Origin of the sequence: Oribacterium sp. HCP3S3_B9, assembly GCF_052064255.1 — a bacterium.
Classification (GTDB): domain Bacteria; phylum Bacillota; class Clostridia; order Lachnospirales; family Lachnospiraceae; genus Oribacterium.
The window spans coordinates 115,344-200,355 of the sequence record NZ_JBQHVY010000003.1; the positions used below are offsets into that span (position 1 = coordinate 115,344).

The window sequence follows — 85,012 nt, forward strand, 5'->3', positions numbered from 1 at the left end:
CATTCATGCGGTTCGTGCCGGCGCCGATCACGCCGCGGAGACCGCCCGTACCAAAGGCGAGGTCACGGTAGAACGCGTCCTGAATCTTCTCTTCCTCTCCACGGATCGCTGCGAGCTCCTGCTCGACATCGGCATCCAGTCCCTTCGCAAGCGCGCACCAGCGCGTATATTCCTTCCTGTAATCCATCGTTACTCCTTTTCTGCCGGCATATCGAACTTCGTCTTGTCGGCGACGGCGATGTCCTCGCCGAGCTGCATCTCCATGAGGGTCAGCGGGGTCTCCGGGTCTGCGCGCATCGTGTGCTTCGCGCCGCACGGAATCGAGATCACGTCGCCGGCGCATACGCTGCGGGCCTCGCCATCGACGATGGCGGTGCCACGGCCGTCCAGGACGGTCCAGATTTCGTTGCGGGCGTGATGTGCGTGATAGCTCATGTGGGCACCCGGGCGCATCTCGATTTTCACGGTCATCGAGCCCTGGGAGACGTCGAGGATGCGGAAGTCGCCCCAGGATTTGCGGGCGAACATGATCTGGTCCGGGAGCTGGTCCACGTATGGCTTGATGCGGGCGCTGGCTTCGAGGTTACTGACGAGGATGCCCTGCGGGCTTGCAGAGATCACCGCATGCTCGAGCCCCATCGCGAGGATCGGCACGCTCAGCTCGTTCACGATGTGGACGTCCTCGCAGTGCTCGCCGAGAATGCCGTGGCCGATGACCGGCTCGGACATCTCTTCGGTCAGGGTGTTCCAGGTGCCGAGGTCCTTCCACTCGCCGTGGAAGCACATCACCTGGATCTTCGCTTCATGCTCGACGACGGCATAGTCGAAGCTGATTTTGCGGAGCTCGGCATAGTGGTCGAAGAGGGTCTGATAGTCGCTTGTGTCGAGGAGGGTGCGGGCACGGTCCAGCACGTAGCCGAGCTTATAGGCGAAGACGCCGCCGTTCCAGAGGGCACCCTGCTTCAGGTACTCGCGGGCGGTCGCCTCATCTGGCTTCTCTTTGAAGGTGCAGACGGTCGACACCGGGGCCTTCGCCTCCGGGATGATATAGCCGTACTTCTCGGATGGATAGGTCGGCTCGATGCCCATCAGGACGAGATTCGCCTCGCCCTTATCCGCCTGCTCAGAGAGTGCCTTCAGCGCATGGAAATAGTCATCGTTCACATACGGGTCCACCGGGCAGACCACGACGGATTCGTCCTCCGGGACGTGACACTTTTCGTGCAGGTAGGCACTCGCGAGGGCGATCGCCGGGAAGGTGTCCCTTCTCGTCGGTTCGACGGAGATATTCACGTCGGTGCCGAGCAGGTTCAGAATGGAGGATACCTGGGTGCGGGAGGTCGCGATGGTGACACGGGCCTCCGGGTCCACGGTGCGGATCTGGCGGTAGACGCGCTCGATCATCGACTCATAGCTTCCGTCCGGGCGTTTGAAGAGCTTGATAAACTGCTTGGAGCGGATATCGTTGGAAAGTGGCCACAGGCGTTTGCCGGAGCCACCGGATAGTAAAATGATATTCATAGTACGGCCTTTCTTAAAAACACGACAGTATTCTAGCATACTCGCGGGGTTTCGACTAGATGGGGACAGCGTAGACCGGTCCTCCGGGGCATCCGTACAATATGCTGCAAAAAAACAGACGTTTTGTGAATATCATCCAGGCATTACGGAATTCTGTCTTTTCGTTCATTTCGGTTTCTCGATTTCGGGTTTCTGTCCTGTGCTTCACTTGCATTTTTCTAAGCTCCATGCGCGGAGCGTCTAGTCTGTTCTGGGACTATAGTCCACATGACGACTATAGGCGATTCGCGCTGTCTCCTCTATACTCGGGCTATACCAAACGCGGAGGCCACATGACAGTATCTCAGCTTATCCTCCTGCAGTGTCTGACCATCGCTGCGGGCTATGATCTACGAGAGCGGCGTATCCCTCATGCGCTGATCTACACCTATTTATATTCTGGTTATTTCCTTTCATACAGGGGCACCCTGACGCTGCCGGCGTGCTTCTTCTGCTCCAGCGGAAGGGGTGTCTCCTATCTTCTTCGCTACTTCCTCTCACTCGTCATGTTTCGTGCCCTGGCCTCACTGACCCATGCAGGTGGCGGAGACGCACGACTGATGGCACTGGTCATCGCGTGGTGCGGTGTCGATGCCGGATGTCAGCTTCTGCTGCCGGGGCTCGTGTTGGCACTGATGTATCTTCTATGGATCAGAACAGATTCCGGCAGGTGGAGGCTCCGGGAGCGGCACATGCTTCCGACACTTCCTCTGGCCCTGCCACTGCTTCTCGGTGCGATTCCGGGACTGATCTTCTCTCCCGCGTCGTACGGTTCATTTCCCTACCCCTGAACCGGCGAAGCGGGAGATACTCTCAGAACGTAAGCGTTCAGCGCTGGAGCCCCCGGAGGGCGGCAACGGAGGATCACACTCCGAGACCAGTGAAATCCATGCCGGGCTCTCTGCCTGAGCTGTACGCTCCGAAAAATGATTTATCTGTATGAAAAGAGGCTTCTATGAATCAGATTCTCGCACTGCTGGAACAGGATCCCAGCTACTGTGAACGTTTTTTAAAGTATGCATCTTCGCGGACGGAGTGTCCGTTTACCGTCTATACCTTTCAGACCGTGACGGAGCTGCAGCGTTTCGCACACCAGAACGACATCGACCTGCTGCTGAGTGATGCGGAGGCAGCCGAGGAAGAAGAGCTCGAGAAGCTCCCGGTGCATACCCGTGTCGAGCTTACGGAGGAGCCGCTGGGTGAGAAGCAGACACTCGCCGGTGCTCGTCCGGATGCACCACACAAAATCTATAAGTATCAGTCCGGGGAGAAGATTCTGCATGAGCTCGTTTCGAGCTATCAGCTCTCGAAGAAGGCGGAGCCGAAGAATCGGCAGGGGCTCGCCAGGCTGTACCTCGTATACAGTCCGATCGGGCGATCCGGGAAGACCTGCTTCGCCGAGAGTCTCACGAAAACGCTGCAGAAGGATATGCGGGCACTCTATGTCAGCCTCGAGGAGGTATCGGCACGAGCCGATGCATCGATGCAGAGCGGAGGCGGCTCCCTCAGTGATGCGCTCTACTTCTACAAGAAGGAGCGGCTGGATGCCGAGCGACTGCGCTCGATGATCACGCGTGTCGACGGCATGGACCTCATCCCGCCGGTCCGTTCACCGGAGGATATCGCGACGCTGCGGGACACGGAGCTTCCACAGTTTATCCAGACCCTGTGTGCATCGGTCGACTATGATGCCATCGTCCTCGACACCGACAGCATCCTGAGCCGCGTGGAGGGCATCCTCCCGCAGGCCGACTGGATCTTCATGCCGGTCACCGACCAGCCTGCGCACTACCGTAAGCTGTCCGCCCTGGAGCATTATCTCTCCGGCTCTCCGCATCGCGCCGCACTCGACCGGATCGTGAAGCTCATCGTACCTCTGGAGCATACAGGATACTCCGAAGCAGAGGCCTCGGAGCGGCTGTCCGAATTTACTGCGGCGGTCATACGAAACTACCTCTACGATGCGCAGCCGCAGCGTGCGGTGCGCTAGCAGACATGCGTATCGCAGTACCATACACGATACATGCAGATCGAAGCGCATGCACATCGCAGGTCATGTAGAAAAGGAAGTGGATCATGCGGCTCTCTCAGACAAAGGGAATATAGCATATGAATACAATCATGGATCAGACCGAATTAAAGAAGGAGCTGAAACAGCAGCTGCTCGCCGGACTCGAGGAGCAGCGAAGCTTCAGCGATGCGGAGCTGTATGACCGCATCGACGAGCTCCTCTTCGCACATCCGGAGCTCTGCCTCCGGGACAAGCTCTATCTGCGCGATGCTGTCTTCAACAGCTTCCGTCGTCTCGATGTGCTTTCCGAGGTACTCGATAATGCCGATGTCACGGAAATCATGATCAACTCCGAACAGGAGATCTTTATCGAGCGCAGCGGACACATGCAGCGCTGGGACCGGAGCTTCGAGTCCCGGGCACAGCTCGAGGAACTGATTCAGAGCATCGTAAGCCGCATCAACCGCGTGGTCAACACCAGTACGCCGATCGTCGATGCCCGTCTCGAGGATGGCTCGCGTGTTCATGTCGTCTTGCCGCCGATCGCACTGAAGGGGCCGACGGTCACCATCCGAAAGTTTCCGGAGCCGATCACCCTCGAAAAGCTGATCCTCTACGACTCCCTGACACAGGAAGCCGCCGACTTTCTGATTTCACTCGTAAGGGCACGGTACAACATCTTCATTTCCGGGGGTACCAACTCTGGAAAGACCACCTTTCTCAATGCGCTTAGTCAGTACATCCCGTCGGATGAACGGGTCATCACGATCGAGGACTCCGCCGAGCTCCAGATCCGAAACGTACCGAACCTCGTCTCCCTCGAAACGCGAAACGCAAACGCAGAGGGGGAAGGCGAGATCAGTATGCAGAACCTGATCAAGGCGTCCCTCCGTATGTCGCCGGACCGCATCATCGTCGGCGAGGTGCGCGGAAAGGAATCGCTCGACATGCTGAATGCTATGAATACAGGCCACGACGGCAGCCTGTCCACCGGCCATGCGAACTCCGCCCAGGATATGCTTCGCCGTCTGCAGACCATGGTGCTGCAGGGCGCGGAGCTTCCGTTGCCGGCGATCCGCAGCATGATCGAGTCGGCGCTCGACATCATCGTTCACTTAGGACGTACCCGTGACCACAAACGACGGGTACTGGAAATATCGGAGGTGATCGGCATTGAACATGACGAAATCAAACTTAAGCCACTGTATAAATTCGATGGTCAGAAGCTTGAAAAGCTTGCGGATCTCACGTCCCGACAGAAGCTCCTCGATCGATTATAACGAGTATATCCTGACGCCACTCGAGTATCTCCGCCTCTTCATCACGGCGCTGCTCGCGGATATGCTGGTCGCGTATACCTTTTACCAGAGCCGCCGTGTGCTGCTCGTCACGCTGCCGCTCTGCCTGCTGTACCCCTTCTCCTGTCGAAAGGCGCTCTGCGAGAAGCGGCGACAGCAGCTGCTGACGGAGTTCAAGGAATCCCTTGCGATCCTTTCCTCTTTCTTAAGTGCCGGCTACTCCACGGAAAATGCCTTCCGGGCCTCCATCGGTGAGCTCAAGCATCTCTTCTCCCCGGACGCGATGATCGTGCGGGAGTTCGAGCAGATCGTGCACGGTATGAGCCTGCATACACCGGTCGAGGAGCTGCTCGCGGACTTCGCCTACCGCTCTGGACTCGAGGATGTCGCGAATTTCGCCGAGGTCTTCACCGTCGCGAAGAAAAACGGCGGTCAGCTCGTGAAAATCATCGCGCACACGGCCTCCGTCATCCGTGACAAGGTGCAGATCTCCGAGGAAATCCTCACGATGAACGCCGCCAAGCGCTATGAGCAGCGGGTCATGAACCTCGTCCCGTTTCTCATCATCCTGTATATGAACTTCAGCTCGCCGGAGTTTTTCCGGACCCTGTACACGACGGTGCTCGGGCGCATCACCATGACGCTCTGTCTCCTGCTGTATGTCCTCTCCGTCTGGCTCGCCGGACGCATCATGGATATCGAGGTGTAGCTATGAGGACACGACATTCTCTGCGCCGCACGCTGGAGAAGACGCTGCGGCCGTATCTTCAGAAGCTTCGGCAGCAGGCACAGGCGACCCCCGCCGGGATTCGAAAACAGATGCTTCTCTGCATCAGTGCCTCTCTGCTCCTGACGATCCTGGTATTTTTTCTGAGACTTCAGGACGGCGTACTGAAGGAGGGCTTCCGCCTTCCACGAAGCGGCTACGGCGGGTCGAAGCAGTATATCACCCTGGAGGTCTCCGGACTCACGGAGGATACATCGGTTCCGCTCGATATCACGGTCAGTCCGAAGCGCTACACCGAGGAGGAGGCCAATGCTGTCTTCCGTGAGATTTATGACCAGCTCGAGGAGCTCGTGGTCGCGGAGGGTGAAAGCTTCGCAAATCTCCAGCACGATCTCCGCCTCATGACGAAGCTTCCGAAGTACGGCGTGCAGCTCTCCTGGGACTTCTACCCGGAGCTCGATCCGGCGCTCGCCGCCGGTTCCGTGCCGCCGGATGAGGCGCGGGCCTACTATCGGAAGTACCGTCACCTGATGGACAGCGACGGCACGCTGCATAACGAGACGCTGGCACCCGGCACCGTGGTGACCGGCTATCTGTCCCTCATCATGAGTACGGACATCGTGCCGACGGGTACCGACGGAGAGACGAAGTATCTGAAAACGCAGTATCACTCGGCACCGTACCGTATCTATGTCGGTATCGTCCCACGGGCGCTGTCCCGCTATGAGTCCCTGCTGCTTCAGCTGCAGCAGGCCATCACCACGGAGGACGAGGGCAGTCTCGGCGAGAATATGCTCTCCCTGCCGACGGAAATCGACGGACAGCGCATCTACTACAGTGAGCACGAGGACCGAAGCTATCTTCTGCTTCCGCTGCTCGGCGTCATCGCCGCCATGGCCATCTATATGCGCCAGGGGCAGGCACGCCGGACGGAAAAGAAGCAGCGAGAGGCGCTCCTGATGCTGGACTATTCCGAGCTGGTATCGAAGCTTATGGTCTACATCGGTGCCGGTCTCACCGTCCGCAATGCCCTGGAAACCATCTCACAGCACTTCGACGCGCTCATCGCACGCGGCATCAAGGAGGACCGACCACTCTATCAGGAGCTCCGCACGATGGTCATCCAGTTCCGGCGCAACATGCCGGAATCGGAAATCTATCTTTCATTCGGACGGCGGGTGAACCTGAAGCCGTATACGAAGCTCGTCAGTCTGATCGAGCAGAACCGGATGAACGGCGCACGGAATCTCCGCGCCATGCTGGAGCTCGAGATGGAGGACGCCTTCGAGCAGCGGAAAACGACCGCACGGCGCCTCGGCGAGGAGGCCGGCACGAAGCTGCTGCTCCCGCTGTTTATCATGCTCGGCATCGTGATGATCATCGTCATCGTACCGGCCATGAGTGCTCTCGGGTGAGGAACTGCCGCTAAACGCTTACATTTTATCACATGTACACTATGAATCTGCGTGGCATCCTGCCCCGGCATATGTCAGGAGGATACTACGCCCCACACGAGGCGAGGCCTCAGGAGGAAAAAAACATGACAACAAGCTTCACTATGTTCCCAACTGCTTCTGGTATACTGCCGCACACGATGCTGGATACCGTCTTCGGTGTACTGCACCGACTGTATGATCAGTTCCTGTTTGCATGGATGCTGTTCATCACGGCCTGCCGGAAACGCCTGCGCACACTGCTCCAGGATGATTCCGGCATCGGTACCATCGAGCTCGTACTGATCCTCGTCGTACTGATCGCGCTCGTCCTGATCTTTAAGGATCGTATCAAAGCGCTTCTCAATGACATTTTCGATCAGATCGAGAGCTCCGCGAGCAGCGTGTACTGATGAAGCGGCGCATGACACGAGGCCCTGCACACACAGACGCAGAACGTCGCCGCATAGCGACGGCAGCGCTCGCAGCTCAGCGCACGCAGGGCTCAGTCACCGTGTTTCTCGCACTTAGCTTCGCGATGATCGCTGCGCTGCTGCTCACCATCGTGGAGTCCTGCCGCACCGTCTCGGAGCGCCTGTTCTGGCAGACGGCGGTGGACAGCTCCATGGAGTCGCTCTTCTCACAGTTCCATCGCCCGCTCTGGGAAAACTACCGGATCTTCGGACTGCAGTACCGGACGGACGAGGATCTCTCGGAAGAGTTCTACGACTTCATGAAACCCTACCTCAGCGCCCGGGACCTCTTTCCGGGCAGCATCCGGGAGGACAGTGTCTCCTTCCTGGAGCATGTGCATGTCACCGAAGGAATCAGCTTCGAAGAGGAGGTGCTGGAGTATATGAAATATGGACTTCTGGATTCGCTGATCAGCTTCGCGGGCAGTGACTTTCAGGAGCAGGAGGTCGTGGAGGAGCTGGAAAAGGTGTTCCGCCGTGCAGATGAATCGAAGGAAATCCGGGAACTGCAGCGGAGCTATCAGCTCGACACGAAGGACCTGAAGGCCGTCGAGGATGCCATCGCTCAGGTGGATGCCGCCACGCGCAGTGCGGAAGCCGCCCACCAGGAGGCCTGGAACGCACTCCGGCGGGAGGACCCGTACGACTTCTACTCTGCGAAATACTCCTTCACTCGCGCACTCACTGAGCTTCAGCATGCAGTCAGTCGTTATACGAAGGCAGCCGACCAGCTCGCGGAAAAGGTCGCTGCACTTCGCACGGACTTTGACACCCGCTCGGCTTCCCTCTCCGAGGAGGGACGACAGGCGATCGAGGCGGAAATCTCCGAATATGAGAACTATGTTTCCAGAAGCGGCGACGTCCGTGCAGAGATCGAAGCGATGCCGGCGAAAGCCGCTGCCCTCATCGCCGAAGCCGATCGCGTCGAGCAGGACGTCGATGACTTCGAGGAGTGGCTGGCGGATGCCATCTCGGATGCGTGGGATGATGACGATGAGGACGAACCGGACTTTTCCTATGAGATACGGCGCTTCTACCGCACTGCCGCCGCAGACTGGCACAGCTTTTCACTGATTCACTATCGTGGCGAGCTGTCGAGGATCAATGCAAAAAACAAGGCCCTGCTCGATCAGATCAGTGATCTGCTGCAGGGAAATCTGCTCTCGCTGGTGCTGCCGGACGGTGCTGCTCTTCCGTCGAACACGGCCATTCATGACCGCTCACCGGCATTTCCGGCGGATTCCACGGCCCATCCGGTGGAGGTCGCCATCCTCGGAGAGTATGCACTGAAGTTCTTTCACTACTACCATCCGGGCGAAACGCCGAAGGAGCAGCTGCCACCGAGTGGTGCGCAGGCGCTCGAGCTCGAGTATCTGCTCGGTGGCGAAAGCAGCGACTACGAGAATCTCTCGGAATATGTCACGAAGCTCGTCGCACTCCGGGAAGGCATGAATCTGATCTATCTCTACTCGAGTCCGGAAAAGCGGAACGAAGCCCGACTCTTCGTCACGTCCTTTCTCGTCGCTACGGGAAACCCGGCGCTGATTTCCGTCTTCACCTTTTTCGTCCTCGGCATCTGGGCACTGGTTCAGGCGATTCAGGATGTAAAGACCCTGCTGTCTGCCGGACGTGTGCCACTCTTTCATGATAACAGCAGCTGGTCTGTCGATATCTCCGGACTTCTCCGTTTCGGTGAGCATCCTTCCGCAGGTGCCGATGTACGAAAAAACGGCCTCTCCTACCGGGATTACCTCCGGGCGTTTCTGCTCGGCGAGGGCCTTCTCCGGCAGGCAGAGATCAACCAGCGGATGCTGAGCCGAATCGAGAAAAACATACGGCAGATCGGAAAGGATCCGGAAACGGGCTTCGCCCTCGACGAGTGTCTCTATGCGCTCGAGGCCACCGTTCACCCGGACACGCGGCATGTCATGTACAGCACCGGTATCCTGCAGATGGTCGCCGATACGGTACCAGCCATCGACTACTCGATGGAAATCAGCAGCTACTACAAGTATCGGAATGATACGCAGTAAGCGGCCTGCTGCGACATCGTGCGGCTGAAAGCCTACGGTATGCGCCGTACACCTGCACCCGAAACATTGACCGCTGACAAACCTGCGGATGATTCCGCTGCACTGCAGCGAATCACATAAACTCATCTGAGGAAACGCATGAAACAGGAACGAAGTACCCTGCCCCGGCACAAGTCACACTCCAGGTACCATCACCGGGCATCGGAATACAAGAAAAAACTGAATACACTTCTTCTGACGCCATGCCGCTCCTCCCTCACTGTGGAGGCTGCGCTCGCCCTGACCCTCGTGATCCTCGCGAGCGTCGTCCTCATGGTGCCCATGCTGATCCTGAACCACCAGCGAAACGCCGCCCTCGAGATGCATGAGAATGCACGCCAGATGGCGAAGCAGAAATATGTCGAGTACTACCGTGCGAAGGACGGCAGTCTCACCCTCGATCAGGACCTCCTGAACAGTGGGGAGACGGTGCTCACTGCCCTCGGCCTCGGGCATCAGATCAGCCAGCCCGGTATGCAGAACATCGACCTTCTCTCCGATTCCGAAATCACGAAGGAAACGGTTCGTTATATCGCAAACTATGATGCGGTTCTGCCGTTTTCCGTGCTCGGACTCGACCATCTGTCGCAACAGGTCGTCGTCAGCCGCCGTGCATGGATCGGTGCAAAGGGCAATCGCTGGATGGAAAATAACGGTGGAGAGACGGAAGATGATCCCGTCGTCTATGTCAGTACCCGCGATACCGATGTCTACCATACCACACGCGCCTGCTCTTATCTCACCCATGACATCCTGGAAGCCCGCGGTGAAGACATGCGAACGCTTCGGAACAAATTCGGCGGAAAGTACAGTCCCTGTGCCACCTGCCGCCCGAACCTGTCCATGCCGACCGTCTACTATACGCTGGCGGCACGCAGCTACCATACGACACCGAGCTGTCGCACCATCTCCAGCAACGTGCAGGAGATGAAAAAATCCGAAGCCGAGTCCTATGGAAAGCACGGCTGTGTACGCTGCGGATGAGGAATCTGTGATGCATTATTTTATCTATCTCTTTTTCATATATGCACTGCTCTGCATCGCATACGATCTCCGGAGCCACAGCGTGCCTCTGATGGTGCACCTTCTGTTCGTACTCCCCGGACTGATCGTATTCGGAAATCAGCTCCACGGAGCGCTTCAGGCATGTGCGCTCACAGCGCAGCGGATGATCTCTGCTACTTCAGCGGATGCTTCATCCGCTGGTCTTCCAATCTGGCATCCGATCTGGGCCGCACTGCTTCCACTGCTACCGGGGCTTCTGGCCCTGCTGATCAGCAGGCTCTCACGGGAAGCCCTGGGCCTAGGTGACGGACTCTTTCTGCTGATCGCCGGCCTCTATCTCCAGATGCGCTCGATGCTTCTGCTGCTCCTGTCCGGTATTCTGGTCGGTTTTCTCGTGAGCGTGATCCTGCTCATCCATGGCCATATCCACGGCCGGAGCATGCGAAAAGTGTGCTTCCCGTGGATTCCCTGTACACTGCCGGCGCTCTGCGCGATCGCTTTCTCACAGTTCCCGCTGGTCTGATCCCGTTTCCCATGCAGCGCCTCTCGCTGCTTCCGACAGGAAACTTACTTCATCCATCCGATGACACATCGCATCCTGTCTATCCCTGGATGCCCTGCATCATCTACTGAACACATTTTTACATTCAGGAGTTCCCATGTATACCATAGAAGCCGCCTATATCTTTTCCATCATCCTGCTGGTCATCGGAAGTCTCGTCACCAGCGCCATCAAACTGCAGTCAAAAATCAATGGCTTCACACGTTCTGCGCTCGAAGCAGAGGTCAACAGCCATCTTCCGGATGGCGCGAAGGATTTCCAGCCGGAGGATTTCATCCGCATGGTCACCCTTTTTGAACAGGACATCGATCCAGCCGAAGGAGAACAACATGAATAAACCGATTCTGGAGCGTATGTCCTACGAGCATAATCTCCGTCACAGTTACATGCATATCAGCGCGCAGTCCGTAGACCCGCAGTCCTATGAGCTGAAGCTGCTCCGAGAAACGAGCGTCCCGGATACGCTGCCCCTCTCGATCCGCACGGATGCGGAGGATCCGGCTCAGGCGACCCTCGAATATGAGGTCTCCGGTCTGGAATCCATGGCAAGCTACTACGCGAGTCGAAAGCTCCGCTACCTGGCCCTCGCACAGCTCATGGAGAACATCCATGGCCTGCTCGGGCATCTCGAGGAGTATTTCCTCCCGGAGGATATGGTGCTCCTGGATCCATCCGCGATCTTCTACAATCCGGAAAAGGAAAACTGGATCTTCACCCTCGTGCCCGGCTACAGCAGTTCCTTTCATGAAGCATTGAAGGCACTCATCGCCTGGCTTCTGAAGCGGATCGACTACAACGAGGACCGCGTCGTCGTTCTGGCGTATACCCTCTATAACGAATCCCTCAAGGAATTTCTCGTGATGGAGAATCTTCTTCGCATCTGCCGGCAGAACATCGAGCGTGAACGCATGCTTCAGCTGGAACGAGGCGGTGGCCGTGCATCCGCGCCGGCTGCCTCATCTTTCGGAGTAGGTAGCCGGGCCTCTGTGCAGGCTTCTGCTTCCGGTTCGTTCAATGCAGACGACCGGCATACAGATGACTCCGCACCACGCCCACGCATGATTTCCACCGATGGCATCTTCCGTCCGATCGACGCCGGCCTTTCGGAGCCGGCAGAAGATGCTGAGCCACGGCCGGCGAGGCCCGCACAGTCATCTGCCGCAGCGCCTGACAACATCCGCTTCCCATCCGATTATGGTGAAGACGAGTACAGTAAGACGGTCAGAAAACTGCAGGAGCACACGCCAGGCGATGCCCAGGTGTACGAGCATGACGCATCTCTCTGCACAAATTATGCAGGCTTCGATGATCCTGCGCTCGACAGTGTCAGCGTATCCTCACTGGTTCCGACCCCGGAAGTAAAACGGAGTTTTCCACTTTTTCGTCGCCGGAAAGACGGGAAATCAGAGAAAACAGAACGACAAACGAAAAAAAGTGTGGAGAAATCCACACTGAAGGAAGCACTGTCCACCGAACAGAATCAGAGCGCCTTTAAGGCGAAGACCCTTCTCTCTGTCGCACTCATGATTCTCATCCCTTTCCTGATCTGGTTCCTGAAGGGCGGGGTCGTCCTCCGTCGCATGCTCCCACTGGTACTGGCCCTCGAAGCCGGCATCCTCGTCGTCATCGCCCTCGATTACCTGATGGCGAAGCTGCCGGATGACTAGCGAAAACACACTAAAACAGCCGTTGCCTGACTGGAGAACACCTTCGTCAGACAACGGCTGTTTACATCACTCTGCGATTCGCTTCGCAATCTCTACAAGGATCTCCGTGGTTTTCTCCAGCGATCCTACCGGGATGAACTCATACTTTCCGTGGTAGTTGTAGCCACCGGTGCAGAGGTTCGGGCACGGCAGGCCCATGTAGGAGAGACGTGCGCCATCGGTGCCGCCACGAATCGGAACCACAATCGGCTCAACGCCGCAGGCACGCATCGCTGCTTCCGCAGTGTCGATGAGGTACATGCACGGCTCGATTTTTTCCTTCATGTTATAGTAGCTGTCCCGAATCTCGCAGACCACGGTGCCCTCACCGTACTTCCGGTTCAGGAACGCTGCTGCATCTGCGAAGAAGCGCTTCTTCTCCTCGAATTTCGCTCGGTCATGGTCGCGGATGATATAATCCATCTGTGCTTCTTCCACACTGCCGTTCATCACATCGAGATGATAGAAGCCCTCATAACCTTCTGTGTACATCGGATTCTCGAACGTCGGAAGCAGGCTCTGGAATTCCATGCCGATGAGCAGTGCATTCTTCATCTTGAGCTTCGCGCTACCTGGGTGAATACTGACACCGTGAATCGTAACCTTCCCGGAAGCAGCATTGAAATTCTCATACTCGAGCTCACCGAGGGCTCCGCCGTCTACCGTATAGGCGATATCCGCGCCGAAATCCGCAACATCGAAACGGTCTGCACCCCGACCGATTTCCTCATCCGGTGTAAAGCCAATGCAGATTTCTCCATGCTTTATCTCCGGGTGCGTCAGAAGATGTTCCGCCATGGTCATAATCTCTGCGATGCCCGCCTTGTCGTCGGCGCCGAGCAGCGTCGTACCATCCGTTACGATCAGATCCTCTCCCTTAAGTCCCGGAAGAAATGAAAAATCCGCTACCTTCATCACGATCTGCTTCTCTTCGTTCAGGACGATATCTCCGCCGTCGTAATCCTGCACGATCCGCGGCTTTACATTCGCTCCGCTCAGCGCCGGCGAGGTATCCATATGCGCGATGAAACCAAGCACCGGCGTGCGCCCGCCATACTGCTGCCGGACAGAGCCTGCGGCCATCTGCGCCCCGTCGCCTGCATCAGCCAACGTTTCATCCATCGTCGACGGAATCCGCGCGAAGACATAGCCGAACTCGCTCACGCGCACATCGGCTGCACCCAGCTCGATGAGCTCCTGACGAAGCTGCTCCGCAAGTACCCGCTGCTTCGCTGTACTCGGGCAGCTCGCGCTCGCCTCATCAGACTCCGTGTCGTAACTTACGTACTTCAAAAATCGTTCGATTGCTGTTTTCATATACTAACCCTCGTTTTCTGCAATTTCTCTGCATAAGAGCATAGCACAGATTCCGCATTTCCGCTCCAGGATATGCCGTCACTGGTGTTTTCGTTTGAAGACGTCACCCGCGTCATGTTCACACGCGATGATCTGCCAGCGAATCTGTCGGAGGACCGAAAGCTAACTATGCCAGCTGGTTTTTCAACTGGTGCATATAACGTTCGAAGACCACGTACGTAATCACCGCCGTCAGAGGATTCGATACGGCTTCGGCTGCATAGATTCCCCATACACCGATAAAATGCGGGAGTACCAGGGCGAGTGGAACCAGGAACAGCAGCTTTCGCATGATCCCAAACAAAAAGGAATAGCGTGTATTTCCCATCGCCACGAAGGCATTCTGATTGATCATCTGCATCCCGATCACAAAAAAGGTCGAGAACATGATGCGCATGGAAAGCTTCGTCAGCACAGTCAGCTCCGGGTTTCGCGTAAACAGCATGCTTACCAGTTCCGGCCAGAACATAAGAATCGCCCATGTCAAGGTTGCACAGCTCATGCTCAGTATTCTGGCATAGCGGATGGTCTCCCGCAGCCGCGGATAGTTTTTCGCCCCCAGATTATAGCTCAGCAGCGGCTGTGCTCCGGTGACAATCCCGATGAGTGGCATGAACAGTACCTGACTGATACTGCTCAGAATCGCCATAGACGCGAGATGCAGATTTGCCTCCGCTCCGCCATAGATGATCAGGAGACGATTTAAAAGGATCACCACGACAGACTCATTCACCCGAAAGGTACATGGCGAAATGCCCAGTGCACAGGTCGTGCAGAGTATCTCTTTATCCGGTCGCATATCCTCTGCGCAGAGGCGGATGCTCGAGCGAGGCGATGACAGGAAATGGAGAATCCATACGCAGGACACAAACTGCGCCGTGACCGTCGCGATGGCCGCGCCCCGGACGCCCATGTGCAGTACATAAATCAGTATCGGGTCCAGCACGATATTGATGATCGCCCCGATCACCACCGACATCGTCCCGATAAAGGTATATCCCTGGGTATTAATAAAGGGATTTAAGCCGAGCGAGAGCTCAACAAATACAGTGCCCAGCAGATAGATGGTCAGATACTGCGATGCATAAGGCAGGGTGCTGTGATCTGCACCGAACAGAATCAGCAGAGGTTTTAAAAAGATGAGGCATCCTGCTGTCATGATCACTGAAATCGTAAGCAGCATCGTCAGTGCATTGCAGAGATACTTCTGCGCACGTCCGACCTCTCCCTTTCCCAGCGCGATGGACGCCAGCGGTGCACCACCCATACCCGGGAGGCAGCTTAACGCAGCAACCAGCATCGTGATGGGATAGGTCAGCCCGATGGCGCTTAACGCGAGCGTTCCATCGCCCGGCATATGTCCGATATACATTCGGTCCACGATGCTGTACAGCGCATTTACAAGCTGTGCAGCCGTGGCCGGAATCGTAAGCCTGATGAGGAGTGGCAGAATTTTCGCAGCTGCCAGTTCCTCATTCATCTGTTTCTTTTTTGCATTTATAAGGTCCACGGCTTAACCCAAGGAAGGTCTGAATCCTCCACACTGTCCTTTCCGCCATCAACATGGAATACGGTTCCGCTGACATAACTGAAGCGGTCACTGGCCATGCAGACGATCACATCGCCCACTTCCTCCGGTTTTCCTGCGCGTCGAAGCGGGATTCTGGACATCGTATACTCCGTCTGCTCGTAAATCGCCTTTGCCGAGAGTACGGTATCGATGATGCCCGGTGCCACCGCATTCACACGAATACCATATGGCGCAAGCTCAGAGGCCGCTCCGGTGGTCAGGACGTTCACTGCCGCCTTTACGGCACCATAGGTCACACGATAGTCTACCGGCACCTTCGAGGAAATCGACGAAATACTGATGATCACGCCGCTCTTCTGTGGAATCATATAGCGGGCAGCCGCTTTGATGCCAAAAAAGACAGAGCTCAGATTCAGATCCACGATATAGCGGAAGGTCTCCTCCGGTAGTGTCGCGAGCGGACCATGCTTGTTTCCACCTGCACAGTTAACCCAGATATCGATCCGTCCGAACTTCTTTACGGCACGCGCTGCAAAGGCATCCACTTCTTCTGCAACCATCGCATTTACCTGCTCACACAGGATATCTCTGTAGCCCGCCGTTTCCGCCTGCTGCCGGAACCCCTCTACCTTTTTCTCCGAGCTGCTGCAGATCGCCAGCTGACACCCCTCCTCCAGAAAACGCATCGCCGCAGCTGCTCCGATACCGGTGGTACCGCCGAAGATCACCGCTACTTTTCCTTTTAATCCGAGATCCATACGAACCTTCCTTTCCTTTTACAGTCAGCTTAAGAGTGTCCCGGACACACTGCCACTCTCGATTCGTCCATATACAGACGATCCAGCGCAGGTAACCCTTGAATATGGGCTCTCTGGTCTCGAGTCCATGGCGAGCTACTATGCGAGCCGTAAGCTTCACTACCTGGCCATCGCACGACTCATGGAAAACATCCATGCTCTGCTCGAGCATCTCGAGGCATATTTTCTCCCGGAGGATATAGTGCTTCTGGATCCGTTGGCGATCTTTTACAATCAGTAGCAGGAGCGCTGGATCTTTACCCTCGTACCCGGCTACAGCAGCGCCTTCCATGAAGCTCTAAAGGCGCTCATCGCCTGGCTTCTCAGGCGCATCGACTATAACGAGGACCGCGTCGTCGTCCTGGCCTATACGCTCTATAACGAGTTCCTCAAGGAATTTCTTGTGGTGGAGAATCTTCTCCGCATCTGCCGACAGAACATCGAGCGCGAACGCAGGCTTCAACTGGAACGAAGTGGCGGCCATGCATCCACTTCGGCTACATCGTCTTTCGACACGGACAGTCGTGCCTCTGTGCAGGCTTCTGCTTCTGTTTCATTCAATGCAGACGACCGGTACCCGGGTAGCTCTGCGCCACGCCCACGCATGATTTCCACCGATGGCATCTTCCGCCCGATCGACGCCGGCCTTTCGTAGACGAGTGAAGTCGCCAAACCGCAGCCGACGCTGCCCGCGTCACCATCTAAAGAAGCGCCGGACAGCATCGGCTTCCCCTCTGATTATGGTGAAGACGAGTACAGAAAAGCAGTAACAGCGCTGAAGGAAGGCAGCTCCGGCTATGCCGGCATCGGTAGCGCTGACAGTGTCCAGTGCACAAATTACACCGGCTTCGATGACGCTGCGCTCGATGGTGTCAGCGTCATCACTGGCCCCGGCCTCGAAGACCAAAAGAACTTTTCCACTTTTTCGTCGCAGGAAAGACGATGCATCCGAGAAAGCTGAGCGCCGGACGAAAAAAGGCGTAGAGAAATCCACACTGAAGGAAGCGCTGTCCACAGAACAGAATCCGAACTCCTTTAAGGCGAAGACCATCCTCTCTGTCACCCTCATGATCCTCATCCCTTTCCTGATCTGGTTCCTGAAGGGCGGGATCGTCCTCCGTCGCATGCTGCCGCTGGTACTGGCACTCGAAGCCGGCATCCTCGTCGTCATCGCACTCGATTATCTGATGGCGAAGCTGCCGGATGAGTAGCCGATGACGATGACATCTGTTTCTTGTTTGATTTTATCATGTCCATATCGGAACCTCTTTACGGCAGATAAACAAAAGTCGTCGCGCGGCCAGTCGGTGCTGCCAGTCGTGCGACGACTTTTGTTTTATTCTCTTTTCAGACTTCTCTTACAGGCAGGAATCGACGTCTGCCTTATCGATCATGACATTCAGAATTTCCTTATCAGTCGACTTCATACCGACTCTGCCGATGTAGCCCATATTCTTGATTGTTTCCTCTACATCATACTCCACGATACCCTCGCCAGGCTGGAACTGCTTATCGTTCATGCTCATGTAATGTGCAAGCAGCGCTGCATTTACCGATGCTGCAATCTTCGCTGCACAGCTCCGCTTCGCGCCATCACAGACGATACCGCCGACATTGGCCAGCGTACTGGTAATCGTCCGGCCGATATGCTGGTAGTCACCACCTGCCATATAGGTGATGGCCGCACCTGAACCGCAGGCCGCGCTGACCGCGCCACAGAAAGCGGAAAGAGCGCCGATATAATGCTTGATATAAATGGATACCAGGTTACTTACCAGCATCGCGCGATACATTTTCTCTTCCGAAATCTTCCACTCGCGGGCATAGACAAGTACCGGCATCGTGACGGTGATGCCCTGATTGCCGGAGCCGGAATTGATGACAACTGGAAGCGGACATCCGCTCATACGTGCATCCGAACCAGCCGCTGCCGCTGCACAGGCTTCAGTACGTACATCATGGCCAAAGCTGCCGAGGATGGTCTTTCCGACCTGCGCACCCCAGGCGTTATCGAGACCCTCCTGTGAAATTCTCGAATTCATCTCGATCTGACGTCCGATCACATCTCTGATTTCTGCGAGATCGACCGTGTCTGCATAGTCGATCAGTCCCTGGAGACTCATCTTACTGCGATCGGCACATACGATTCCCTGACTGGCCTCTTTCGCGATCTCATGCTCTTCATCACGAAGGACTTCATCATCTTTTTTCATGTAGACGATCTCGGTGTGATGATAAGCGATACGTACGCAGGCTGTATGCTCTTCGGATTCCATACTGATCTCGATATAGAGATTCGGAACGTTTTCTGCCAGATTTACATCACAGATCTTCGCCTCATTCAGTCTTCTGCACTCTTCACGATCCTCATCGGTCACACCGGCGATTACTTCCAGCTTCTTATCCGGATCACCACCGACCATACCGAGGATGGCTGCAACTTCGATCCCCTTCTGTCCACCGGAATTCGGTACCGTTACACCCTTCACGTTCTTGATCATGTTACCAGAGCAGTTCACCGTCATACGTGTCGGCATCTCTCCGAGAAGCTTCCGTGCCATGGATGCCGCATAGGCGATCGCGATCGGCTCCGTGCAGCCCATCGCCGGAATCAGCTCCTCATGTAAGATGGCTGTATAATTCTTATAATCCTGTTCACTCAGCTTCATAATCCTCTTCCTCCTTCGTCATGCGATTCACCTTCCAGAATCGTGCTCTGCTCCTGTGCACACATATTTTTTTATCTTCTGTATGTGCATTTTCACTGTTCGTGGTAATAACCGTAATAATAACCGTAGCAATAACCACATCATTAATATTATCAGCTTTGATAAATTCAATAATACCATATAGATTCGATTGTGCAATTCGTAAAAACCGATAAAAAGAGCGGTATGCATTTGTACTTTTTATACAAATACATACCGCATACAGCTGTTTACCATATTTTTCTTCCTGTAAAATCAGAAAAACAGCGGCCGCTATCTCGCCTGCCGGAAGAAATCTTCGAAGCCGCCGAAATTATGCAGATCCATACTGATAAAACGGATGGCTTCATCTGCATCCTTCTTGCGAAGACTCTCGATGATATCGGTATGATGTTCCGTATCACGAGACAGAAGAACATCCCGGTTGCTGTTCCAGTAGAACTGTGCATACGCACGTGTGAGACGGTGCATCGTAAGGCGCAGTTCCTGAAGGGCATAGTCGTTATGCCAGAAGCTCATCAGCTTTAAGTGAAAGTTCTCATTCGCAGCCCAGTGCTCAAACGGTGTTCTGTCATCATTCTGGCAGTCAACATTGAGCGTTTCCAGCTCATCGATCTGACGATCCGTTAAGGTTACGATGCGCTGCTTCAGAAAGCCACTCTCTAAAACGAGACGGAACTGCAGCATGGAGTAAACATCCTCTACCGAATAGGAGATCACTTCATATCCATAACGCGGGATGCTTTTCAGGATACCATCGGCACACATCGCGATCAGCGCATCGCGCACCGGTGACTTGCTTACGCCGTACTTTTCCACCAGATCCTTCTCATTGATGATATCTCCGGAATGCAGATTTCCGGCCAAGAGATCCGCCTCTATACTTTTATATACGAAATCCTTCAGATTTGATGGTGCTCTCATTTTCCCCCCATACGTATGCATCCGCTCTATCACGGATACAAAATACTGTTATCATCTTATCATGCTTTTTACGAATTGTATGTACAGCTTTCCATGCAAAATCTGTGAAAAATTCATGCATATTTAACGTAATGCGCTCTGCGCTTCCTTCGTGAGGTCCTTGATCACCTCTCCACCGATGATCAACCCGGCGACGGAAGGCACAAACGCGACGGAGCCCGGGGTCGAGCGGCGCCCGCTGATGTGCTCGACATCCGGTGATATTTCCCCGGCGGAGACAGGATCCTCCTCTTCCACGAGCGGGGTCAATGCTTCTTCTGTGGAGTATACGACCTTCAGATGCTTCACATTGCGCTTCTTCAGTTCTCTGCGCATGACGCGGGCGAGCGGGTCGATCGAGGTCTGATAGATGTCCGCGACCTGGAATTTCGTAGGATCAAGCTTATTACCGGCGCCCATGCTGCTGATGATCGGCGTACCGGCTGCCTGACAGGCCATGACGAGCTGGATCTTCGCCGTCACGGTATCGACCGCATCGATGACGTAATCATACTCCTCGAAATGGAATTCCGCACTGGTTTCCGGCAGGAAAAAGCACTCGTGTCGATGGACGACGCAATCCGGGTTGATGTCATGGATGCGTTCCGCCATCACCTCGGTTTTATAGCGCCCGACGGTCTGGTGGGTGGCGATGATCTGACGGTTGATATTCGTAAGACAGACGGTATCGTTATCCACGAGGTCGATCGTACCGACGCCGGCACGCGCGAGGGCCTCGGCTGCGAAACCACCGACGCCGCCGACACCGAAGACGATGACACGGGCGTGCTGTAAGACATCCACGGCCTTTGCGCCCAGCAGGAGACGGGTTCTCGAAAACTGATCTGGCATAAATTCTCCTCTTTCGTAAGAAAATCGTAAGGGGGTCTGACCCCATTAAAAAATTCTAAAATTCAAAAAAGCGCTGGCGTTTATCACGTCAGCGCTTCTTATCATATTCTGTTTTTCGGATGTCTGTCAATCAGAACTGCAGGTCTTCGGACCGTGCGCTTATGCTACCGGTGCCGAAGGCGGTGCGGATTACATCAGGTCGGCGACATTGAGCCAGCTCTCGAGGATCTCCTTCTCCTCCGGACGCTGCTTCGTAAGGTTCGCAGCGGCGACGATCGGAAGCCACTTGTGCACATAGCCCTTGTCGGTGTTGGTCTTCGCGCAGAAATCCTGATAGTACTGCTCTGCCGCATCCCGATCCTCGAGGTAGAGTGTCGTGTAGGTTCTCGCTACGTCGGCGCTTGCGTTACCCTGGGTGGCATGTACCCAGTCGATGAGGTACATCGTGCCATCCTCTGCGACGATGATGTTATCCGGGCGGAAATCACCGTGCAGGAGCTTGAAGTGCTTCGGCATGGACTCGAGACGGGTCAGGAGCTCATAACGCGTGCTTGCATCGATGGTGTTGAGGCCATTGATCTGGTAGGTCAGCTTATCGCGCAGCTTCTGAAGCAGCGGAGCCTTCTTCGTGAACATCAGCATCTGAAGATCGACCATCTGTGCGATGTACTCGTTCTTCTTCTCCGGATGCTCCTTCATGAGCTCCTCGAGTGTCTTACCGGCGATGTACTCACGCTCGATCACCCACTGGCCATCCTCCTCGTAGATTCCGAGAATCTTCGGTACATGGAGGCCTTCGATGGTCTCTACACGTGCATGGGCGAAGGCTTCATGAAAAACTTCTGACTTGTCAAACGACTTTTCAAAAATCTTCAGAATCTTATCACCATCGCGATAAACACTCTTGCCCGCTTTTTTCGATAATAATTCTCTAGCCATAGTTGTTCTCCTTTTTTAAGTATGAGTCTATTTTACTACACTTCATGATAAAAGGAATACAAATTTGTTAAATTAATAACAAATTTTCCCGTTATAACTTTTTATCTATACCGGCTCAATGATACTGGAAGCGGAAGACGGCACAGCCATACGCCGGGAGCGGGTACGCGACGTGGTATGGTCTTCCATCACACTCGCCCTTCTTCGCCTGGTAGGCATTCTTCCGTCCGTCCTTCGAGCTGACGGCGCCGTTTTCATCGAAAATCAGCGTATAACGGCCGCGCGTCGGAACACCGACCGCATAGTCCGGACGCTCCACCGGGGTCATGTTGACGACGAAGACAAGGCTGTTCTTTCCGGTATGATCCTTCCGGATGAAGCTGAAGATCGAGCGGTCGGCGTCGTCCGCATTGATCCACTCGAAGCCCTCCCAGCTGTCGTCCTGCTCCCACATCGCCGGGTACTTCCGGTACATATGGAGGAGATCACGCATGAAATTCTGCACGCCCCTGTGCTCCGGCTCCTCGGTGAGGTACCAGTCGAGGGCGACCTTCTCATCCCACTCGTGCAGCTGTGCGAAATCCTGTCCCATAAAGAGAAGCTTCTTGCCGGCGTGACCGAACATGAAGAGGTAGCCGCACTTTAAGTTTCGGAACTTATCCTCATAGAGACCCGGCATCTTGTTGATCATCGAACACTTGAGATGGACGACCTCGTCGTGGCTCAGCACCAGGATGAACTTCTCGGAGGAAGCATAGCTCATACCGAAGGTCATCTTGTTATGTGCCCCCTTACGGAAGTACGGATCCAGCTTCATATAGTCGAGGAAGTCATGCATCCAGCCCATGTTCCACTTGTAGGTGAAGCCGAGGCCGTCATACTCCGGCGCCGCCGTCACCTTCGGCCATGCCGTCGACTCCTCTGCGATGATGATGCTGCCGTCCTTCCGACCGAGGATGATGGAGTTCAGATGCTTGAAGAACTCGATGGCCTCGAGGTTTCCGTTTCCGCCGTACTTGTTCGGTACCCACTCGCCATCCTTGCGGCCATAGTCGAGGTAGAGCATGGACGCCACCGCATCGACACGGAGTCCGTCGATGTGATACTCGTCATACCAGTACAACGCGTTTCCGATGAGGAAGTTCTGTACCTCATTCTTACCGTAATCAAAGATCTTCGTGCCCCAGTCCGGATGCTCACCCTTCCGCGGGTCGGCATACTCATAGGTCGGGGTACCGTCGAAATCCGCCAGTCCCTGCGCATCCTTCGGGAAGTGTGCCGGTACCCAGTCGAGGATCACGCCGATGCCATGCTGGTGAAGATAATCCACCAGGTACATGAACTCCCTCGGAGAGCCATGACGGCTCGTCGGTGCGAAATAGCCGGTCACCTGATATCCCCAGCTGGCGTCAAGCGGATGCTCTGCGATTCCCATCAGCTCCACGTGGGTGTAGCCCATATCGTTACAGTACTCCGCGAGCTCATGTGCCGCCTCCGTATAGGTATAGAAGCCGTTTTTCTCCTCGCGGTTCTTCTTCCGCCAGGAGCCGAGATGACACTCATAAATCGCCATCGGCTGTGCGAAGGTCGGCGTCTTCGCGCGCGTACTCATCCAGCTCTGGTCTCCCCAGACATACCCCGAGAGATCTGCGGTCATCGATGCCGTACCCGGACGGAACTCTGCGGAAAATGCATACGGATCCGCCTTATACAGGATGTCGCCACGCTGTGTATGAATCGCAAACTTGTAAATCTCACCGAAGCCCATGCCCTCGATGAAGCCCTCGTAGATGCCGCTGGTCTCGAGCGGAAGCATGTAGTTCGCCTCCACATCCCACGCGTTCCGGTCACAGACGATGGAAACGGCCTTCGCATGTGGTGCCCAGACCGCAAAGTGCATGCCCTTCTTTCCGTGCAGCGTCGCCGGGTGCGCACCCATCTTCTCATAAATCTTATAATCACGGCCCTCGCCGAAGAGGTAGCGATCGAGCTCGGTGATGAAGACCGGGTCCAATGCTTCCGGCGAAGCGCTCGTCACGGGCCTCTGCTCCTCTTTCTTCGGTGCACTCTTGTGTGCCGCCGGCGCCGCTGGTTTCGCGGTCTTCGGCGCGGTTTTCTTTACCGTGGTTTTCTGTGTATCGCCTGTGGCCGGTTTTGTACTTCCGGCCGGTTTTGCTTTCCTGGATCTGGTGGCCATGATGTCCTCCGTTTATATTTTGTCGTGATCATATTATACAACAAAACGAGGGGATTTTCCCCTCATTTTGACATTTTTACCATATTGTGCAGAGCCGTTTATTATACGGCACATTCATGTTCTTTAGTTGTGTAGTTTGAGACGCCCGGAAGTCTGCCACCCGCAGCCCTTCGGTCGTCTCATCATACACAGTACTACTTCACCTTGATCATCCGGCCGGCATTCGCCTCGAGACGGATCATGATACGGTTATCCGGCTCGATCGGGATCGTCTCCTCGGTCTGCAGGTCGAAGGCAAGCTCCGCCTTCATCGGAAGGGTCACATAGAACACGGCCGGCTGCTCATCGTTGTTGAGCGCCGTCACAACCGCACTGTTATGGTCCACGCGGGCGTAGGCCCACTGACGGTTCTGGAGATACAGCTCCTTATACTGGCCCATGTGGAGCTCCGAGTTCTTGCCATGGATCTCCGCGAGCTTCGCAACATAGGAGGTGAAGTCGTTCGGCTTCATCTCATCGAGGTCGATGGAAGGACGCAGCGGTGAATCATCCGGTCCCTGCTTCACACCCTCGAGGCCGAACTCGCCACCATAGTAGATGGACGGCTTACCCGGCAGGGTAAACATCGCCATATAGCATGGGCGGAGATTGTTCTTATTTTCGAGCTTCGACGCGATACGATCCACATCATGGTTCTCGAGGAAGAGATACAGATCCCGTCCGATCGTAAGATTACGGTTCACATTATGCGCGATCTCAAAAAAGTTATGACTGTTGAAGCCACTGTAGATCGACTTATGCAGCTCGTAGTTCGTCACCGAGTGCAGGGTCTCCGGATTGACCCAGCGTGCATACTCACCGTGGATCACCTCGCCCATCAGCCAGAACTCCGGCTTCATCTGGTTCGTGAAGTAGCGAAGCGTATGCTGGAAGCCCATATCGAGCACGTCGGCACAGTCGAGACGGAGACCATCGATGTCGAAGGTATCGATCCAGTACTGCACGACATCAATCAGATATTTACGGACGCCCTCGCAGTTGAAGTTCAGCTCCGGGAGCTCCCAGGCACCGCGCCATGCACTGTAGTGGAAGCGGTCGCCCCATGGGGAACCGCCATCGAAACCAACGCCCTTGTACCAGTCCTTATACGCACTGTCCCAGCCCTTCTCCTGGATATCCTTAAACGCGAAGAAGCCACGACCGGTGTGGTTAAACACGGCATCGACGACGACACGGATGCCGTAATTATGCGCTGTATCCACGAAGTGGCGGAAGTCTGCATTGGTCCCCAATCGACGATCGACGGTTTTATAATCCGTGGTGTCGTAGCCATGACTGCCGGACTCGAAGAGCGGGCCGATGTAGATGGCATCGCAGCCGAGCACCTTCAGGTACGGGATGAAGGCGTCGAGCTCAGAAAAGCGTCGACGGATCTCTCCGCCATCGTTCTGCTTCTCGGCACCCACCATGCCGAGCGGATACATATGATAAAAAACAGCACTGTCATACCAGGCCATATTCACCTCCGAAAATTGCGCACGAAGGCTTCGATACGGTCGAGCGCCTTCTTCAGGTCATCGATGGAGTATGCGTAGGAGATACGCATGAAGCCCTCTCCACAGTCACCGAAGGCAGTACCTGGGACGATCGCGACCTTCTCCTCCTGAAGCAGGCGGTTCGCAAACTCCTCGGAGCTCATGCCAAAGCGCTTGATGGACGGGAAGACATAGAATGCGCCATACGGCTCGAAGCAGTCCATGCCCATGTCGCGAAGACGCGTCACAAGAAAACGACGGCGCTGGTCATAGGCTTCGCGCATGCGGGCGATATCTTCATCGCCGTTCTTCAGTGCCTCGACGGCAGCATACTGCGAGGTCGTCGGTGCGCACATGATGGCGAACTGGTGCAGCTTCAGAATCTGCCGGAGGATCGGCTTCGGTGCACAGCAGTAGCCGAGACGCCAGCCGGTCATCGCGTAGGCCTTCGAAAAGCCGTTGATGTATACGGTACGATCGCGCATACCCGGGAACTCGATGATACTGTGCATCTCGCCCTTGTAGGTAAGCTCTGCATAGATCTCATCGGAGAGGACATAGAGGTCATGCTCCTCGATGATCGGGACGAGCTTCTCGAGGTCCTCCTTCTCCATGATGGCACCGGTCGGGTTGTTCGGGAACGGCAGCACGAGGAGCTTCGTCTTCGGCGTGATCTTCTCGAGAAGCTTCTCCGGGGTCAGACGGAACTCGTCCTTCTCTTCGAGCTCGATCGGCACCGGCACACCACCCGCCATGATGGCACACGGGGTGTAGGAAACGTAGCTCGGCTGCGGGATGAGGACCTCATCACCCGGATTCAGCATGCAGCGCATCGCGAGGTCGATCGCCTCGGAGCCACCGACGGTGACCATGCACTCACTCAGCGGGTCATAGCTCACACCGAAGCGGCGGTTTACGTAGTTTGAAATCTCAACACGCAGTTCCTTTAAGCCAGCATTGGACGTATAGAAGGTACGGCCCATCTCGAGGGAGTGGATACCCTCTTCACGTACATGCCACGGGGTATCGAAATCCGGCTCGCCGACACCGAGGGAAATCGCATCCTCCATCTCCGACACGATGTCGAAGAACTTACGGATGCCGCTCGGCTGGATTTCTGTAATTCGATCATTTAATGGACTTCTCATAAGGACACCTTCATTCTCTCGTCAACACGCGGCTGCTCGATGACGGTGCCGTGATCCTTATACTTTCTCAGCACGAAATGCGTCGCGGTGGACAGGACGGAATCCATCGGAGACAGCTTCTCGGAAACGAACAGTGCCACCTCCTTCATGGTTCTGCCCTTGATCATCACGGTGAAATCGAAGGATCCGGACATGAGGTACACCGCATCCACCTCATCATACTGATAGATACGCTGGGCGATGGAGTCGAAGCCCTGTCCACGCTGCGGTGTCACCTTCACCTCGATCAGCGCATCGACACGCTCGTCGGCGGTCTTGTCCCAGTTGATGAGCGTATGATAGCCGCAGATGATGCCCTCCTGCTCCATACTCTCGATTTCTGCCTTCACTCTCTCCTCATTCTCACCGAGGATATCGGCGATGTCCTTTGTGGTCAGACGTGAATTTTTTTCGATAATTGCAAGAATCTTCTCTCTCATGGTTCTATACTCCTCTTTTTCAGATGTCGGCGCACAACATTTTTATTTTAAACATCCGACAGGCTGCAGACAACTTAATATTTACTTTCGCTTCGCGCCCTCCAGGTAACGTTCCAGCTCCTCGTAGTCCTCACGGGTGAGGTAGGCCGGCTCGACGCCATCCACGCGGAGGCGCTTCTTTCCCTTCGTGAAGCGTCCGAAGACAGCCGCCTGGATCGGCTCCTCTGTCCGGCGATGGGATGCGTCGAAGCCGGCGCGGTCTCCCTGCTCGAAAATCGCATCAGCACCGGCCTTTGCCAGGCCTGCCTGCGCCTTCAGGAAGTCCTCCACCAGCTGTGTGCCCCGATCGACGGCCAGCAGCCAGCAGTCTTCCGACCAGAGCCGGTACGGGAAGAGGTCGAACAGCTCGCAGACCTCCATCGTAAACTGACGGATCGGGATGCGATCATAGCGGAACTCGCAGCCCACACCATCGCCTCGCTTCTTCCCGGTCTCCGGGTCGATGCCCTCCGATGCGCAGAAGTCCCACAGTGCCTTCAGGGCACCGCCCTTCGCCACCGGCCAGCACTTCGTGACGCCATAGTTTTTCTGATAGCCCGGAAGCAGCTGCTCCAGCGGATCACACGAACCCGAAGGAGCGCCCTCCGGGCGGCAGGCTCGAGCATCCAGCCCCTCCACTTCCTCCGCGAGGTACGCCGTGCCGAATCGTTTTCTGATGTCTGTCATTCGCCGATCGAGAAGGACACGAAGCGCATACGTTCCGACCTCACCGATCATGACCAGATCCTGGCCAGGAGTGATATCATGTTTCATAAACGTCTCTCTACTTGTTTCTATAAATAAAGAGAGACAGCCCGCTGGGCTGTCTCTCCGTCATTCTGTGTCCATCAAAGAATATATGGAAGAACCATGGTCAGCACCATTGCGGCAACGAGGGCAATGACGATAACCGCGGATACGGTCTTTTTCTGCTTCGGACTCATCATATCGACTTATCTCCTTAAATCTCTATATCTTCGTTTTTCAAATGATGCCCTATATAATACACTCTTTCCGATGCGCTGACAAGTTTTTATTATAGGGCCACACACGCCAGAATGTCCAAAGTGCCCCTCCGGGCTTCCTGGGCTGTCTTCTTGACACCTCGACGCCCTGGATCAGTCGCCCTGGATGGCTTTGACGGCATCGATGACCGCACCTCGGAAGCCGTGCTCCTCGAGGGAAGCGATGCCGCAGATCGTTGCACCGCCCGGTGAGCAGACATCGTCCTTCATCGCAGCCGGATGCTTTCCGCTTGCAAGCTGCAGTGCTGCGGTGCCTTCGAGCATCTTTGATACGAGCGGATATGCCGTCGCACGCGGGATGCCGTACATGACGGCCGCGTCGGCCATCGCTTCCATGAAGACCTCCGCAAAGGCAGGTGCACAGCCGCCGATGATACCGCCGATGTTGAGCTGCGCGGTCTCGACCGGAATCACCATAGAAATCTTCTCAAGTAAGCTGTGAACCAGGGTTTCCTCCTCCGATGTAAGACTCGTCGCCTTCTCGGCGATGAAGATGCCTTTTCCGACCGAAACCGGGATATTCGGGATCGTGCAGAGAAGGTGCGCAGATGCCGGAAGGATTTCTTCTTTCTCATAACGTGCGAGGTCATAGCCCCACGCTACCGAAACGATCAGCTTGTCAGCGAAGTGCGCTGCGTATGGCTTGATGACCGTCGGAATCTTTACCGGCTTCACAGCGATAAAGATAAGGTCCGACGCATCGGCTACTTCTGCGACGTCATGGCAGGCATGCATACCGGCTGCGTGTTCACCGTCCGAAGGCGCAAGTGCAGAGATTTCAGCACAGCGTGCTGTGAGCTTCTCAAAGTGTCCGCCACAGGCATAAATATTACCCGCCGGGATGCCCGCACGGATGAAGCCCTCGGCCACTGCACCTCCCATATTTCCTAATCCGATAAATCCGATATGAAGTTCATTCAGTGATTTCATATTTAAATCCTTTCATAAAATACTCAGAGGTTTTATGATACCCATTTCACAGGCGTGTCCCACTCATTTCAGTGATGAGGCGTTATGATAGCACACCGCCCTACGCAATGGTTTTCCCTAGTGTAGGCCGAGGGCAACGCAGTGTCAAGATTTCACACTTCTGACGCAATAGCGTATTCCAGAAAAAGGCATTGCTGAAAACAGTAGCGGTCAGAACGCCCGGAGGGCTGTCCCCGGAAGCCATACGAAGAGGTCGTGAATAAATCCAAATCGGGCCCTTAGAACCAGTTGGAATAATTTTTCCTTAGCACCCTCTGCAATGCTGAGTTTTCATAAAGAAAACTCAGTGATTGCAGAGGGCCTACCGGTTCTAAGGGCCCGATTTGTGATTTTTCCGACCTCGAAGTACTGTGCTGCCGGGGACAGCCCTCCGGGCGTCCTAGTGTACATTCGATTTCAGCTGCAAGCGCGATCAGATGAAGTGCTGTTTATGTGACGAGAACTCCAGTCGCGACAGTGCACGGGCGAGGGATGACTGGGTCATCTTGAATTCGCCGACGGACTGCTTCTGGCGGAGCTGCTCGAGGGCACGCTCCTTCGCCTCCTCCGCACGACGCACATCGATCTCCTCTGCGGTTTCGCAGGTGTCGACGAGCACCGTGATTCGGTTATTCGCACAGTTCATGATACCGCTGCTGACGAGAACTTCGATGCGCTCTCCGTCCGGCTTCACGATTTCCATCGGTCCGGTCTCGACAGCCACAACACATGGTGCATGATGCGCCATCAGGCCACGGAAGCCATCTGAAGTATTGATTTTCAGATACTGTGCATGCTCATCATAAAAAACCTTATTCGATGCAATCACCTGTAAACTGAACAGTGCTGGTGTGTCTGCCATTTCAAAACCTCTTCACAATTCGATTTCTTCCGGCTGTAGCACAGCCGGAAGCCGGATACGTCGCCCGTGCTTCGTGTTCTGACCGCACGCTGCACAGGCCGTCTTGCCGGCATACTCTATATATATCCTGTTTTACGCCTTCTTCGCGTCTGCAGCCGCCATATCCTCGGCCTTCTTCTTCACATCCTCGATGGTACCGACGTTAAAGAACGCACTCTCCGGATACTCATCCATCTCACCATCGATGATCGCCTTGAAGCCCTTGATGGTATCAGCGAGCGGTACATATCTGCCCGGGATACCGGTGAACTGCTCACCGACGAAGAACGGCTGGCTCAGGAAGTTACGGATCTTACGTGCACGGTATACGGTCATCTTATCCTCCTCGGACAGCTCTTCCATACCGAGGATGGCGATGATATCCTGCAGCTCCTTGTACTTCTCGAGGATCTGCAGTACACGCTGTGCTGTATCATAGTGCTCCTTACCGACGATCTCCTCGGTCAGGATTCTGGAGGAGCTCTCCAACGGATCGACGGCCGGGTAGATGCCCTGCTCTACGATCTTACGGGACAGAACCGTCGTCGCATCGAGGTGCGCGAAGGTCGTCGCCGGTGCCGGGTCGGTCAGGTCGTCGGCCGGAACGTAGACGGCCTGTACGGAAGTAACCGAACCTTCCTTCGTCGACGCGATACGCTCCTGCAGCTGGCCCATCTCCGTCGCGAGGGTCGGCTGATAACCGACGGCTGACGGCATACGACCAAGCAGAGACGAAACCTCGGAGCCTGCCTGTACGAAACGGAAGATGTTATCGATGAAGAGCAGCACATCCTTATGCTGCACATCACGGAAGTACTCGGCCATCGTAAGACCGGTCTCCGCCACACGCATTCGGGCACCCGGTGCCTCATTCATCTGTCCGAAGACGAGCGCCGTGTTCTTGATGACACCACTCGCGGTCATCTCGCTGTAGAGATCATTACCCTCACGGGAACGCTCACCTACACCGGTGAAGATCGAGTATCCGCCATGCTCCGTCGCGATGTTCCGGATCAGCTCCTGAATCAGGACCGTCTTACCGACACCGGCACCACCGAACAGACCGATCTTACCACCCTTTGCGTACGGTGCCAGCAGATCGATGACCTTGATACCGGTCTCGAGAACCTCCTGTACCGGATTCTGGTCCTCGAACTTCGGCGGCTTCCGGTGGATCTCCCAGTGCTCCTCCGTCTCCGGTGCCGGCTGTCCATCGATCGCATCGCCCAGCACATTAAACAGTCTGCCGAGGGTCTTCTCACCCACAGGAACAGTGATTCCGGCACCTGTATTCGTGACGACCATGTCCCGCTCGAGTCCCTCGGATGCACTCAGCATGATGCAGCGCACGACGCTCTGCCCCATCTGCTGTGCCACCTCCATGACACACTCTCTGCCATGATTATCTACCTTAAGTGCAGTCTTGATCTCCGGAAGCGGTGTGGTATCAAACGCCACATCGACGACCGGTCCCATCACCTGCACGATTTTTCCTGTCTGCATGTATCCTCCTAACTACTTCCGCTGCTGCGCGCGGGCGCCAGCGGCGATCTCCGTGATTTCCTGTGTGATCTGTGCCTGACGCTGCCGATTATACTGGATGCTCAGCTGCTGCTTCAGCTTGTTACCACTCCGGTTCGCGGCATCCATCGCGGTCATACGTGCATTCTGCTCCGAGCAGAAGGACTCGACCAGCGCACTGTAGATGAAACCGTTCAGATAATCCGGGATGACGTTGTCGATGATGGCCTTCGGTGTCGGACGCATACGGAACTCCTCCATACCCGCGACCATCGGTACCGTCGTTCCCAGCACACCGCCGTTCAGCTTATCCAGCGGAAGCAGCTGCTCGGTCTCAGTGACCATCTCCAGACTGTTCTTCATACGTGTATACACGATGTAGAGCGCATCGAACTCATGTGCCTCGAAAAGATCCAGCATATGACCCGTGATGACACGTGCCCGATGCAGGGTCGGATTCTGCGCCGTATAGCGGAAGTGGTGCGCGATCGGCTCGTTCTGTGCATGGAAGTATGCACGGCCCATCTCGCCGACGACGAACAGCTGATGATTCGGGCGTTCCCGGAGGATCTCCTCGGTCCGCTTGATCACATTATGATTATAGGCACCGGCGAGACCCTTATCCGCTGTCACGCAGATGACTGCCGTCTTATAATCCCTCGGTTCCATCGTTTCACGAACCGAACGACGCACATCCAGGTATGGATGCGTGAAATCCTCCGGCAGATGACGAAGGATACGCTGGATCATCGTCTGCAGCGTATAGAAATACGGCTCGGTTTTCGCCAGATCCGTCTTCGCCTTCCGGAGCTTCGTACTGGAGATGAGGTACATGGCGTTGGTGATTTTCAGCGTATTATCGATGCTCGAGATACGATCCCGAAGCTCTCTTGTTGTTGCCATGATGTACTCCTGTCTTCCGCCAATGCTTCCCGCCGGCATCCTCATGTCCCGGAGCCGATTCGACTCCGCAGGATAAAATGTCACGTCCTACGTATAGATAACGATATGGACGAGGCAATCCTCACCTGCTGCACGACGATGCTTCGCCGGAAGCATTGGCGTTATATGATGAAACGCTTAGACTGCGCTCGTGCTTCCTGATGTGCTGTGCTCGCTGTCCCAGATCTTCAGGAACTCGTCGGCGACGCTCAGAATGCTCTTCTTCGCATCGTCATCGAGCACCTTCGAAATCTCGAGGTTCTTACCGATCTCCGGATAGCGCTGTGCGAAATACGTGAGCATCTCCCCCTGGAATTCCTTGACATGCTTCGGCTCGACGCTCATCAGTTTCTTATTGAGCGCGGTGACAAGGGTGATGACCTGATCCGCCAGGGACATCGGATGACCGAGTGGCTGCTTCAGAAGCTCCATGAGCACCTTACCCTGGGTCAGGAGATCACGGGTGTTCTGATCGAGATCCGAGGAGAACTGCGTGAAGACGGCCATCTCACGATACTGCGCGAGATCGATACGGAGGGAGCCGGAGGCCTTCTTCATGGCCTTCGCCTGTGCCGCACCACCGACTCGGGATACGGACAGACCGACGTTGACGGCCGGACGCTGACCCTCGAAGAAGAGGTTGCTCTCGAGGAAGATCTGACCATCGGTGATGGAGATGACGTTCGTCGGGATATAGGCCGAAACATCACCATCCTGGGTCTCAATGATCGGAAGTGCGGTGATGGAGCCACCACCGAGCTTCTCACTGAGACGGCAGGAACGCTCGAGGAGTCTCGAGTGCAGATAGAAGACATCACCAGGATACGCCTCACGTCCCGGTGCACGACCGAGAAGCAGAGACAGCGCTCTGTAGGCGACGGCATGCTTACTGAGATCATCGTAGACGATCAGGACATCCTGTCCCTTGTACATGAAGTACTCAGCGAGGGCGGTCGCTGCATATGGTGCGATGTACTGGATCGGTGCCGGATCTGCAGCGGTGGCCGCCATGACGCAGGTATACTTCATCGCATCGTGCTTCTTCAGGTTTTCAACGAGCGAAGCAACGGTCGACTCCTTCTGACCGATGGCGACATAGATACAGATACAGTTTTTATCCGCCTGGTTCAGGATCGTATCCATCGCGATGGAGGTCTTACCGGTCTGACGGTCGCCGATGATCAGCTCACGCTGTCCACGACCGATCGGGAACATCGAGTCGATCGCGAGGATACCGGTCTGCAGCGGCTCATTGACCGGCTGACGATCGATGATGCCTGGTGCCGGCTGCTCGATGGCGCGGTACTCGTCCTCATGGATCGGACCGAGACCGTCGATCGGCTCACCGAGAGCGTTTACGACACGACCGAGGTAGTCATTGGATACCGGTACGCCGGCCATACGACCGGTACGCATACCACGACTGCCCTCGCCGAGTCCGGTCTCGTCACCGAAGAGGATGACACCGATACGGTTCCGCTCGATGTTCTGTACCATACCCTTCGTCCCGTTATCGAACTCGATGACCTCGCCATACATGGCATGATCGAGGCCGTTCATGATGGCGATACCATCACCGACGCTCTCGATGAAGCCGATTTCCTTCTTCTCGGCCTTCAGGTCGAAGTTTGAGATGCCCTTCTGAAGAATCGTCAGGATGTCGGCATCGCTTGTGAGGCTGGAACGGGTATTCCGGAGCTGCTCGAGGAACTGATTCCGGCGGCCGCTCGTCGACCAGTCGTACTGATCGTTGCCTACCTCGAGGATGAAGCCACCACCGAGTGCCTTATCCTCCTGCATCTGAAAGTCGAAATACTGGGTCTTATATTTATCAAAAACGAACTTCTGAATATTCAGGAGCTGCTTCTCCGTCGGCTTCGTCACGTAGCGAAGACGAACCTGGGTCTGGCGCTCTGCAGTCGCACGGATCTCACTGTACTGCTGTGCGATGTCCTTCCAGCTTCCGAGCGCATTCTGCTCACAGAGAAGTTTCAGGGTATCTCGCACCTCGGTCGGGAACACACTGTCGATGATGGTGTTTCTCTTCTCCAGTGACACGGTCGGATCACCGAGCTCGGAAAGGGTTTCCGGCAGGACCTCAAAGATACGTGAGGTCGAACTCATCACGCTCGGAGAAACCTGCAGCTGAATCAAACGTTCTGCAATCTCTCTTGCATTCTGCGTCATCGCTTATGCCTCCTTCGTGCCGTTCGGCTGCTGCCCCTCACTGTCGTTCAGGAACTGATCAAACAGCTGGCTGTCGTTCGCTGCACTGTCATGAGAGGTCGCGATCTTATAGGCTGCCTGTGCGACGAGCACGGCCATCTGCTGCTGCATCTCATGCTGCTTCGTCTCGGCATCCTTCTCGGCCTGGATCTTCGCCTCGGCGATGATCTTGTCGGCCTTCTTGTTTGCGTTGTGGATGATCTCGTCGTACTCCTTCGACGCATCGATCTTCGCCTGATTGATGGTCTCCTGACGCTCCGTCTCGATGTTCGAGAGGCTCGCCTCATACTTCTCCTTCAGCGCTGCTGCCTCCTGGTTGACGGCATCTGCGTTCTTAAACGATGCCTCGATCTCGTTCTGACGCTTCTCGAGGACCGCGCGCACCGGCTTGAAGAGGAACTTCTTCATAAGGAAAACCAGGAACAGCAGGTTGATCACGGTAAATAATAAGTTGATATCTACTCTTAACATGTTTCTTCTCCTGTCTTCACTGTACTACTGTCTCAAACAAAGATCAGCCCAGGAAGAAGATGCAGAGGATACCGAGAACGAAGCCGTAGATCGCGGTTGCCTCGGCGAGGGCGCAGCCCAGAAGAAGGATTCTCATGATCTTGCCGTCTGCCTCCGGCTGTCTTGCGATGGCCTCTGCTGCCTTACCAGTTGCGATACCGATGGAAAGACCTGCACCGATGCAGGCGAATGCTGCTAAACCGACACCAATTGCTGTTACGCTCATAATTTTTCTCCTTTAAATTCATTCACAAATCAGCGACCATCATGGCTTTTCTGTTTTGGATGGTCGTCCTATGTTTACCGCTCTTCATTTCAAATGAAGGGGCTGTTTCACATTTGCAACGTGACGATCTCCCGGTCGACGGCATTGGCCGAACCCAGGGAGACGGTCGCAGGACGGCTGCGGTTTACTCCACCGCGTCCTGGATGTAAAGCGATGTCAGGAATACGAAAACGTATGCCTGAATCAGTCCGTCAAATATATCAAAATAGAGACTGAAGATGGCCGGAACGCCGACCGGAACGACCATTTTGATCAGCTCCATGATGATAAATGCGCCGAGTACATTACCGAAAAGTCGCATGCACAGGGACAGCGGACGAATCACCAGCTCGAGGATATTGATCGGTGTCACGATCGCAACCGGCTGTGAAAAGCTCTTCAGCCAGCCCTTCGCGCCCTTCGCGCGGATACCCGCGACCTCGATCAGCACGATACTGATGAGTGAAAGACCGACCGTGACATTCAGATCCTTGGTCGGCGGCTTCAGTCCGAACAGACCGATCACGTTGGACACTCCGATATAGATGAGGATGACGGAAATCAGGGTTCCATACTGCTTTCCCTTCTCTCCCAGCATCCCGTTGATGAAGTTGTCCAGGAAGGTGACGATCATTTCTGCGACCTGCTGACGTTTACCCGGGTTGTGTACCTTCAGGTTCGAACCCAGATAGATGGAAAGCGCAGCCAGTACAGCCATGATCACCCAGGTGATGACGGTCGATTCGGCAACTTGAATCCCTCCGAACACCGGAATCGTGAATGCAGTGGCGACCTGCAGCTGTTCCTGGAGTTCCGAAGTAAATTGCTCCATTCTACTACCTCCATATTCTTTTACGTAAGTGCTCGAGAGTGATGCCGCTCCGGGTGCCGTATGCAATAAAAAAATTCCGTACCGAAACCGGCCAACGGAATTCATCTATGCAGGGCAGCCCCCTTTTCCGGGCAGGCATGGTGCTCCCGATTACTTCGGTTGCTATTATATTCCGCATTTTTTCATATTCAAGCCGTATTTTTTATATATTTATCATGTCATTTTGACTTCGATTGTTCATTTTGATATATTAATCACAAGCTTGTATTGTATTTTTGGAAATAATCTCTATTGGTAACAGTTCAGGCAGGGGATCCGGCGGGGCGGCCTGAACTGTTACCTCTATTGAGCGAAGAGGTCCCTATGGTTTCGTATGATTATTATCGCATCTTCTATTATGTCGGCAGCTGTCGCAGCTTCACCCAGGCAGCACGCATGCTCGGCTCGAATCAGCCGAACGTGAGTCGCGCGATGAACAGCCTCGAGGCAGAGCTCGGCTGTAAGCTCATGCACCGCGGGAAGCGTGGCATCACCCTGACACAGGTCGGGCAGAAGCTCTACGAGCATGTGTCGATCGCGTACGAGCAGCTGAGTTTCGGTGAGCGGGAGCTCCAGAAGGATGTCAATATGGAAAGCGGTCACGTCACCATCGCCGCCTCCGAGAACGCACTTCGTCTCGTGCTGCTGCCGGTGCTGCGGGACTTTAAAAAGAACTTCCCGGAAATCAGCATCAGCATCTCAAATCACTCGACGCCTCGCGCACTGAAGGCACTGCGGGACGGCCTCGCCGATATCGCACTCGTGACCACACCGCTGGCGATTCATGGTACGCTCTCGATGGAGCCACTCTTTGCCTTTAAGGAAATCCCCATCGTCGGTCCGGGGCTCCGGCACCTTGCGGAGCAGCCCATGTCTCTGCGTGAGCTCGATACCTATCCACTCATCAGCGTCGGCCGCGATACCGGCACCCGCGAGCTCTATGTGCAGTACTTTCTGAATCATCAGCTGCCGTTCGATCCGGAGCTGGAGGCCTCCTCCACGGATCAGATCCTGCCGATGGTGGCGTATGATCTCGGGATCGGTTTCTATCCAGAGGCACTCGCGCGGGATGCCCTCGCGCGTGGTGAGGTCTATCGTATCCAGCTCACCGACCCGCTGCCGGACCGGACCTTCTGCGCGGTCGTCGATCAGTCACGTTCACTGTCGACAGCGGCGGAGACGCTGCTGCAGGAGTTCGTCAAGCTTCGGCATTAAAAAACTCCGTTGGAGAGGGGCACGTCCCTTTCCAACGGAGTTTTTATATTGATCAGCTGAAGATTCTCCAGCCGGCGATGAAGTGGTTCGCCCACCATGGACCGAGTGATCTATGTACGACACGTCCGTTCGAGGAGGATGCATCGATGACGCTGCCGCCACCTGCACAGATGCCGACGTGGCCGGATACGACGATGATATCTCCTGCCTGGAGCTCGTTGTAGGATACGCGACGGAATCGTCCCGGATTACGCCATCCGGAGGAGGTCATGTAGGATACACCGACACCTGCCTGGTTGAGACACCAGTAGACGAAGCCGGAGCAGTCAAAGCTGTTCGGTCCCTTGGCGCCCCATACGTATGGGCAGCCGATCTTCGATGCGGCGATGGATACCAGTGCACCTGCGGATCCGGAGACCGTCGCTCCGCCGCCGACATTGCCGCTCACTGCACTGCTGTTATTCTTACTGCTGCTGCTCTTATTACCGGACGAGCTGCTGTTGTTCCGGTTCGTACCTGTGCTGCTCGAGCTGTTCTTCGGCCTCGACTTCGCCTTGCCGCTGTAGAACATGTTCATAGTCTGTGCACCGGCCGCACCATCCTGGCCGAGTCCGTTTACCTTCTGGAAGCTTGCGACGGCGTTCTTCGTCACTTCACCATAGTAGCCGGTGATGTTGCTCTTATCGAGGTAGCCGTACTTCGCGAGGTACTCCTGCAGGTTCTTGACGGAATCGGACTGCTCGCCGAGACGCATCGCGAACGGCATCGCGTTCGGATTCTCGAGCGCTGCTCTGGTATCCGGACCGAGGTAACCATCGACGATCTGGTCGTTTCGTGCCTGGAAGGCCTTGATGGCCGCCTGCGTGCCCTGTCCGAAGTTACCATCCGCTTCCCCACTGAGATAGCCGAGGTTGATGAGGTACTGCTGGTACTTCTTTACGAGGTCGGACTGCTCGCCGAGAGCGACGATGTTTGCCTTTACCTCATCTGAATAAAGAAGATTATAGGTTGCGGTGCCGTATATACCATCCGGATTCAGTCCGTTCTGTGTCTGGAGCTTTTTCATCGCCTCCACGGTCGTCTCGTCATAGGTACCATTGACATCCGAGGCGTGGTAGAGATAACCAAGGTTATACAGACGATACTGCGCATTCGTAACATCCGCACCCTGGAAGCCCGGCTTCAGCGCATAGTGCGGAGCCGTATCACTCATGATCGCATCCCAAGTCTGGACACCGCAGATACCATCCTGCGCCATGCCGACCTGACGCTGGAAATACTTGACCGCCTGTGAGGTCGCTTCTCCATAGTAGGTTGTCGGTTCATCAGGATCCATAAATCCGAGATCCATCAGGCGCTGCTGGAGATCGGCAACGACGGAGTTGATGACGCCGACCGTCAGGTTAACCGGTGCGAGGTCCTCGGCGGATCCGTCGATGGTGACACCGGCGATGGACGGAAGGACGTTCGAGTTGACCCCCAGCGCGGCGACGGCATCGACCGTGGCGGCTTCCGGAGCCGTGGTCACCACGATCTCTGATTCTGTCTCGGTCGCCATCCGGGTATCCCCGATCTGCTGCTGACAGCCGGTCAGCACCAGCATACTGCCCGCCAGCATCAGTGCTGTCAGACGGGTAAAGTTTCGATTTAACATATATTCGTAACCTCTCTGCTGCGTGTTCACTGTGCAGGATACACCGCACAGCTTGCCACTTTAAATTTCATCTGTATAAAAGTACATTATACCATGTCATGGCCGCTGTACATTTAAAATTCTCTTACGATATGTAAACTTCGAGACAGGAGACCGAATGGTCAGCCTGAACTTTTTCATAAAAAACAAGCCACATGCTTTCACATGTGGCTCTTCGTCGTGCACCTTCAGGGACTTGAACCCTGGACAAACGGATTAAGAGTCCGCTGCTCTACCAACTGAGCTAAAGGTGCATAAAACAGATATGAACTTTTCGAGTGCACCTTCAGGGACTTGAACCCTGGACAAACGGATTAAGAGTCCGCTGCTCTACCAACTGAGCTAAAGGTGCATTTGTCTTTCGTGTCGTGTCTTCCGCTCGACGCCTATGTAATATACAAAATCTGTTTTTGATTGTCAACAGGTTTTCAAAACTTTTTCAAAAAAATTTTGACCATATGTAACAGTTCAGGCAGGCAGGGGACCCTCCGGGTCCCCTGCCTGCAGAATTCTGTTTATGCTTCGTGTACTGGCGGTGTCGCGATCAGCTTGAAGATCGGATTTCCCTTTGCGGAGAACTTCTCTTCATATTCGGTCATGATATTGCCCTGGTTCATACGCTCGTCGTGGTGAAGGTCGCGGGTAACGGCGGTCAGGGTCCAGCCGGCTTCCGGGATGGACAGGAGGGAGTAATCAAAGAGGCCTTCGTTATCCGTCTTAAACTCGAGGTCGCCGTCCTGCTTCAGGAACTGCTGATAGATCTTCATGAAAACCGGGCTGGTGAGACGGCGGTTCGCCTGGCGGTCCTTCGGCCACGGGTCGGAGAAGTTCAGGTAGACGCGCTCGATCTCGCCGGCCTCGAAGACATCTGCGAGGAGGCGCGCGTCGATAGAGATGAAGGTGAGGTTCTGGAGTGCTTCACCTTCCGCCATCAGAGCTTCTCGCTTCTTCAGCGCCTTCAGCATCACGGTATCGTAACGCTCGATGCCGATGTAGTTGATCTCCGGGTGCGTCAGCGCCATCTGCTCGATGAACTGGCCTTTACCCATGCCGATCTCCACGTGGATCGGGTGCCCGTTACCGAAAAACTGCTGCCACTGTCCCTTGTTCTTCTCTGGTTCGTGTACGACGTACTCAGACTGCGCGACGTAGTCCTCTGAGCCGGTGATATGTCTTAATCTCATAATCTTTCACTTTCTGTTTCTATGTATAGGATGCCGATTCTGCACTCGCCTTCGAGACGTGCACGAAAACGACGGTTTTTCGCAGTGTAACATACATTCCGCGCAGTCGCAAGCAGGGGCTCGGCATTGCGCCCCGCCGATATCCACATCCCAACCCTACTTTTTCAGCACTGCTTCAGTTACGGCGTCTATACTGCTTCTGAATAACCGTTCATGCAGGGGCAGCTGCGTGACTGAAAAAATGCTTTTTCCTTGAAGTGATTTTGGAAATTGGTTATACTTAGACTGTATATTTAAAGAAGGTTTTTCCGAAAAAAGACATTCTTTTTTCTCAAAAAAATATCTTTCCGTGCCGTTTTCCGGCGCTGGGACATGTTCCCGTCAAGGAGGTTTCTGATGCCAACACCAAGAGAAGCTAGTATCTGGGGCAAAATTCGCACCGACTTAAATGAGGCTCAACAGAATATTCTGAACGGTCGCTATGCTGAAGCCATGGTTCTGGACCGTGAGATTCTGAAGCGGATCGTCCGTATGCAGGTGGATAAGGCGGTTCTCGTTTCGAACAATCTCGAGAGTGATATCGAGCAGCTGTTTGAAAACCGGCTGATTTCAAAGGAGACGCGGGATCAGTATCACGCCATCCGTTTATATGCGGAGCAGACCGAGAACGGTGTCCAGGCGACGGCGCAGGCGGCGAATGATTCCTTCTCTCTTCTGAAGGATGCACTCGAGCATTATGTAGACTCGAACGCGCAGCGTTCATCCGGAGGCGGCTACGAAACACGCAGCTTCCAGGGTTCCAGCCGCTTCTCCAGCGGTTACAGCGGACCGGCGGCAGGTGAGCGAAGTTTCGCTGCGGCAGGTTCAGATTCGTATGCTTCTACAGATGCAGCAGACGGCGTGAGCAGCAGCTATGAGGCAGACGGTTCAGACGATGCCGATACTGTGCGCCGTTATACTGCGCCAGAAAACGAGGGCGAATCGGCTGCCGGTTCGGGAGACGTCGACGCAGGCGCTGCTACAGCACCACGTTCATCCTTCGATGCGAGTGGTGTCGATCTTCCATTAGGAAATGCGCCACGTCGTTCCGGCAGTAATGTGCATCACCGCTCCAGCCGGAATACGAACCAGCGTCCGACCCGGCCGCTTCGTGATTCCGAGCGCGTATCCCGGAATGGAAATCGTCGTCCGGCCGCAACCAGTACAGCGAAGCGGGCAGCCGCTTCTGGTCGTCGCAATGCGAACCGTCCACGTGGCGGTCAGAAGGGCAGAAAGCAGGAGCTGGATCTGTACGGCATCCTGAAGTACGTGATTCCGATTCTCTGTCTCATCCTCGCGGTCATTCTGATCCGCGTTCTGATGGGCAACTCCGGCAGTGCGACGATCGAGACGACACCAGCTGCCACCGTAGCCGCCACCGAGCCGGTGATGGAGACCGAACCGATCGTTCCAGAGACGACGGCCGCACCGGAGCCGACGACCGCGATCTATATGACCACGACCGGCGTCAAGGTTCGTACCGAGCCGAATACCGACTGCCGTGTACTCGCCGTTCTCGATGCCGGCACGCAGGTCACCTATAAGGGTGAAGCCGATGGCTGGGTCAATATCGACTACAACGGCGAGGATGCTTACATCAAGAGCGATTTCGTTCAGCCGGTAGCCGCAGAAACACCAGCTGCAGAAACCCCTGCCGCCTGAATCCGCATAACATCACCCGAAGAGCTGTGCCCGCCGCACAGCTCTTCTTTTATCTTCATAAAACCGTCACATATTTCGATGCTTTCTTTTTTTGCATTGCTCCTCATAGTACGGTATACTAATGTAGTTAATTTATATTTTTTCATGGAGGTTTTCTATGCAGACAATACTGGTATGCGATGACGATAAGCAGATCGTCGAGGCGATTTCCATCTACCTGACCGGTGAGGGCTTTCATGTTTTAAAAGCCTACGATGGCTATGATGTACTGGACATCATGGAAAAGAATAAAGTTGATCTTCTGATCGTCGATGTGATGATGCCGGGGCTCGATGGTGTACACACTGTACTGAAGGTACGTGAAACGAGCTCGATCCCAATCATCATGCTCTCCGCAAAGGGGGAGGATAACGATAAGATCCTCGGTCTCAATGTCGGCGCCGATGACTATCTCACGAAGCCGTACAATCCGCTCGAGCTGGTGGCCCGCGTAAAGTCTCAGCTGCGCCGCTACACACAGCTCGGCAACATGGGTGAAACCACGAGCGAAAATATCTATGCCTGTGGTGGTCTCGTCATGAACGATGACACGAAGGAGGTCACCGTCGATGGCAATCCGATCAAGCTGACCCCGATCGAGTACAATATCCTGCTGCTGCTCGTAAAGAACGCGGGCAAGGTATTCTCTATCGACGACATCTACACCTCGATCTGGAACGAGCAGGCGATCGGCGCGGATAACACCGTCGCGGTGCACATCCGCCATATCCGTGAAAAGATCGAGATCAATCCGCGTGAGCCACGCTACCTCAAGGTCGTCTGGGGTGTCGGCTATAAGATCGAGAAGCAGGACGGCGACAAGTAATGATCAAAAAAGTAATCAGCGCGATTGTGAACGCCATCGCCATCCTGATGGTGCTCGTGAGCATCGGCATCCTCACCTTCGGCGCGGCGGGCGGAAATGCGCTCGAGTATGTGTCGCAGCCGGACTACATCGAAAGCAATGCCTTCGAGAACCAGGCCCACCAGACCATGGCTGACGTCTTCGACTATATCAAGCTCACGGATATCTTCGAGGAGGACGGCAAGCTGAATCTGAATCAGATCATCGCACAGGCCGACGTCAATGGGCAGAACGTTTCCTATTCCCTGGATTATCTCATCCAGTACGGGCGTTCCATGGGCTACTACTTCGATACGAAAAACCAGCTTCGGGAGGGCGGCGCAGCGACCGTCACGAAGGAGATGGATGAGCTGAAGCATCAGATCGTCGTACAGTACCGGGCCTACATGCCGAACTATAAGCAGCAGAGCCCGACCGATGGGCAGATGTCGCTCGGCACACTGACGAAGGAGGCACTCAGCCATCTGGCACGCTACTATGCCGTCAAGAGCGAATTTGATCCTGCACGTACAAACTTCTATTTTAATGTCATCTATCAGAAGGATCAGGAAAGCCGCGTCTATACCAACGCCCCATCACTGAGCGAGGACGAGATTCGCAGCCTTCCGAAGTACGCCTATACCGATTCGAGTTCGCTGGAGGTCATCTCTGACTACCACGACCTGCCGCAGGATCTCATCATGCTTCTGCAGGCGAGAAGTCCGTTCGGCAGTAACTGCCAGTATCGTTTTTCCACGGGTATCGACACCAGCTTTCCGGTGCAGGATGCCTTCGCAGACGCTTCACAGGAGTACAACGAGCGACGTGAAAACAGCATCATCGGTCTGACACTCCTGATCCTCTCGAGCGTCAGCTTCATCGTAAGCCTCGTGCTCCTCATCACCTGGACCGGCCATGGCGCGGAACAGAGCGACCGAAAGCCCCATCTTCTTCCGTTTGATCACCTGCCGGTCGAGCTTCGGATGCTGATCGGTGCCCTCTTTGGACTGATCGCCTTCCTCGTTACACCGGTATTCCTGAGCTCGCTCGAAAACATCCTCGGCGTCATCGATAACTGGAGCTTCTGGGAGAACTGCATCCGCTTCCTCGCGGATTACTTCGTGGCACTGCCACTCACGCTTTCGATCGTGCGCAGCTTTAAGGCCGGTCGTCTCTGGGCGGATTCGCTTCTGAACGGCACCGCTGGCCTCATCGGGCACTATATCCATGCGGCGGAAAAAACCACCCCGAAGATATTTACCTATGTGCTCTTCGTGCTGCCGAATCTGCTGGCTGCCGGTATGGTCGTAACGCTCTTCGTCCATTTCTTCCAGGCACAGAGCCTCCGGGCCTTTCTGTCGGCACTTGGCATCGCGATCATCATCCTCGCGATCGACTGCTACGCCTGGCGGATCGCCACCGGTCTCAGTCAGGCCGTGGATGAACAGGTCAAGGCAGAGCGCCTGAAAGCAGACCTCATCACGAACGTCTCGCATGACCTCAAGACACCGCTGACCTCCATCATCAGCTACGTCGATCTTCTGAAGCGAGAGAACATCGATAATCCGAACGTGCAGGCGTATCTGAAGGTGCTCGATCAGAAGTCCACACGTCTGAAGACACTGACGGAGGATCTGGTCGAAGCCAGCAAGGCAAGCTCCGGCAACGTCAAGATTGACTTCGCCGATATCAACTACACGGAGATCGTCGAGCAGGCACTCGGTGAGTTCGAGGACAAGACTTCAGCTGCAAAGCTCGAGATGATCCTCAGCTATCCGGAGCATCCGGTCATGATCCGTGCCGACGGCCGCCACCTCTGGCGTGTCATCGAGAACCTGCTGAACAACTGCTGCAAGTATGCGCTTCGTGGCTCCCGCGTCTACGTGGATGTCACCGAGGATACAGAGACAGGCACCGCTGCCTGCACGATCAAAAACATCTCCTCCCGTCCGCTGAATATCTCCCCGGAGGAGCTCACCGAGCGTTTCGTACGCGGTGATGTCAGCCGGACCACAGAGGGCTCAGGCCTCGGTCTCTCGATCGCGAAGAGCCTCACGAAATTAATGGATGGCGAGCTCGTCATCTCCATCGATGGCGACCTGTATAAGGCCGCGATCGTGCTGAAGACCGCCGCCAGGGATACAAATGAAGGATAAGAAAAAGAAACAAACGAAATATCTGTCACGCTTCGTCCGACGCAGTCTCCTGACACTGAGCGCGCTCTCACTGCTCTCCGCCACCGTCGTTTCGGATCCCTCTGGAACGATGCGGTCTGAGGCAATGTCGTCGACCGGGAACATCCTCACGGATGCCGGACGATCGGTGACATCGGTACTCAGCTCCGCGCTGTCTGCAAGTGGATGCGCACCACTCACCGCCTATGCAGCGACCTGGCCGACACCGGAATTCAACGTCGAATCCGAGGGCGCGATCCTCATCGATGCCGATTCCGGCGCTGTACTGTATGAAAAGAACGCGACGACCGCCTACTATCCGGCTTCGATCACGAAGGTACTGACCGCCATCATCGTCCTCGAGAACTGTACGAATCTCGAAGACAAGGTCACATTCTCCTATGCCGCGGTCAATGGGAATCTCGAGCAGAACTCGACGATCATCGGTGCGGTTCCGGGCGATAAGCTCTCCGTGCGGGACTGTCTCTATGGTCTGCTGCTTCAGTCGGCCAACGACTGCGCAAATGCCCTCGCCGAATACATCGCCGGCTCCAATGAAAAGTTTGCGGAGCTCATGAACCAGAAGGCAGCGGAGCTCGGCTGCGTGAATTCACATTTTGCGAACCCGTCTGGTCTGAATAATCCGGAGCACTATACCTGTGCGGCGGATTTCGCAAAGATCATGCAGTACGCGATCCAGAACGATACCTTCCGTTCCATCGACGCGACGCAGGTCTATACCCATGCGCCGATCAACAAGTATCCGAACGCGGATGCGCCGGAAAACACGATTTACGCCCATCACCATATGATGCGCCGTTCCTTCTCAGATTACTATCCGGGTGTGTTCGCCGGTAAGACCGGGTACACGACCCTCGCCGGCAACACACTGGTGACCGCCTGTGAACGCGACGGCATGACGCTGATCTGTGTCATCCTGAATGGACACAACTCGCAGTATCGCGATACACGAAATCTCTTCAATTTCGGATACGACCACTTCCAGTCGCTCGAGGTCGCCACCGCCGATGAGAGCTATAATAAGCTCGCCTCCAATCTGAAGGTAGACGGCATCCAGCTCGTGAATACGCTGGATTTCACCATCGATGCGTCCAACCATGTGACGCTCCCGAAGAACGAAAGCTTCGACAGTGTCCAGCGTTCGATGCGCTATGACCTGTCCGACAAGGAAAAAGCCGACGGCTCCTTCGCCCGGGTGGACTACAGTATGGACGACCGAAGCCTCGGCCAGGCCTATATCCGGCTCACGGATGACAGCGCGGCGAAGGCCGCGGCATCTCAGGATGCCGCGGTGATGGAGGCGAAGGTGCAGGAAACCGTACCAGAGACGATCCATCTCTCGGGGAAGACCGTGGAGGATACGAAGCCGAAGGTCGCCGGTCAGCTGCCACAGGAAAGCACGGCAAACCACGCACCGATCGTCCTGAACCGGGAGAAGGGCCGGATCGAGCTGCCGAAACCGATCGTTCGGGTGCTGCTCATCCTGGCGGTCATCGCACTCGTCGCCGGACTCGTCTTCGTCATCTACTATCTTCTGGAGCGTCGGGAGGAGTTCCTCCGCTCGCGTCGCCGGAAGCGTATGCTGAAGCATACGAGGGACCTTACGCGGGAGCAGAAGGCCCGACGCGATATGATGCTGAACAGTCGTACCGGACGCCGGAAACGCAAATAAAAACCAGGGCGGAACGCCGCCCTGGTTTTTTATTATTTATTTTCACTTATGCTTCCAGCCGTCCGATGATGACACCACCGTGCTCCCGCAGCCAGCGCTTCTGCTCTGTATAGTCCGGAAGAATCGATGCAACCAGCGTCCAGAAGCGCGCGGAATGGTTCATTTCCTTCCGGTGACAGAGCTCATGCACGATGACATAGTCGATGACCTCCTGCGGCGTCAGCATGAGGAGACAGTTGAAATTGAGATTTCCCTTCGTGCTGCAGCTTCCCCAGCGGGTCCGCTGATGACGGATCGTGATACGTCCATAAGAGACGCCGATGCGCTCCGCGTACAGCGCTACACGTGGTGGGATGTACTGCGCCGCCTGATGGCTGAGCTGCCGCAGCTCCTCGTCCGTCAGCGGAGACAGTGTATCGGCTGATGCACGCGCAGACTGGACCCGTGCCACGTGGGTACGGATCCAGTCCTGCCGTTCGAAGAGTATACGGTTGATTTCTGCGTTCGTCGTCCGGTAAGGCACCTTGAGGATGACCTCCGCCCTACTGTTCACGGACAGCACGATCGATCGGCGTCGACTCCGCTCGATGCGAACGGAATCGTTCTGCTCGACGGTATGCCCCTGTGACAGCTTACTCAACGATGAACTTGTGAAGGGTCTGCTTCGCTGTCGGCAGATGCTCGGTATCGAGCTTCAGATTAAGAACCTTGCCAAGACCCATATATAAAATACCAAGAAGTGATTTTGCATCAACAACGCGAGAGCCCTGTACGAGATCCATATCAAACGGCATGCTGGTCGTTGCAGCCACGAACTCTGTAACCGCGTCGCGATCCTGTAACATAATGTTTAATGTGCTCATAATTTCCTCCTGCAATAACGTGAGAGTAAAACAGTGAAAACCTCTCGAAATACATCTCTGTTTTCCGGGATGATACCATCGAAAAAGCGCTCTTGTCATCGACGAAATAGGCTAAAATTTGCACAGTTACGCGTGCCTTACTTCAGCATAATAACGAAAAAATATTACAGTTTTGTCACTATGTAAAATTACTGTGAATTTTTTCGGTAATTACAGTGAAATGGCGGAATTCCGTCACTTTTTCAGCGTTTGACTGATATATCAGTTGTTCAAAAAGTTCGATTACCTGCCCGTAAAATCCGGTACCACACGTTTTAAAACTGTTCCGCTGTTATTTATAGTGCACTTTTATTTTTACGTTCATTCTGCTATGCACTTGAGAATCAAGGAAAGAAAAGGTAAAATTTACGAATGATGAAAAAGGAGATTTCCAGTATGGATCAGCATAAATTAAATGAAGTAAATGAACTTATGGCGCGGAATCAGGTGGAGGGTCCAGACGATCCTGTCTCCGGTGAATCGACGGAAGACCGCGCAGAAACTGCGGAGAGCACCGTAGTGAATGAAGCGGAGACGACGAACGCTCCGACGCCGAAGCCCCCGGTGCAGGCGGGCGAATCGGCGCTGGGAACCTATCGAAAGAATGCACGGAAGTTTGCACTGCTTGGTGTGGGCGGCTGCGTACTCGGTCTTGCCGCGCTTCTCATGCTACAGCAGCAGAATAATCCGCTGATGATTCTGGCCGCGGTGGTGATGCTCGGTGGTGCACTGTTCATGGTGACCGGCATGTCCGCGCTGCGCCCGGATGGCATGGTACGCGCCTTTGCACAGGTGGCAGCGATACAGCCGACGACCGCGCAGATGCAGGACCTTCTGGACGCCGTAAAGGGCCTGAGAGGTGGCGCCCTGCATCCGCAGGTGAAGCAGCAGGTACTTTCCGCTGTCGCCCGCTATCGTGGCTTCGAGGGCTATGACGAGGCGATCGCCGCTGAGATCGAAGAGATCATACAGCATACACGGAAGCGCGGCATCATCTGAATAAAGACCGCTGACGACTTCTGTCTTTGTCAGCGCTTTTTCCATATATGAACGCATTAAAAACGTCCCTGGAAACATTCCGGGGACGTTTTTAATGCAGATCGCCAGCCTCGGGCGTCCTGCGAGAAGTTCGCAGGACTGTGCCTCCGAATACTGGCATCATCATAAAATTTACAGCACGACGCCATCCTTGAAGATGGAGATCTCACGGAAGCCGTTCTGCTCTGCCTTCGTCTTCTTACCAGACGCGATTTCCTTCACGAGGTCGAGGAGACGACGACCGGCGTCATCGACGGACTCACCCTGGGAAGCCACCGGACCAGCGTTGAAGTCGATCCAGTTTGCCTTGCGCTCGGCGAGGCGATCGTTGGTCGCGATCTTCGCAACGGGTGCCGGTGCGCCGAACGGTGTGCCACGGCCGGTGGTGAAGAGAATCACCGTGCAGCCGGCAGCGGTCAGGTTCGTGCTGGATACGAGGTCGTTGCCCGGTCCATAGAGGAGGTTCAGGCCCTTCGTATGTACCGGCTCTGCATAGGCGAGGACGTCGGAAATCGCCGCCTTGCCGCCCTTCTGTACACAGCCGCAGGACTTGTCCTCGAGGGTCGTGATACCGCCCTGCTTGTTTCCAGGGGACGGGTTATCATAGACCACCTCGTTGTGGCTGATAAAGTAATCCTTGAAGCCGTTCAGCATGTGTGCTGCCTTGTCAAAGATTTCCCGATTCACGCATCTGCCCATCAGCATGCTCTCGGCACCGAACATCTCCGGGACCTCGGTGAGGATGGAGGTACCACCCTGCGCCACGATCAGATCGGATACGCGGCCGACGGTCGGGTTCGCCGTGATGCCGGACAGGCCATCGGAGCCGCCGCACTTCATGCCGAGCACCAGCTTATCGAGACCGACCGTCTCACGCTTAAACTGGCCGGCATACGCTGCGAGCTCATGAAGCAGCTTCGTTCCGGTCTCGAACTCATCCTCGACGTCCTGGCAGGTCAGGAACTTCACACGATTCGGATCGTACGCACCGAGCTCCTCGAGGAACTGCTCGTGGGTCAGATTCTCGCAGCCGAGGGAAAGCACCAGCACGCCGCCTGCATTCGGATGACGTACGAGATCTGCGAGCAGCTTACGGGTGGTCGCGTGATCATGACCAGTCTGAGAGCAGCCGAACGGATGCGTATAGGTATAGAGGCCCTCGATGCTGCCCTGCACGATGTCCTGATTCATCTCCACGAGATGCTTCGCCACATCATTGACACAGCCGACGGTCGGGATGATCCAGATTTCATTTCGCGTGCCGACCTTGCCATCCGGACGCACGAAGCCCTCGAAGGTCTCGACCGGCATGGTCTTCTTCTCCGGCACCGCCGGCTCGTAGGTATACTCCACCTCGCCGGACAGATTCGTCTTCATATCGTGGGTATGCACCCACTGACCTGGCTTCACATCCTCGGTGGTGTGACCGATCGAAACGCCGTACTTGATGACCTGGCCCTCTGCCGCGATCGGCGTGACGGCCACCTTATGTCCCTGTGGGATGTCCTCCGCTGCGACGAGGTCAATGTCATCGACCTTGATTTCATCACCCTTCGCGATCGGAGCGATGGCCACGACGACATTGTCCTCCGGGCTGATATGCACTACCTTTGCTCTTGCCATAATTTTCCTCCTGAAACCACAGGCCGGAGCAGTGATCTGTCCCGGCCGATGATGTAAGCATTGAACGAATCCACATCACGAAAGGTCCGCGATGCGAAGCCGCTGTTCGATTGTTTGCCACGCTGTCCCAGGCGATATGCTTTCCGGCTCTTCCAGAAAGCATATGTGCCGACAGGTTCACTTTACAGTACGCTTGCGTAAGCCGCCTTCGCACCCTGTTCACGGATGAGGGTGAGGTTCTGTACGGTCGCCTCCTCGAAGCCGGCGATCTCGGTGAGATCCTGGCCCCAGAACTCGGTGTTGGTCATCACAGCGTGTACGAGGGTCTTCACATCGTCATCCTTGTGTGCGAAGTAGAAGTCGAGGACGAAGGCGTCGTCCTGAATCTTGTACTCGTTGCCTGCCGGACGCTTGCATACGAGGCCATCCTCCTCACGACGCTGGATATCACAGCTGTAGAATGCCATGTACGCTGCGAAGCTCATCGTGAGCACTGCCGGAAGCTTACCGAACTTCTCAACATACTCGAGGAAGGAAGGCATATTTCTCGCTCTCCACTTCGAGGTAGAGTTGAGAGAAATGCTCATCAGCTGGTGATCAACGAACGGGTTGTTGAAACGATCCTCAACCGCAGAAGCGAACTTCTCGCAATCCTCCTTATCCAGCGGAAGGATCGGGATGATCTCATCCTGGAGCATCTTGTTCATGTAGTCACGGATGACCTCGTCGTGCATGCAGTCACGCACGATGTCGAAGCCTGCGAGGTATGCACCGAGTACGAAGCCGGTGTGTGCACCGTTCAGGATTCTTACCTTTCTCTTCTTATAAGGAGCAACCTCTGGAACGACATGTACATTTACGCCGGCCTTCTTGAACGGAAGCTTGTCCTCGAGCTCCTTCGGTCCCTCGATGTACCATACACCGAATACCTCGCCGACATCGGTCAGCGGATCGGTGTAACCGTTCTCCGCCTCGAGCTCTGCAACCTCCTTCGGATCGCGGATACGGCCCGGAACGATACGGTCTACGAGTGTGGAGCAGAACAGAACCTTCTCGTTTACCCAGTTCTTGAAGTCCTCGCCGAGGCCCCACTCATCGATGTGACGGTTTACGATCTGCTTCAGCACCTGACCGTTCGCGTCGATCAGCTCGCAGGAGAGAACGACGAGTCCGCCCTTGCCGGCCTTGAAACGCTCATAGAGCACTCTCGTCATCTTACCAGGGAAGGAAACCGGCGGCTCCTGATCGAACTTCGTGTCCGGATCATAGACGATACCGGCCTCGGTGGTGTTCGAAACGATGTACTCGAGATCATCCGACTTTGCAAGCTCCAGGAGTGCCTTAAAGCCCTCTGCAGTATACGGATTGATGCAGTCCTTGACAGCGGAGATCACACGCTTGTTGTTCACCTTCTGACCATTCTCAGAACCACGAAGGTACAGGGTGTAGAGACCCTCCTGCGCATTGACATACTCGGTGAGACCCTGTGCGATCGGCTGAACGAGGGTCACCTTACCGTTCCAGTCCGCATGCTCGTTTGCCATATCGAAGAAATAGTCAACGAATGCACGGAGGAAATTACCCTCGCCAAACTGCATCACCTTCACAGGTGCATCCTTCAGGACATATCCCTGATAACCAGACTGCTCAAGTACCTGATAATTTAACTTCTCCATCTTAATTCGTTCCTTTCAGCTGTGAAATGCTCTAAAAATCGATGTCTATGCTTACCAGGGCAGCGCTTCCCTGCTCTTTATGTAAGCGCTTACATAGAATATATGCTTCTTCTCAAAATATGTCAATCAGAAAATCAGAATTCCCGAAAAGAAACGCAGAATTCGTCAAAAGAAACGAAAAAACCGGCCTGTTTTATGCTGATAGCACAAAAAGCCGGTTGATATCCCTCTTCTCCTGTTCACATTGATTTCCGAATCAGTCCCGCTTTCTGAGGTGCTCCGGATCGAGCTCCGGGATCATCTCCTTCGTGATGACCTGCAGCATCTCGTCGAGCTTCGCGAGGTCCTCCTCAGAGAAGCGTTCCTCGAAGCGCTTCACGACTTCATCGAGAAACTGGTAGCTACGGTGATAGTAGTTCTCGAGCTTTTCCGTCGGGTGGAGGTAGAACTCGCGGTGGTCTTCGTCCGACTGCACCTTCTCGATATATCCCTTCTGGACGAGTGCATTGACTTTATATGCCGCGTTCGGAGCCGAAATGCCCATCATCTTCGCAAACTCCGCCACCGTCGGCTCCCCGAGCGCCTTGATGCACTCGAGACTGAAGGCCTCAACCGAGGTCAGAGACTCATCCCGGCTGCTTTCCTTCGAAAAGACCCGCTTGTAGAAGTGGATGCGGAAGCGATTATAGAGATCGGCGATAGACTGGTTCAGCATGTAGCACCTTTTCCTTTAACTTACATTTCGTATGAACAGTTCGATTATATCATGCTCTCGCCGATTCTATACAATTATTTTACTGTACCGCGAAGGTGAGCTCCGCCTGCACAGCGGTTTTTCCGTTGATGGTGGCGACGGCGGTACCCATGCCGACCGGGCCGTGCATGCGGGTGAGCTCACAGTGGAGCTCGAGGACGTCGCCCGGACGTACCTGCTTCTTGAAGCGGGCGTTCTTGATGCCGCCGAACAGCGCGATCTTTCCCTTATTCGCCGGCATGCTGAGGAGCGCGACGGCGCCGGTCTGTGCGAGGGCCTCGATGATGAGGACGCCTGGCATCACCGGATACTGCGGGAAGTGTCCCTGGAAGAAGGGCTCGTTCACCGTGACGCACTTTCGTGCATCGGCAAACTTTCCCGGCTCATAATCCACCACCTGATCGATCAGGAGAAACGGATAGCGGTGTGGGATGATCTCCTTGATCTCATCGACACGGAGCGGATGCGCTGCGCGTGCCGCCTCGACCGTGGCTGCGTTTTCGCCCGCTTCCGAAGAAGCGTGCATCTCTGCTGCCGCTGCGGTCATGATCTCAGCATCCGCCTCGGAAACAGACGGGTTCGTGTTCATCTCTTCTGTCATGGCATCTCCCTTCAGGCCTTCTTGAAAATCAGGCAGGCGTTGTGTCCGCCGAAGCCGAGGGAGTTCGAGAGGACGTAGTCGAGCTTCGCCGCACGTCCTTCGTTCGGCACGATGTCGAGGTCGCACTCCGGATCCGGCACCTGGTAGTTGATGGTCGCCGGGATGAACTGCTCCTCGAGGGCCTTCACGCTGAAGAGGGCCTCGACGCCGCCGGCCGCACCGAGCAGGTGACCGGTCATCGACTTCGTGGAGGAAACCGGAATCTCGTAGGCCTTCGCTCCGAAGACCGCCTTGATGGCCTTCGTCTCACAGGCATCATTGAGATGCGTGGAGGTACCGTGGGCGTTGATGTAGGAGATTTCCTCTGGCTGGATGCCCGCGTCTGCGATGGCGAGGCGCATGCAGTCGGCACCGCCCTCGCCCTCCGGGTTCGGGCTTGTGATGTGGTAGGCGTCGCAGTTCGCGCCGTAGCCGACGATCTCTGCGAGGATCTTCGCGCCACGGTGGAGCGCATGCTCACGCTCCTCGAGCACCAGGATGCCGGCACCCTCGCCCATGACGAAGCCGCCACGCTCCTGATCGAACGGGATGCTCGCGCGCTTCGGGTTCGTCGCAGCGCAGAGGGCACGCATGCTGGCGAAGCCGCCGATGCCGAGCTCCGTGATGCTCGCCTCGGTGCCGCCAGCCACCATGACGTCCTCATAACCATCACGGATGCGGTGGAAAGCGTCGCCGATGGCGTTCGAGCCGCCGGCGCACGCGGTCACCGGACAGGTGCACATGCCCTTGAAGCCGTGACGGATCGCAACGTTCGCTGCCGCCATGTTGGAAATCGCCATCGGAATGAAGAACGGAGACACACGCTCGAAGCCACGCTGAAGGGCCTTCGTATGCTCCTCCTCAATGGTGCTGAGGCCGCCGATACCGGACGAGATGATAACGCCCATACGGCTCGCCTCATATTCCTTCGGGCCGATGCCGGCGTCCGCGGCGTCGGAAGTCTTCAGCTCCGCTGCGCTCCCGATGCCGCTCTCGCGGATCGCCTCCTCGGCAGCCACGATGGCGAACTGCGCATAGCGCGACATATGCTTCTGCTCACGACGGTCGATGATGGCAGACGGATCGAAATCCTTCACCTCACCGGCGAGCTTGATCGTGAAATTTTCTGTATCGAAATGGGTGATCGGGCCGATGCCGCACTGTCCGGCGCGGATGGCTGCCCAGGAAGTCTCTGTATCATTGCCGGTCGGATTTACCGTACCGAGACCGGTGACGACGACTCTACGTTTATTCATTGTGTTCTCCTATATTTCTATATTAACTTTATCAGCAGCCCATGCCGCCATCCACACCGAGTACCTGACCGGTGATATAGCGGGCGTCGTCCGATGCCAGGAAGGCCGCCGCCTTCGCGACATCCTCCGGGCGTCCGAACTGGCGAAGCGGAATCTGCTGCAGCATCGCTTCCTTCACCTTCTCCGGCAGCACCTTCGTCATGTCGGTGTCGATGAAGCCCGGGGCGATGGCGTTCGCGGTGATGCCGCGGCTCGCATACTCGAGGGCGGTGGTCTTCGTGAGACCGATGAGACCAGCCTTCGAGGCCGCATAGTTCGCCTGGCCGGCATTGCCATGCACGCCGACGACGGAGGAGATGTTTACGATGCGTCCGGAGCGCTGGTGCAGCATTTCCTTTCCGACGTACTTCGTCATCAGGAAGGCACCACGCAGGTTCTTCTCGATCACGAGGTCGAAGTCCTCTGCGCTCATGCGAAGCATCAGATTGTCACGTGTGATGCCCGCGTTGTTGATGAGCACATCGATGCGTCCGAAGCGCTCGAGCGCACTCTTTACGAGACCCTTTACGGCGTCCTCGTCAGATACATCCGCCTGCACAGCGAAGGCATCGACGCCTTCCGCCTGGCAGAGTGCAACCGTTTCCTCGGCGGCGGAAGCATTCCCCGCATAATCCACGAGGATGTGATAGCCATGACGCGCGAGCTCCACCGCGATGGCACAGCCGATCCCCCGGCCTGCACCGGTGACGATCGCTGCACCTGTGATCTTTTCTGTCGTTTCTGACATTTGTTTTTCCTCCGGCTGTTTCCAGACAGTCACTTCTGTTCCTGTGGAACACTGTATTTATAGAAAAATTGCGTTAAAAATGGGTTTCTTCGACGCGACGCTGCGGGCGCTCTGCCCTCAGGCTTCCGCACAGAGCTTCGCGATGTCCTCAGAGGTCTCGATCGCGGTGACCGTGAACTCCGTGATGCCCATATCGCGGGCGACCTTCTTTACGAAACCGGCGAGCGTATGGCCCGGGCCGATCTCGATGAAATTCGTCACGCCGTCCTCAAACATCTCACGGAGAATCGCCTCCATGCGGACCGGCTTCTGCACCTGCTCTTCGAGAAGCTCCGGGATCGCCCGGCGAAGTCCAGCGAGGGTCGTCGCCGTCGTGGACTCCACGGATGCACTGACCTCCTCACAGGTCCCGCCGAGGTAGTTAAACATCACCGGGCACTTCGGGCGCTGAAAACGGATGCTCTTAAAGTAGCGTGCGAGCGCATCGCCAGCGCTCTTCATAAAGACGGTATGGAACGGTCCGGACACGCGAAGCGGGATGCTCTTGCCGCTGCCACTCGCGCTGATGATTTCGGCCGCCTTCGTGACAGCTGCCTTCTCACCACCGATGACGATCTGTCCCGGGCAGTTCAGGTTGCAGAGAGAAACGATCTTTCCGGTCTCGAGCTGCGCCTGACGGCAGACCGTCTCGAGATCCTCAGCCGCTACACCGAGGACCGCGCTCATGCCGCAGTCGATGCCCTCGGACGCAGCCGCCATGCTGGCACCACGGAAGGCGACCATGTTCACCGTGGTCTCTGCGTCCATCACCTCTGCCGCCTCGAGTGCCGAGTACTCACCGAGCGAAAGGCCGGCGGTCACATCCGGACGGATGCCATGTACACGGAGGATCTCGGTCACGCCACAGGCGAAGGCCACCATCGCCGGCTGGGTGTAACGGGTCTCGTTGATGACACCATCCGGATCCTGGAAGACGAGACGGTGGAGATCATAGTTCTGATCGACGCCCTCGCCCCCTGCAAACTCCTTACGGAAGTCCTCACTCTTCGTATAGCGCTGAAGCGCATCGCTGACACTGTCAAACACCCGGCGGAACTCCGGATAATCACGGTACAGATCGGCACCCATGCCGACATACTGGCTGCCCTGTCCTGCGTATAAAAATGCTGTTTTCATGTTCTACCTTTCTATCTGCTTTCGATGACGGCCCGCGTGAGGCTACGCCACCGGAAATGCATCCTTTCTCACGTCCACCGACGCTGCACGAAACGCGCTTCGATTTATCCCTGACAGATGTCCTCGAGGATCTCCGCGAGCGGTCGAATCGTATGCAGCTGTCCGCATACCTGCCCAGCCATCAGGGAGCCGGTCTTCACATCGCCCTCGAACACGGCGCGACGGAGGGAACCCAGGGTGAACTTCTCGAGCTCCATCTTATCGGCGCCAGCCTTCTCCTGCTTGATATAGGCGACGGTCATCTGGTTTTTCAGTACACGCACCGGTGTACCGCCGATCCGTCCGGTCACGATGGCGTCACTGCCCTGTGCCTTCAGAAGCGCGGCCTTATAGTTCTCATGGATCGGGCACTCCTCTGCGGACAGCAGCACCGTACCGATCTGCACGCCACAGGCACCGAGGGCCATGGCTGCCTCAAACTGACGGTGATCTGCGATCCCGCCGGCCGCGATGACCGGAATCGACACGGTGTCCACACACTGCGGCACCAGGGTCATCGTCGTCATCTCACCGACATGTCCGCCGGACTCACAGCCCTCGGCGATGACGGCGTACGCACCGAGGCGCTCCATCAGCTTCGCGAGGATCGGGGCACCGACCACCGGAATCACCTTGATGCCGGCCTCCTTAAAGGCCGCCATATACTGTCCCGGATTGCCGGCACCGGTCGTCACCACCGGCACCTTCTCTTCGATGCACACCTGCACAAACGCCTCCGTGCATGGATTCATCAGCATGAGGTTCACACCGAACACCGGCTCGTAATCCGGTGTCGCAGCCTCCTCGATCAGCTTCCGTGCGGTCCGGATCTCGGTACGAAGCTCCTCCGCCGAGTGGATACCACCGGTTCCGATGAGGCCGAGCGCGCCGGCACAGGCACAGGCCGCCGCGAAGCGACCCGTGGCGATGTTGGCCATACCGCCCTGGATGATCGGATATTTCGTTCCCAGTAATTCATTCAGTAATGTCATATCTCTCCTTTACCGTGTCGGTGCGTCATAGCTCAGGATGCAGCCGCCCCAGGTGAGTCCGCCGCCGAAGCCTGCGAGGATCAGTCGTTCGCCACGCTGAAGGCGTCCCTGCTGCTGCATATCGTAAAGCGCCGTCGGAATCGATGCAGCGCTGGTATTTCCAAGCTTTTCCATATTCATAAAAAACTTCTCTGCCGGCCAGTGCATCGCCCGGTAGACATGCCGGATGATGCGGGCATTTGCCTGATGGCAGACCACATGATCGATGTCCTCCATCGTCTCGCCGGACTGTTCGAGCAGGCCGCCGATGATGCGCGGGATGATGTCACAGGCGAACATGAACACTTCCTTACCGTCCATCAGCATATGGTCAATGCAGACGGTCTCTGCGTTCGTCTCCTCCCGCGCTTCATACGCACCCGTATAGACCCCCGGCGCGAGGATCACATCGGATCCGCGGGAGCCGAAAAGACGTACGTACGGTGCCGCTTCTTCTCTGTTTCCCGCTGTTTCTGTGCACTCGATCACGGCTGCACCCGCACCATCGCCGAAAAGAATCGCGGTGGAGCGGTCCTCCATCGAGAGGAGACGGGACAGCTGCTCTGTGCCAACCACGAGGGCATAGCGCCGGCCGCTCACAGCGGCGAGGCTGCGTGCGACCTCGAGGCCATAGATGAAGCCGCTGCAGGCGGCGTTGATGTCGAGGGCCGGCACCTCCGGAAGCCGGAGCTCCCGCTGAAGGATCGCTGCGATGCTCGGGGTTGCGAGGTCTGCGGACATGCTCGCCACGACGATCGCGCCGATGTCCGACGCCGGAACGCCCTGGCTTTCCGCCTCTGCGAGTGCCTTTCCGGCCGCCTCGATGGCGAGGGTCACGGCACTTTCCTCTGCCGTGCAGAAGCGGCGTGCGTGGATACCGGTACGTGGATAGATCCAGGCATCGGAGGTATCCATCTCCAGACTTAAGTCGTCATTGGTCACCAGTCGGCCCGGATACGCGGCCCCGAGGCCGATGAGTTTCATTTCGTTCAAGGTTTCTCCTCACTTATGTCAAAGCGCCTCCGCACCGGGCGACAGTGGTGTTCACACGCCGCTGCGCACCGGTGTACGCGGTGCCTGCGCTCACAATTAAATATTCCGGTACTTCTCCTGGCGCTGCTTCCGAACCTCCTCCGGGCTCAGCTTCAGAAGGTCATTCAGGCTCTTTTCAAGCACGATGTCGAGGCTTGCATAGAGGCGCTCCGGATCGGTCTGCGCACCGCCGAGCGGCTCCGGGATCAGATGATCCGCGACACCGGCCTCACGAAGATCGCGGGCGGTCAGCTTCATGACCTCGCAGGCCTCCTCGTGACGGCCTGCGTCCTTCCAGAGGATCGAGGCGAAGCCCTCCGGGCTCAGTACCGAGTACACGGCGTTTTCGAGCATGAGGATCTGGTTGGCAACGGAAATCGCAAGCGCTCCGCCGGAGTTGCCCTCACCGGTGACGACCGCGATAACCGGCACATGCAGGCTGCTCATCGCCGCGAGATTCCGTGCGATGGCCTCACCCTGTCCGTGCTCCTCTGCCTCCATACCAGGATAAGCACCCGGCGTATCGACGAAGGTGATGATCGGGCGGCCGAACTTCTCGGCCTGCTCCATGAGGCGAAGGGCCTTACGATAGCCCTCCGGACGCGGCATACCGAAATTGTAACGGATATTCTCTTCCATCGTGCGGCCCTTGCGATGCCCGAGAACGGTCACCGGCATGCCCTTGTAGCGGGCGATGCCACCATAGATGGACGCATCCTCATCATAGAGGTGATCCCCCTTCTGCTCGAAGAAGTCGGTGAAGAGATGCTCGATGAAATCGTCGATGTGCGGACGCTTCGGATGACGGGCCAGATAGACACGATCCGCCGCCGAGAGATCCGCACACTGGGCGAGCAGCTGTGTACGCTCCTGGTCCAGACGGCGGATTTCCTCCGCATTGGCCTCCATCTCTTCTTTCGTCAGTGAAAGCGTATGGATTCTCTGTTCGAGTGCTTCGGCCTGTTCGATGATGTCTTTAATCATGCATTTACCTCCCTGGTGGTGACCGCTCCAGGCTGCACGCCGGAATCGACATGCAGCTTCAGGATGTCGGTCAGTACATCGCGCATCTCACTGCGCTTCACGATGCGGTCCACGAAGCCGTGGTTCTCGAGATACTCAGCACGCTGAAAGCCCTTCGGGAGCTTGCGGTTGATGGTCTGCTCGATAACACGTGGTCCGGCGAAGCCGATCAGTGCGCCCGGCTCTGCGAGGGTGATGTCCCCGAGGGTCGCGAAGCTCGCGGTGACGCCGCCTGTGGTCGGGTGGGTCAGGAAGCTGATGTAGAGACCGCCGTGCTCGCTGAAGGTCTCGATGGCTGCGCTGGTCTTCGCCATCTGCATGAGGCTGTAGATGCCCTCCTGCATACGGGCGCCGCCGCTTGCGCTGAAGATGAGGAGTGGCAGATGATGTGCGTCGGCATACTCGACCGCACGGGTCACCTTCTCGCCGACCGCACGGGACATGGAGCCCATGAAGAAGCGGCTGTCGAGGACGACCGTCACGAGGCGGATGCCCTCGATGGTGCCGACCGCGGAGATGACGGACTCGGAAAGGCCGGTCTTCTCCTCCTGCTTCTCGATCTTCTCCTTATAGCCTGGGAAGCCCAGCGGATCCTCGGCCGCGATATCTCGATCCAGCTCCTTGAAGCTGCCTGGATCGAGGATCAGCTTGAGACGATAGTAGCCGCCGAGCGGTGCATACTTTCCGCAGGTCGGACAGATGAAGCAGTTCTCCTCCCATCTACGACGGAGTGCACGACGTCCGCAGCTCCGGCAGGTGATGAAGCTCGACGGGATCATCACCGCCGGAAGACTCCGACCGCTGCTCTTCTCTCCCTCTGCCTTCGTATCCGCCTTCGCCTCTGCCTTTTCTGCCTTCTCAGCACCCGCGCTCTTTCCGGCAAGCGGCCAGGTAAAGTGAACACCGACGTGTCCGATCATATCCTCCCGGGCCTTCTTCTCGAACGCACGGTTCTTATACAGCTCATAAACCTTCTTGATAGGCGACTTCATGGCCCACCTCCTATATAAACCTTCTCTTTAGAACAGCCCGATTTTCTGATGAAAACCGAGCTGAACGCTTACATATACTCTGTTTTAGTTCTGGCAGTAATCAACGAGATCCTGTACGGTCGCCATCTTGCCGATCTCGCCATCCGGGATAGTCTTACCAAGTGCATCCTCGAGGGCCATGTGCAGCTCTACGAGCGAGAGGGAATCCACCTCGAGGTCCTCCTGGAAGCGTGCCTCCGGGGTAACCTTCTCCTCATCACATGCGAGTGTATCTACGATAATGTCCTTAACCTGCTCGAAATCCATTTTGTTCTCCTTTTGCCGTAGCCCGGCGATTCATCTTATGTTTGTGTTCTGTTTACGAGTATTTATAGTTAAACATTTTTTATTAAAATATTTTAACTTTTCTCGCGATGGTGCATAGAATACGTGAAATAGCATAGGAAGTCAATGGAAGAAATTCAGAAGTGGAAATAGTTTTGAAAACTATGACAAACGGAGAGGAATGGAAAAGACGCATTTCCGTCCTTTTCATCCTCTCCGTTCTTTAAAAAATTTGAACTATGTATATTTTTTTAAATAATCGATGAACCATGTTTCGTATCTGGAGTCAAAGGGGTCTGACCCCCATAGGGCAGAATTCAGGTTCTCTCCGCAAGCAAATGGGGGGCAGACCCCATGCTTCTCACCACTTCATCGAAGCCGGTGAACACAGCTTCTTACCTGTTTTCAGGCGATCACCTCGACCTGGCTGCCGCCGGCGCGGTCCTTCGTGACGACGAGCTGCTTATCGATCTGCTGCTTCAGCTCTCCGACATGGGAGATGATCCCGACGAGGCGATGCCCCTCGGTGAGCTCCGCGAGTGCCTGGATCGCCGCATGCAGCGAATCCTCGTCGAGGGAGCCGAAGCCCTCATCGACGAACATGGTGTCGAGACGGATGCCGCCGACGCTCGAGCTGATCTCGTCGCTGAGTCCGAGGGCGAGGCTGAGGGAGGCCTTGAAGGACTCTCCACCCGACAGCGTCTTCACCGAACGCAGTGTTCCGTTATAGTGGTCGAGCACGTCCAGCTCGAGGCCCGATTGCGATTTGATATTGTCGGCACTCTTCCGACGCACGAGCTCATACTGCGCATCGCTCATGATCATGAGGCGCGTGTTCGCCCGCCGAAGGATGCGGTCGAAGTACGTCGTCTGGATGTAGGTCTCGAGCGTCATCTTCTCGCTGCCGGCTACCGTGCCGTTTGCGGTGTTCGAGAGCTCGCTCATCCAGGCATAGTGCCGCTCCTTCTCGCTGAGCTCTGCTGCGCCCTCCTTGATTCGTGTAAGCTGCGCCTTATTCGTCTCTATACGGGCAATGACACCATCGGCCTCCGCCCGCCGCTGCTGTCGGAGACCGCTGAGGCGTGTCTGCTCCGCCCGCTCCGTCCCGGCATCATACTGCGCACCTTCCGCCATCTTCACCTGCTCCGAAAGCTGCTGCAGCGAACCGCGCAGCTCCGCGAGTGTCTTCCCTTCGGCACGAAGCGCCTGCTCTGCCTGTGCGAGTGCCGCGTCGGCCTGGGTCCTAAGACCATCGAGGCGACTGATTTCTGCCCGGGCTTCGCGTTCCGTCGGGAACGGAAGCTTTGCCTGCTGCTTTTCGATTTCATCATGGGTGGCCTTCTGTGCCGTCTGCAGCTCGATCTGCTTCGCCTCCGCCTGTCGGATTTCTCCGCTCAGTGCTTCGAGCTTCCGCTCTGCCTCCGGGATCTGCTGTTCAAGGCCAGTTTTTCGCTTGGACCGAAGCGTCAGTTCCTGTACGGCAGCCTCAAGCGTGCCTGCTGCTGTCTGCGTGTCGGCACACGCCGCCTGCACACGCTGGTAGCCCTCGTTCAGTACCGCGGCGGTCACCACCACGGTTCCGGTCGGTGCCTGTGCGTCGCTGTGCTCCGATGGCCTACGTACCGCGTCCTCGTGCTTCGTTTCTGTCGTGCCCTCGCAGGTTGCGGCTGCCTCCGGTGCATCCGGGGTCTGCATCTTCACATCACCGAGGAGCATCGCACACTGCTGCAGCACATGCTGTGCCGAGGCCTCGTAGTCACCCTTCAGTCCATTGGCAGTCCGGCTCTTTTCATCCATCGCCCGGTGAAGCTGCTCCGACAGCTGCTGTGCCTTCTGCACATCGGCTTCTGTCGGTGCCGTCTCGGAAAGGGTCGCGAGATGACTCTCTTCGGTGATGACATGCCCGCAGACCGGACAGGTATCCCCTGACTTCAGATCGCGTGCGAGGATACCCGCCTGCTCACAGAGAAACGCCCGGTTTCGCTCCTTATAGGAAGCATCTGCTTCTTCGAAGCGGGTCATCGCCGTCTTCAGGGCCTCCTGTGCCGTCTTCAGCGCACGATGCTTTCGGCGGAGCGCCTCATAGTTCGCCTGCAGGGAACGGAGTTCACTCTGCTTCCGTGCATTGGCCTCCTGCGCCGCCTGCTTCGTCGCAAGCTCCGCCTCCACACTACCGAGGGTCTGCAGCTCCCGCTTCGCTGCTTCGAGCTGCTGCTGTCCCTTCGTCTGCTTCGCTGTCCGCTTCGCCTGTTCGGAAATCAGCTTGTCGAGCGCCTTCTCCCGCGCCGTCTGTGCCTGCAGAAGCGTACTGAGCTCCGCGTACTGCGGCAGCATCTCTGTGAGCACGGTGATCCGGCGCTCCAGTTCTTTTCGTTCCGGCTCCCGCGCCTGCTCCGCTTCATAGCGCTTCTGCAGCACGTCGAGCTTCGGCTCCGCCTCCTCGAGCTGCGCCTTCGTACGGTCGAGATCCGACTGCAGCTTCTGATACGCTCCGAGCGCCGTCAGGTGGCCGCTGATCTTTTCGAGCGCCGCGCTCGCCTCGTTGATTTCCGTCTCGAGCTGTCCGCGTCGCATCTCGTCGTCCGCGATGATCCTCTCGAGCAGTGTCAGCACGTCCGCCGTCAGCATCGCCCCTTTATGCGCGTGCTCCAGTTCGACAGAGAGCGGGCTCAGCGGATCCGCCGTCGTGGACTGCACATAGTGCTCGATGGCCTTCCGCGCATCCTCCTTTTCGACGAAGAGCCGCTTCGCATCGCTCAGGATCTGCATCTGCAGTGCCTTATAGTGCTCGGTCTCGAAGAGCTTTCGGAAGATTTCCTGGCGCTCCTTCGTGTCCGCGAGCAGCAGCTTCAGGAAGTCGCCCTGCGCGATCATCGCGATCTGCGAGAACTGCTGGTGGTTGACGCCGAGTATCTCCAGGATCTTCCGGTCGACCTCCCGCGGCTTCGTGAGCACCTCGCCGTCCGGCAGCGTGAGCTCTGCGTCCGCCTTCTGGATCGTCGTGCCACCGCCACGCTTCGCCGGGCGCTCGTACTCCGGATTTCGCTTCACGGTATAGTCCTGCCCACGGTAACGGAAGCACATCTCGACCTCCGTCGGGGTCTCCGGCTCCGCATACTTCGAGCGCAGCATCCCGGCGGTCCGGTTCTCACCCGAGGCCTCGCCGAACAGAGCGAAGGTGATCGCGTCGAAGATCGTGGTCTTGCCGGCACCGGTGTCGCCCGTGATGAGATAGAGCCCGCGTTCGCCGAGCTTCTCCATATCAATTTCTGTCACACCCTTATAGGGTCCGAAAGCGGATAGCTTTAATTTCAGTGGTCGCATTCTATGCCTCCCAGATTTTCTCCATCTGCGCCTGTACGTAACGTGCCTGCTCCTCGGTCATCTCCTTATGGTTCTGCTTCTCGAAGAGCTCTGAAAACAGGTCGAGCGGTGACTTCTCCTCGAGCTGTTCGAGCTCCAGACGCTCACTGCCCTGCCCACGCGTCCGCGCGTTGTCATAGTCAAGCTTCATCAGGTTCGGGTAGATCACCTGCAGGTGCCGCGCCGCGTCCGGGATCTCGATCTCGTCGGTGAGCGTCGCGTGGATGTAATCGTCCGTCGCCGTGCCCTCGTAGTTCGCGCGCAGCGTAAGCTCCTCATAACTGCCACGGATCTCCCGCATGTCATGAAGTGGCCGGAGTTCCCGTGTGCTGATGCAGACGTCCACCACGCCGTCTGCTTTCTTCTCCCCGATCTCGACGACCGTCACGGACTTGTGATGGCGAGCCTCCGAAAAGCTGTATTTCAGCGGGGTGCCGGCGTAGCGAATGAGCGGACCACCTTCTTCTCCCATCTGCTGCGGTCCGTGCAGGTGCCCGAGCGCCACGTAATCAAACGGTGCAAACACCGATGCGTCGACGTTATCGCTGCCGCCGACGGAGATGTCCTCTGAGTCGGAGCGGCTCGCACCGGTCACGAATTGATGCGTCACGAGGAGGTTCCGGTGCGTCGGATCGATGTCCATGTGCGCGATCGCGACCCGCATGGCATCCGTGTAGCTCTCGATGGTCTCCTCCGGGTAGAAGCGACGGACATTGGCCGGCTTCAGGAACGGCAGGAGATAGACATCGACCGGTGGACAGGTGGATGCAGCTGCGGAGGTCGACGCTGATTCTACGGAGTGGGTACCGGCGTTCAGGTCGACAGCATTGGCGGCGGAGAGCGTGACGGACGCGGCTCTGTCCGGGCAGGTGATGCGCTTCACGTGGCCGTCGTACACCGGTGAGAGGTAGATGCCGGAGCGGTCCATGAGACGGTTTCCGAAGGCGATGCGCTCCGGCGAGTCGTGGTTGCCCGCGATGATGAACACGCGCAGCCTAAGCGCGGCGAGCTGGGTGAGGAACTCGTCGAAGAGCTCGACCGCCTCCGCGCTCGGAATCGCCTTATCGTAGATATCGCCGGCGAGGATGACGCCACCGTCCGGCCGCTCCTCGCGCAGGATCGTGAGAATCTGTTTCAGAATGTAACGCTGATCCTCCAGCATCGGAAATGCATTGACGCGCTTCCCGATATGAAGATCCGCGAGATGGATGAATTTCATGGTAAATCCTTTCGAACACTATCCTATTTCAGCCACACCGACATTAAGCTGGTAAGCTTTCACACGTATTTTATTATAAATGATTTTTCTTATATCAAGGAATGATTTTCCACTTTAACAATTCAGGGATATTGTGCCCTTATTTTTCAATAACATTCATTTTCAGAACAGAATCGCCTGCATTTTATATTTTCCGCCCACTCATTTCATTAAAATAAAAATATTTAATATTGATTATAAGTTATACTATGAGTATATATCTGTCATTACCGCTGAAGAAAGGAGGCGCTTTATGAAGAACCTGAAGAAGCTGACGATTCTGCATTCGAACGATATGCATGGTGATTTCCTCGAGGAGGAGATCGACGAGAAGCTGGTGGGTGGTGTGTCACTACTCTCCGGCTATGTCAACAAGGTCCGCCGGGAGGAGCGGAATGTGATCTATGCCGTCGCGGGCGATATGTTCCGTGGCAGTGTCATCGATTCGGAGTATAAGGGCACCTCCACGATCGGCATCATGAACCTGGTCGGACCAGATGTCGCAACCATCGGAAACCATGAGGTCGACTACGGTCTCGCGCATCTCCTTTTCCTCGAAAAGTGCGCCGACTTCCCGATCATCAACGCAAATCTCCACATCAAGTCGAACGGTCGCCGCATGTTCCGGCCATACTGGATCGCGAAGCTCGACGGCATGAAGATTCTTTTCATCGGTATCATCACCGAGGAGGTCCTCGCTGCCACGAAGAGTGACGAGCTGATCGGCTCCTTCGTCGATATCGCGGAAGCCGCGCATGAGGTCGGCAACATCTGTAACGCGTACAATGCCATCGATATCGACTTCACCGTGCTCCTCACGCATATCGGCTTCGAGGAGGATAAGAAGCTCGCCGAGATGCTCGACCCGGACTGGGGCGTGGACATCATCATCGGCGGCCACAGCCATACACTTCCGGAGGCGCCGGCGAAGGTCAATGACATCTACGTCGTACAGGCCGGTACGGGCACGAATCAGATCGGCCGCTTCGACATCATGGTGGATACCGACCGGAACGCCATCGACAGCTTCACCTGGCAGATCATCCCGATCGACGACAGCCACTGCCCGCGTGACCGTGAGGTGGAGAACTTTATCCGACACTACCGGGATGTCACCTCTCAGAAGTACGATCGCATCGTCACCCGTTTCGCACATGAGCTGACACATCCGAAACGCAATCAGGAAACCTCGCTCGGTAACCTCATCGCGGATATCCTGCGCGACAGCTTCGCGATCGACCTCATGCTGATGGGCTCCGGTGCGATCCGAAGCGAGGTCCTCGGTCCGGTGGTGCACTACGGCGACCTCGTCGAGTGTCTGCCGTATGACGACGCAGTCTTCATGCTGAAGGTCACCGGCACGCAGCTCGAGCGCATGATCCGGCATATCCTCCGGGAGGATGCCTTCGTCGGCGAGCACACGGAGTTCTACCAGTTCTCGCATGGCATGCACATCGTCTGGTCCCGCAGCGCCCAGGCCTTCCGTGAGCTGACGCTCGACGGTGAGCCGCTGCACGCCGACCGCCTCTACACCGTCGCGATGCAGAAGTACCACTACACGAACCTGAAGCCGTTTCTCGACATCACCCTCGAGGAGGCAGAGGAAAACGGCAAGACCAGTGTACTCTCCACCTCGGCCCGCGATGTCGTCGAGGAGTACATCACCGTGAACCAGCACCTCGCACGCGAAGTGGAGGGACGTCTCGTCGTGGAGGCGTGATGCTCGCATCCCGCTGCCGCCCCTCCGGCCTGAACAGTAACAGCCGGTGAGCGGATTTTCTGCTCACCGGCTGATTTTTAATGGAGCCTTTAGTGGACATCTCTTGCTTGACTGCCCACCTCAGTATACATCCTATCTATTCATATCTCGTTCCCACTCCATGCTTCTGATATTTAGCATTACCGGTGCTGACATATGACCGATTTTCTCTTAGAACGGGAGCTGGATCTTCGGAAGTGAGCCGAGGAGGCTCTTGAAGGTCTCGACATAGCCCTTCAGTTCGCTGACGACATCGAAGAAATCGTCGATCTGACCGCTGTAGGCCTGGTAGGTGCGCTGAAGCTTACCGACCATATCGTCGATCTTTTCCATGGTTTCAAAGGCATCCTGCAGCTGCGTTTCGTAGGTCTGGAAGGTGCGGTAGATGTAGATGCCGAAACCGAAGAAGGTGATGAGCATGATCAGCACCAGTACGAGCACTGTAATCATGATGTAGCGGTTCCGCCGGATTTCGATCATCAGCTCTGCATTGGTCGGTCCCTCATAGCCGGCACCCGGCATGAAGCTGTCGCTGTTGCGGCGGGACTTCGCCTGCTTCGCGGCGGCTTCCTCTGCTGCGAGTCCACCGGTGTAGCTCGATGCATCTTCCTTTTTCACCGCCTGCAGCGGTACACCCATCCGCTCCGGATCGGCCGGACGGTTTTGGATGGCACGACGCGGTGGCTGGTTATGGGTCAGCAGCTCATTCGGATCGGCCGGGCGGCGCAAGCGCTCTGTTCTCGGCACGCCATTCACATCGTTTCGCGGTGCCCGCTTCTGCGTTCCTGCAGGTACGGTGCCGGCACCTGTCGTCGTATTCTTCAGCTCATCTGCCATCGCGGTTTCCCCCTCTTTATCGTCTGCAATAAGAATCAAAACTCATCATGATAAAGCCATTTTCTTCATGATAAGGACGTTCCTTTCAATCCGGTTTGAAATTTCATTTGAAGTAGTACAGATATATTTATTATACCACAGCGCCTCTTGCTTACCATCGGTCCATCAGAGGAAATTAATCGCCGAAGGTCAGCCGCATCTGGTGCCACTCGACGTTTCCATGTGTAGAGTCGCTGATGCCCTCATCCACGAAGCCGAAGCACGCGTAGTAGTGCACCAGGCGGTCCTTACAGGTCAGGACAAGGCCTTTTCGCCCCTGCTGCCGGGCGTCCTCGATGGCGCGGCGGAGCAGTCGTCCGGCGTAACCCCGATTCCGGTACGCCGGCAGAGTATTTACGCCGAAAATCATCTGCCATGCACCATGTTCGTCGTGCATCTCCGCACGCTCATACATCTCATCCGTGAGATCTGCTTCATCCGTCACGAAACCATCCACGAAGGAAATCAGCTGATCCCCCTCGTACAGCAGCCAGAAATGATCACCATAATACTGGATGCGCCCTTCAAACTCCTCCCGCGTCGCGGCCTCCGTTGCCGGGAAGCACGCAGCTTCCACTGCGGTGATCGCATTGATATCCACTATACGCGCATGTCGGATGTTAAACTCTTCACTCATTTTTTCCACACTCCAGGTTTGTTGAGCTTATACTATCTTCACTGTACAGTAGCCAGTCGATGGCGCGTTCGAACCAGTCGGCGATGTGGAGATCGATCTCGCGATGCTTCGTCGGTTCGACGACCTCCTCGGTCGAGAGACTGAGGCCATGCACACCCTTCGGATAGAGGTGGTACTCCACCGGGATGCCGTGCTCGACGAGTGCGTTCACGAGGAGCAGCGAGTTCTGTACCGGCACGGAATCGTCCTCGACGGTCTGCCATACGAAGGTCCGCGGAGTCGATGCGTGCACCTGGGTCTCGAGCGAGAACCAGCGGCGTGCGCGTTCGTAATCCGTATCCTCACCGTACTTCGCGATGAAGTCCTCTCGTTTTCCTAGCAGACGCTCGAAGCTTCCGGGATGACAGAACGCTCCAGAACTGATGACCGGATAGCAGAGTATCAGTCCATCCGGACGGAAGAGCTGCGCAGGATCGGCCGAGGTCTGATGCAGCGCCTCCAGTACCTCGGTGAAAATCGGATCGCCGTTCCAGTCCGTATCATCGAAGTGAATGCCGACAGAGGCAGCAACATGTGCGCCGGCGCTGAAGCCGCATAGATAAACCGGCTCCTCCGGGAAGAGCTCCCGCGTCTTTCCGATGGCCCAGGCGACCTGTTTCAGCGGGCGTAAGCCGAGGATTTCGCTCGCACAGTCATAGTTGAAGACAAGTGCACGAAAGCCATAGGCGTTAAAGGCATGGGCGATTGGTTCCCACTCCCGGTGGCTGAGAAAGCGGTAGCCGCCACCCGGAATCACGATCACCGTGCCACACTGCTTTCCAGTATGTACCGGATGCGGATAGCCCGGAATCGATACGCCTGTCTGCATCGCCCGATTTGCGCACCCACTGAGCGGATCAGCGAATTTCTCAGCATTGGCCCCGGAAGAGCCATGGGCACGCGCTGCGGTGAGGGCATCTGAAAAACCACCCTGGATGGCCTGCGCCTGCGCGGCGACGTTCAGCGGGAGCCGACCGGCGGAAAGCGTAGCCTCCTGGGCTTCCTCGTAGATCAGTTTTGCATCGTATATACCTGTGTAAATCATACTTGCCTCCATCTATCGAAAAAATCACGGGGCCTCGACGTTTCGAGCATCCCCGTGATATGGTCGTTCAATGCAGTCGCCCGGCAGTGCGTGTCGTACTCAGTCCTTCACGAAATCCTCGCGGTATGGTGTGAAGATGTCGATGAGCTGTCCGGCTTCGAGGCAGACACAGCCGTGCTCGACACCGTCGGTCTTCAGAAGGGTATCGCCCTCGGTGACGATGTGTTTCTCCCCGTCGATCGTGAACTCGAACTTACCGGACTTGATATAGGTGATCTGGGTGTGCGGGTGATGATGGAGCTTGCCGATGGCACCCTCATCGAAGGTATTCTCGACGACCATCACGTCATCGGAGTACGCAAGGACACGCTTCGTGACGCCCTCCCCACCGGACTCTGTGACGATATCCTTATAAAATACCCAACGTTCATTCTTGTGCTCATGATGTAACATCTGTGGTTCTCCCTTTTCTGTGTCGCGGTCGCAGACGACCGCCTGTGATGCCTCTATTTTAGCGCCAGGTGAACCGCTTTACAAGATATATCAGCCGGTGAGCAGAAAATCCGCTCACCGGCTGATGTATTTTTTCCGTCACATCCGGCCCAGCCGGTACTTGAAGTCCCGGTAGCCGAAGTGAACGATCTCCTCGGTGCGGCCCGAACGGATCGGATGAATCCACGATGATAAGATCATACTCGGCCTCGCACTGACGAATGAACTTGAGTGCGTTCTCATAGTAGATGTGCACGCGACGATCGTCCATACGGCAGGCATTGCCCGGAAGATACGCACGGCAGGCCTCGATGACCTGCGGGTCCATCTCGACGAGGTCGATGCACTCGACGCGGTCATAGCGGGTGAGCTCCCGCACGACGCCGCCGTCACCGGCACCGATGACGAGGATGTCCTTCGCGTTCCGGTGGACGGCCATCGGTACATGGGTGATCATCTCATCGTAGATGAACTCGTCACGCTCGGTCAGCATGACGTTGCCGTCGAGGGTCAGCACACGACCGAACTCCGGTGTTTCGAAGATGTCGATGCGCTGGTAGTCGCTCTGCTTCGAGTAGAGCTGACGGTTCACACGGATGCTGTGCTTCACATCCGGTGTATGAAACTCTGAAAACCACATTTCCATTTGTCTTTCCTCCTTCCGACGATGCTTACTCGGCGATGACGTTCAGGTGCAGAATCTCCGCATCCTCCGGTCCCGTCATGCTGCAGCCCTTCGCCTTCGCGTACTCGATATAATCGAGGATCTCCGCGGTGATCCGCTCGCCTGGTGCCAGGATCGGAATGCCTGGCGGGTAACACATGACGAACTCACTGCAGACCTTGCCTACAGTTTCACGCAGCGGCAGGCTCTTCTTCGGTGCGTAGAACGCCTCCTGCGGACTCGCGGCCACCTCCGGATCGATGTACTCCTGGCTGAGCAGGCCCTCGCCGTTCGTATGATATCGTCGCTTGATTTCGGACAACGCGCTCACGAGACGCTCGATCTCCTGGATGCGATCGCCGATGGAGAGGTAGGCGAGGATGTTGCCGATGTCACCGAACTCGATCTGAATATCGTATTCATCCCGCAGGATGTCATAGACCTCGATGCCCGCGAGTCCGATGTCCAGCGTATGGACACTGAGCTTCGTGGTATCGAAATCGAAGATGGAATCTCCGTTGCAGAGCTCCTTGCCGAAGGCATAGTAGCCGCCGACGGCATTGATCTCCTCACGGGCGTACTCGGCCATATCCGCCACCTGATGGAAGACCTGCCGGCCGCGCAGGGCGAGGTTCCGGCGGGAGATGTCGAGGCTCGACATGAGGAGATAGCTGCCCGAAGTCGTCTGTGTGAGGTTGATGATCTGACGCACGTAGCCTTCATTGACATTCGGTCCCGTCAGGAGGAGACTCGACTGGGTGAGGCTGCCGCCGCTCTTATGCATCGAAACCGAGGCCATGTCGGCGCCGGCTGCCATCGCGGACACCGGAAGACCGCCACCGAAATAGAAGTGGGTGCCATGGGCCTCATCCGCGAGGCAGAGCATGCCGGCATCATGGGCCATGCGCACGATGGCGCGGAGGTCACTGCAAATGCCATAGTAGGTCGGGTTGTTTACCAGCACCGCGACTGCCTTCGGATGCTCGGCGATGGCCTTCGCCACCTGCTCACGCTTCATACCGAGACTGATACCGAGGCGGGTGTCCACCTCCGGATTCACATAGACCGGCACGGCACCGCAGAGCACCAGCGCGTTCAGGACGCTGCGGTGTACGTTTCGCGGCAGGATGATCTCATCGCCGCGCTTGCAGGCGGTCAGCACCATGCTCTGTACGGAGCTCGTCGTACCGCCGACCATCAGGAAGGCGTGGGCTGCGCCGAAGGCATCGGCCGCCAGCTCCTCTGCTTCCCGAATCACCGACACCGGATGGCAGAGATTATCGAGGGGCTTCATGCTGTTGACGTCGACGCCGACGCACTGCTGCCCCAGGAACGCCGTCAGCTCCGGGTTGCCGCGGCCACGCTTGTGCCCCGGCACATCAAAAGGGACCACACGCATGCGCCGGAAGTTCTCCAGCGCCTCGTGGATCGGTGCACGCCGCTGATCCAGGCGCGTGCGTTTCGCATTTCCATTCATGTATTACCTCCGTTCGTGGCACCACCATGACATGCACGCTACTCACGCATTGCTTCTCGTTCGAATTCTGTTTCGCAGGCAACTCGAGTGCGCAGCTAAGCATGCATGCTCACAATGCGCTCATCATCCGCTGCTGCGAAGCAGAAATAAAAAAGGCAAGTCTGCATATACGCAAACTTGCCTGAAATCAGCTTATGTAGGGACAGGAAACGCCCTCCTCGGAGTCCGAAACCGGGTGTTCATCTGTCGTTTCAAAAAACTGAGCGTGTCGAGAGTCTATATAGCAATCTTACTTTTACTACTCTTTATTGACCAATTCACAAGTCTGCGCGTTTAACGTGCAATTTCATGGTTGTAAAGGAACCAACTTATAAAATCTGAGCTTCTAACTCAATCAATAAGGTAACCGAAGTTACCGATCGGCAGTGGACCCGGCTGTCCGTATGGCCTTAGCCCCAGTGGAGCGGTCCGTAGGTAAATTGCTTTGAAAAACTCTTACAAACACGATTCGTCTTTCAAATCGAGTTGATTATAAACAGAATAAAATTTACTGTCAATTATTTTTATGTGTTATTCTATCCCTGTAACATTTCAAGTATGAGGAACCGATTATGAATCAGTATGTAGATCAAAGCATCGCGCTCTGGGTCATCTTTATGAGCGTCATCGCCTTTCTGCTGTATGGGCTCGACAAGTATAGGGCGATCCACCATCGGTGGCGGATTCCGGAGCAGACGCTGATTCTGGCGGCGCTCGTCGGTGGCGCACCGGGTGCCCTGCTCGGCATGCGGATGTTTCATCATAAAACGCGGAAGTGGAAGTTCCGTATCCTGGTCCCGCTCGCCACGATCGCGTGGATGGCGCTACTCGGCTATCGCTTCGTTATAGTGTAGTGCTGTGGATGCGAGAACCAGATGGAATGACATATGAAGAAATTTTGTTGTACTATGTAGTAAAGTCCCGCTATGGCAGAAACATCGCAACCGTTGATCGTGCTGCTTTTTAGAATGTCCAGCGATGTGTGGACGAATCATGATATGACTGGAGAGAAAATGGAAAAGATAAAGTCAGTTGCGTTACTTGGGGCTGGTGCCGTCGGCTCCTATGTGATTTATGGATTTTCAGGCTGCCCTGATCTTCGCTTCAGCCTCGTCGCTGAGGGCGCGCGTGCGGAGCGCTTAAAGAACGACGGCTGTCTCATCAACGGGGATGTATACCATCCGGAGGTCCTGTCGTCTGCCGAGGCACACGGAGTCGACCTGCTGATCGTCGCCCTCAAGTATGGTGCCCTGAAGGAAGCATTGCCCGAGATCCGGGCGGTCGTCGGCGAACACACGACGGTCATGAGCCTCATGAACGGGGTCGACAGTGAGGACATCATCGCCTCTGCCATCGGTGCGGAGCACATGATCTACTCGATGATCAAGGTGGCGTCCTCCCGCCAGGAGGGCCGGGGCTGCTGCTTCGACCCGGAGACGACCGTCGGGATCATCTATGGGGAGGCCAATGCTCCTTACGAGAGTGCACGGATCCGCGCGATGGAGGATGTCTTCGGAAGGTCCCGCCTGCATACGCGGCACACGGACTGCATCCGCGAGGAGATCTGGAACAAGTTCCGGCTCAATGTATGCAACAACCTGCCACAGGCCATCCTCGGCGTCGGCGTGGGCTGCTACCGGGACAGTGCGCACATGAAAGCCATCAGCGATGGACTCCGCCACGAGGTGGAACAGATCGCAGAAGCGAGGGGTGTCGACATGGAGAAGCTCGCTATGCTGGACAGCAAGGGCTGTCTGGTGTCGCCGGCCGCGCGCTACTCAACTCTGCAGGATCTCGATGCTGGACGGCATACGGAAATCGATATGTTTTCCGGGACGCTGATGCGGATGGGCGAGGAATGCGGCATTCCGACGCCGTTTAACACCTGCATTTACCACCTGATCAAGGCACGCGAGGAAAAGAACGACGGCCTCTTCGATTATGAGGGAAAGACCGATAAAAGCTGCTGGGCGAAGTAAAAAGATCCTATCACGAAACAGCCTGCCGTTAAAACGGCGGGCCGTCTTTATGTGTGCGAAGCTGTAAAGTTTTTATGCGTCGACATCATCTGACGGATAGAAGGAGGTATCATGCCTGTCGAAAACACCACAAAAGCCTGGTTTCATCTGCCTGGCCTGTTCGAATATTATGAGCTCTATGCCCGTTTTCTCCCGCTGTACCGTGCACATCGGGCGTACTTCTATGATTGGTGCGAGATCGGCTCGATCTATGGCGCACCGCGCGACGCGATCTGGAGCGGTGGACGCATCAGTGATGGCACAGCCGCCCCGGAGAATGTGCTGACACTCATGCGGGACTACGGCATCTCTGCCCGCCTCACCTTCAGTAATTCCCTGCTGCAGCCGGAGCATCTGCACGATCCGGCCTGCAATGCGCTGTGCCGTCTGTTTTCGGAAGGAGCAGCGCCGGCGAACGGCGTGATCGTGTCCTCCGATCTGCTGATCGATTATCTTCGGACGCACTATCCGAAGCTCTATCTCGTCTCCTCGACCACGAAGGTACTGACGGATTTCACAGAGCTTCGTCATGAGCTCACGCGGCCAGAATTTCGTTTCGTCGTGCCGGATTTCCGCCTGAATAAGGTATGGCCATCTCTTCGTGCACTGCCACAGGCAGCGAAGAACAAGGTCGAATTTCTCTGCAACGAGTATTGCTGGTTCGGCTGTCGGGACCGAAAGGCCTGCTATGAAGCAGTCAGCCGCATCGCCCTCGGGATACCCGGTCCGGAGCATCACTGCGCTGCCCCGCATGCAGCCGAAGGCTATCGCTTTTCGAAGGCGATGGAGAATCCAGGCTTTATCAGCCTGGACGATATCCGGAACGTCTATCTTCCGATGGGCTTCTCGCAGTTTAAGATCGAGGGGCGGGGCCTCGGCAGTGCGCTGATCCTCGAGTTCCTGCTCTACTACCTGACCCGCCCGGAATACCAGATTCACGTGCGCGAGGCACTCTACCTCGACAACATGCTGGATCTCTTCTGATCCACTGCCTGCGTGGCGCCATCCTCACCTTAAGAATTTCGTAAGGGGGTCAGACCCCATTACGAAATTCTTAAAAAACGTTGAAGTCGCCGTAAGGGGAGCTGCCCTTATAACTGCAGACATCAAAAAAGCTCCCTCGCGGGAGCTTTTTCGTTATGCGCATGATAAACATACGCTTCATGGTATCCTTATGCAAACAGTGCCGGGAACAGGAAGGCTGGAATCTGAAGCCAGATGTCCGGGAACAGAATCATAACCGCAAGTACCGCAAGGGAAGACAGGAAGTACGGTAGTGTTCCCTTGAAGGCATCCTCGATCGAGATCTTCGCGATACTCGATGCGATGAGGAGGCAGAGGCCGTACGGTGGTGTAACGAGGCCGAGGGCCAGGGTTACGATGATGATCAGTCCGAGGATGATCGGGCTGATATTGAGTGCTGCTGCGGACGGAAGGATGATCGGGCAGAACAGGATCATCGCCGGTACCGCATCCATGAAGGTTCCGATGAAGAGGAAGAACAGCACAACGACGATCAGGAATACGGTTCTTCCACCCGGGATGGAGACGAAGAAGGACTGTACGATCATGTTCAGCTGATAGTAGCTGAGGAGCTCACCTAGTGCGTTCGCGGTTGCAAGTGCAAACAGGGAAAGGGAGGACAGCTTCATGGTCTCGATCAGGATCTTCGGAAGCATGTTGAACTTCAGTGAACGGTAGAAGAACAGGCCGATCAGAAGTGCATATACGCAGCATACAGCGGATGCCTCGGTCGGCGTGAAGAAACCAGTGACGATACCACCGATCAGGATAACCGGGGAAAGCAGTGCCGGAAGAGAATCCAGTACGAGCTTCGCCACATCCTTTGCAGGAACCGGGTCCATCTTCGGGAAGTTCTTCTTCTTGGAATACATCTTAACGACGGCCATCTGAGACAGTCCGAGGAGGATGCCAGGAAAGAGACCCGACATGAAGAGGGCACTCGTCGAGCAGTTTGCAATACCCGCGTACACAACCATGGTGATACTCGGAGGGATGATCGACCCGAGTGTAGAGGATGCTGCGGTGACACCGACAGCCGTTCCCTCATCATAACCGGTGTCGATCATGGCCGGGATCAGGATGGAACCGATACCTGCGGTATCTGCCTGTGAAGAACCGGAGATACCACCGAACACCATGGACACGAGAACGTTCGAGTATGCGAGTCCACCACGGAAACGGCCGACCAGCGCGTTACTGCAGGCAACCAGACGGTCCGTGATATCACCCTCGTTCATGAGGTTCGCTGCGAGAATAAAGAGCGGAACCGCGAGCAGGGTGAAAGAGTTCATACCATTGAACATCTTCGTGAATACAACCGTATTCGGGATCGTCGGCATCGACATGATACCGGTGAAGGAAACGACGCCCAGTGCGAAGGAAATCGGCACACCGATGGCAACAAATACGATAAATAAAATAACCAGTAGAGCGCCCATTATGCCTTACCTCCGTGAACAAGCTTCATAATCTCTTCATAGATCTGATAAACCAGATAGATGCTGGCGGTACCGCCGCAGATCGGAAGACACATCCAGGTCGGGCCTCTCTTGAAGCTCGGGATGTTCGTCCAGGTATAGTTCCAGAACTGCTTCGTGATCTGAATGCCATACACAAGCATCAGCACAGCGAAAATCAGCATGACGATGTCGATGACGATCTGAAGTACGCTCTTCGCCTTCTCATTCTTCAACTTGTCATAGAAAGAGGTGAATGCGAAGTGACGCTTGTCATCAACCATCGCAGCTCCACCCATAAATACTGCCCAGATGAACGAATACATCGATACATCCTCGGTCCATGTTGCAGCGATTCCCATAAATCTCGTCGCCATCTGGATGACGACGGTCATCAGGAAGATGAAAAGGAATACAGCTGCGACCATAACCTGTAGATTTTTCAGACCTTTAATTGCTTTTTTCATCATTTAACCCCAAGTATGTAGTGATAAAAACAGAGAAGCTGCAATCCGTTCCCTGCAGCGTCGATGATCTGCTCTTCGTTACGGTTTGCCCGCTTCTCTGTCTGAGATCTGTTTCAGTTTCTGATCTTTGTTTCGATGTCCGCTGTCAATTTCAGCTTCGATCGAAACAGATGTCCGAATGCCGGATGATTACTTGTTGGCTGGATTTGCCTTCTTTACCATCTCAAGCTCTTCTTCCATGCCGTTGTCCTTTGCGAACTTCTCCTGGATCGGCTCTGCAATCTTCTTGAATGCATCGATATCCATATCCTCAAATGCAGTAACCTCTGCGCCGTCCGCAATTACCTTCTCCTTGGAAGTCTTGAACATCGTGTAAACGGTCTCACGCTCAACCTCGGTTGCCTTCTTGCAGGCTGCGTCTACCCACTCCTTCTGCTCATCGGTCAGCTTGTTGTAGCGGTTGCCATCCATGAGGAGAAGACGGGTGGTGAAATCGTGGTGAGTCTCACAGATATAGTGGCCGTTTGGCGTCTTGTGGTGCTCCTTTAGCATGAAGGATGTGTAATCGTTCTCAGCGGAATCTACAACGCCCTGCTGTAATGCCTGGTAAAGCTCGCCCCATGCAACAGAGGTAGGAACCGCGCCACACTGCTTCCAGAACTCCTGCTGAACCTGTGAGGACTGTGTACGGATGGTCATACCCTTCAGGTCTGCCGGTGTCTTGATGGCCTTCTTACCATAGTAATCACGTACGGAAGAGGTCCAGTAGCTCATAACACGGAAGCCGTTGTTTGTCTTGTCGAGGATGGTCTGCTGCATCTTGGCACCGAAATCGCCGTCAAGTGCTGCCTCCCAGTGATCGAAGCTGTCGAAGATGTAGTACAGGGAGAAGAAATCTACCTCTGGTACACCGATGGATGTCATGAATCCCGGAGATGCAACAACGAGATCTGCTGCACCCATGGAAAGCTTCTCTACGAGCTCGTTCTCGTTCTCGCCGAGGGTTCCCTTATGAACGGTTGCGGTCGCCTTTCCACCGGAAACCTCCTCCAGTGCATCCTTGAATGCGTCCATACCGATGGAGTATGGGTTCTCCTCAGAGGTCTGGTTCGATGCGATGATCAGGTTCAGCTCAACCTGTGCCGGATCTGCGCCGCCCTTGTTGTCCTCCGCCTTTGACTCAGCTGCTGCCTGACTTGCTGCCTGAGTTGCTGCCTGACTTGCTGCCTGAGTTGCTGCCGGTGTGCCGCTGCCTCCACATGCTGCGAGTGACATGGCCATCGCGCCTGCTACGACGAGTGATAAAATACGTTTTTTCATTATGCCTCCCTATGGTATAGAAAAAAATTCGTTTCGACGAAAGCACACACTTTCGTCCAGTATCGTTATTATACAACTTATACAAATAATGTCAACTTATCCAGCATGCTGCCCATCATATTTTTGTGGTTATCCGGTCAACTATTTTATGTGCATTTTACAAAGCACAAAATAATATCCAAAACTCCATCTTCTGTTTTGAGCACTTTTTATATTCTCGTTTCATCGACGGCCTTAAGAATTTCGTAAGGGGGTCTGACCCCATTAAGAAATCCTTACGAAATTATGAAAGCGTCGTAAGAGGGTCTGCCCCCATAAATTCTTTTCTTTTGCGTCCGACTGATGTAATCTACAGTATATATTTTTTCGAGGGGAAGGTACTTACTATGGAGAAACAATGGTGGCACACGAAAACAGCTTATCAGATCTATCCGAAAAGCTTCTGTGATACGAACGGAGACGGCATCGGCGATCTTCCGGGCATCATCGATAAGCTCGATTATCTGAAGGATCTCGGCATCGACATCCTCTGGCTCTCACCGATCTACTGCTCTCCGCTCGCCGATCAGGGCTATGATATCTCAGATTACTACAACATTGACCCTCGCTTCGGAACGATGGAGGACATGGATCGGCTGATCGCGGAAGCGAAAAAACGCGATATGTACATCCTGATGGATCTCGTCGTCAACCACTGCTCGGATGAGCACGCGTGGTTCCGGAAAGCCTGCGAGGATCCGGAAGGTGAATACGGAAAGTACTTCTACATCGAAGACTGTCCAGATGGAAAGCGGCCGTGCAACTGGCGCTCCTACTTCGGTGGCAGTGTCTGGGAACCGCTTCCGGGGCATCCGGACAAGTGTTACCTGCACATGTTCCATAAGAAGCAGCCGGATCTCAACTGGGAAAACCCGAAGCTGCGTGAGGAAATCTATACGATGATCAACTGGTGGCTCGCTAAGGGGCTCGCCGGCTTCCGCATCGATGCGATCATCAACATCAAGAAGCCGCTTCCGTGGCAGGATTATCCAGCAGACCGCGCGGATGGCCTGTGCGGTGCGGGCGAGGTTCTGAAGCACGCCGACGGCATCGGTGCCTTTCTGAGTGAGATGCGTGACCGCTGCTTCCTTCCACACGGCGCCTTTACCGTCGGTGAAGTCTTCAACGAGAAGCCGGAAGAGCTTCCGGATTTCATCGGTGACCACGGCTACTTCTCCTCGATGTTTGATTTTAACGAGACCATCTTCGGTGGCAGTGGGAACGGCTGGTACGACCAGACACCGATCACACCAAACGACTACCGAAGCTGCTGCTTCGCCAGTCAGAAGAAGGTCGGTGACATCGGTATGCTGTCCAATATCATCGAAAATCACGATGAACCGCGCGGCGTGTCCCGCTATATCCCAGAAGGTGAATGCAGTATCCCTGCGAAGAAGCTGCTGGCCACCATGAATATCATGCTTCGTGGCCTTCCATTTATCTATCAGGGTCAGGAAATCGGTATGGAAAATGTAGAATTCCAGTCGATCCGCGAGGTAAACGATATTTCAACGCTCGATGAATACCAGGTCGCACGGAAGGCCGGACTGACACCGGACGCCGCACTGAAGGCCGTCAACCGTCTGAGCCGTGATAACGCCCGGACACCATTCCAGTGGGACGCTTCGGCCAATGCTGGATTCACGGATGGCACCCCGTGGCTGCCTGTAAACCGTAATTACACGCGAATCAACCTGGACAGTCAGAAAAACGACCCGGATTCCGTTTACCTGTACTACCGTCGTCTGCTGGCGCTCCGGAAGGACCCTCGCTATGCCGAGACGGTCGTTTACGGTGATCTGGTTCCAGTCTTCGAGGACCAGGACCGCGTCATGGCCTACTACCGGACGAGCGCTGCACAGACCCTGCTCGTCATCGGAAACTACAAAACCGAGCCCCAGACCCTGACCCTCTCGTCGAAGATTCGAAAGGTCGCACTGAACAACCTGCCTCAACTGAAGACCGAAGGCGATACCATCACGCTGGAAGGCTATCAGGCCGTCATCCTGGATGTTTCCTCGGATAGCTGAGCAGAAAACACATTCCATCACAAGACATTTTCCGAGGATAAAGAGAAGAGCGAAGCCAATGTTGCCGAATCTGAAACATTGGCTTCGCTTTTTTATCGAAAATATGCGTATATAAAAATAAAAGAAAATATCCGTGCCCTGCCATGGTAAACTATAGCTATAAGGTAAACTCTTTTGTGATGATCCGTGCAGATATGTAAGTATGGGACGAGATGAAGGTTCCCGTACATAACGAAAAGGAGGTACGATATGAGCGTGATTACGATGGACCGCCTTCCGAAGACACTGGGAGAATGTAAGGCGATGCCGCAGGCAACACTGAAGAATCCGGAGGAAGTAGCCGCACTCACGGTCGCTGTGCTGGCCCTCTATCCTGAGAATCCGGCAGAGACCGAAAAGATGCTGGATTTTCTGCGCGGACCGCGACCATTAAATGGTATGGATAAGCAGTTTATCAAGGATCGTTTCCGCGGAAAGACCTATCTGATGCGATCCTATTTTGTCGGTTCGACACCAGAGAATAACTACACGCCGGCACTTCCGTATCGTGTTTCGGTATCGGAGAATGCAAACAGCCGGAGCGAGGATGGCTATCTTACGCTCTATGTGGCCTGCAGTGGTGCCGACAGCCCGAGACCGCTAAAACTCCGGAACAAGCCGTCGACCGGCGAGTGGTTCCTGTGGGAGCAGCAGCTGCTGACCGGCATCCGGATCCCGAAGGCGGAGGATGCGTGGGCATAAATGAGTGAGTACAGCATTTGAATCAACCACTCCTGGTATCCGTCAAAGTATCATTCTGATCCTTGGGATCTTCAGGCGCAGAAAATGCAAAAGCAAACGACCATCAACCTGCTCCGATGAGGAGTAAGTTGATGGTCGCAAAAGTGCCGTAGCTTCTTCTACCCATGCAATCAATTCATTAATCCGCCATAGGCAGATTCTATCATGTGTGCTGAAACCCCTTCCAAAATCTGTTCTTTTTCATTATACTGTTCGAACCTGTCGGAAATTCCGACAGGTTAAATCTTCATCTAACTCGCCTTCTTCATAGATATTTCGTATATGTTCCACGATATTGGTTCGAGATGATTGAAACAATTCTGCCATCTGTGCCTGCAGTTCAAAAGCAATGTATTCGAAGATTTCACGAAGGTCTGTCTCGGCCTGATCTGAAATCACGATATCATAAATCATAATCTTTGCGAATATCAGCAAAAACAGATTTTGCTGATCTAGTACGACCTGCCTGCATATCCGCATATCCTTTCTCAAGTTCTGTATTCATCTGTGCTTCTGATAATGCACTAACATCTACAGGACGAGCGGATGGCATTTTCACTTCAAAAGGAAGTCCTCTTTGAAGAATAATTTGTTTGTAAAACATATTTATTGCATTGGATGCAGGAATTCCTAATGCTGCTAAGATTCCTTCTGCCTGTTCTTTTACATCAGGCTCAATGCGTGCGTATAAATTTGCTGATTTTGTTGCCATAGTAAACACTCCTTTCGAGTTTTTTCTAACTATATCATATACATTTGTACAGACAAAAGCAATGCAAAATCAATATTTGACCCGTAGTGGACAATCGCTGACCGCTATGGGAGCCAACTGTCAAAAAACTTCCTATCTTTCGGTCATTAAGCCACCTGATTTAATGACGCTTCGCCTTCACATATTCTCTATATTCATCACGAACGATTGAATATGAAATCAAATTCTCTATAAGCCCAATGACATCTGGATCATCCAGACGCCATAGCCGATCATGTACGATACTGCCGAGAAAGAATCGTTTTCCACTGATGATTCGCGGATACCGATCTTCGACAAACATCCTGAGTTCATCAATTTTACCACTGCCCTGTCTTCCGACCGCAATTTTCCCACTATGATAAAAACTCACTTTATCACCAGTGATGGCCACATTATCCTCGACAACTAACTGTAACGCATGATGTGCCTCTTTTTCATCATCATGAGCAACCACGATGCAGGTTTTTACCTTATCCGGACTCGTGCTTTTACAATATGTTGTAACGCCGATGGAGAAGAATTCTGTATTCTCATTGACCTTCACGAGAAACGATCGGTAAGGGCCAAAGAACTTACCGCCAGCTGCATTGCCATACGATAACATTCGTACGCCGTAATCTTCAATCAATTCAAACAGGCCATATTTTCCGGTCGGCATCTTGACGCGTGTATCCAGCAGACCTTCCCACAGATTAAATATCGGAACGGCGAGACTTAGTGGCGTTAATTTGCTGATACCATCCCCGTAATCATCGTCTTCTCTATCAGAAAAATCTTTCTTCAGGTAGGATTCCAGCCGGTCGAATGGGATTCGTGGTGGAAGCTCTCCGAGATCCCATTCTTCATATTGATCCGACAGCATCCCCTTATAATCCGGTAATGTCGTCAGGCTTATGTAATCATCCTTTTCCGCATCATATCTGAAGCAGTACTGATCAATTCCATTTGTAAGCATGGCATACGTAGCACCCATCAGATCACAGTATTCAAACATCTGCTCCTTCGCCTTCATGTCCAGATACACGTTGGGTGCCTTGCACTCAATCACTGCGATCGGTACCGACTGCTGATCTGCATCCAGCGCATGAATGACGATATCCGCCCTCTTTTTGCTTGTGATGCCATAGTGCGATAAGTGCTGCTCCGAAATGATTTCCTGTATCGGAACATGCAGCGTATCCGTCAAATACAGGATCACGCTCTGCCTTACCGTTTCTTCCGGCGTAATATAAATCAGTTTTTTTCGGATAGGATCCAAATAGCATTCTCTACCATTACGCTTATATATCGGGGGCAGTTTCCCCGAAAAGGCTGCTTCCATGTCTTTTCCTCCGGAATACTCTGTTGATGTAAGGCGATACCTAGCCGCCCCATATGAAGCACTTTCTTATTTAACTTACCCCCACAACTCCTAAGTTTCATCGCTGCCCAACTGTACAACAAACTAGAAGTTATTCATTTAATTCAGCCTCAATTTCTTCAATGGTAGGCATACTACCTCTGAACTCTTCTGGTATAAGTTTTGATAATTCATAGCTAGAAATACCAAGTGGCTGGCTAGTAGACTCTAATGCATACTGAGCTTCTACTTTATCCATATCTTTACAAATCAGAAGTCCCAAAGTAGGATTATCAGCTTCTGTTTTCATCTGATGATTGATAGCCACAACATAAGTTCCCAATTGACCTGCATAAGAAGAATCAAATTTTCCTGTTTTTATTTCTACAACAACATAGCAATGCCTTTGAGTATTGTAAAATAACATATCTATGAATTTTTCAGTATCTCCTACCTCAATTCTCACTTCCCTACCCATATAAGCAAAGCCAGTACCTAATTCCATAAGGAAATTATTAACTTTCTCTATAAGCGCATCCTTTAGTTCCTTTTCATCATACCGTTCACGTGCATATTGCGGAGCTAATCGGCCGGGTTTGCGAAGCAAAACGGCCGCATTCCGTTTCTGAACGGTCGGCACGAGCTCTATCTTAGTGGTCCACTCCTTTATAATGATGCT

At 55.3% G+C, this 85,012-nt stretch carries 77 protein-coding genes, 2 tRNA genes and 2 pseudogenes (1 of these 81 running past the window's edge); 25 read left to right on the forward strand and 56 right to left on the reverse strand.

The window, feature by feature from the left end; all coding sequences use genetic code 11:
• Nucleotides 1–187, reverse strand: the beginning of a protein-coding gene (locus ACTNC3_RS03230; protein WP_441226438.1) for a phospho-sugar mutase. The gene continues 1,658 nt to the left of window position 1, outside the view; 187 of the gene's 1,845 nt are visible here — the first part of the coding sequence; its start codon is at nt 185–187; the stop codon falls past the left edge of the window.
• A 2-nt stretch (nt 188–189) separates the two neighbouring features.
• A complete protein-coding gene (locus tag ACTNC3_RS03235) occupies nt 190–1,521 on the reverse strand; it encodes a sugar phosphate nucleotidyltransferase (protein ID WP_441226439.1) in 1,332 nt (443 codons plus the stop codon).
• 332 nt (nt 1,522–1,853) lie between these two features.
• Here ACTNC3_RS03235 and ACTNC3_RS03240 point away from each other — a divergent pair, with 332 nt between their 5' ends.
• The 11 genes from ACTNC3_RS03240 to ACTNC3_RS03290 all read left to right on the forward strand — a co-directional run bounded on the left by ACTNC3_RS03240 (nt 1,854) and on the right by ACTNC3_RS03290 (nt 12,808).
• Nucleotides 1,854–2,351, forward strand: a complete 498-nt coding sequence (locus tag ACTNC3_RS03240) for a prepilin peptidase (protein WP_441226440.1) — start codon at nt 1,854–1,856, stop codon at nt 2,349–2,351.
• A 164-nt stretch (nt 2,352–2,515) separates the two neighbouring features.
• Entirely contained in the window at nt 2,516–3,550 is a 1,035-nt protein-coding gene (locus ACTNC3_RS03245) for a hypothetical protein (RefSeq protein ID WP_441226441.1), read from the forward strand.
• A gap of 119 nt (nt 3,551–3,669) precedes the next feature.
• Nucleotides 3,670–4,851 carry a CpaF family protein gene (locus ACTNC3_RS03250; protein WP_441226442.1) on the forward strand — a complete coding sequence of 394 codons (1,182 nt, stop codon included), beginning with the start codon at nt 3,670–3,672 and terminating at the stop codon, nt 4,849–4,851.
• Entirely contained in the window at nt 4,808–5,578 is a 771-nt protein-coding gene (locus ACTNC3_RS03255) for a type II secretion system F family protein (RefSeq protein ID WP_441226443.1), read from the forward strand. Before ACTNC3_RS03250 ends, ACTNC3_RS03255 begins: the two co-directional genes overlap by 44 nt.
• Before the next feature lie 2 nt (nt 5,579–5,580).
• Complete coding sequence (locus ACTNC3_RS03260; protein ID WP_441226444.1) at nt 5,581–7,011, forward strand: hypothetical protein; 1,431 nt, start codon at nt 5,581–5,583, stop codon at nt 7,009–7,011.
• 125 nt (nt 7,012–7,136) lie between these two features.
• Nucleotides 7,137–7,442 carry a Flp1 family type IVb pilin gene (locus ACTNC3_RS03265; RefSeq protein WP_441226445.1) on the forward strand — a complete coding sequence of 102 codons (306 nt, stop codon included), beginning with the start codon at nt 7,137–7,139 and terminating at the stop codon, nt 7,440–7,442.
• Nucleotides 7,443–7,453: 11 nt separating this feature from the next.
• On the forward strand, nt 7,454–9,535 hold the full coding sequence (locus ACTNC3_RS03270; RefSeq protein WP_441226446.1) for a DUF5702 domain-containing protein: 2,082 nt from the start codon (nt 7,454–7,456) through the stop codon (nt 9,533–9,535).
• Nucleotides 9,536–9,673: 138 nt separating this feature from the next.
• Nucleotides 9,674–10,558: a hypothetical protein gene (locus ACTNC3_RS03275; protein WP_441226447.1), complete on the forward strand. Its 885-nt coding sequence runs from the start codon at nt 9,674–9,676 to the stop codon at nt 10,556–10,558.
• 10 nt (nt 10,559–10,568) lie between these two features.
• Nucleotides 10,569–11,102, forward strand: coding sequence for a hypothetical protein (locus tag ACTNC3_RS03280; RefSeq protein WP_441226448.1), 534 nt, complete (start codon nt 10,569–10,571; stop codon nt 11,100–11,102).
• Between the two features lie 136 nt (nt 11,103–11,238).
• The gene (locus ACTNC3_RS03285; protein WP_441226449.1) at nt 11,239–11,478 is read left to right on the forward strand and encodes a hypothetical protein; all 240 of its coding nucleotides are present in this window, start codon (nt 11,239–11,241) and stop codon (nt 11,476–11,478) included.
• The gene (locus ACTNC3_RS03290) at nt 11,471–12,808 is read left to right on the forward strand and encodes a DUF6382 domain-containing protein (RefSeq protein WP_441226450.1); all 1,338 of its coding nucleotides are present in this window, start codon (nt 11,471–11,473) and stop codon (nt 12,806–12,808) included. Before ACTNC3_RS03285 ends, ACTNC3_RS03290 begins: the two co-directional genes overlap by 8 nt.
• A 66-nt stretch (nt 12,809–12,874) precedes the next feature.
• Here ACTNC3_RS03290 and pepT read toward each other — a convergent pair whose 3' ends face one another.
• From pepT to ACTNC3_RS03305, 3 genes are all read right to left on the reverse strand, one after another.
• On the reverse strand, nt 12,875–14,164 hold the full coding sequence (gene pepT / locus ACTNC3_RS03295; RefSeq protein ID WP_441226451.1) for a peptidase T: 1,290 nt from the start codon (nt 14,162–14,164) through the stop codon (nt 12,875–12,877).
• 166 nt (nt 14,165–14,330) lie between these two features.
• On the reverse strand, nt 14,331–15,683 hold the full coding sequence (locus tag ACTNC3_RS03300; RefSeq protein ID WP_410042751.1) for an MATE family efflux transporter: 1,353 nt from the start codon (nt 15,681–15,683) through the stop codon (nt 14,331–14,333).
• A 17-nt stretch (nt 15,684–15,700) separates the two neighbouring features.
• Nucleotides 15,701–16,492, reverse strand: a complete 792-nt coding sequence (locus tag ACTNC3_RS03305) for an SDR family NAD(P)-dependent oxidoreductase (protein ID WP_410042752.1) — start codon at nt 16,490–16,492, stop codon at nt 15,701–15,703.
• Nucleotides 16,493–16,619: 127 nt separating this feature from the next.
• Here ACTNC3_RS03305 and ACTNC3_RS03310 point away from each other — a divergent pair.
• Nucleotides 16,620–16,868 (forward strand): annotated as a pseudogene (locus ACTNC3_RS03310) (DUF6382 domain-containing protein); the annotation flags it as partial.
• Here the strand turns inward: ACTNC3_RS03310 and ACTNC3_RS03315 are convergent.
• Nucleotides 16,830–17,015, reverse strand: coding sequence for a hypothetical protein (locus ACTNC3_RS03315; RefSeq protein ID WP_441226487.1), 186 nt, complete (start codon nt 17,013–17,015; stop codon nt 16,830–16,832). The pseudogene ACTNC3_RS03310 and the gene ACTNC3_RS03315 overlap by 39 nt on opposite strands.
• The gene (locus tag ACTNC3_RS03320) at nt 16,991–17,254 is read right to left on the reverse strand and encodes a hypothetical protein (protein ID WP_441226488.1); all 264 of its coding nucleotides are present in this window, start codon (nt 17,252–17,254) and stop codon (nt 16,991–16,993) included. Before ACTNC3_RS03320 ends, ACTNC3_RS03315 begins: the two co-directional genes overlap by 25 nt.
• A 74-nt stretch (nt 17,255–17,328) precedes the next feature.
• On the opposite strand from ACTNC3_RS03320, the gene ACTNC3_RS03325 reads away from it, so the two are divergent.
• Nucleotides 17,329–17,742 carry a hypothetical protein gene (locus ACTNC3_RS03325; protein ID WP_441226452.1) on the forward strand — a complete coding sequence of 138 codons (414 nt, stop codon included), beginning with the start codon at nt 17,329–17,331 and terminating at the stop codon, nt 17,740–17,742.
• 147 nt (nt 17,743–17,889) lie between these two features.
• Here ACTNC3_RS03325 and ACTNC3_RS03330 read toward each other — a convergent pair whose 3' ends face one another.
• The 17 genes from ACTNC3_RS03330 to ACTNC3_RS03410 all read right to left on the reverse strand — a co-directional run bounded on the left by ACTNC3_RS03330 (nt 17,890) and on the right by ACTNC3_RS03410 (nt 36,582).
• The gene (locus ACTNC3_RS03330; RefSeq protein WP_441226453.1) at nt 17,890–19,200 is read right to left on the reverse strand and encodes an L-cysteine desulfidase family protein; all 1,311 of its coding nucleotides are present in this window, start codon (nt 19,198–19,200) and stop codon (nt 17,890–17,892) included.
• Between the two features lie 312 nt (nt 19,201–19,512).
• Nucleotides 19,513–20,163, reverse strand: a complete 651-nt coding sequence (locus ACTNC3_RS03335; RefSeq protein ID WP_441226454.1) for a GntR family transcriptional regulator — start codon at nt 20,161–20,163, stop codon at nt 19,513–19,515.
• A 123-nt stretch (nt 20,164–20,286) separates the two neighbouring features.
• The gene (locus ACTNC3_RS03340; RefSeq protein WP_441226455.1) at nt 20,287–21,054 is read right to left on the reverse strand and encodes a tRNA threonylcarbamoyladenosine dehydratase; all 768 of its coding nucleotides are present in this window, start codon (nt 21,052–21,054) and stop codon (nt 20,287–20,289) included.
• A gap of 189 nt (nt 21,055–21,243) precedes the next feature.
• Nucleotides 21,244–21,993, reverse strand: coding sequence for a phosphotransferase family protein (locus ACTNC3_RS03345; protein WP_410042757.1), 750 nt, complete (start codon nt 21,991–21,993; stop codon nt 21,244–21,246).
• Nucleotides 21,994–22,108: 115 nt separating this feature from the next.
• Nucleotides 22,109–24,190, reverse strand: a complete 2,082-nt coding sequence (glgB, locus tag ACTNC3_RS03350) for a 1,4-alpha-glucan branching protein GlgB (protein WP_441226456.1) — start codon at nt 24,188–24,190, stop codon at nt 22,109–22,111.
• Between the two features lie 194 nt (nt 24,191–24,384).
• Complete coding sequence (locus ACTNC3_RS03355; protein WP_410042759.1) at nt 24,385–25,707, reverse strand: alpha-amylase family glycosyl hydrolase; 1,323 nt, start codon at nt 25,705–25,707, stop codon at nt 24,385–24,387.
• A 2-nt stretch (nt 25,708–25,709) separates the two neighbouring features.
• The gene (locus ACTNC3_RS03360) at nt 25,710–26,873 is read right to left on the reverse strand and encodes an aminotransferase class I/II-fold pyridoxal phosphate-dependent enzyme (protein ID WP_441226457.1); all 1,164 of its coding nucleotides are present in this window, start codon (nt 26,871–26,873) and stop codon (nt 25,710–25,712) included.
• Nucleotides 26,870–27,352, reverse strand: coding sequence for an Lrp/AsnC family transcriptional regulator (locus tag ACTNC3_RS03365; RefSeq protein ID WP_441226458.1), 483 nt, complete (start codon nt 27,350–27,352; stop codon nt 26,870–26,872). The genes ACTNC3_RS03360 and ACTNC3_RS03365 overlap by 4 nt, the downstream gene beginning before the upstream one ends.
• 81 nt (nt 27,353–27,433) lie before the next feature.
• Nucleotides 27,434–28,165, reverse strand: a complete 732-nt coding sequence (locus tag ACTNC3_RS03370; RefSeq protein ID WP_441226459.1) for a hypothetical protein — start codon at nt 28,163–28,165, stop codon at nt 27,434–27,436.
• Nucleotides 28,166–28,509: 344 nt separating this feature from the next.
• Nucleotides 28,510–29,346 (reverse strand): pyrroline-5-carboxylate reductase, encoded by an 837-nt coding sequence (proC, locus tag ACTNC3_RS03375; RefSeq protein ID WP_410042762.1) that lies wholly within the window; start codon nt 29,344–29,346, stop codon nt 28,510–28,512.
• A gap of 472 nt (nt 29,347–29,818) precedes the next feature.
• Nucleotides 29,819–30,247, reverse strand: coding sequence for an ATP synthase F1 subunit epsilon (atpC, locus tag ACTNC3_RS03380; RefSeq protein WP_410042763.1), 429 nt, complete (start codon nt 30,245–30,247; stop codon nt 29,819–29,821).
• A 132-nt stretch (nt 30,248–30,379) separates the two neighbouring features.
• Nucleotides 30,380–31,789 carry a F0F1 ATP synthase subunit beta gene (gene atpD, locus ACTNC3_RS03385; protein ID WP_410042764.1) on the reverse strand — a complete coding sequence of 470 codons (1,410 nt, stop codon included), beginning with the start codon at nt 31,787–31,789 and terminating at the stop codon, nt 30,380–30,382.
• Nucleotides 31,790–31,801: 12 nt separating this feature from the next.
• Entirely contained in the window at nt 31,802–32,710 is a 909-nt protein-coding gene (atpG, locus tag ACTNC3_RS03390) for an ATP synthase F1 subunit gamma (RefSeq protein ID WP_410042765.1), read from the reverse strand.
• 177 nt (nt 32,711–32,887) lie between these two features.
• The gene (atpA, locus tag ACTNC3_RS03395; protein ID WP_441226460.1) at nt 32,888–34,936 is read right to left on the reverse strand and encodes a F0F1 ATP synthase subunit alpha; all 2,049 of its coding nucleotides are present in this window, start codon (nt 34,934–34,936) and stop codon (nt 32,888–32,890) included.
• Nucleotides 34,937–34,939: 3 nt separating this feature from the next.
• The gene (gene atpF, locus ACTNC3_RS03400; RefSeq protein ID WP_410042767.1) at nt 34,940–35,446 is read right to left on the reverse strand and encodes a F0F1 ATP synthase subunit B; all 507 of its coding nucleotides are present in this window, start codon (nt 35,444–35,446) and stop codon (nt 34,940–34,942) included.
• A 43-nt stretch (nt 35,447–35,489) separates the two neighbouring features.
• Nucleotides 35,490–35,711, reverse strand: a complete 222-nt coding sequence (atpE, locus tag ACTNC3_RS03405; protein WP_410042768.1) for an ATP synthase F0 subunit C — start codon at nt 35,709–35,711, stop codon at nt 35,490–35,492.
• Between the two features lie 184 nt (nt 35,712–35,895).
• Entirely contained in the window at nt 35,896–36,582 is a 687-nt protein-coding gene (locus ACTNC3_RS03410) for a F0F1 ATP synthase subunit A (protein WP_410042769.1), read from the reverse strand.
• 363 nt (nt 36,583–36,945) lie between these two features.
• On the opposite strand from ACTNC3_RS03410, the gene ACTNC3_RS03415 reads away from it, so the two are divergent.
• Entirely contained in the window at nt 36,946–37,836 is an 891-nt protein-coding gene (locus ACTNC3_RS03415; RefSeq protein ID WP_410042770.1) for a LysR family transcriptional regulator, read from the forward strand.
• A gap of 52 nt (nt 37,837–37,888) precedes the next feature.
• Here the strand turns inward: ACTNC3_RS03415 and ACTNC3_RS03420 are convergent, their stop codons facing one another.
• From ACTNC3_RS03420 to trmB, 4 genes are all read right to left on the reverse strand, one after another.
• Nucleotides 37,889–39,490 (reverse strand): C40 family peptidase, encoded by a 1,602-nt coding sequence (locus tag ACTNC3_RS03420; RefSeq protein WP_410042771.1) that lies wholly within the window; start codon nt 39,488–39,490, stop codon nt 37,889–37,891.
• 220 nt (nt 39,491–39,710) lie between these two features.
• A tRNA-Lys gene (locus ACTNC3_RS03425) sits at nt 39,711–39,783 on the reverse strand.
• A gap of 25 nt (nt 39,784–39,808) precedes the next feature.
• A tRNA-Lys gene (locus ACTNC3_RS03430) sits at nt 39,809–39,881 on the reverse strand.
• 163 nt (nt 39,882–40,044) lie between these two features.
• Nucleotides 40,045–40,713: a tRNA (guanosine(46)-N7)-methyltransferase TrmB gene (gene trmB / locus ACTNC3_RS03435; protein ID WP_441226461.1), complete on the reverse strand. Its 669-nt coding sequence runs from the start codon at nt 40,711–40,713 to the stop codon at nt 40,045–40,047.
• A gap of 396 nt (nt 40,714–41,109) precedes the next feature.
• Here trmB and ACTNC3_RS03440 point away from each other — a divergent pair, with 396 nt between their 5' ends.
• From ACTNC3_RS03440 to ACTNC3_RS03455, 4 genes are all read left to right on the forward strand, one after another.
• Nucleotides 41,110–42,414 carry an SH3 domain-containing protein gene (locus tag ACTNC3_RS03440; protein WP_441226462.1) on the forward strand — a complete coding sequence of 435 codons (1,305 nt, stop codon included), beginning with the start codon at nt 41,110–41,112 and terminating at the stop codon, nt 42,412–42,414.
• A 157-nt stretch (nt 42,415–42,571) separates the two neighbouring features.
• Complete coding sequence (locus ACTNC3_RS03445) at nt 42,572–43,279, forward strand: response regulator transcription factor (RefSeq protein WP_410042774.1); 708 nt, start codon at nt 42,572–42,574, stop codon at nt 43,277–43,279.
• Nucleotides 43,279–45,453, forward strand: a complete 2,175-nt coding sequence (locus ACTNC3_RS03450; RefSeq protein WP_441226463.1) for a sensor histidine kinase — start codon at nt 43,279–43,281, stop codon at nt 45,451–45,453. The genes ACTNC3_RS03445 and ACTNC3_RS03450 overlap by 1 nt, the downstream gene beginning before the upstream one ends.
• Nucleotides 45,443–47,164, forward strand: coding sequence for a D-alanyl-D-alanine carboxypeptidase family protein (locus ACTNC3_RS03455; RefSeq protein WP_410042776.1), 1,722 nt, complete (start codon nt 45,443–45,445; stop codon nt 47,162–47,164). The genes ACTNC3_RS03450 and ACTNC3_RS03455 overlap by 11 nt, the downstream gene beginning before the upstream one ends.
• 46 nt (nt 47,165–47,210) lie before the next feature.
• Here ACTNC3_RS03455 and ACTNC3_RS03460 read toward each other — a convergent pair whose 3' ends face one another.
• Together ACTNC3_RS03460 and ACTNC3_RS03465 are read right to left on the reverse strand one after the other, a co-directional pair.
• Nucleotides 47,211–47,804 carry a M48 family metallopeptidase gene (locus ACTNC3_RS03460; protein ID WP_441226464.1) on the reverse strand — a complete coding sequence of 198 codons (594 nt, stop codon included), beginning with the start codon at nt 47,802–47,804 and terminating at the stop codon, nt 47,211–47,213.
• Nucleotides 47,797–48,027: an HPr family phosphocarrier protein gene (locus tag ACTNC3_RS03465; RefSeq protein WP_410042778.1), complete on the reverse strand. Its 231-nt coding sequence runs from the start codon at nt 48,025–48,027 to the stop codon at nt 47,797–47,799. The genes ACTNC3_RS03460 and ACTNC3_RS03465 overlap by 8 nt, the downstream gene beginning before the upstream one ends.
• Nucleotides 48,028–48,462: 435 nt before the next feature.
• On the opposite strand from ACTNC3_RS03465, the gene ACTNC3_RS03470 reads away from it, so the two are divergent.
• Nucleotides 48,463–49,065, forward strand: a complete 603-nt coding sequence (locus ACTNC3_RS03470; protein ID WP_410042779.1) for a hypothetical protein — start codon at nt 48,463–48,465, stop codon at nt 49,063–49,065.
• Between the two features lie 171 nt (nt 49,066–49,236).
• Here the strand turns inward: ACTNC3_RS03470 and ACTNC3_RS03475 are convergent, their stop codons facing one another.
• The 14 genes from ACTNC3_RS03475 to ACTNC3_RS03540 form a co-directional block, all read right to left on the reverse strand.
• Entirely contained in the window at nt 49,237–50,727 is a 1,491-nt protein-coding gene (locus ACTNC3_RS03475) for a UxaA family hydrolase (protein WP_441226465.1), read from the reverse strand.
• A gap of 182 nt (nt 50,728–50,909) precedes the next feature.
• Nucleotides 50,910–52,403 (reverse strand): tagaturonate reductase, encoded by a 1,494-nt coding sequence (locus tag ACTNC3_RS03480; protein ID WP_441226466.1) that lies wholly within the window; start codon nt 52,401–52,403, stop codon nt 50,910–50,912.
• Between the two features lie 256 nt (nt 52,404–52,659).
• On the reverse strand, nt 52,660–53,118 hold the full coding sequence (locus ACTNC3_RS03485; protein ID WP_410042782.1) for a MarR family winged helix-turn-helix transcriptional regulator: 459 nt from the start codon (nt 53,116–53,118) through the stop codon (nt 52,660–52,662).
• Nucleotides 53,119–53,197: 79 nt separating this feature from the next.
• On the reverse strand, nt 53,198–53,602 hold the full coding sequence (fabZ, locus tag ACTNC3_RS03490; RefSeq protein WP_410042823.1) for a 3-hydroxyacyl-ACP dehydratase FabZ: 405 nt from the start codon (nt 53,600–53,602) through the stop codon (nt 53,198–53,200).
• Between the two features lie 167 nt (nt 53,603–53,769).
• Nucleotides 53,770–55,053: a beta-ketoacyl-ACP synthase II gene (gene fabF / locus ACTNC3_RS03495; RefSeq protein WP_410042783.1), complete on the reverse strand. Its 1,284-nt coding sequence runs from the start codon at nt 55,051–55,053 to the stop codon at nt 53,770–53,772.
• Nucleotides 55,054–55,084: 31 nt separating this feature from the next.
• Nucleotides 55,085–55,840, reverse strand: coding sequence for a 3-oxoacyl-[acyl-carrier-protein] reductase (gene fabG, locus ACTNC3_RS03500; protein ID WP_441226467.1), 756 nt, complete (start codon nt 55,838–55,840; stop codon nt 55,085–55,087).
• A gap of 117 nt (nt 55,841–55,957) precedes the next feature.
• The gene (locus ACTNC3_RS03505; RefSeq protein ID WP_441226468.1) at nt 55,958–57,016 is read right to left on the reverse strand and encodes an ACP S-malonyltransferase; all 1,059 of its coding nucleotides are present in this window, start codon (nt 57,014–57,016) and stop codon (nt 55,958–55,960) included.
• 104 nt (nt 57,017–57,120) lie between these two features.
• Nucleotides 57,121–58,047, reverse strand: a complete 927-nt coding sequence (locus ACTNC3_RS03510; RefSeq protein ID WP_441226469.1) for a nitronate monooxygenase — start codon at nt 58,045–58,047, stop codon at nt 57,121–57,123.
• A gap of 9 nt (nt 58,048–58,056) precedes the next feature.
• A complete protein-coding gene (locus tag ACTNC3_RS03515) occupies nt 58,057–59,070 on the reverse strand; it encodes a ketoacyl-ACP synthase III (RefSeq protein WP_410042824.1) in 1,014 nt (337 codons plus the stop codon).
• Between the two features lie 105 nt (nt 59,071–59,175).
• Nucleotides 59,176–60,102, reverse strand: a complete 927-nt coding sequence (locus tag ACTNC3_RS03520) for an acetyl-CoA carboxylase carboxyltransferase subunit alpha (RefSeq protein ID WP_410042787.1) — start codon at nt 60,100–60,102, stop codon at nt 59,176–59,178.
• A complete protein-coding gene (gene accD, locus ACTNC3_RS03525; RefSeq protein ID WP_441226470.1) occupies nt 60,099–61,133 on the reverse strand; it encodes an acetyl-CoA carboxylase, carboxyltransferase subunit beta in 1,035 nt (344 codons plus the stop codon). The genes ACTNC3_RS03520 and accD overlap by 4 nt, the downstream gene beginning before the upstream one ends.
• An 84-nt stretch (nt 61,134–61,217) precedes the next feature.
• Nucleotides 61,218–61,439 carry an acyl carrier protein gene (gene acpP / locus ACTNC3_RS03530; protein ID WP_410042789.1) on the reverse strand — a complete coding sequence of 74 codons (222 nt, stop codon included), beginning with the start codon at nt 61,437–61,439 and terminating at the stop codon, nt 61,218–61,220.
• A 423-nt stretch (nt 61,440–61,862) separates the two neighbouring features.
• On the reverse strand, nt 61,863–64,781 hold the full coding sequence (locus ACTNC3_RS03535) for an AAA family ATPase (RefSeq protein WP_441226471.1): 2,919 nt from the start codon (nt 64,779–64,781) through the stop codon (nt 61,863–61,865).
• Between the two features lies 1 nt (nt 64,782).
• A complete protein-coding gene (locus ACTNC3_RS03540) occupies nt 64,783–66,039 on the reverse strand; it encodes an exonuclease SbcCD subunit D (RefSeq protein ID WP_441226472.1) in 1,257 nt (418 codons plus the stop codon).
• A 292-nt stretch (nt 66,040–66,331) separates the two neighbouring features.
• Here ACTNC3_RS03540 and ACTNC3_RS03545 point away from each other — a divergent pair, with 292 nt between their 5' ends.
• The gene (locus ACTNC3_RS03545) at nt 66,332–67,798 is read left to right on the forward strand and encodes a bifunctional metallophosphatase/5'-nucleotidase (RefSeq protein ID WP_410042792.1); all 1,467 of its coding nucleotides are present in this window, start codon (nt 66,332–66,334) and stop codon (nt 67,796–67,798) included.
• A gap of 210 nt (nt 67,799–68,008) precedes the next feature.
• Here ACTNC3_RS03545 and ACTNC3_RS03550 read toward each other — a convergent pair whose 3' ends face one another.
• The 6 genes and pseudogenes from ACTNC3_RS03550 to ACTNC3_RS03575 all read right to left on the reverse strand — a co-directional run bounded on the left by ACTNC3_RS03550 (nt 68,009) and on the right by ACTNC3_RS03575 (nt 73,067).
• On the reverse strand, nt 68,009–68,674 hold the full coding sequence (locus ACTNC3_RS03550) for a hypothetical protein (RefSeq protein WP_441226473.1): 666 nt from the start codon (nt 68,672–68,674) through the stop codon (nt 68,009–68,011).
• Between the two features lie 175 nt (nt 68,675–68,849).
• Complete coding sequence (locus ACTNC3_RS03555; RefSeq protein ID WP_441226474.1) at nt 68,850–69,350, reverse strand: GNAT family N-acetyltransferase; 501 nt, start codon at nt 69,348–69,350, stop codon at nt 68,850–68,852.
• Nucleotides 69,343–70,434, reverse strand: coding sequence for an alpha/beta hydrolase (locus ACTNC3_RS03560; RefSeq protein WP_441226475.1), 1,092 nt, complete (start codon nt 70,432–70,434; stop codon nt 69,343–69,345). Before ACTNC3_RS03560 ends, ACTNC3_RS03555 begins: the two co-directional genes overlap by 8 nt.
• A 99-nt stretch (nt 70,435–70,533) precedes the next feature.
• Nucleotides 70,534–70,887, reverse strand: coding sequence for a cupin domain-containing protein (locus ACTNC3_RS03565; RefSeq protein WP_410042797.1), 354 nt, complete (start codon nt 70,885–70,887; stop codon nt 70,534–70,536).
• A 190-nt stretch (nt 70,888–71,077) separates the two neighbouring features.
• Nucleotides 71,078–71,572, reverse strand: a pseudogene (locus ACTNC3_RS03570) (spermidine synthase); the annotation flags it as partial.
• A gap of 25 nt (nt 71,573–71,597) precedes the next feature.
• A complete protein-coding gene (locus tag ACTNC3_RS03575) occupies nt 71,598–73,067 on the reverse strand; it encodes an aminotransferase class I/II-fold pyridoxal phosphate-dependent enzyme (RefSeq protein WP_441226476.1) in 1,470 nt (489 codons plus the stop codon).
• A 611-nt stretch (nt 73,068–73,678) separates the two neighbouring features.
• On the opposite strand from ACTNC3_RS03575, the gene ACTNC3_RS03580 reads away from it, so the two are divergent.
• From ACTNC3_RS03580 to ACTNC3_RS03590, 3 genes are all read left to right on the forward strand, one after another.
• Nucleotides 73,679–73,960: a DUF1294 domain-containing protein gene (locus ACTNC3_RS03580; RefSeq protein WP_441226477.1), complete on the forward strand. Its 282-nt coding sequence runs from the start codon at nt 73,679–73,681 to the stop codon at nt 73,958–73,960.
• A gap of 159 nt (nt 73,961–74,119) precedes the next feature.
• Nucleotides 74,120–75,085, forward strand: coding sequence for a ketopantoate reductase family protein (locus ACTNC3_RS03585; protein ID WP_441226478.1), 966 nt, complete (start codon nt 74,120–74,122; stop codon nt 75,083–75,085).
• Nucleotides 75,086–75,196: 111 nt separating this feature from the next.
• A complete protein-coding gene (locus tag ACTNC3_RS03590) occupies nt 75,197–76,108 on the forward strand; it encodes a hypothetical protein (protein WP_410042800.1) in 912 nt (303 codons plus the stop codon).
• Between the two features lie 188 nt (nt 76,109–76,296).
• Here the strand turns inward: ACTNC3_RS03590 and ACTNC3_RS03595 are convergent, their stop codons facing one another.
• The 3 genes from ACTNC3_RS03595 to ACTNC3_RS03605 form a co-directional block, all read right to left on the reverse strand.
• Nucleotides 76,297–77,586 carry a TRAP transporter large permease gene (locus ACTNC3_RS03595; protein ID WP_441226479.1) on the reverse strand — a complete coding sequence of 430 codons (1,290 nt, stop codon included), beginning with the start codon at nt 77,584–77,586 and terminating at the stop codon, nt 76,297–76,299.
• Nucleotides 77,586–78,071, reverse strand: a complete 486-nt coding sequence (locus ACTNC3_RS03600; RefSeq protein ID WP_441226480.1) for a TRAP transporter small permease — start codon at nt 78,069–78,071, stop codon at nt 77,586–77,588. The genes ACTNC3_RS03595 and ACTNC3_RS03600 overlap by 1 nt, the downstream gene beginning before the upstream one ends.
• 189 nt (nt 78,072–78,260) lie before the next feature.
• Nucleotides 78,261–79,391: a TRAP transporter substrate-binding protein gene (locus ACTNC3_RS03605; RefSeq protein ID WP_441226481.1), complete on the reverse strand. Its 1,131-nt coding sequence runs from the start codon at nt 79,389–79,391 to the stop codon at nt 78,261–78,263.
• A 386-nt stretch (nt 79,392–79,777) separates the two neighbouring features.
• Here ACTNC3_RS03605 and ACTNC3_RS03610 point away from each other — a divergent pair, with 386 nt between their 5' ends.
• Together ACTNC3_RS03610 and ACTNC3_RS03615 are read left to right on the forward strand one after the other, a co-directional pair.
• Nucleotides 79,778–81,460: a glycoside hydrolase family 13 protein gene (locus ACTNC3_RS03610; protein WP_441226482.1), complete on the forward strand. Its 1,683-nt coding sequence runs from the start codon at nt 79,778–79,780 to the stop codon at nt 81,458–81,460.
• Nucleotides 81,461–81,709: 249 nt separating this feature from the next.
• Nucleotides 81,710–82,201 (forward strand): DUF6935 domain-containing protein, encoded by a 492-nt coding sequence (locus tag ACTNC3_RS03615; protein WP_410042805.1) that lies wholly within the window; start codon nt 81,710–81,712, stop codon nt 82,199–82,201.
• Between the two features lie 442 nt (nt 82,202–82,643).
• Here ACTNC3_RS03615 and ACTNC3_RS03620 read toward each other — a convergent pair whose 3' ends face one another.
• The 3 genes from ACTNC3_RS03620 to ACTNC3_RS03630 all read right to left on the reverse strand — a co-directional run.
• Nucleotides 82,644–82,952, reverse strand: coding sequence for a type II toxin-antitoxin system RelB/DinJ family antitoxin (locus tag ACTNC3_RS03620; RefSeq protein WP_410042806.1), 309 nt, complete (start codon nt 82,950–82,952; stop codon nt 82,644–82,646).
• A 160-nt stretch (nt 82,953–83,112) separates the two neighbouring features.
• Nucleotides 83,113–84,315 carry a type I restriction enzyme HsdR N-terminal domain-containing protein gene (locus ACTNC3_RS03625; protein WP_441226483.1) on the reverse strand — a complete coding sequence of 401 codons (1,203 nt, stop codon included), beginning with the start codon at nt 84,313–84,315 and terminating at the stop codon, nt 83,113–83,115.
• Between the two features lie 130 nt (nt 84,316–84,445).
• Nucleotides 84,446–85,012, reverse strand: a 567-nt coding sequence (locus tag ACTNC3_RS03630) for a PDDEXK nuclease domain-containing protein (RefSeq protein WP_441226484.1), incomplete at its 5' end; no start/stop codon positions are given.

Coding starts and splice junctions, on each gene's coding strand:
- ACTNC3_RS03260 (WP_441226444.1), top strand. CDS start 5,581: ATGAGGACACGACATTCTCTGCGCCGCACGCTGGAGAAGACGCTGCGG.
- ACTNC3_RS03485 (WP_410042782.1), bottom strand. CDS start 53,118: ATGCTGAACCAGTCTATCGCCGATCTCTATAATCGCTTCCGCATCCAC.
- ACTNC3_RS03535 (WP_441226471.1), bottom strand. CDS start 64,781: ATGCGACCACTGAAATTAAAGCTATCCGCTTTCGGACCCTATAAGGGT.
- ACTNC3_RS03415 (WP_410042770.1), top strand. CDS start 36,946: ATGGTTTCGTATGATTATTATCGCATCTTCTATTATGTCGGCAGCTGT.
- ACTNC3_RS03360 (WP_441226457.1), bottom strand. CDS start 26,873: ATGAGAAGTCCATTAAATGATCGAATTACAGAAATCCAGCCGAGCGGC.
- ACTNC3_RS03470 (WP_410042779.1), top strand. CDS start 48,463: ATGGATCAGCATAAATTAAATGAAGTAAATGAACTTATGGCGCGGAAT.
- trmB (WP_441226461.1), bottom strand. CDS start 40,713: ATGAGATTAAGACATATCACCGGCTCAGAGGACTACGTCGCGCAGTCT.
- ACTNC3_RS03355 (WP_410042759.1), bottom strand. CDS start 25,707: ATGGCCTGGTATGACAGTGCTGTTTTTTATCATATGTATCCGCTCGGC.
- ACTNC3_RS03450 (WP_441226463.1), top strand. CDS start 43,279: ATGATCAAAAAAGTAATCAGCGCGATTGTGAACGCCATCGCCATCCTG.
- ACTNC3_RS03275 (WP_441226447.1), top strand. CDS start 9,674: ATGAAACAGGAACGAAGTACCCTGCCCCGGCACAAGTCACACTCCAGG.
- ACTNC3_RS03560 (WP_441226475.1), bottom strand. CDS start 70,434: ATGATTTACACAGGTATATACGATGCAAAACTGATCTACGAGGAAGCC.
- ACTNC3_RS03610 (WP_441226482.1), top strand. CDS start 79,778: ATGGAGAAACAATGGTGGCACACGAAAACAGCTTATCAGATCTATCCG.
- ACTNC3_RS03550 (WP_441226473.1), bottom strand. CDS start 68,674: ATGGCAGATGAGCTGAAGAATACGACGACAGGTGCCGGCACCGTACCT.
- ACTNC3_RS03565 (WP_410042797.1), bottom strand. CDS start 70,887: ATGTTACATCATGAGCACAAGAATGAACGTTGGGTATTTTATAAGGAT.
- ACTNC3_RS03325 (WP_441226452.1), top strand. CDS start 17,329: ATGCCGGCATCGGTAGCGCTGACAGTGTCCAGTGCACAAATTACACCG.
- atpA (WP_441226460.1), bottom strand. CDS start 34,936: ATGACGCAGAATGCAAGAGAGATTGCAGAACGTTTGATTCAGCTGCAG.
- acpP (WP_410042789.1), bottom strand. CDS start 61,439: ATGGATTTCGAGCAGGTTAAGGACATTATCGTAGATACACTCGCATGT.
- ACTNC3_RS03320 (WP_441226488.1), bottom strand. CDS start 17,254: ATGCTGTCCGGCGCTTCTTTAGATGGTGACGCGGGCAGCGTCGGCTGC.
- atpC (WP_410042763.1), bottom strand. CDS start 30,247: ATGGCAGACACACCAGCACTGTTCAGTTTACAGGTGATTGCATCGAAT.
- ACTNC3_RS03625 (WP_441226483.1), bottom strand. CDS start 84,315: ATGGAAGCAGCCTTTTCGGGGAAACTGCCCCCGATATATAAGCGTAAT.
- ACTNC3_RS03585 (WP_441226478.1), top strand. CDS start 74,120: ATGGAAAAGATAAAGTCAGTTGCGTTACTTGGGGCTGGTGCCGTCGGC.
- ACTNC3_RS03455 (WP_410042776.1), top strand. CDS start 45,443: ATGAAGGATAAGAAAAAGAAACAAACGAAATATCTGTCACGCTTCGTC.
- ACTNC3_RS03345 (WP_410042757.1), bottom strand. CDS start 21,993: ATGGCTAGAGAATTATTATCGAAAAAAGCGGGCAAGAGTGTTTATCGC.
- ACTNC3_RS03515 (WP_410042824.1), bottom strand. CDS start 59,070: ATGAAACTCATCGGCCTCGGGGCCGCGTATCCGGGCCGACTGGTGACC.
- ACTNC3_RS03335 (WP_441226454.1), bottom strand. CDS start 20,163: ATGAGAGCACCATCAAATCTGAAGGATTTCGTATATAAAAGTATAGAG.
- fabF (WP_410042783.1), bottom strand. CDS start 55,053: ATGAATAAACGTAGAGTCGTCGTCACCGGTCTCGGTACGGTAAATCCG.
- ACTNC3_RS03545 (WP_410042792.1), top strand. CDS start 66,332: ATGAAGAACCTGAAGAAGCTGACGATTCTGCATTCGAACGATATGCAT.
- ACTNC3_RS03245 (WP_441226441.1), top strand. CDS start 2,516: ATGAATCAGATTCTCGCACTGCTGGAACAGGATCCCAGCTACTGTGAA.
- ACTNC3_RS03280 (WP_441226448.1), top strand. CDS start 10,569: ATGCATTATTTTATCTATCTCTTTTTCATATATGCACTGCTCTGCATC.
- ACTNC3_RS03300 (WP_410042751.1), bottom strand. CDS start 15,683: ATGAATGAGGAACTGGCAGCTGCGAAAATTCTGCCACTCCTCATCAGG.
- ACTNC3_RS03505 (WP_441226468.1), bottom strand. CDS start 57,016: ATGAAAACAGCATTTTTATACGCAGGACAGGGCAGCCAGTATGTCGGC.
- ACTNC3_RS03615 (WP_410042805.1), top strand. CDS start 81,710: ATGAGCGTGATTACGATGGACCGCCTTCCGAAGACACTGGGAGAATGT.
- ACTNC3_RS03365 (WP_441226458.1), bottom strand. CDS start 27,352: ATGAGAGAGAAGATTCTTGCAATTATCGAAAAAAATTCACGTCTGACC.
- pepT (WP_441226451.1), bottom strand. CDS start 14,164: ATGAAAACAGCAATCGAACGATTTTTGAAGTACGTAAGTTACGACACG.
- ACTNC3_RS03290 (WP_441226450.1), top strand. CDS start 11,471: ATGAATAAACCGATTCTGGAGCGTATGTCCTACGAGCATAATCTCCGT.
- atpE (WP_410042768.1), bottom strand. CDS start 35,711: ATGAGCGTAACAGCAATTGGTGTCGGTTTAGCAGCATTCGCCTGCATC.
- ACTNC3_RS03410 (WP_410042769.1), bottom strand. CDS start 36,582: ATGGAGCAATTTACTTCGGAACTCCAGGAACAGCTGCAGGTCGCCACT.
- ACTNC3_RS03270 (WP_441226446.1), top strand. CDS start 7,454: ATGACACGAGGCCCTGCACACACAGACGCAGAACGTCGCCGCATAGCG.
- ACTNC3_RS03605 (WP_441226481.1), bottom strand. CDS start 79,391: ATGAAAAAACGTATTTTATCACTCGTCGTAGCAGGCGCGATGGCCATG.
- ACTNC3_RS03420 (WP_410042771.1), bottom strand. CDS start 39,490: ATGTTAAATCGAAACTTTACCCGTCTGACAGCACTGATGCTGGCGGGC.
- atpF (WP_410042767.1), bottom strand. CDS start 35,446: ATGTTAAGAGTAGATATCAACTTATTATTTACCGTGATCAACCTGCTG.
- proC (WP_410042762.1), bottom strand. CDS start 29,346: ATGAAATCACTGAATGAACTTCATATCGGATTTATCGGATTAGGAAAT.
- ACTNC3_RS03340 (WP_441226455.1), bottom strand. CDS start 21,054: ATGCCAGATCAGTTTTCGAGAACCCGTCTCCTGCTGGGCGCAAAGGCC.
- atpG (WP_410042765.1), bottom strand. CDS start 32,710: ATGGCAACAACAAGAGAGCTTCGGGATCGTATCTCGAGCATCGATAAT.
- ACTNC3_RS03285 (WP_441226449.1), top strand. CDS start 11,239: ATGTATACCATAGAAGCCGCCTATATCTTTTCCATCATCCTGCTGGTC.
- atpD (WP_410042764.1), bottom strand. CDS start 31,789: ATGCAGACAGGAAAAATCGTGCAGGTGATGGGACCGGTCGTCGATGTG.
- ACTNC3_RS03510 (WP_441226469.1), bottom strand. CDS start 58,047: ATGACATTACTGAATGAATTACTGGGAACGAAATATCCGATCATCCAG.
- ACTNC3_RS03315 (WP_441226487.1), bottom strand. CDS start 17,015: ATGGCCGCCACTTCGTTCCAGTTGAAGCCTGCGTTCGCGCTCGATGTT.
- ACTNC3_RS03580 (WP_441226477.1), top strand. CDS start 73,679: ATGAATCAGTATGTAGATCAAAGCATCGCGCTCTGGGTCATCTTTATG.
- ACTNC3_RS03305 (WP_410042752.1), bottom strand. CDS start 16,492: ATGGATCTCGGATTAAAAGGAAAAGTAGCGGTGATCTTCGGCGGTACC.
- ACTNC3_RS03600 (WP_441226480.1), bottom strand. CDS start 78,071: ATGAAAAAAGCAATTAAAGGTCTGAAAAATCTACAGGTTATGGTCGCA.
- ACTNC3_RS03480 (WP_441226466.1), bottom strand. CDS start 52,403: ATGGAGAAGTTAAATTATCAGGTACTTGAGCAGTCTGGTTATCAGGGA.
- ACTNC3_RS03250 (WP_441226442.1), top strand. CDS start 3,670: ATGAATACAATCATGGATCAGACCGAATTAAAGAAGGAGCTGAAACAG.
- ACTNC3_RS03575 (WP_441226476.1), bottom strand. CDS start 73,067: ATGAATGGAAATGCGAAACGCACGCGCCTGGATCAGCGGCGTGCACCG.
- ACTNC3_RS03520 (WP_410042787.1), bottom strand. CDS start 60,102: ATGATTAAAGACATCATCGAACAGGCCGAAGCACTCGAACAGAGAATC.
- ACTNC3_RS03235 (WP_441226439.1), bottom strand. CDS start 1,521: ATGAATATCATTTTACTATCCGGTGGCTCCGGCAAACGCCTGTGGCCA.
- ACTNC3_RS03475 (WP_441226465.1), bottom strand. CDS start 50,727: ATGGCAAGAGCAAAGGTAGTGCATATCAGCCCGGAGGACAATGTCGTC.
- ACTNC3_RS03555 (WP_441226474.1), bottom strand. CDS start 69,350: ATGAGTGAAGAGTTTAACATCCGACATGCGCGTATAGTGGATATCAAT.
- ACTNC3_RS03540 (WP_441226472.1), bottom strand. CDS start 66,039: ATGAAATTCATCCATCTCGCGGATCTTCATATCGGGAAGCGCGTCAAT.
- ACTNC3_RS03620 (WP_410042806.1), bottom strand. CDS start 82,952: ATGGCAACAAAATCAGCAAATTTATACGCACGCATTGAGCCTGATGTA.
- glgB (WP_441226456.1), bottom strand. CDS start 24,190: ATGGCCACCAGATCCAGGAAAGCAAAACCGGCCGGAAGTACAAAACCG.
- ACTNC3_RS03240 (WP_441226440.1), top strand. CDS start 1,854: ATGACAGTATCTCAGCTTATCCTCCTGCAGTGTCTGACCATCGCTGCG.
- ACTNC3_RS03465 (WP_410042778.1), bottom strand. CDS start 48,027: ATGAGCACATTAAACATTATGTTACAGGATCGCGACGCGGTTACAGAG.
- ACTNC3_RS03445 (WP_410042774.1), top strand. CDS start 42,572: ATGCAGACAATACTGGTATGCGATGACGATAAGCAGATCGTCGAGGCG.
- ACTNC3_RS03440 (WP_441226462.1), top strand. CDS start 41,110: ATGCCAACACCAAGAGAAGCTAGTATCTGGGGCAAAATTCGCACCGAC.
- ACTNC3_RS03330 (WP_441226453.1), bottom strand. CDS start 19,200: ATGAAGCTGAGTGAACAGGATTATAAGAATTATACAGCCATCTTACAT.
- ACTNC3_RS03590 (WP_410042800.1), top strand. CDS start 75,197: ATGCCTGTCGAAAACACCACAAAAGCCTGGTTTCATCTGCCTGGCCTG.
- ACTNC3_RS03370 (WP_441226459.1), bottom strand. CDS start 28,165: ATGAAACATGATATCACTCCTGGCCAGGATCTGGTCATGATCGGTGAG.
- ACTNC3_RS03595 (WP_441226479.1), bottom strand. CDS start 77,586: ATGGGCGCTCTACTGGTTATTTTATTTATCGTATTTGTTGCCATCGGT.
- accD (WP_441226470.1), bottom strand. CDS start 61,133: ATGAAGTCGCCTATCAAGAAGGTTTATGAGCTGTATAAGAACCGTGCG.
- ACTNC3_RS03265 (WP_441226445.1), top strand. CDS start 7,137: ATGACAACAAGCTTCACTATGTTCCCAACTGCTTCTGGTATACTGCCG.
- fabG (WP_441226467.1), bottom strand. CDS start 55,840: ATGTCAGAAACGACAGAAAAGATCACAGGTGCAGCGATCGTCACCGGT.